Source organism: Pseudomonas sp. CH235 (assembly GCF_004368175.1).
Classification (GTDB): domain Bacteria; phylum Pseudomonadota; class Gammaproteobacteria; order Pseudomonadales; family Pseudomonadaceae; genus Aquipseudomonas; species Aquipseudomonas paraglycinae.
The window spans coordinates 1-115343 of sequence record NZ_RRZJ01000007.1; the positions used below are offsets into that span (position 1 = coordinate 1).

90 protein-coding genes, 2 pseudogenes and 1 riboswitch (1 of these 93 running past the window's edge) are annotated in these 115343 nt (G+C 60.7%); of the genes and pseudogenes, 65 read left to right on the forward strand and 27 right to left on the reverse strand.

What is annotated here, in order from left to right; translation table 11 throughout:
- Positions 1-308: 308 nt before the first annotated feature.
- Both EIY71_RS28910 and EIY71_RS28915 read right to left on the reverse strand, forming a co-directional pair.
- Entirely contained in the window at positions 309-1181 is an 873-nt protein-coding gene (locus EIY71_RS28910) for a methyl-accepting chemotaxis protein (RefSeq protein WP_371850982.1), read from the reverse strand.
- 30 nt (positions 1182-1211) lie between these two features.
- Positions 1212-1964 (reverse strand): annotated as a pseudogene (locus EIY71_RS28915) (MCP four helix bundle domain-containing protein); the annotation flags it as partial.
- Between the two features lie 248 nt (positions 1965-2212).
- Between EIY71_RS28915 and EIY71_RS09825 the strand changes: the two are divergent.
- The 3 genes from EIY71_RS09825 to EIY71_RS09835 all read left to right on the forward strand — a co-directional run bounded on the left by EIY71_RS09825 (position 2213) and on the right by EIY71_RS09835 (position 4780).
- Complete coding sequence (locus tag EIY71_RS09825; protein ID WP_007952320.1) at positions 2213-2443, forward strand: hypothetical protein; 231 nt, start codon at positions 2213-2215, stop codon at positions 2441-2443.
- Positions 2440-2742: a cell division protein ZapA gene (locus EIY71_RS09830; RefSeq protein ID WP_007952314.1), complete on the forward strand. Its 303-nt coding sequence runs from the start codon at positions 2440-2442 to the stop codon at positions 2740-2742. The genes EIY71_RS09825 and EIY71_RS09830 overlap by 4 nt, the downstream gene beginning before the upstream one ends.
- 100 nt (positions 2743-2842) lie before the next feature.
- Positions 2843-4780: a methyl-accepting chemotaxis protein gene (locus tag EIY71_RS09835; protein ID WP_134021562.1), complete on the forward strand. Its 1938-nt coding sequence runs from the start codon at positions 2843-2845 to the stop codon at positions 4778-4780.
- Positions 4781-5001: 221 nt separating this feature from the next.
- On the opposite strand, the gene EIY71_RS09840 is transcribed toward EIY71_RS09835, so the two are convergent.
- Both EIY71_RS09840 and putA read right to left on the reverse strand, forming a co-directional pair.
- Positions 5002-6804 (reverse strand): acyl-CoA dehydrogenase, encoded by a 1803-nt coding sequence (locus EIY71_RS09840; RefSeq protein ID WP_134021565.1) that lies wholly within the window; start codon positions 6802-6804, stop codon positions 5002-5004.
- 165 nt (positions 6805-6969) lie between these two features.
- Positions 6970-10923, reverse strand: coding sequence for a trifunctional transcriptional regulator/proline dehydrogenase/L-glutamate gamma-semialdehyde dehydrogenase (gene putA / locus EIY71_RS09845; RefSeq protein WP_134021568.1), 3954 nt, complete (start codon positions 10921-10923; stop codon positions 6970-6972).
- A 456-nt stretch (positions 10924-11379) separates the two neighbouring features.
- Here putA and putP point away from each other — a divergent pair, with 456 nt between their 5' ends.
- The 4 genes from putP (at position 11380) to EIY71_RS09865 (ending at position 16450) form a co-directional block, all read left to right on the forward strand.
- Positions 11380-12864, forward strand: a complete 1485-nt coding sequence (gene putP / locus EIY71_RS09850; protein WP_085746450.1) for a sodium/proline symporter PutP — start codon at positions 11380-11382, stop codon at positions 12862-12864.
- Between the two features lie 227 nt (positions 12865-13091).
- Complete coding sequence (locus tag EIY71_RS09855; protein ID WP_085746451.1) at positions 13092-15107, forward strand: type VI secretion system tip protein VgrG; 2016 nt, start codon at positions 13092-13094, stop codon at positions 15105-15107.
- Positions 15052-15804 (forward strand): DUF4123 domain-containing protein, encoded by a 753-nt coding sequence (locus tag EIY71_RS09860; protein WP_102686822.1) that lies wholly within the window; start codon positions 15052-15054, stop codon positions 15802-15804. Before EIY71_RS09855 ends, EIY71_RS09860 begins: the two co-directional genes overlap by 56 nt.
- 328 nt (positions 15805-16132) lie before the next feature.
- Positions 16133-16450, forward strand: coding sequence for a hypothetical protein (locus EIY71_RS09865; RefSeq protein WP_134021571.1), 318 nt, complete (start codon positions 16133-16135; stop codon positions 16448-16450).
- A gap of 304 nt (positions 16451-16754) precedes the next feature.
- On the opposite strand, the gene EIY71_RS09870 is transcribed toward EIY71_RS09865, so the two are convergent.
- On the reverse strand, positions 16755-17168 hold the full coding sequence (locus tag EIY71_RS09870) for a hypothetical protein (RefSeq protein WP_102686820.1): 414 nt from the start codon (positions 17166-17168) through the stop codon (positions 16755-16757).
- A 122-nt stretch (positions 17169-17290) separates the two neighbouring features.
- On the opposite strand from EIY71_RS09870, the gene EIY71_RS09875 reads away from it, so the two are divergent.
- Entirely contained in the window at positions 17291-18130 is an 840-nt protein-coding gene (locus EIY71_RS09875; RefSeq protein ID WP_085746455.1) for a 23S rRNA (adenine(2030)-N(6))-methyltransferase RlmJ, read from the forward strand.
- Between the two features lie 51 nt (positions 18131-18181).
- Here EIY71_RS09875 and msrA read toward each other — a convergent pair whose 3' ends face one another.
- From msrA to aceE, 5 genes are all read right to left on the reverse strand, one after another.
- Positions 18182-18847, reverse strand: coding sequence for a peptide-methionine (S)-S-oxide reductase MsrA (gene msrA, locus EIY71_RS09880; RefSeq protein WP_074689601.1), 666 nt, complete (start codon positions 18845-18847; stop codon positions 18182-18184).
- 105 nt (positions 18848-18952) lie between these two features.
- Complete coding sequence (locus EIY71_RS09885; RefSeq protein ID WP_102686819.1) at positions 18953-21649, reverse strand: bifunctional diguanylate cyclase/phosphodiesterase; 2697 nt, start codon at positions 21647-21649, stop codon at positions 18953-18955.
- Positions 21650-21888: 239 nt separating this feature from the next.
- Positions 21889-23286, reverse strand: a complete 1398-nt coding sequence (locus EIY71_RS09890) for an alkaline phosphatase D family protein (protein WP_085746457.1) — start codon at positions 23284-23286, stop codon at positions 21889-21891.
- Positions 23287-23564: 278 nt separating this feature from the next.
- Positions 23565-25532, reverse strand: coding sequence for a dihydrolipoyllysine-residue acetyltransferase (gene aceF / locus EIY71_RS09895; protein ID WP_134021574.1), 1968 nt, complete (start codon positions 25530-25532; stop codon positions 23565-23567).
- Between the two features lie 11 nt (positions 25533-25543).
- Complete coding sequence (gene aceE, locus EIY71_RS09900) at positions 25544-28189, reverse strand: pyruvate dehydrogenase (acetyl-transferring), homodimeric type (protein WP_011332129.1); 2646 nt, start codon at positions 28187-28189, stop codon at positions 25544-25546.
- 262 nt (positions 28190-28451) lie between these two features.
- Between aceE and EIY71_RS28730 the strand changes: the two genes are divergently transcribed.
- The 17 genes from EIY71_RS28730 (at position 28452) to EIY71_RS09980 (ending at position 47366) form a co-directional block, all read left to right on the forward strand.
- Positions 28452-28577 (forward strand): hypothetical protein, encoded by a 126-nt coding sequence (locus tag EIY71_RS28730; protein ID WP_255261909.1) that lies wholly within the window; start codon positions 28452-28454, stop codon positions 28575-28577.
- Positions 28574-31513, forward strand: a complete 2940-nt coding sequence (gene glnE / locus EIY71_RS09905; RefSeq protein WP_085746459.1) for a bifunctional [glutamate--ammonia ligase]-adenylyl-L-tyrosine phosphorylase/[glutamate--ammonia-ligase] adenylyltransferase — start codon at positions 28574-28576, stop codon at positions 31511-31513. The genes EIY71_RS28730 and glnE overlap by 4 nt, the downstream gene beginning before the upstream one ends.
- 51 nt (positions 31514-31564) lie before the next feature.
- On the forward strand, positions 31565-32599 hold the full coding sequence (gene waaF, locus EIY71_RS09910; RefSeq protein ID WP_039766536.1) for a lipopolysaccharide heptosyltransferase II: 1035 nt from the start codon (positions 31565-31567) through the stop codon (positions 32597-32599).
- Between the two features lies 1 nt (position 32600).
- Complete coding sequence (waaC, locus tag EIY71_RS09915; RefSeq protein WP_074689605.1) at positions 32601-33662, forward strand: lipopolysaccharide heptosyltransferase I; 1062 nt, start codon at positions 32601-32603, stop codon at positions 33660-33662.
- The gene (locus EIY71_RS09920; protein ID WP_134021577.1) at positions 33662-34783 is read left to right on the forward strand and encodes a glycosyltransferase family 4 protein; all 1122 of its coding nucleotides are present in this window, start codon (positions 33662-33664) and stop codon (positions 34781-34783) included. The genes waaC and EIY71_RS09920 overlap by 1 nt, the downstream gene beginning before the upstream one ends.
- Positions 34784-35590: a lipopolysaccharide core heptose(I) kinase RfaP gene (rfaP, locus tag EIY71_RS09925; RefSeq protein WP_108559264.1), complete on the forward strand. Its 807-nt coding sequence runs from the start codon at positions 34784-34786 to the stop codon at positions 35588-35590.
- On the forward strand, positions 35590-36324 hold the full coding sequence (locus EIY71_RS09930; RefSeq protein WP_085746463.1) for a lipopolysaccharide kinase InaA family protein: 735 nt from the start codon (positions 35590-35592) through the stop codon (positions 36322-36324). The genes rfaP and EIY71_RS09930 overlap by 1 nt, the downstream gene beginning before the upstream one ends.
- On the forward strand, positions 36321-37073 hold the full coding sequence (locus tag EIY71_RS09935; RefSeq protein WP_102686815.1) for a lipopolysaccharide kinase InaA family protein: 753 nt from the start codon (positions 36321-36323) through the stop codon (positions 37071-37073). The genes EIY71_RS09930 and EIY71_RS09935 overlap by 4 nt, the downstream gene beginning before the upstream one ends.
- Positions 37073-38524, forward strand: a complete 1452-nt coding sequence (locus EIY71_RS09940) for a lipopolysaccharide kinase InaA family protein (protein ID WP_134021581.1) — start codon at positions 37073-37075, stop codon at positions 38522-38524. Before EIY71_RS09935 ends, EIY71_RS09940 begins: the two co-directional genes overlap by 1 nt.
- Positions 38525-38683: 159 nt before the next feature.
- Positions 38684-39019 (forward strand): YceK/YidQ family lipoprotein, encoded by a 336-nt coding sequence (locus EIY71_RS09945; RefSeq protein ID WP_085746466.1) that lies wholly within the window; start codon positions 38684-38686, stop codon positions 39017-39019.
- Positions 39020-39191: 172 nt separating this feature from the next.
- Positions 39192-40949, forward strand: a complete 1758-nt coding sequence (locus EIY71_RS09950) for a carbamoyltransferase (RefSeq protein WP_007952261.1) — start codon at positions 39192-39194, stop codon at positions 40947-40949.
- A complete protein-coding gene (locus tag EIY71_RS09955) occupies positions 40933-42063 on the forward strand; it encodes a glycosyltransferase (RefSeq protein ID WP_134021583.1) in 1131 nt (376 codons plus the stop codon). Before EIY71_RS09950 ends, EIY71_RS09955 begins: the two co-directional genes overlap by 17 nt.
- Positions 42063-42959, forward strand: a complete 897-nt coding sequence (locus tag EIY71_RS09960) for an antimicrobial resistance protein Mig-14 (protein ID WP_085746468.1) — start codon at positions 42063-42065, stop codon at positions 42957-42959. Before EIY71_RS09955 ends, EIY71_RS09960 begins: the two co-directional genes overlap by 1 nt.
- An 8-nt stretch (positions 42960-42967) precedes the next feature.
- Positions 42968-44368 carry a PIG-L family deacetylase gene (locus EIY71_RS09965; protein WP_134021585.1) on the forward strand — a complete coding sequence of 467 codons (1401 nt, stop codon included), beginning with the start codon at positions 42968-42970 and terminating at the stop codon, positions 44366-44368.
- Between the two features lie 84 nt (positions 44369-44452).
- Positions 44453-45409, forward strand: coding sequence for a glycosyltransferase (locus EIY71_RS09970; RefSeq protein WP_102686810.1), 957 nt, complete (start codon positions 44453-44455; stop codon positions 45407-45409).
- Between the two features lie 55 nt (positions 45410-45464).
- Complete coding sequence (locus EIY71_RS09975; protein WP_085746471.1) at positions 45465-46226, forward strand: hypothetical protein; 762 nt, start codon at positions 45465-45467, stop codon at positions 46224-46226.
- A 48-nt stretch (positions 46227-46274) separates the two neighbouring features.
- Positions 46275-47366, forward strand: coding sequence for a glycosyltransferase (locus EIY71_RS09980; protein WP_129972336.1), 1092 nt, complete (start codon positions 46275-46277; stop codon positions 47364-47366).
- Here EIY71_RS09980 and EIY71_RS09985 read toward each other — a convergent pair.
- Positions 47361-47966 (reverse strand): toluene tolerance protein, encoded by a 606-nt coding sequence (locus tag EIY71_RS09985; protein ID WP_085746473.1) that lies wholly within the window; start codon positions 47964-47966, stop codon positions 47361-47363. The two genes, EIY71_RS09980 and EIY71_RS09985, sit on opposite strands and share 6 nt — an antisense overlap.
- A 110-nt stretch (positions 47967-48076) precedes the next feature.
- On the opposite strand from EIY71_RS09985, the gene EIY71_RS09990 reads away from it, so the two are divergent.
- From EIY71_RS09990 to hldE, 5 genes are all read left to right on the forward strand, one after another.
- Positions 48077-49249: an O-antigen ligase gene (locus tag EIY71_RS09990; protein WP_085746474.1), complete on the forward strand. Its 1173-nt coding sequence runs from the start codon at positions 48077-48079 to the stop codon at positions 49247-49249.
- A gap of 15 nt (positions 49250-49264) precedes the next feature.
- On the forward strand, positions 49265-51070 hold the full coding sequence (gene msbA / locus EIY71_RS09995; RefSeq protein WP_085746475.1) for a lipid A export permease/ATP-binding protein MsbA: 1806 nt from the start codon (positions 49265-49267) through the stop codon (positions 51068-51070).
- A 189-nt stretch (positions 51071-51259) separates the two neighbouring features.
- On the forward strand, positions 51260-51964 hold the full coding sequence (locus tag EIY71_RS10000; protein WP_085746476.1) for a sulfotransferase family 2 domain-containing protein: 705 nt from the start codon (positions 51260-51262) through the stop codon (positions 51962-51964).
- A complete protein-coding gene (cysC, locus tag EIY71_RS10005) occupies positions 51957-52568 on the forward strand; it encodes an adenylyl-sulfate kinase (protein ID WP_134021587.1) in 612 nt (203 codons plus the stop codon). Before EIY71_RS10000 ends, cysC begins: the two co-directional genes overlap by 8 nt.
- Positions 52569-52670: 102 nt before the next feature.
- Complete coding sequence (hldE, locus tag EIY71_RS10015) at positions 52671-54095, forward strand: bifunctional D-glycero-beta-D-manno-heptose-7-phosphate kinase/D-glycero-beta-D-manno-heptose 1-phosphate adenylyltransferase HldE (RefSeq protein WP_007952241.1); 1425 nt, start codon at positions 52671-52673, stop codon at positions 54093-54095.
- 66 nt (positions 54096-54161) lie between these two features.
- On the opposite strand, the gene EIY71_RS10020 is transcribed toward hldE, so the two are convergent.
- From EIY71_RS10020 to EIY71_RS10035, 4 genes are all read right to left on the reverse strand, one after another.
- Positions 54162-55130, reverse strand: a complete 969-nt coding sequence (locus EIY71_RS10020) for a metal ABC transporter ATPase (protein ID WP_134021589.1) — start codon at positions 55128-55130, stop codon at positions 54162-54164.
- Positions 55131-55161: 31 nt separating this feature from the next.
- Positions 55162-55974, reverse strand: coding sequence for an aldo/keto reductase (locus EIY71_RS10025; RefSeq protein WP_134021591.1), 813 nt, complete (start codon positions 55972-55974; stop codon positions 55162-55164).
- Positions 55971-57146 carry an FAD-binding oxidoreductase gene (locus EIY71_RS10030; protein ID WP_134021593.1) on the reverse strand — a complete coding sequence of 392 codons (1176 nt, stop codon included), beginning with the start codon at positions 57144-57146 and terminating at the stop codon, positions 55971-55973. Before EIY71_RS10030 ends, EIY71_RS10025 begins: the two co-directional genes overlap by 4 nt.
- Before the next feature lie 126 nt (positions 57147-57272).
- Positions 57273-57605 carry a multidrug efflux SMR transporter gene (locus EIY71_RS10035; protein ID WP_007952237.1) on the reverse strand — a complete coding sequence of 111 codons (333 nt, stop codon included), beginning with the start codon at positions 57603-57605 and terminating at the stop codon, positions 57273-57275.
- Positions 57606-57707: 102 nt separating this feature from the next.
- On the opposite strand from EIY71_RS10035, the gene EIY71_RS10040 reads away from it, so the two are divergent.
- Both EIY71_RS10040 and waaA read left to right on the forward strand, forming a co-directional pair.
- Positions 57708-58610 (forward strand): LysR family transcriptional regulator, encoded by a 903-nt coding sequence (locus EIY71_RS10040; protein ID WP_134021595.1) that lies wholly within the window; start codon positions 57708-57710, stop codon positions 58608-58610.
- An 11-nt stretch (positions 58611-58621) separates the two neighbouring features.
- The gene (waaA, locus tag EIY71_RS10045; RefSeq protein WP_134021597.1) at positions 58622-59902 is read left to right on the forward strand and encodes a lipid IV(A) 3-deoxy-D-manno-octulosonic acid transferase; all 1281 of its coding nucleotides are present in this window, start codon (positions 58622-58624) and stop codon (positions 59900-59902) included.
- 30 nt (positions 59903-59932) lie between these two features.
- Here waaA and EIY71_RS10050 read toward each other — a convergent pair whose 3' ends face one another.
- Positions 59933-61366 (reverse strand): TolC family outer membrane protein, encoded by a 1434-nt coding sequence (locus tag EIY71_RS10050; RefSeq protein ID WP_134021599.1) that lies wholly within the window; start codon positions 61364-61366, stop codon positions 59933-59935.
- Between the two features lie 196 nt (positions 61367-61562).
- Positions 61563-61668, forward strand: a riboswitch (TPP riboswitch).
- A 146-nt stretch (positions 61669-61814) separates the two neighbouring features.
- Between EIY71_RS10050 and thiC the strand changes: the two genes are divergently transcribed.
- Positions 61815-63704, forward strand: coding sequence for a phosphomethylpyrimidine synthase ThiC (thiC, locus tag EIY71_RS10055; protein WP_134021601.1), 1890 nt, complete (start codon positions 61815-61817; stop codon positions 63702-63704).
- 108 nt (positions 63705-63812) lie between these two features.
- The gene (gene cytX, locus EIY71_RS10060) at positions 63813-65105 is read left to right on the forward strand and encodes a putative hydroxymethylpyrimidine transporter CytX (protein WP_134021603.1); all 1293 of its coding nucleotides are present in this window, start codon (positions 63813-63815) and stop codon (positions 65103-65105) included.
- Here the strand turns inward: cytX and EIY71_RS10065 are convergent.
- Entirely contained in the window at positions 65074-65820 is a 747-nt protein-coding gene (locus tag EIY71_RS10065) for an RsiV family protein (protein ID WP_134021605.1), read from the reverse strand. The genes cytX and EIY71_RS10065 overlap by 32 nt on opposite strands.
- Positions 65821-66041: 221 nt before the next feature.
- On the opposite strand from EIY71_RS10065, the gene EIY71_RS10070 reads away from it, so the two are divergent.
- From EIY71_RS10070 to EIY71_RS10110, 9 genes are all read left to right on the forward strand, one after another.
- Entirely contained in the window at positions 66042-66659 is a 618-nt protein-coding gene (locus tag EIY71_RS10070; protein ID WP_102686800.1) for an NUDIX domain-containing protein, read from the forward strand.
- Entirely contained in the window at positions 66650-67102 is a 453-nt protein-coding gene (locus EIY71_RS10075; RefSeq protein WP_007952222.1) for a DUF1249 domain-containing protein, read from the forward strand. Before EIY71_RS10070 ends, EIY71_RS10075 begins: the two co-directional genes overlap by 10 nt.
- 105 nt (positions 67103-67207) lie before the next feature.
- Positions 67208-68023 carry a 3',5'-cyclic-AMP phosphodiesterase gene (cpdA, locus tag EIY71_RS10080; RefSeq protein ID WP_102716957.1) on the forward strand — a complete coding sequence of 272 codons (816 nt, stop codon included), beginning with the start codon at positions 67208-67210 and terminating at the stop codon, positions 68021-68023.
- A gap of 96 nt (positions 68024-68119) precedes the next feature.
- A complete protein-coding gene (locus EIY71_RS10085) occupies positions 68120-68728 on the forward strand; it encodes a YqiA/YcfP family alpha/beta fold hydrolase (protein WP_064382909.1) in 609 nt (202 codons plus the stop codon).
- A 42-nt stretch (positions 68729-68770) separates the two neighbouring features.
- Positions 68771-70678, forward strand: a complete 1908-nt coding sequence (gene parE / locus EIY71_RS10090; protein ID WP_085608483.1) for a DNA topoisomerase IV subunit B — start codon at positions 68771-68773, stop codon at positions 70676-70678.
- Positions 70678-71667, forward strand: coding sequence for an esterase-like activity of phytase family protein (locus EIY71_RS10095; RefSeq protein ID WP_134021607.1), 990 nt, complete (start codon positions 70678-70680; stop codon positions 71665-71667). The genes parE and EIY71_RS10095 overlap by 1 nt, the downstream gene beginning before the upstream one ends.
- On the forward strand, positions 71664-72188 hold the full coding sequence (locus tag EIY71_RS10100) for a TIGR02281 family clan AA aspartic protease (protein ID WP_007952204.1): 525 nt from the start codon (positions 71664-71666) through the stop codon (positions 72186-72188). Before EIY71_RS10095 ends, EIY71_RS10100 begins: the two co-directional genes overlap by 4 nt.
- Positions 72189-72195: 7 nt before the next feature.
- Positions 72196-74460 carry a DNA topoisomerase IV subunit A gene (gene parC, locus EIY71_RS10105; RefSeq protein ID WP_011332166.1) on the forward strand — a complete coding sequence of 755 codons (2265 nt, stop codon included), beginning with the start codon at positions 72196-72198 and terminating at the stop codon, positions 74458-74460.
- A gap of 177 nt (positions 74461-74637) precedes the next feature.
- Positions 74638-75348: a membrane integrity-associated transporter subunit PqiC gene (locus EIY71_RS10110; RefSeq protein WP_085746491.1), complete on the forward strand. Its 711-nt coding sequence runs from the start codon at positions 74638-74640 to the stop codon at positions 75346-75348.
- Between the two features lie 378 nt (positions 75349-75726).
- On the opposite strand, the gene EIY71_RS10115 is transcribed toward EIY71_RS10110, so the two are convergent.
- Positions 75727-77235 (reverse strand): AhpA/YtjB family protein, encoded by a 1509-nt coding sequence (locus EIY71_RS10115; protein ID WP_085608487.1) that lies wholly within the window; start codon positions 77233-77235, stop codon positions 75727-75729.
- A 134-nt stretch (positions 77236-77369) separates the two neighbouring features.
- Between EIY71_RS10115 and serB the strand changes: the two genes are divergently transcribed.
- Positions 77370-78584 carry a phosphoserine phosphatase SerB gene (gene serB / locus EIY71_RS10120; RefSeq protein WP_039766615.1) on the forward strand — a complete coding sequence of 405 codons (1215 nt, stop codon included), beginning with the start codon at positions 77370-77372 and terminating at the stop codon, positions 78582-78584.
- Between the two features lie 39 nt (positions 78585-78623).
- Here the strand turns inward: serB and EIY71_RS10125 are convergent, their stop codons facing one another.
- Positions 78624-80378, reverse strand: coding sequence for a molecular chaperone (locus tag EIY71_RS10125; RefSeq protein ID WP_134021609.1), 1755 nt, complete (start codon positions 80376-80378; stop codon positions 78624-78626).
- A gap of 222 nt (positions 80379-80600) precedes the next feature.
- Here EIY71_RS10125 and EIY71_RS10130 point away from each other — a divergent pair, with 222 nt between their 5' ends.
- Positions 80601-81002, forward strand: a complete 402-nt coding sequence (locus tag EIY71_RS10130) for a hypothetical protein (RefSeq protein ID WP_011332171.1) — start codon at positions 80601-80603, stop codon at positions 81000-81002.
- Between the two features lie 60 nt (positions 81003-81062).
- Here the strand turns inward: EIY71_RS10130 and asd are convergent, their stop codons facing one another.
- From asd to EIY71_RS10145, 3 genes are read right to left on the reverse strand one after another with little or no spacing between them, the layout of a single operon-like run.
- On the reverse strand, positions 81063-81923 hold the full coding sequence (gene asd / locus EIY71_RS10135) for an archaetidylserine decarboxylase (RefSeq protein ID WP_134021611.1): 861 nt from the start codon (positions 81921-81923) through the stop codon (positions 81063-81065).
- Between the two features lie 18 nt (positions 81924-81941).
- Positions 81942-82757, reverse strand: a complete 816-nt coding sequence (locus EIY71_RS10140) for a rhodanese-like domain-containing protein (protein ID WP_064379082.1) — start codon at positions 82755-82757, stop codon at positions 81942-81944.
- 39 nt (positions 82758-82796) lie between these two features.
- Positions 82797-84335, reverse strand: a complete 1539-nt coding sequence (locus tag EIY71_RS10145; RefSeq protein WP_085746496.1) for an HDOD domain-containing protein — start codon at positions 84333-84335, stop codon at positions 82797-82799.
- 167 nt (positions 84336-84502) lie between these two features.
- Between EIY71_RS10145 and motA the strand changes: the two genes are divergently transcribed.
- Both motA and motB read left to right on the forward strand, forming a co-directional pair.
- Entirely contained in the window at positions 84503-85354 is an 852-nt protein-coding gene (gene motA / locus EIY71_RS10150; RefSeq protein WP_007952169.1) for a flagellar motor stator protein MotA, read from the forward strand.
- Positions 85355-85357: 3 nt separating this feature from the next.
- Positions 85358-86425 carry a flagellar motor protein MotB gene (motB, locus tag EIY71_RS10155; RefSeq protein ID WP_085608491.1) on the forward strand — a complete coding sequence of 356 codons (1068 nt, stop codon included), beginning with the start codon at positions 85358-85360 and terminating at the stop codon, positions 86423-86425.
- 88 nt (positions 86426-86513) lie between these two features.
- On the opposite strand, the gene EIY71_RS10160 is transcribed toward motB, so the two are convergent.
- The 4 genes from EIY71_RS10160 to rsgA form a co-directional block, all read right to left on the reverse strand.
- Positions 86514-87005, reverse strand: coding sequence for a toll/interleukin-1 receptor domain-containing protein (locus EIY71_RS10160; protein ID WP_134021613.1), 492 nt, complete (start codon positions 87003-87005; stop codon positions 86514-86516).
- Positions 87005-87964 carry a caspase family protein gene (locus EIY71_RS10165; RefSeq protein WP_085746498.1) on the reverse strand — a complete coding sequence of 320 codons (960 nt, stop codon included), beginning with the start codon at positions 87962-87964 and terminating at the stop codon, positions 87005-87007. The genes EIY71_RS10160 and EIY71_RS10165 overlap by 1 nt, the downstream gene beginning before the upstream one ends.
- A 2-nt stretch (positions 87965-87966) precedes the next feature.
- A complete protein-coding gene (locus tag EIY71_RS10170) occupies positions 87967-88374 on the reverse strand; it encodes a TIR domain-containing protein (protein ID WP_064379087.1) in 408 nt (135 codons plus the stop codon).
- Between the two features lie 209 nt (positions 88375-88583).
- Positions 88584-89615 carry a small ribosomal subunit biogenesis GTPase RsgA gene (gene rsgA / locus EIY71_RS10175; RefSeq protein WP_039766628.1) on the reverse strand — a complete coding sequence of 344 codons (1032 nt, stop codon included), beginning with the start codon at positions 89613-89615 and terminating at the stop codon, positions 88584-88586.
- Positions 89616-89722: 107 nt separating this feature from the next.
- Between rsgA and orn the strand changes: the two genes are divergently transcribed.
- The 6 genes from orn to EIY71_RS10205 all read left to right on the forward strand — a co-directional run bounded on the left by orn (position 89723) and on the right by EIY71_RS10205 (position 100333).
- Positions 89723-90265 (forward strand): oligoribonuclease, encoded by a 543-nt coding sequence (orn, locus tag EIY71_RS10180; RefSeq protein ID WP_102716962.1) that lies wholly within the window; start codon positions 89723-89725, stop codon positions 90263-90265.
- An 83-nt stretch (positions 90266-90348) separates the two neighbouring features.
- Complete coding sequence (locus tag EIY71_RS10185) at positions 90349-90960, forward strand: trimeric intracellular cation channel family protein (protein WP_102716963.1); 612 nt, start codon at positions 90349-90351, stop codon at positions 90958-90960.
- A gap of 297 nt (positions 90961-91257) precedes the next feature.
- A complete protein-coding gene (locus EIY71_RS10190; protein ID WP_102686785.1) occupies positions 91258-92289 on the forward strand; it encodes a hypothetical protein in 1032 nt (343 codons plus the stop codon).
- Positions 92290-92699: 410 nt separating this feature from the next.
- Positions 92700-93644: a hypothetical protein gene (locus tag EIY71_RS10195; RefSeq protein ID WP_134021615.1), complete on the forward strand. Its 945-nt coding sequence runs from the start codon at positions 92700-92702 to the stop codon at positions 93642-93644.
- Between the two features lie 91 nt (positions 93645-93735).
- Positions 93736-98499 carry an RHS repeat-associated core domain-containing protein gene (locus EIY71_RS10200; RefSeq protein WP_256661087.1) on the forward strand — a complete coding sequence of 1588 codons (4764 nt, stop codon included), beginning with the start codon at positions 93736-93738 and terminating at the stop codon, positions 98497-98499.
- A 343-nt stretch (positions 98500-98842) separates the two neighbouring features.
- The gene (locus EIY71_RS10205) at positions 98843-100333 is read left to right on the forward strand and encodes a leucine-rich repeat domain-containing protein (RefSeq protein ID WP_085746502.1); all 1491 of its coding nucleotides are present in this window, start codon (positions 98843-98845) and stop codon (positions 100331-100333) included.
- A gap of 9 nt (positions 100334-100342) precedes the next feature.
- Here EIY71_RS10205 and queG read toward each other — a convergent pair whose 3' ends face one another.
- A complete protein-coding gene (gene queG / locus EIY71_RS10210) occupies positions 100343-101413 on the reverse strand; it encodes a tRNA epoxyqueuosine(34) reductase QueG (protein WP_085746503.1) in 1071 nt (356 codons plus the stop codon).
- A gap of 63 nt (positions 101414-101476) precedes the next feature.
- On the opposite strand from queG, the gene EIY71_RS10215 reads away from it, so the two are divergent.
- From EIY71_RS10215 to EIY71_RS10270, 12 genes and pseudogenes are all read left to right on the forward strand, one after another.
- Positions 101477-102976: an NAD(P)H-hydrate dehydratase gene (locus EIY71_RS10215; RefSeq protein ID WP_134021617.1), complete on the forward strand. Its 1500-nt coding sequence runs from the start codon at positions 101477-101479 to the stop codon at positions 102974-102976.
- Positions 102964-103434 (forward strand): tRNA (adenosine(37)-N6)-threonylcarbamoyltransferase complex ATPase subunit type 1 TsaE, encoded by a 471-nt coding sequence (gene tsaE, locus EIY71_RS10220; protein ID WP_007950729.1) that lies wholly within the window; start codon positions 102964-102966, stop codon positions 103432-103434. The genes EIY71_RS10215 and tsaE overlap by 13 nt, the downstream gene beginning before the upstream one ends.
- A gap of 51 nt (positions 103435-103485) precedes the next feature.
- Positions 103486-104871, forward strand: a complete 1386-nt coding sequence (locus tag EIY71_RS10225) for an N-acetylmuramoyl-L-alanine amidase (RefSeq protein WP_371857334.1) — start codon at positions 103486-103488, stop codon at positions 104869-104871.
- Positions 104868-106775, forward strand: coding sequence for a DNA mismatch repair endonuclease MutL (gene mutL, locus EIY71_RS10230; RefSeq protein ID WP_085746506.1), 1908 nt, complete (start codon positions 104868-104870; stop codon positions 106773-106775). Before EIY71_RS10225 ends, mutL begins: the two co-directional genes overlap by 4 nt.
- Positions 106775-107746: a tRNA (adenosine(37)-N6)-dimethylallyltransferase MiaA gene (gene miaA, locus EIY71_RS10235; protein WP_085746507.1), complete on the forward strand. Its 972-nt coding sequence runs from the start codon at positions 106775-106777 to the stop codon at positions 107744-107746. Before mutL ends, miaA begins: the two co-directional genes overlap by 1 nt.
- Positions 107747-107839: 93 nt before the next feature.
- Complete coding sequence (gene hfq / locus EIY71_RS10240) at positions 107840-108100, forward strand: RNA chaperone Hfq (RefSeq protein ID WP_007902656.1); 261 nt, start codon at positions 107840-107842, stop codon at positions 108098-108100.
- A 12-nt stretch (positions 108101-108112) separates the two neighbouring features.
- The gene (gene hflX / locus EIY71_RS10245; RefSeq protein WP_007950725.1) at positions 108113-109414 is read left to right on the forward strand and encodes a ribosome rescue GTPase HflX; all 1302 of its coding nucleotides are present in this window, start codon (positions 108113-108115) and stop codon (positions 109412-109414) included.
- Between the two features lie 96 nt (positions 109415-109510).
- On the forward strand, positions 109511-110680 hold the full coding sequence (gene hflK / locus EIY71_RS10250; RefSeq protein ID WP_039766653.1) for an FtsH protease activity modulator HflK: 1170 nt from the start codon (positions 109511-109513) through the stop codon (positions 110678-110680).
- On the forward strand, positions 110680-111549 hold the full coding sequence (gene hflC, locus EIY71_RS10255; RefSeq protein ID WP_007950723.1) for a protease modulator HflC: 870 nt from the start codon (positions 110680-110682) through the stop codon (positions 111547-111549). The genes hflK and hflC overlap by 1 nt, the downstream gene beginning before the upstream one ends.
- A 313-nt stretch (positions 111550-111862) precedes the next feature.
- The gene (locus EIY71_RS10260) at positions 111863-113050 is read left to right on the forward strand and encodes an ATP phosphoribosyltransferase regulatory subunit (protein WP_085746509.1); all 1188 of its coding nucleotides are present in this window, start codon (positions 111863-111865) and stop codon (positions 113048-113050) included.
- 54 nt (positions 113051-113104) lie between these two features.
- A complete protein-coding gene (locus EIY71_RS10265) occupies positions 113105-114394 on the forward strand; it encodes an adenylosuccinate synthase (RefSeq protein ID WP_085711159.1) in 1290 nt (429 codons plus the stop codon).
- A gap of 140 nt (positions 114395-114534) precedes the next feature.
- A pseudogene (locus EIY71_RS10270) lies at positions 114535-115343 on the forward strand (methyl-accepting chemotaxis protein) (it continues 1124 nt past the right edge of the window).

The following is a 115343-nucleotide window of genomic DNA, read 5'->3' on the forward strand; positions in this document are numbered from 1 at the left end:
CACTCGTTGATCCATCGGGGACTCTTGATTCCAGGGCATGGTCAGCACCTCCTGACCATGATTGATACCTGTAAACCATGTCCCCGGTCTCAAACGTAAAGGATGTACCCGGTCTTTACCCACCCTAGCCCTCTCCCGGAGGGAGAGGGGACTGACCGAGTGGCTCTCTCGAGTTACATCGACCTGAAATAGCGAGTCGAACTCAGGTCTTGAAACGCACGAAGATCTGCTCCCTCCCCCTCGCCCCCTTTAGGGGGAGAGGGTTGGGGTGAGGGGGTAGCTTTTGATCTTGACCTTGATCTAAAAAATCAAAGGCTAAACCGCCCAACCATATTGTTCAGATCCAGCGCCAGGCGCGACAGTTCGTTGCTCGCCGCGCTGGTTTGATTCGCGCCCGTCGCCGATTGCACCGACAGATCGCGGATGTTCACCAGGTTGCGATCCACTTCCCGCGCCACTTGCGCCTGCTCTTCGGCTGCGCTGGCGATCACCAGGTTGCGCTCGTTGATTTCGACGATGGCCGTGTTGATGGTGTCCAGCGACAGACCGGCGCCACGGGCGATGTTCAGGGTCGACTCGGCGCGCTCGGTGCTGTTGCGCATCGAATCCACGGCGTGTTCGGTGCCGCTCTGGATGCTGCCGATCATGCGCTCGATTTCGCTGGTCGACTGCTGGGTGCGGTGCGCCAGGGCACGGACTTCGTCAGCCACCACGGCAAAACCACGACCGGCTTCACCGGCACGGGCCGCTTCGATCGCGGCGTTCAATGCCAGCAGGTTGGTCTGGTCAGCCAGGCCACGGATCACGTCCAGCACCTTGCCGATGTCGCGGGATTCGTTGGCCAGATCGCCGATCAGGGTCGCGGTGCTCTGCACGTCGGCGCTCATGCGTTCGATGGCGCTGACGGTTTCCTGCACCAGATCGCGGCCGTCGCCGGCGGAGGTGGTGGCGTTCTTCGAAGCTTCCGAGGTGCTGACGGCGTTGCGTGCAACTTCTTCCACCGCGCTGGTCATCTCGTTGACCGCCGTGGCGGCCTGCTCGATTTCGTTGTTCTGCTGGGTCAGGCCTCGGGCGCTTTCGTCGGTGACGCTGTTCAGCTCTTCGGCGGCGGAGGCCAGTTGGGTGGCCGAGCCGGAAATCCGCTGCAGGGTGTCGCGCAGCTTTGATTGCATCTTGGCCATGGCTGCCAGCAGGCGACCGGCTTCGTCGGTGCCGTCAACGTGGATCGGCTGGGTCAGGTTGCCTTCGGCGATGGTTTCCGCCGCATCGAGTGCCTTGGCGATTGGCTTGGTGATGCTGCTGGTCAACAACCAGGCGAACAGGAAGGTCAGGCCGGTGGCGATGATCAACAGGGTCACGACCAGATTGAACGACATCGAATACTGATCCGTGGCGCCCTGATTGGTCTCGGCGATCTGTTGGGTGTTGATCTCCAGCAAACGCGCGAGAGCGGTATTCACCGCTTCGGAATTGGCGAGCAAATCGGTGTTGAGCATCTGCCGCAGTTCGTCGATCTGATTGTTGCGTGACAGAGTCTTCATCCGGTCTTCGAGCTGGCGGTACTGTGCCAGCAACTGCACGTACTGATCGTAAGCCGCGCGTTCTTGCGGGCCATCGATCAGCGGCTCGTAGGCGCGTTGCGCGTCGGTGATCTGCCGGTTGCGCAAATCGAACAGCTCGATGGTTTTTTGCTGGACGTCTGGCTCGCGGTTGATCAGCAACCGATACGACAGCACGCGCAGGCGCAGGGTCAACTGGGTGAATTCGTCGAGGGCCTTGATCGAAGGCACGCTGGCGGTGGCGATGTCTTCGCCTGCTGCGCGGATCTTGCTCATCTGGTTCAGGGCGAACACACCAAGAATCAGCATCAGGCCGCCGATCAGGGCGAAGCCGGTGAACGCCCGGGGGGCGATATTCATATTGCGAAGGGACATGGGGCGTATACCAGGAAGGGCCGCATCCATGCGGGCTGAGACTGCTGTTGGGTGACTTATCGGTCATACGACTAAAGTCTTGAGTCGGTGCGCGTATTTGTCGCATCCGCACGCAAGCGACGAAGTGCAGGAACCAGATTGGCAGATGACAGTCTCTAAGACTCGCAAGAACGGTCGAGCCGCCAGGAAAATCAAGGCCTTGCGCCGGTTTAACCCTGGCGTCAACGACGACTTTTCTTTATCGTACGCGCCCTTTGAAAAAGCCCTGGAAGATCAAAATGTTGGAAGCATCCCTCAGCCAATTGGAACAGCTCGTCAGCGACCTGGTGCAACAGAACCAGACCCTGTCGGAAACCAACCAGACCCTGTCCACGGAACTGGCCCAGGCCAAGGATGAAAACGAAAGCCTGCAACTGAGCCTGATGGAACAGGAAGAAAAGCACGGCGCCACCGCCGCGCGCATCCAGGCCCTGGTTGATCGCGTCAACGCAGGTCCTGTCAGCGCATGAACCACGGCACAGCAGGGGTAAAAGTCATCTCCATCATGGGGGAGGACTATTCGATCAAGGCACCGGCCGGGGAAGAACAGACCCTGCTGGACGCCGCATTGATGCTCAAGGCCGCGCTGGCCGACACCAAGCGCAAATACCCGACCCTGATCGGCGACCGCCTGCTGGTGCTGGCGGCGATGAATCTGTGCTCGCAGCAGATTGAAATGAAGAAGCAGCATCAGGAAGAACTCGAGCGTTACCAAGAGCAAGTCAGCGCCACGGTCGAGACCATCGCCAAGACCATCAATCAGGGTTGATGGGGTTGCGCACAACCAAAGAATAAGATTGTCGATTGGTTTGTATACAATCGGCACGGCTGTTGCAGTGTTTCAGCCTCTTATTCTTTGGGGGTGCTCCATGCAGTTCTGGCGTCGCAGTATTCAATGGCAGCTGATCCTCGGTATGGGCACCGCCCTGCTGGTCAGCATTCTGATCGTGGTTGGCATTTATACCCTGGTGGTCAACCGCCTCGCCCAGAGCTATCTGGTCGAACAGGCGCTGCCGTCGAGCATCGAAGCGACGCGCAACGACATCGAACGAATCCTCGTTCAGCCCCTTACCGCCGCCAAGGACATCGCCAGCAACACCATGGTCCGCGACTGGCTGGCCAATGGTGAAGACTCCGCCAAAACGGCGGGCTTCGCGCAGTATCTGGAAGGTATCCGCGCCGAACACAAGGCGTTTACCGCGCTGATCATCGGCACGGAATCCAATCACTACATCACCGAAAAAGGCCTGGATCGCACCCTGAGTCGCGACAAACCGGCCGATGCGTGGTTCTACTCCTTCCTCGACAGCAATCAGCCGCGAACTCTGAACATCGACAACGACGGGGCCACCGGAGAGCTGGCACTGTTCATTGATTTGAAGGTGGAGCAGGCCGGCAAAGTGGTCGGCGTGGCGGGTCTTGGATTGAGCATGAAAGAGCTGTCGGAGCTGATCCACAACTTCAGCTTCGGCGAGCGCGGGAAGGTCTATCTCGTGCGTTCCGACGGTTTGATCCAGGTCCATCCCGAAGCACAGTTCAGCGGCAAGCGCACCTTGAGCGAGCAGATCGGTGGCGCAGCAGCACAAGCGGTCATGGGCCATAAAGTCGCCGCCAACAGCAGCTTCCAGCGCGACGGCGAAGACTTCCTCGCCTTCAGCCTGCCTTTGCGCGACCTCGGCTGGACCCTGGTGGCCGAAGTGCCACAGTCGCAGATCTACGCCGAAGCCCGCCGGGCGATGTGGATGAGCAGCGGCATCGGTCTGGCGGTGGCGCTGGTTTGCCTGGCGCTGGTGATCTGGCTGGCTCAGGGATTGGTGCGACCGATTCGTCAGGTAACAGCTGCGCTGGTAGCAATCGGTAGCGGCGGTGGAGATTTGACCCATCGGTTAGATTCCAGCCGCGCCGACGAACTGGGCGACCTCGCCCGGGGCTTCAACCGTTTCCTCGACAGCCAGCGCGGGATGATCGGCGAAGTGCTGACTACCAGCGAGCGTCTGCGCGTTGCCGTCGGTCAGGTGGCCAGGGTTGTGGATAACACCGCCGAACGCTCCGGTCGTCAGCAGGAAATGACCGACATGGTCGCCACCGCCGTCCACGAGATGGGCCTGACCGTGCAGGAAATTGCCCAGAACGCCGGCAATGCTGCGCTCGCCTCGCAAACTGCCCGCGATGAAGCGATGCAGGCGCGGGAAGTGGTGGGTGGCTCGATTCGCCATATAGAAAGTATGTCCGATGAAATTGGCGTCGCGGCGGGCGCGGTGGGTGAGCTGGCGCATCAGGTGGCGTCGATCGATCAGGTGCTGGCGGTGATTCGCGGGGTGTCCGAGCAGACCAATCTGTTGGCGTTGAATGCTGCCATCGAGGCTGCTCGAGCCGGCGATATGGGGCGTGGTTTTGCGGTGGTGGCGGATGAGGTGCGGACGCTGGCGCGTCGGACTCAGGCGTCTACCGACGAGATTCAGCAGATGATCGGCAGCCTCAAGCAGGGGGCGGAGAATGCTGTGTCTTCAATGCGTACCGGGCAGGCTGCGACTGGCACCGGGGTTGAATCGAGCCAGCGTACCGGGGCTTCTTTGACTGCGATTACCGGGCAGGTCGAGCGCATCAGCGACATGAACCATCAGGTGGCGACGGCGACTGAGGAACAGTCGGTTGTGACTGAGGAGATCAACCGTAACGTGCAGGGGATTTCCGATCTGGCCCGGGCGACGGCGGGGGAGGTTCGGGCGTGTCGCGAGGATTGTCAGATGTTGCAGCGGTTGGCGGATGATCTGGCGCGGCAGATGGGTGGGTTCAAGTTGAGTTGAGTTAAGTGCCAAGATCCAAAGAGGCCCTCACCCTAGCCCTCTCCCAAAGGGAGAGGGGACCGATTGGGGGATGCTCTGGAGATGTGTCGACCTGAAAGTGCTTCGCCGAATCCATAATCAAACCGGTTTTTCAGGTCGATGTACGGCGCAAGACACCTCGGTCGGCTCCCTCTCCCTCCGGGCGGTCCGACGTTTCGGGAGGGTTGGGGTGAGGGCCGGCTTTAGAACCACGCATCCTGCATTGCCAGACACGTATCATCCCGCGCCTCCAGCAACGCCAATTCATGCTGGCACCCCGGCACTTCCCACGTCAGAAAATAACGCGCCGCCTGCAACTTGCCCTTATAGAAGTCGACATCCGCCGCATTCCCCTTGGCCAACCCTTCCTCGGCTCGAATCGCCTGTTCCAGCCAGCGCCAGCCAATCACCGCGTGCCCGAACACCTTCAGGTACAACGCCGAGTTCGCCAGGCTGCTGTTGACCTTGCCCTGAGCCAGATCGGTCAACAAACCGATGGTCACGGTTTGTAGGCGAGCAACCAGTTTCTCCAATGGCTCACGCAGCGCGGTCAACGATTCGTACGCCACCGCCCGCTCGGCGGTGTCGGCGATCAGTCGAATCAGTTGCTTGAGCCCGGCACCACCGTTCTGCGCCAGTTTGCGCCCGAGCAAGTCCAGCGACTGAATACCGTGAGTGCCTTCGTGGATCGGGTTCAGGCGGTTGTCGCGGTAGTACTGCTCCACCGGGTATTCACGGGTGTAGCCGTGGCCGCCGAGAATCTGGATCGCCAGTTCGTTGGCCTTGAGGCAGTACTCCGATGGCCAGGATTTGACGATCGGCGTCAGCAAATCCAGCAGTTCATGCGCCTGTTTGCGCTCGGCCTCGGTTTCCAGCGTGGTGGTGTCATCGAACAGTCGCGCCGCATACAGGCCGAGATCGAACGCCCCTTCAACGTAGGATTTCTGTGTCAGCAGCATGCGTCTGACGTCCGCGTGCTGAATGATCGCCACCGGCGCCGTCGTCGGGTCCTTGCTGTCCGGCACCCGGCCTTGCGGACGTTCGCGAGCGTATTCCAGCGAGTACAGGTAACCGGCATAACCAAGCATCACCGCGCCCATGCCGACGCCGATCCGCGCTTCGTTCATCATCTGGAACATGTAGCTCAAACCGTGATGCGGCTTGCCTACCAGATAACCGACACACTCGCCGTTATCGCCGAAGTTCAGCGCCGTGGACGTCGTTCCGCGCCAGCCCATCTTGTGGAAAAGCCCGGCCAGCAACACGTCGTTGCGCTTGCCGAGGCTGCCGTCATCGTTAACCAGAAACTTGGGCACGATAAACAGCGAAATACCCTTCACCCCGGCCGGTGCGTCCGGCAGCTTGGCCAGCACCATGTGCACGATGTTTTCCGAGAGTGGGTGATCGCCGCCGGAAATGAAGATCTTGTTGCCCTTGAGGCGATAGGTGCCGTCGGACGCAGGCTCTGCACGTGTACGAATATCCGACAGCGACGACCCGGCATGAGGTTCGGTCAGGGCCATGGTGCCGAAGAAGCGGCCGTCGATCATCGGTTGCAGGAAACGTTGCTTCTGTTCTTCGGTGCCGAAGCTTTCGATCAGGTTGGCCGCGCCCATGGTCAGGAACGGATAGGAAGTAGAAGCCGCGTTCGCTGACTGAAAGTGAGCGAAGCAGGCCTGGGACAGCAGTGTAGGAAGTTGCATGCCGCCAGCGTCGAAACTGCGCGCCGCGTTGAGGAATCCAGCCTCGAGGAAAGCATCCACCGCCGGTTTCACCTCGGGAATCAGAATCGCCTGACCGTTCTCGTAGCGCGGCTCGTTTTCGTCGCCCTTGCGATTGTGCGGTGCGAAGTATTTCTCGGCAATGTTGCGTGCCGTGCCGATGGCGGCGTCGAAGGTTTCGCGGTTGTGCTCGGCAAATCGCTCGCGCCGGGTCAGGCCCTCGGCATCGAGGACTTCGTACAGCTCGAAAGCCAGATTGCGGGAACTGAGCAGCGTCTCGGACATGGCGGCCTACCTTAAATAAAGTATGCCGCAGTCTAGGGAGGCTTATAAAAAGGGGAAAGGAAGATAGATAAGGGTGATGGGGCGGCACAAGTTACAAGCTTCAAGCCGCAAGTAAGAGCAGTTTGCTTTTACTTGCAGCTTGTCGCTCGAAGCTTGCAGCTGCTTTTATCCGATGGTCATCAGGCTGGCGTTACCGCCCGCTGCCGCAGTGTTGACGCTCAACGCGCGCTCGATCACCAGACGCTCCAGCGCAATGTTGGTCTCGCCCTGGGACAGACCCTGGACTCCAACAATGGCGCCAGCACGTTTGGCGATCTGCTGGCAGACCGCACGCAACTGGTCGGAGTGGCCGTGATGCAGAACCGCATCGAACACCACGTCGTCCTTGTTCCAGTCGGAAACCAGTTTGATCCGCGCCTGAATCTCCTTCGGCAGGCGTGCGAACAATGCCTTGCTGGTGTCGGATTCCGGCCAGACCGCCGAACCGCCCACCGCCAGTACCGCCGCGAGTTGGGTCAGCAGATCACCTTCGATGTCAGCCAGGCACAGCACGTGCTCGCGCGGCAGGATCGCGTAGCTGTTCTTCTCGCCGGTCGGGCCGGCCAGTACGCGGGTGATACCGCTTTGCGACTGCGCTGCGTACTGCACGCACAGGGTGCTCAGGTCGGCGAACTTGTTGCTGTCGGCCCAGGCTTTCAGGGCGGTCAGCGGTTTGCTCATGGCGTCGCGCAGACGAACGTCCGGTGCCACGGCAGCATCACCGCGAGCGAAGGATTGTTCGATGGCATCGGTAGGACGCGTCGACAGCAGACGGTACAGGTACAGCGGGCCACCGGCTTTCGGGCCAGTACCCGACAGGCCTTCACCACCGAACGGCTGGACGCCGACCACGGCACCGACGATGTTGCGGTTGACGTAGACGTTGCCGGCGTTGACGTTGTCGATCACCTTGGCGATGGTCTCGTCGATGCGGGTGTGCACGCCGAGGGTCAGGCCGTAACCGGAGGCGTTGATCTGGGCGATCAACTGGTCGATCTCTTTACGCTTGTAGCGCACCACGTGCAGCACCGGGCCGAAGATCTCGCGTTGCAGTTCGTCGAAGCTTTCCAGCTCGATCAGGGTCGGCATGACGAAGGTGCCGCGTTTGACTTCCTCGGTATCGGCGATGGCCACCTGGTACACGTTGCGACCTTTGTCGCGCATGCCCTGGATGTGCTTCTCGATACCGGCCTTGGCTTCGGCGTCGATCACCGGGCCGATGTCCACGGACAGGCGCTCCGGGTTGCCGAGACGGCTTTCAGCCATCGCGCCCTTGAGCATTTCGATGACGCGATCAGCGGAATCTTCCTGCAAGCACAGAACACGCAGGGCCGAGCAACGCTGGCCGGCGCTGTCGAAGGCCGACGACACCACGTCGATCACCACCTGTTCGGTCAGTGCTGAAGAGTCGACGATCATCGCGTTCTGGCCGCCGGTTTCGGCGATCAGCGGAATCGGACGGCCCTGGTTGTCGAGGCGACCAGCAATGTTGCGTTGCAGCAGACGCGCGACTTCGGTGGAACCGGTAAACATCACGCCTTTGACGCGCTCATCGCCCACCAGACCGGCGCCGACGGTTTCACCGCGACCCGGCAACAGTTGCAGCACGCCTTCCGGAATCCCGGCTTCGAGCATCAGACGCACGGCTTGTGCGGCGACCAGCGGAGTCTGTTCGGCCGGTTTGGCCAGCACCGGGTTACCGGCGGCCAGTGCGGCGGCGACCTGACCGCTGAAGATCGCCAGCGGGAAGTTCCACGGGCTGATGCAGACCACCGGGCCCAGTGGGCGGTGGGCGTCGTTGCTGAAATCGTTGCGAGCCTGCACCGCGTAGTAACGCAGGAAGTCGACGGCTTCGCGGACTTCGGCGATGGCGTTGGCGAAGGTCTTGCCGGCCTCGCGGGCCAGCAGGCCCATCAGCGGCTGGATCTCGCCTTCCATCAAGTCAGCGGCGCGTTCCAGAATCGCGGCACGTTCGGCCGGCGGGGTGGCCTGCCAGATCGGTGCGGCGTTCAGGGCGCATTGGATTGCGTTGTCGACGTCTTCGACCGTGGCTTCCTGCACGTGGCCGACCACGTCACGCAGATCGGACGGGTTCAGCACCGGTGCCGGCGCTTCGTTGCTGGAGGCGCAACCGAGCATCGGCGCAGCTTTCCAGTTGTTGTGCGCGGTCGCCAGCAGGGCACAGGACAGCGAAGCCAGACGATGTTCGTTGGCCATGTCGATGCCGGCAGAGTTGGCACGCTCGGAACCGTACAGGTCACGCGGCAGCGGAATGCGCGGGTGCGGCAGGCCGAAACCACCTTCCACGGTCGCCATCTGCTCGATCTGCGCCACCGGATCGGCCACCAGTTCCTGGATCGAAATCGACTGGTCGGCGATGCGGTTGACGAACGAGGTGTTGGCGCCGTTTTCCAGCAGACGACGTACGAGGTACGCCAGCAGGGTTTCGTGGGGGCCGACCGGAGCGTACACACGGCACGGACGGTTCAGCTTGCCTTCGGAGACTTTGCCTACAACCTGTTCGTACAACGGTTCGCCCATGCCGTGCAGGCACTGGAACTCATACTGGCCCGGGTAATAGTTCTGACCGGCAATGTGATAAATCGCCGACAGGGTGTGGGCGTTGTGCGTGGCGAATTGCGGGTAGATGACTTCCGGCACCGACAGCAGTTTGCGGGCGCAGGCGATGTAGGAAACGTCGGTGTACACCTTGCGGGTGTAGACCGGATAGCCTTCCAGGCCTTCGACCTGAGCGCGCTTGATTTCGCTGTCCCAGTACGCGCCTTTCACCAGACGGATCATCAGGCGATGACGGCTGCGGCGAGCCAGGTCGATCACGTAGTCGATCACGTACGGGCAACGCTTCTGGTAGGCCTGGATCACGAAACCGATGCCGTTCCAGCCGGTCAGTTGCGGCTCGAAGCACAGGCGCTCGAGCAGATCCAGCGACAGCTCCAGGCGGTCGGCTTCTTCGGCGTCGATGTTCAGGCCGATGTCGTATTGCTTGGCCAGCAGGGTCAGCGACAGCAGGCGCGGGTACAGCTCGTCCATCACGCGCTCGTACTGGGCCCGGCTGTAACGCGGGTGCAGGGCCGACAGCTTGATCGAGATGCCCGGGCCTTCATAAATCCCACGGCCGTGGGACGCTTTGCCGATCGAGTGAATGGCTTGTTCGTACGAGGCCAGGTACTTCTGGGCGTCGTGTTCGGTCAGCGCCGCTTCACCGAGCATGTCGTAGGAATAGCGGAAGCCTTTGGCTTCGAATTTGCTCGCATTGGCCAGGGCTTCGGCGATGGTTTCGCCGGTCACGAACTGCTCGCCCATCAGGCGCATGGCCATGTCGACGCCCTTGCGGATCATCGGCTCGCCGCTCTTGCCGATGATGCGACTCAGGGACGAAGTCAGGCCGGCTTCATTGTGGGTGGAGACCAGTTTGCCGGTCAGCAGCAGGCCCCAGGTCGCCGCGTTGACGAACAGCGACGGGCTGTTGCCCAGGTGCGGCTGCCAGTTGCCGGTGCTGATCTTGTCGCGGATCAGCGCATCGCGAGTGCCTTTGTCCGGGATCCGCAGCAGCGCTTCGGCCAGGCACATCAGCGCCACGCCTTCCTGGGACGACAGGGAGAATTCCTGCAGCAGGCCCTGAACAATGCCTGCACGACCGCCGGCACTCTTCTGGTTACGCAGTTTTTCCGCGATGGTTGCGGCGAGTTTGTTGGTGGCTTCGGCCATCGGCGCCGGCAGGCGAGCCTGCTCGATCAGCATCGGTACCACTTCCGGTTCAGGGCGACGGTAAGCGGCGGTGATCGAGGCGCGCAGCACCGACTGCGGCAGGATGCTTTCGGCGAATTCGAGGAAGCATTGGTGAGCGTGATCGGTGTGGACTTCGCCCGCGTCGTCGGCGTCCTTGGCGGTCAAACCGTTCAGCTCGGTCAGGGTTGCACCACCCTCGAGTTTTTCCAGGTAATTGAAAATTGCCTGCTTGATCAGCCAGTGCGGTGTGCGATCAATCGAGGTTGCAGCGGCCTTCAGGCGCTCGCGGGTCGGGTCGTCAAGTTTGACCCCAAGGGTGGTGGTAGCCATATTTTTATCCTCATAGGTGCCGCAGTTGCGCGACAACAGCTGGCGGCAAGATTAGCCGCGAGCCGAAATGGGTGCAACCGGGTGCAACCCTTTTTTGTCGGAATATTCTGCAGCTCGTCAGGAAATAATTTCTGGTACGAAAGTGCTGCTCTTGCTTGGTGCTTTTGCTTCTAGAAAAGCGTTGTCACTGCGTTAAAAGGGAGCAAAAAGCCACTTCCGTAAGATAAATCCGACTGGGTGCAACTAATTCTCAAGAAACTGGTTGCACCTGTTTTACTTTGTTGCATAGGATTCGCGCCCAAGGTGCAACCGGGGAAACCCGACGCACCGGCCAATGGCTTTCCTGGGGAAACATTGGTCATAAATGCGCGGCCGTGCGAATCGTCTGTCAGACGTCAGTCTGCAAACGGTGCAACCGCCGCCGCTACATAAAAACAAAGCCAGGGCACGTACGTAATGAGCGCAAGCAATCCAACCCTGATCACGTTCGTGATCTACATCGCAGCAATGGTGCTGATCGGCTTCATGGCCTATCGCTCCACCAACAACCTTTCTGACTATATTCTGGGCGGCCGCAGCCTGGGCAGCGTGGTGACGGCATTGTCCGCCGGCGCTTCCGACATGAGCGGCTGGTTGCTGATGGGCCTGCCGGGCGCCATCTACATGTCTGGCCTGTCCGAAAGCTGGATCGCCATCGGCCTGATCGTCGGTGCCTACCTGAACTGGCTGTTCGTCGCCGGTCGTCTGCGTGTTCAGACCGAGCACAACGGCGATGCACTGACCCTGCCGGACTACTTCTCCAGCCGTTTCGAAGACAAGAGCGGTCTGCTGCGCATCATTTCGGCAGTCGTGATTCTGGTGTTCTTCACCATCTACTGCGCTTCCGGCATCGTGGCCGGTGCCCGTCTGTTCGAAAGCACTTTCGGCATGTCCTACGAGACCGCGCTGTGGGCCGGTGCTGCGGCGACGATCGCCTACACCTTCGTCGGCGGTTTCCTCGCAGTCAGCTGGACCGATACCGTACAGGCAACCCTGATGATCTTCGCCCTGCTGCTGACGCCGATCATCGTGCTGCTGGCCACCGGCGGCGTCGACACCACGTTCCTGGCGATCGAAGCGCAGGACCCGAGCAACTTCGACATGCTCAAGGGCACCACTTTCATCGGCATCATCTCGCTGATGGGTTGGGGGCTGGGCTACTTCGGTCAGCCGCACATCCTGGCGCGTTTCATGGCCGCTGATTCGGTGAAATCCATTGCCAACGCCCGTCGCATCTCCATGACCTGGATGATCCTGTGCCTGGGCGGCACCGTGGCGGTGGGCTTCTTCGGTATCGCTTACTTCTCGGCGCACCCGGAAGTGGCCGGTCCAGTGACCGAAAACCACGAGCGCGTGTTCATTGAACTGGCGAAAATCCTCTTTAACCCGTGGATTGCAGGCGTGCTGTTGTCGGCGATTCTCGCGGCAGTAATGAGCACCCTGAGCTGCCAGTTGCTGGTGTGCTCGAGCGCCCTGACCGAAGACTTCTACAAGGCTTTCCTGCGTAAATCCGCTTCGCAAGTCGAGCTGGTATGGGTTGGTCGCGCCATGGTGCTGCTGGTTGCGCTGGTCGCTATCGCCCTGGCTGCCAACCCGGAAAACCGCGTGCTGGGTCTGGTGTCCTACGCCTGGGCTGGTTTCGGTGCGGCCTTCGGTCCTGTGGTGCTGATCTCGGTGATCTGGAAAAAGATGACCCGTGACGGCGCACTGGCGGGCATCCTGGTCGGCGCGATCACCGTGATCGTGTGGAAGCATTTCGAAGTGCTGGGCCTGTACGAAATCATCCCGGGCTTCATCTTCGCCAGCCTGGCGATCTACTTCGTCAGCCTGATGGGGCAGCCGAGCACTGGCATGGTTCAGCGCTTTGAAGCGGCCGAGAAGGATTTCCATCTGAACAAGTGATGGAAATGAGCTGAGGCTCACCAGAAAGCGGCCCGTTTCCTACCAGGAAGCGGGCCGTTTTTTTTGCCTGCGATTTTTCTGAAGGCAAAGTCTGTAGTCGAATGCGCCAATTCTTGAAGGGGAGATCGAAGTTTCAAGTAGGGGAAATCTGATTTTTCAGTCACCCAACCTGCACCCCTTGCCCCTCATGCAGAATCGCCCGCCCTCAATCTGCAGAGAGACATCGGATGTTCGCGCCTGCCAATCAACCGCGTTTCACGTTGACCGTCGAAGGCGCCCTGTTTGACCTCAAAGTCCTTGAGTTCACGGGCAAGGAAGCCATCAGCCAACCCTTTCGCTTCGACCTGGAGCTGGTCAGTGAACGGCCGGATCTGGATCTGGAAAGCCTGCTGCACTGTCAGGCGTTTCTGAGTTTTGATGAAGACGGTTCCGGTATCCACGGTCAGATCTATCGAGTCGGGCAGGGGGATTCCGGCAAGCGTCTGACCCGCTATCACGTCAGCCTCGTTCCGCGTCTGGCCTATCTGGGTCATCGGATCAATCAGCGGATCTTCCAACATCAAAGCGTGCCGCAGATTGTGACGCAGATCCTCAAGGATCACGCGATCCTGCGCGACGCCTTCGAATTTCGCCTCGGCAGCGATTACCCGCCGCGTGAGTATTGCGTGCAGTACGCCGAGAGCGATCTGGCGTTCATCCAGCGGCTGTGTGCCGAAGTCGGCATTCACTTCCACTTTCAGCACAGCCCGGACGGGCATCTGTTGGTGTTCGGTGACGATCAAACGGTGTTCCCACGTCTGGCCGAGCCGACGCTGTACCTGCCGGGCAGCGGCATGGCTGCATCGGCACCGGCAATCAAGCGCTTCACCGTTCGAGTGGAAACCCGCACCAGCGTGGTCACCCGGCGTGATTACGACTTCACCAAACCGCGGCTGGCGCTGCAGAGCTGGGTGGAAAGCGACCAGCGCCCGGTGCTGGAGGATTACCACTTTCCCGGCCAGTTCACCGATCGCGCCACTGGCAAGCAACTGGCCCAGCGCACGCTTGAGCGGCATGTCGCCGATTACCGTCAGGCCGAGGGGCGCAGCGATCAATCTGCCTTGGTCAGCGGACATTTCCTGCAACTGGCCGAGCATCCGCGCCAGGATCTGAATGACCTCTGGCTGCTGACCGCAATCGAGCACCATGGCCGACAGCCGCAAGTGCTGGAGGAATCGGTGACCAGCGAGGGTGACGAATTCCAGGGTTACCGTAATACCTTTCTCGCCACACCGTGGGACGTGTTCTTCCGCCCGCCGATGGGCCCGGAAAAACCTCGGATGCTCGGTTATCAGCCAGCCGTGGTCACTGGTCCGCAAGACAGTGAAATCCATTGCGACGAGTACGGTCGGGTCAAGGTGCAACTGGCCTGGGATCGCGACGGCGAACTCAACGAGCATTCCAGTTGCTGGCTGCGGGTCGCCAGCGGCTGGGCTCATGACCGTTATGGCAGCGTGCTGATTCCGCGGGTCGGCATGGAAGTGCTGGTGGGGTTCATCGATTCCGATGCCGACAAACCGCTGGTCATGGCTTGCCTGCCGAACGCCGCGACGCCAGTGCCGCTGGACCTGCCGGCCGACAAGACCCGCAGTATTTTCCGCAGCCAGAGCAGTCCCGGCGGTGGGGGCTACAACGAACTGCGCATCGAGGATCGCAAAGGCGCCGAGGAAATCTACCTGCGGGCCCAGCGAAACTGGACGCAGCATGTGCTGAACGATCAGCAGGTGCAGGTCGATAACCAGCGCAGCGTCGTTGTGACCGGTCTCGCCAAGCATGAACTGAAAGCCGATGAGCAGCGCATCACCCACGGCCAGCGCCAGACCGAAGTGAAGCAGGACGACCACCTCACGGTGACCGGCGACCGGCACATCCGCGTAAGCAATCAGGCGATCAACGCCAGTGCTCAATTCCACGTCAGCGCAGGCCAGCAAGTGGTGATCGACGGCGGGGCGAGCGCGACGATTCAGGCGGGCGGGCAGTGGATCAACATCGGCCCCGGCGGGATCTTCAGCAGCGTGCCGATTGTGGTGGGTGGCGCGCCAATGGCGGCGATGAGCGCGGCGCCGACAGTGCCGGGGTTGCCGGAAAAACTGGTGGCGGCACCGGCTGTGATTCTGACTGCGGCGCAAATCATGAGCCTTAAAGGTGATGCGCCGTTCTGCGAAGAATGCGAGCGCTGCAAGGGTGGTGTCTGTGCAGCCTGAACAATGGTTGAAGGATGTGCCGCTGAAGCCGTCGGAGCAGTTGTTCGCGATTTTCAGTAGCGCCAGTGCGGCAGAGCCACTGAAGGCCTGGCCGCTGAAAGCGCAGATGCCGAAACCGGTCTGGGCGGAAACGATCTATGCCGAGTGGGATGCGGTGATGCCCTACGTGGGAATCGTCGACGCGGGCAGTGAGTTTCTGGATTGGGTGGCGACCACGGAGTCTCGCGACTGGGGCTGGCTGGCGGTTTCTTCAGCGGGGCTTGAGGCGGTGGTCGAGCACTTCCGCAGTTTGACCCAGGTGCTGATGCCGGACGGGAAAGTGGTGTTCTTCCGGTTTTGGGATGGGCGGTATTTGTTGCCGATCCTTGAGTCGTCCGAGGTGGATGCCGGGCAACTACTACCGGTCCTCACGCGAGGATTGATCAACGGTCAGGCCGTCGAGATAGGGGGTAGAGCGCAGGTCTCCGGTCGAGAGTTTCCTTGGTGGTCGGTGCCGGAAAAACTGCTGGCGCAATTCGGCGAAGATGCCCGGATCAACAACGCCTTGCAGTGGTTGAGCGAGGAGCAACCGGCGTTGTTCGAAGCGTTCCCCGCCGATGTCTTGCGCTGCAAGGTTGTCAGGTTTTTTGCGGTTTCAGCGTCGGACGAATCGTCGGCTTCGGCACTGCTGGACTACTTGCGGGACGAATCAGAGTGAAATTTCCGGGCAAAGGCTTCGGACGTTTCCTGCGAGTTGCGGCGGTTTGCGTGAACTGGTGGGCGCGGTGGTGCGGGGATAGTCTTTGGCTGTCTCCGCAAGTGTGGAGACAGGGCGTAGGAGCCCTGATTTCAGAGCAGTGCATAAGCGTCGTTGCCCGATTTGCGGCAGTCTTCGCTCGACCGTAAGATCTTTTGCGGCGGTTATGCGCGGGCACGCTTCGGCGTGGCTGAGTGCTCTGGTCTCAGTCCTCCTACCCCGCGCATGGCTGCCACCCAATCCGTAGGAGGAAACGGTGGACGTTCACTTCACTACCAGAGGTTAAAAAATGAGCAAGCTTCATCCCGATCCACCCTACGAACCCTTCATCCCCCACCCCGACAACCGCCTCATGGCGCTGACCAGCAACTGCAACGACATGCCCACCCTGTTCATCGACACCCACGCCCCGCTCGACATCCTGATGGACGCCGCCAACTACCGAATCCGCGCGGTAATCCAGGTCCTGGAAAACATGTGCATGCGCGGCTCGGTCGAGTGCGACTCGGTCATCCTCAGCGACTTCGCCCAGCTCTGCGTGATTCCGTTGCGTGACGGCTGTGATGTCTTGGATGTGATTGGCCGCAGGTTGCGTGACCGGCCTTAGATCCCCAACCCCTCACCCTAGCCCTCTCCCAAGGGTAGAGGGGACCGACCGAGTTGTTTGGGTCATGTACGCCGACCTGCGACTTCGGTGGTGAACTTCGCTTGGCCAAGCTGAGGTCGCGGTGATTTTTCAGGTCGATGCAAACCGAAAGATCACCTCGGTCAGTCCCCTCTCCCTCCGGGAGAGGGCTAGGGTGAGGGGGCTCTCACGGATGTACCCGACAGCTAGACTGCCCACTCGCCCCTTTCCAAAGGAACCTTCCAACATCCGTTTTGGAAAGATCATTTAGTCAGGCGAGAAGATTTCAGTTTTGCAGATACTGATCCTGCGACTTGATGAAAGCGTCAAATTCCGGCGAGTTATAAATTTCCAGACAAGAATAGAACACTATGTTTTTACTAGTCTGTTTGCTGGTTGAGGATGTTTTGAGGTAGGCGCCAGCCATGTATTTCTCAGTCTCAGCATACGGATCATGCGTGACCTCCAGCGTGTCCTCATTCTGAACAATGGTGTGCAGGCCTTTGCCCATGAACGAGTAGGCTCCGGCGGACAGTCCGATGTCTTTTTCCAGTGCAGATTGTTCTTTGAATGGCGCCAGGATGCAGTAGCTCAAACCGTAGTTCTTCAGATTCTGGCGTGCCTGTTCGGTGTGTTCTTCGCCAGCGAAGGCGTGTAATGAGCCCGGCAGGCAAAGGAGGGCAATGATCCGGCAATACATGATTTTCAGACTTCCTGTCAGGTGGTTGCGGCCAGTGTAGCGCCGGGAACGCCCACTCAGCCCCCAACCCCTGACTTGCCGCCCGGTAAAAGGTAAACTTCACGGCCCTCGCAGGAGCAGCCATGAATTATCGTCACGCCTTCCATGCCGGCAATCACGCCGATGTGTTCAAACACCTGACCTTGACCCGCCTCATCGCCCTGATGTCGCGCAAGGAGCAGCCGTTTGCCTATCTCGACAGCCACGCCGGCATCGGTCTGTATGACCTGCAGGGTGATCAGGCCAACCGTACCGGCGAGTACCTGGAAGGCATCGCGCGGTTGTGGGATCAGCCGGATCTGCCGGCGCTGACCGCCGACTATATGAAGGTGCTGCACGAGATGAACCCGGACGGTCAGTTGCGTTATTACCCGGGTTCGCCGGAGCTGGCACGGCGTCTGACCCGACCGCAGGACCGGGTGATGCTCAACGAGAAGCACCCTGAAGACGGCGTGCAGCTCAAGGAGAACATGGCCGGCGATCGTCGGGTGAAGGTGCATCTGGGCGAGGGCTGGCATGTCGCCCGCGCCATGTTGCCGGTGCAGGAGAAGCGCGCGGTGATGTTGATTGATCCGCCGTTCGAACAGCTCGATGAAATGCAGCGTTGTGCGGCGTCGATGAAAGAGGCCATTGGCCGGATGCGCCAGACCGTGGCTGCGATCTGGTATCCGGTGAAGGATCAGCGTGCGCTGCGTCGTTTCTATCAGGATCTGGCCGGCACCGGTGCGCCGAAACTGCTGCGGGTCGAGCTGCTCGTGCATCCACTGGACACGCCGAACAGCCTGAACGGCTCTGGCCTGGCGATTGCCAATCCGCCGTGGGGGCTGGAGGAAGAATTGCGTGAGCTACTGCCGTGGCTGTCCAAAAAGCTTGGGCAAACCCAGGGTGGGTGGCAGATGGATTGGTTGATCGCCGAGAGCTGATCACTGACCGATCGTTCCCACGCGGAGCGTGGGAACGATCAGTGGTCGCGGTCAGTTCCCCGCCAGACTCGGCGGCATGCAAACGCCCGTGCCGCCAATCCCGCAATAGCCTTCCGGGTTTTTCGCCAGATACTGCTGGTGATAGGCCTCGGCGAAGTAAACGGTCGGCGCCTGTTCAATCTCGGTGCTGATTTCACCCAGACCCGCCTTCGACAGTTCGGCCTGATAAACAGCTTTGCTCTTCAACGCTGCCTCCAGTTGCTCCGGATGGGTCGCGTAGATCACCGAACGGTACTGGGTGCCGATGTCATTGCCCTGGCGCATGCCCTGCGTCGGGTTGTGCAATTCCCAGAACATCGCCAGCAGCTCTTCGTAGCTGACCTTGGCCTTGTCGAACACCACCAGCACCACTTCAGCGTGGCCGGTCAGGCCCGAGCAGACTTCTTCGTAGGTCGGGTTCGGCGTGTAACCGCCGGCGTAACCGACCACGGTGCTGACCACGCCTTCACGCTGCCAGAAGCGGCGCTCGGCACCCCAGAAGCAGCCCAGGCCGAAAATCGCGAAGTCGACGTCCTGAAAGAACGGGCCCAGCAACGGCGTTTCGGTGAAAACAAAGTGTTTTTCAGGCAGGGCCATCGGGGTTTCGCGGCCAGGCAGAGCTTGTTCTTTAGTCGGTAGCACGTTTTTGTTCACCAGAATTTCCGAGCGCAGAACCATGATCGTTCCTCTCAGTCAGGATGGGATGTAAAAAGTCTGACCGCCAGTGTGCCCAATGATGCCCCGTTAATCACTAGGCAAAATGTGCGGGTACTGTCTTGGGATTTACAGGCAGAGCGGGCCGCGCGGATAGCGCTTGAGCGCCTGGATCAGCTCGGCGCCCGGAATCGGCCGGTCGAACAGGTAGCCCTGGCCGACGTCGCAGCGGTGGCGACGCAGGAACGCCAGTTGCTCGGCAGTCTCGATGCCTTCGGCGACGACCTTGAGTTTCAGGTTGTGGGCCATGGCGATCACGGCGGAGGTGATTTCCATATCGTCCTGGTTGTCCGGGATTTCATGGATGAAGCTGCGATCGATCTTGATGATGTCGATCGGGAATTTTTTCAGGTAGCTGAGCGACGAGTAACCGGTGCCGAAGTCGTCCATCGCCAAGGTCAGGCCCAGGCGCTTGAGCTGGTCGAGCTGCAAGTGGGTGTCTTCGGTCGCTTCCAGCAGCAGGCCTTCGGTCAGTTCCAGTTCCAGCAGATTGGCCGGCAGCGCTTCCTCCTTGAGGATGTTGGCGATCGAGGCCACCAGGTCCGGGTCGGAGAACTGCTTGGGCGACAGGTTGATCGCCACCTGCAGATTGCCCATGCCGGCGGCGGTCAGCGCCTTGCTCATGCGGCAGGCCTGGCGGGCGATCCATTTGCCGATCGGAATGATCAGACCGGTTTCCTCGGCGACGCTGATGAACTGGTCCGGGCGGATCATGCCGCGTTCCGGGTGGTTCCAGCGCAGCAGCGCTTCCATGCCCAGCAGACGACCGCTGCGCAGGCACAGCTTCGGCTGATAGAACACGTCCAGCTCGTTCTGGGTCAGGGCCCGGCGCAGGTTGTTCTCGACGAACAGTTTGTAGCTGGCCTCGGCGTTCAGTGCTTCAGTGAACACCTGAACCTGATGTTTGCCGTTGGCCTTGGCCTTGTGCAGAGCGAGGCCGGCGTTGCGCATCAGGGTCTGCGGGTCGCGACCGTGCAGCGGCGCGCAGGCCAGGCCCACGGAGCCGGTGACGCTGATCAACTGGTTGTCGACGAACATCGGTTTATCCAGAGTCGCCAGCAATTGGTTGGCGATCTGCTGCCCGGTGGCAAGGTCTGTGTCGTCGAGCAACACTGCGAACTCGTTACTGGCGAACCGCGCCAGACTGCCGCTCGGGCTCAGGCTGTTACGCAGGCGCCGGGCCAGGCTGATCAACAGTTTGTCGCCGGTCTGGTGGCCGAGGCTGTCGTTGATCCGCTTGAAGTTGTCGATGTCCACCAGCAGCAGGCTGATCGGGGTATCGCTATCCCGGGCGAAGCGTTCATCCAGATTGCGGATAAATGCAGGCCGGTTGCCGAGGTTGGTCAGGTTGTCGGTGTACGCCAGGCGCTCGATGCGCTGCTGCGCCAGCTTGGTCTGGGTGATGTCTTCGTAGATGCCGATGTAGTGCGTCAGCTCACGGTTGTCGCCGTAGACCTTGGAGATCGACAACTGGCCCCAGTAGGGTTCGAGGTTCTTGCGGCGGCTCTTGAATTCGCCCTGCCAACTGTTGCTCTTGGCCAGTGCCGACGGCGCGTCGAACAGCAGCTCGCTTAAGTTTTCCAGGGCTGGCAATTCCGAGAGGCGCTGGCCGTGGACTTCCTCGGTGGTGTACTGGGTGATCGCGGTGAAGCTCGGGTTGACGTACTCGACCACGCCGTCGCAGTTGACCAGCAAAAAGGCGTTGGCGCTTTGCTCGACCGCACGCTGGAACAGGTGCAGCGCGCTGGTGGCGGTGCGGCGGTTGTGATTGTTGATGACCTGGGCGAACTGGTCGGCCAGTTCACCGGCAAAAGCGATTTCGTCGGACTGCCAGGCGCGGGTGACGCCGGTCTGCTCCAGGCACAGCACGCCGACCACTTGGCCGTCGACGCGGATGCTGGCGTCGAGCATGGCGTTGACGTCACGCGGGCGCAGGGCTTCGGCCATTTCCCGGGTACGCGGGTCGCGCATCGCGTTGTGCGCGTCGATGGCGCGGCTGCCGTGCAACGCGTCCATGTAATCGGGGAAGCCGCTGACGTCGATGACCTCCGGCAGGATGTATTCCTGGGTGGCGCGGTGGTACGCCGAGATCGGCACCAGCTTCTGGCCTTCAAGGTTCCACAGACTGGCGCAGTCGATTTCGTAGATATCGCAGGCGCAGCGGGTAATCAGTTCGGCGGCTTCTTGCAGGGAGTTCTGGCTGCTGTAACGCTGGCGGGCCAGCAGCAGGATCAGGTCCTGCTGGGCGCGCACCCGCTCCAGATGTTGCAGCTGTTCCTGCTGGGCACGCTGGTTGAGTTCAAGGGCGATTTGCAGGCGTGAATTCTGGGTTTCCAGATCGACGGAGGGCAACGTCGGCGCTTCGTCGAATACATCGTCGACCGCCAGCAGGTAACCGCGCAGCAAGTGGCGGTTGTGCTGTTTGTAGGCTTCACCGAGTTCAAGAATGCTCAACGCGCCGGCGGCGGTGTGCAGGGTATAGCGCACCAGGTAATGCGGGCTTTGGCCGAGTTGTTGCTGGATCGCATCATGCAGTTGATAGCGCGCTTCGGGCTCCATCAGGCTGGCGTAGGGCGAGCCGACCAGGGCGCAGAGCTCGACGGCGGGCTGGCCGAACTGGCGTTCACAGTTGGGATCGAGAAACAGCATCGCCCAGCTGGCTTCATTCAGGCGCTCGAAACGCAGCATGCCGAGCCGCGAGGGCACAGGCAACTGCGTCACTACCTCGGCCACCATACGGCTGGCGGCATCGGGTTGGCTCTTCATGAAGGGAACTCGCTTGGAAATTTGCTGAACGCGCCGGGCTCTCGCCCTCTTTACTGTTGCCTGCGGCAAGGTTGCATCATTGCGGCACCGACTGACAAGAGACATGAAGGCCAAGTGCTATAAGAATATGTCGGCTGCAGTGAACATTTCTCCAGCACTTGCCGGAAACTAATGCTATTAAGCGCGGAGATGGCCGTTCCAGAGCCTTCGGCCATCCGGAACGGTCGTGCCGCTGGATTTCATCGCAGCGGAATATCGATGGATTGCAGGTGCCTGCCATCCCGGTCGTGATAGTTGACCTGGATCCGTCCGGCCTCGACCACCATGTGCGCAAAGTTGTCCTGGCTGATGACTTGGCTGGTCAGTTCGTGCCGGTATTCGCCTGCCTCGGTCTGCGCCAGCGGCTGGTCGAGCATGAAGGTCGCGGCGGTGGCGTAGGGCAGCAATTTGCTGTTGCTCAGCGGCGAAGATACGACGGTGTGTACCTCGAAGTCCGGGTCTTCGCTGTGGCTCAGGCGACTGGTCAGCGAGCCATGCACATCGCCGGAAATGAACACGACGTTCCTGAGCCGATGCCAGCGGATGGTTTCCAGCAGGCGCAGGCGCTGTTCGGGGAAGCCTGCCCAGGCATCATCGCCGTTCATTTTGCGGTCGGGGTAGAACATGACACTGGTGACCACGAACTTGACCCTCGCCGGGCTCTTCACCAGCCAATTGCACAAGGCTTGTTCCTGTTCTTCATCGAGGATGCGGCGGTTCTCGGCCGACAAGTTGCGGCGAGTTCGACTGTCCGTTACAAACCATTCGATATCGCCGTCGCTGAATTGATACCAGTAGTGTTTCAGTGAAGTACGGTCGATTGTGCCGTTAGTTGTTGCGGAGTAAGCCGGGCTATGACTGACTTGATAGAGTTCGTAAGCCTTCATCGCATTGCTGAACAGTATTTCATCGGACTCGTTGGCGTTCATTGGCCAGTTATCTTCTATTTCATGATCATCTAGAATCATGTAAGTCGAAGTCTCCGACATCAGTCGTCGAATATTGGGCAGGGAAAACGCCGTACGATACTTTGCGATGAACTCTTCATAGTCGCGATCCGGTGCGAACAGGTTCAAATCATCAGCGTAGATTTGATCGCCACACATCATGATGGCGCTGATCGCCGGTTGTGCGCCTTCGATCAATTGACTGATCGACGCGAAAATCCGGTCGCCCAGATGCGGAAGAACCGGGATGCCGGCGGTCATGCGCAAGTAGCGGCAGGAACCGAGGATATAAGCGCGCGGCTGCAAGGGCTGATGGCTGCGGGTGCGCAGGCGATACGTTTCCCGTGGCCATTGCAGCGGTAACTCCGCCACGCTATCCACACTGTGAACGGGACTCATCGGGCTGAACCAGCCGGTCTGGTATTCGTAGTCGGTGTCGGCCTGCAAATGATCGAGCACCAGCACTTCAGTCATGTCGCGGGTTGAATCCAGTTTTACAAACTGGCCCGTCTGCCATTGTTTCGAATCCAATATCCGATAGCGAATACCGGCAAATACGGCAGCGTTATGCTGCAGTCCGCCGCGAATAAAGATCCGCACCTGATTAGTTGTCGTGTAGCCAATGATCGGGCCGACAGTAGGTTTCAGCATGTTCGAGTCCATTCGAATAAATGTTGGTGATTGATAAAGTTACCCGGCTGGTTGGTGCAACTTTGATGCGCCAAGATTAGTTGCCTGTTGCTGAAAAATATCGACAGGAAGTGGACTCGAGTCGTGGCTTATATCAGCGCAAGTTGTGGGAAAAATGCGGGCGACAGTTATTTCAGGCAAAAAAAAGCCCCGCCAAACTGACGGGGTTGAGGTACGAGCGTGTGGCGCTCGAAAACGTGGAACGCGGTCGGCCCTCCGTTGCCGGAGGGCCGAGCGCTTTACAGCAGGATGGTGCGGATGTCCGCCAGCAGGTCGCTCAGACGCTTGGTGAAGCGTGCAGCAGCGGCGCCGTTGATCACACGGTGATCGTAGGACAGCGACAGTGGCAGCATCAGTTTCGGCTGGAAGGCTTTGCCGTCCCAGACTGGCTGGATGGTTGCCTTGGAAACACCTAGGATCGCCACTTCCGGCGCGTTGACGATCGGCGTGAAGCCGGTGCCGCCAATGTGGCCGAGGCTGGAAATGGTGAAGCAGGCGCCTTGCATCTCGTCCGACGAGAGCTTTTTGGTCCGGGCTTTTTCCGCCAGGGAAGCGGCCTCGGCGGCCAATTGCAGCAGGCTCTTCTGGTCGACGTTCTTGATGACCGGTACCAGTAGGCCATCCGGGGTGTCGACGGCGAAGCCGATGTTCACGTATTTCTTGCGGATGATCGCCTTGCCGCTTGGTGCCAGCGAGCTGTTGAAGTCCGGCAGTTCCTTGAGCAGGTGTGCGCAGGACTTGAGCAGCAACGGCAGGATGGTCAGCTTGACGCCGGCCTTCTCTGCGACAGCTTTCTGTGCGGTGCGGAACGCTTCCAGCTCGGTGATATCCGCCGAGTCGAATTGCGTTACGTGCGGCACGTTCAGCCAGCTGCGGTGCAGGTTGGCAGCACCGACCTGCATCAGGCGGGTCATCGGCACTTCTTCGATTTCGCCGAAACGGCTGAAGTCGACGACCGGAATCGGCGGGATGCCCGCGCCACCGGTTGCGCCAGCGGCAGCGGCCGGTGCTTCCTTGGCCTTCTGCATCATGGCTTTGACGTAAACCTGCACGTCTTCTTTCAGGATGCGACCGTGCGGACCGCTGGCGCCGACAGCGCTCAGCTCGACGCCGAATTCGCGAGCCAGTTGACGCACGGCAGGGCCGGCGTGAACTTTGGCGCCTGGCTTGGCTGGAGCAGCAACCGGAGCGGCAGCAGCAGGTGCAGCGGCAGCCGGAGCAGCAGCAGCGGCCGGCGCCGGAGCGCTCGGAGCAGCAGCGGCAGCTGGAGCCGGGGCAGCAGCTGGAGCGGCACCTTTGACTTTCAGCTTGAGGATCAGGTCGCCGGTGCCGACTTCGTCGTCCAGCTTGATGGAAACGCTTTCCACCACGCCAGCGGCAGGCGACGGGATTTCCATGCTCGCCTTGTCGGATTCCAGGGTGATCAGCGACTGGTCGGCTTCAACGCTGTCGCCAGCCTTGACCAGCACTTCGATGATCTTGGCCTTGCCGGCCGAACCGATGTCCGGAACGTGGATGTCCTGAACGCTGTCGGCAACCGGTGCAGCTGGCGCGGCGGCCGGTGCTGGTGCAGCCGCAGCGGCCGGAGCAGCAGCCTGGGCCGGAGCGGCAGCAGCAGGGGCCGCAGCACCCGCCACTTCCAGATCCAGGATCAGGTCGCCGGTGCCGACTTCGTCGTTCAACTTGACGCTGATGGCCTTGACCACGCCAGCGGCAGGCGACGGGATTTCCATGCTCGCCTTGTCGGATTCCAGGGTGATCAGCGACTGATCAGCCTCGACGGTGTCGCCGACCTTGACCTGGATCTCGATGATCTGGGCCTTGCCCGACGAACCGATGTCCGGCACGTGCACTTGCTGAACCGAAGCGGCAGCAGGGGCAGCAGCTGGAGCAGCCGGTGCAGGAGCGGCTGCCGGTGCAGTTTCAGCCTTGGCGGCAGGCGCAGCAGCCGGAGCAGGGGCCGCAGCTGCGGCACCCTCGACTTCCAGTTCCAGCAGTTCGTCGCCTTCTTTCAGGCGATCGCCCAGCTTCACTTTCAGGCTCTTGATGACGCCGGCTTTCGGGGCCGGCACTTCCATGCTGGCCTTGTCCGATTCCAGGGTCAGGATGCTCTGGTCGGCTTCGATACGGTCGCCGACCTTCACAAACAGTTCGATTACTTCACCTTCACCGCTGCCGATGTCAGGTACGCGAATGAGTTCGCTCACAGAGTTTCTCCTCAGCAGTCCAGTGGGTTGCGTTTTTCCGGGTCGATGCCGAACTTGGTGATGGCCTCGGCCACGACTTTAGGTTCGATATCACCACGGTCAGCCAGTGCTTCCAGGGCTGCCAACACCACGAAATGACGGTCGACTTCGAAGAAATGACGCAGTTTCTTGCGGCTGTCGCTGCGGCCGAAACCGTCGGTGCCCAGGACTTTGAATTCCTTGGACGGTACCCACTGACGGATCTGCTCGGCGAACAGCTTCATGTAGTCGGTAGACGCGATGACCGGACCCTTACGGCCGCTCAGGCACTCTTCGACGTAGCTGCGCTTAGGCTTCTGGCCAGGTTTCAGACGGTTGCTGCGCTCTACGGCCAGGCCGTCGCGACGCAGTTCGTTGAAGCTGGTGACGCTCCACACATCGGCGCCGATGTTGAACTCTTCACGCAGGATCTTCGCCGCTTCACGGACTTCACGCAGGATGGTGCCGGAGCCCATCAGCTGTACGTGGTGCGCCGCGTCGCGGGTGTCTTCTTCGAGCAGGTACATGCCTTTCTTGATGCCTTCTTCGGCACCGGCCGGCATGGCTGGCTGCTGGTAGGACTCGTTCATCACGGTGATGTAATAGAAGATGTCCTGTTGCTCTTCGGTCATCTTCTTCATGCCGTCCTGAATGATCACCGCCAGCTCGTAGCCGTAGGTCGGATCGTAGGTGCGGCAGTTCGGGATGGTGGCAGCCAGCAGGTGGCTGTGACCGTCTTCGTGCTGCAGGCCTTCACCGTTCAGGGTGGTACGGCCGGCGGTGCCGCCGATCAGGAAGCCACGGGTACGGCTGTCGCCAGCGGCCCATGCCAGATCGCCGATACGCTGGAAGCCGAACATCGAGTAGAAGATGTAGAACGGCAGCATTGGCTGGTTGTGGCTGGAGTACGAAGTACCGGCCGCGATGAAGGAGCTCATGGCGCCTGCTTCGTTGATGCCTTCTTCAAGGATCTGACCTTTCTGGTCTTCCTTGTAGAACATCACCTGGTCTTTATCGACTGGCTCGTAGAGCTGGCCGACGGACGAGTAGATGCCCAGCTGACGGAACATGCCTTCCATACCGAAGGTACGGGCTTCGTCCGGGATGATCGGAACGATGCGCGGGCCGATTTCCTTGTCCTTGACCAGTTGCGCGAGGATCCGCACGAACGCCATGGTGGTGGAAATTTCACGGTCGCCGGAACCGTCGAGGATCGCCTTGAGGGTGTCCAGATCCGGAGTCGGTACGCTGAAGCTCTGTGCACGACGCTGAGGCACGAAACCGCCCAGTGCGGCACGACGCTCGGCCAGGTAACGGGCTTCGGCGCTGTTTGGCTCAGGCTTGAAGAACGGCAGGTTTTCCAGCTCTTCGTCTTTCACCGGGATGTCGAAGCGGTCGCGGAACAGCTTCAGGCTGTCGACGTCGACTTTCTTGGTGTTGTGCGCGGTGTTCTTCGCTTCGCCCGCACCGGTACCGTAACCCTTGATGGTCTTGGCCAGGATGACGGTCGGTTGTTCTTTGTGGTTGACCGCTTCGTGGTACGCCGCGTAGACCTTGTACGGGTCGTGGCCGCCACGGTTGAGTTTCCAGATCTCGTCGTCGGACAGATCAGCAACCATCGCCTTGAGTTCTGGCGTGTTGAAGAAGTGTTCACGAACGAACGCGCCGTCTTTGGCTTTGTAGTTCTGGTACTCGCCGTCGATGACTTCGTCCATGCGACGTTGCAGGATGCCGTCGACGTCTTTTGCCAGCAGTGGATCCCAGAAACGGCCCCAGATAACTTTGGTCACGTTCCACTGAGCACCGCGGAACACGCCTTCGAGTTCCTGGATGATCTTGCCGTTGCCGCGAACCGGGCCGTCGAGGCGCTGCAGGTTGCAGTTGATGACGAAGATCAGGTTGTCCAGCTTCTCGCGGCCGGCCAGGGAAATGGCGCCCAGGGATTCCGGTTCGTCGCACTCGCCGTCGCCCAGGAAGCACCAGACTTTCTGTTTGCCCGGCTGGATGAAACCGCGGTGTTCCAGGTACTTCATGAAGCGAGCCTGGTAGATCGCCTGGATCGGGCCCAGACCCATCGAAACGGTCGGGAACTGCCAGAAGTCAGGCATCAGCCAAGGGTGCGGGTAGGACGACAGGCCCTGACCGTCGACTTCCTGGCGGAAGTTGTTCATCTGGTCTTCGGTGATGCGGCCTTCCATGAATGCACGGGCGTAAACGCCTGGCGAGGTGTGGCCCTGGAAGTAGATCAGGTCGCCGCCGTGTTCGTCGGTCGGGGCCTGGAAGAAGTAGTTGAAGCCGATGTCGTACAGGGTCGCACTGGAAGCGAAGCTGGAGATGTGACCACCCAGGTCAGAATCTTTCAGGTTCGTACGCATTACCATGGCCATCGCGTTCCAGCGTACCAGCGAGCGAATGCGGCGTTCCATGAACAGGTCGCCAGGCATGCGTGCTTCGTGGGTAACGGGGATCGTGTTGCGGTAAGGCGTGGTGATGGCGTAAGGGAGCTGCGAACCGCTGCGGGTCGCCAGTTCACCCATACGGGTCATCAGATAGTGAGCACGGTCTTCGCCTTCTTTGTCGAGAACCGATTCCAGGGCGTCCAGCCATTCCTGGGTTTCGACGGGATCGAGGTCTTGCATGGCTTGCTCCAGGGCGGAAAGGCTTCCAGAATCGGTTGCCTGAGTTTGCGACTGGCCTTGTGGGCAGACGATTTAAAATTCTTGGATTGCCGACAGGTTGTTCCGGCGGCGTGTAGTTTTACTACAAATCATCCGGCATTTCAGCCTTTCGAATGTATAGACGAGTAGTAAAACTACAGATGAAAGGCTTGTGGCCTCCGACTGCGTTGTGAGAATAATCGTTAAGGTTGGTCTTTAGCCATCCGAAAAAGGTGAAAGTTTGATGCTGGCTGCCAAAGAAAAAGAAATTTCAGCTATTTCTCACTTTTGTTCGACAGTCCTTCGCGTAGCGGTTTTTCAATCATCACTACAAGCGGCCATTTACACGCCGATCAAGGATAGACCATGACCCTGCCCGCGCTTGCCGAACTGCCCGCCATTCTCCTGCCGTTGGTCAGCCGATCGGAGCAGTCGTTCCGTGCGGCCGTCGCCGGACTTGAAGATGATCTTGGCTTCTCCACCTGGACGCCGGAACGCTGGGCGCAGTTCGCCCGCGTCAGCGCCGCCAGCGATTTCGTCATTGAACAGAGCGTTCGTGACCCTTTGATGTTGTTGTCGCTGGTGCAGTCCGGTGAGCTGGACCGGCCGTTCGCCAAAGGTGAGTTGTGCGCGCAGATCGCCGCCGCCGTCAGCCTCGCCCAGACCGAAGATGAACTGGGCCGAGCCCTGCGTCGCCAGCGCACCCGGCATCAGGTGCGGATCATCTGGCGCGACCTCAACCGCCAGGCCGATCTGGTGCAGACCTGCCGCGATCTCTCGGACATGGCCGACGCCAGCATCGATCAGGCCTATCAATGGTTGTACCGCCGCCATTGCGACCAGTTCGGCACACCGACCGGCCGGCGCAGCGGCGAACCGCAGCAGATGGTCATCCTCGGCATGGGCAAGCTCGGCGCGGTCGAGCTGAACCTGTCTTCGGACATCGACCTGATCTTCGCTTACCCCGAGGGCGGCGAAACCGTCGGCGTGAAGCGCCCGCTGGACAACCAGGAATTTTTCATCCGCCTCGGCCAGCGTCTGATCAAGGCACTCGACCCGATCACCGTCGACGGTTTTGTATTCCGCGTCGACATGCGCCTGCGCCCGTACGGCTCGTCCGGCGCGCTGGTGCTGAGCTTCAATGCGCTGGAGCAGTATTACCAGGATCAGGGCCGCGACTGGGAACGCTACGCGATGATCAAGTCGCGGGTGGTGGCCGGCGATCAGGTGGCGGGCGAGCAGTTGCAGGAAATGCTGCGACCGTTCGTTTACCGGCGCTATCTGGACTTCTCGGCGATCGAAGCGCTGCGCACCATGAAGCAGCTGATCCAGCAGGAAGTGCGGCGCAAGGGCATGGCCGACAACATCAAGCTCGGCTCCGGCGGTATCCGAGAAGTCGAGTTCATCGCCCAAGCCTTTCAACTGATTCACGGCGGTCGCGACCTGAGTCTGCAACAGCGCCCTCTATTAAAGGTGTTGAGCACGCTCGAAGGGCAGGGCTATCTGCCGCCGGCGGTAATCAGCGAACTGCGCGAAGGCTATGAATTTTTGCGTTACACCGAACACGCGATCCAGGCGATTGCCGACCGCCAGACCCAGATGCTGCCGGACAGCGCTCAGGATCAGGCGCGTATCGCATTCATGCTCGGTTTTGCCGACTGGGAAGCATTCCACGAGAAGCTGATGTTCTGGCGCGGCCGGGTGGCTTGGCACTTTGCGCAAGTGATCGCCGATCCGGATGAGGACGAAGGCGTCGAGAGCGAAGTGGTGGTCGGCGGTGAATGGCTGCCGCTGTGGGAAGAGGCTCAAGACGAAGAAGCGGCCTGTCGCCAGCTGGAGGAGGGCGGTTTCGCCGACGCGACCAAGGCCCTGAAGGCACTGGCGAGCCTGCGCGCCAGTCCGCAGTTGCGGGCGATGCAGCGTCTGGGCCGCGAACGTCTCGATGCCTTTATTCCGCGCCTGCTCGCCCAGGCGGTGGAGCATGAAAATCCCGATCTGGTGCTCGAGCGGGTGTTGCCGCTGGTCGAAGCGGTAGCCCGGCGCTCGGCTTATTTGGTGCTGCTGACCGAAAACCCCGGCGCGTTGCGACGTTTACTGACGCTGTGCGCTGCCAGCCCGTGGATCGCCGAGCAGATCACCCGCTTCCCGCTGCTGCTCGATGAATTGCTCAACGAAGGCCGGCTGTTCAAGCCGCCGCTGGCGCCGGAACTTGCCGCCGAGTTGCGCGAGCGCCTGACGCGGATCCCGGAAGACGACCTCGAACAACAGATGGAAGCGCTGCGTCATTTCAAACTGGCGCACCGCTTGCGCGTCGCCGCCTCGGAAATCGCCGGCAGCCTGCCGTTGATGAAAGTCAGCGATTACCTGACCTGGCTGGCCGAGGCGATTCTTGAGCAGGTGCTGGCCCTTGCCTGGCGCCAGACCGTGGCCAAGTACGGCACGCCGCTGCGCACCGATGGCACGCTGTGCGATCCCGGCTTCATCATTGTCGGTTATGGGAAAGTCGGCGGGATCGAGTTGGGGCATGGTTCGGATCTGGACCTGGTGTTCATCCACGATGGCGATCAGCAGGCCGAAACCGATGGCCCGAAACCGATCGATGGCACGCAGTTCTTCACTCGGCTCGGCCAGCGGATCATTCACTTGCTGACGGCACAGACCAACTCCGGTCAGCTGTACGAAGTGGACATGCGCCTGCGTCCTTCCGGAGCATCCGGGCTGCTGGTCAGTTCGCTCGGCGCGTTTGCGCGCTATCAGGAAAATGAAGCCTGGACCTGGGAACATCAGGCGCTGGTGCGGGCGCGGGTGCTGGTGGGCAGCAAGGATGTCGGCCAGGCGTTCGAGAACGTCCGGGCCCAAGTGCTGGGCAAAGTGCGGGATCTGGCGAAACTGCAACAGGAAGTGAGCGAGATGCGCGCCAAGATGCGCGACAACCTCGGCAGCAAGAGCACTGCCGCCGGTACCGGGGCGAATGCCTTCGAGGCCACGGCGCCGTTCGACCTCAAGCAGGACGCCGGAGGTATCGTCGATATTGAATTTATGGTGCAATACGCGGCTCTGGCGTGGTCGCAGACCCACCCGCCGTTGCTGCGCTGGACGGACAATATCCGCATTCTGGAAGAGCTGGAGCACGAAGGGCTGATGCCGGCCGAAGACGCCAGCCTGTTGCGCGAGGCCTACAAGGCCTATCGTTCCGCCGCCCACCGGCAGGCCTTGCAGAAGGACGCCGGGGTGATACCGGGCGATCAGTTCGCAGACGAACGGCGGCAGGTGATGCGGATCTGGCGTGAGCTGGGGCTAAGCTGATTCTCGAGACGGGGAGGCGTAAAGCCTCCCCGGTTCGTTTATGGAAACCACATGAATATTCTGATCGTTGGGCCCAGTTGGGTCGGTGACATGGTGATGGCGCAGACACTGTTTCAGTGTCTCAAGCAGCGCCACCCGCAGTGCGAAATCGACGTGCTGGCCCCCGAGTGGAGCCGGCCGATCCTCGAACGCATGCCCGAAGTGCGCAAGGCCTTGAGCTTCCCGCTCGGCCACGGCGCGCTGGAGCTGGCGACCCGTCGGCGGATCGGCAAATCCCTGGCCGGCCAGTACGACCAGGCGATCCTGTTGCCGAACTCGCTGAAGTCGGCGCTGGTGCCGTTCTTCGCCGGCATCCCGAAACGCACCGGCTGGCGCGGCGAATTCCGCTACGGCCTGCTCAATGACGTGCGCACGCTGGATAAAGAACGTTATCCGCTGATGATCGAGCGTTTCATGGCGCTGGCCTACGAGCCGAACGCCGAGTTGCCGAAACCTTATCCGCGCCCGAGCCTGCAAATCGATCCGGTGACCCGCGAGGCCGCATTGGCCAAGTTCGGTCTGACCCTCGACCGCCCGGTGCTGGTGTTGTGCCCCGGCGCCGAATTCGGTGAAGCCAAACGCTGGCCGTCCGAGCATTACGCCAAGGTCGCCGAGGCGCGTATCCGCGAAGGCTGGCAGGTCTGGCTGTTCGGTTCGAAGAACGATCACGCGGTCGGCGAAGACATTCGCGCGCGGCTGATTCCGGGCCTGCGTGAAGAGTCCGTGAACCTCAGTGGCGGCACCTCGCTGGCCGAGGCCATCGACCTGATGTCCTGCGCCGATTCGGTGGTCTCCAACGATTCCGGCCTGATGCACGTGGCCGCTGCGCTGAATCGCCCGTTGGTGGCGGTCTACGGTTCGACCTCGCCGGGTTTCACCCCGCCGTTGGCCGAGCACGTGGAAATCGTCCGTCTGGGCCTCGATTGCAGCCCTTGCTTCGACCGCACCTGCCGTTTCGGCCATTACAACTGCCTGCGCCAGCTGATGCCGGACGCGGTCAACGATGCCTTGCAGCGTTTGCAGGGCTCTGTGGTCGAGGTTCATTAACTTGCGGGTATTGCTGATCAAGACTTCATCGCTGGGCGACGTGATTCACGCGTTGCCGGCGCTGACCGACGCCGCCCGGGCGATTCCCGGGATCAAGTTCGACTGGGTGGTGGAAGAAGGCTTCGCCGAGATTCCGACCTGGCACCCGGCCGTAGGCAAAGTGATTCCGGTGGCGATCCGCCGCTGGCGCAAGAACATCTGGAAAACCATCACCAGCGGCGAGTGGAAACGCTTCAAGCAATCCGTTCGGGCGAACAAATATGACCTGGTGATCGACGCTCAAGGCCTGCTGAAAAGCGCCTGGCTGACCCGCTACGTCAAAGCGCCGGTGGCCGGTCTTGACAAGGGCTCGGCCCGCGAGCCGATCGCCGCGCGCTTTTATGACCGCAAACTGGCGGTGGCCCGTGGGCAGCACGCTGTCGAGCGTGTGCGCCAGTTGTTCGCTATCGCCTTGGGCTATGACTTGCCCAAAGGTCTGGGCGATTACGGCCTCAATGTCGAGCGTCTGGTCGAGTTGCCGCGCAAGAATGCCTACGTGGTGTTCCTCCACGGCACCACTTGGGACACCAAACACTGGCCGGAAGCCTACTGGCGCGAGCTGACCGAGCGGGTCGGTTACCTCGGCGTCGGGATCAAGCTGCCGTGGGGCAACCCGCTGGAGAAGGCCCGGGCCGAGCGCATCGCCGCCGGTTTCAAGCACGCCGAAGTGCTGCCGAAGCTGAACCTGGCCGGGGTCGGCAAGGTGCTCGCCGGCGCCCAGGCCTGCGTCGCGGTGGACACCGGTCTCGGCCATCTGGCTGCGGCACTGGATGTGCCGACGATTTCCCTGTTCGGCCCGACCAATCCGGGCCTGACCGGCGCCTACGGCAAGCTGCAGATTCACCTCGGCAGCGATTTCCCGTGCGCGCCGTGCCTGCAAAAGAAATGTACCTATCAACCGACCGCGCAGGATGCCCGTCAGTTTGACCTGAAACGCGAGTGGCCCCTGTGCTTCACGCGTCTGAATCCCGAGCGTGTTGCCAGCCGACTGAGCACGTTGTTGATGGCTGAGGAGCTGCGCTGATGCAATTGGCTTTTGTCCTGTACAAATATTTCCCGTTCGGCGGTTTGCAGCGCGACTTCATGCGCATCGCCCTCGAATGCCAGAAGCGCGGGCACCAGATCCGCGTCTACACCCTGATCTGGGAAGGCGACGTGCCGCCCGGTTTCGAAGTGCTGGTGGCGCCGGTCAAGGCGTTCTTCAATCACCGGCGCAACGAAAAGCTCAGCGCGTGGATGGAAGCGGACCTGGCCAGGCGCCCGGTGGATCGCCTGATCGGCTTCAACAAGATGCCGGGGCTGGACGTCTACTACGCCGCCGACGGCTGCTTCGAAGACAAGGCGCAGAACCTGCGCAATTCGCTGTACCGCCGCTGGGGCCGCTACCGCCACTTCGCCGAGTACGAGCGCGCAGTGTTCGCCAAAGACTCGAAGACCGAAGTGCTGATGATTTCCGAAGTGCAGCAGCCGCTGTTCATCAAGTATTACGACACGCCACTTGAGCGCTTCCACCTGCTGCCGCCTGGCATCGCCCAGGATCGCCGCCGTCCGGCGGATGCCGACCAGATTCGCGCCGGTTTCCGCGCCGAATTCAATCTGAAGGACGACGAACTGCTGCTGGTGCAGATCGGTTCCGGGTTCAAGACCAAGGGCGTCGATCGCAGCCTGAAAGCGCTGGCCGCATTGCCTGCCGAGCTGAAGAAACGCACCCGGCTGTTTGTAATCGGCCAGGATGACCCCAAATTGTTCCAGATGCAGAGTGCGACGCTGGGCCTGGGCGACAACGTGACGTTCCTCAAGGGGCGCAGTGATATCCCGCGTTTCCTGCTCGGCGCCGATCTGCTGATCCACCCGGCGTACAACGAAAACACCGGCACGGTGCTGCTTGAGGCGCTGGTCGCCGGGTTGCCGGTGCTGGTCAGCGCGGTCTGCGGTTACGCCCATTACATCGCCGAGGCCGACGCCGGGCGAGTGCTGGACGAGCCGTTCGATCAGGCGCAACTGACGCAATACCTGACTGACATGTTGAACGACGACGCTGCACGGGCGGCCTGGAGCCGCAACGGTCTGGCCTTCGCCGAGACGGCCGACCTCTACAGCATGCCGCAGCACGCGGCCGATGTGATTCTGGCGGAGCACGCTTAAATGAAGTTGATGCTGGCTGAACCGTTCAAGAGCCTGTGGGCCGGACGCGATCCGTTCGCCGAGGTCGAGGGCTTGCAGGGCGAGGTGTACCGCGAGCTGGAAGCCCGCCGGACGTTACGCACGGAAGTCGACGGCAATGGCTTTTTCGTCAAGATCCACCGGGGCATCGGTTGGGGCGAGATCTTCAAGAACCTGCTGACCGCCAAGCTGCCGGTGCTCGGTGCGGGTCAGGAATGGAAGGCAATCCAGCGTCTGCAGGAAGTCGGCGTGCCGACCATGACCGCCGTCGCGTACGGCGAGAAGGGCAGCAACCCGGCGGATCAGCATTCGTTCATCGTCACCGAAGAGCTGGCGCCGACCATCAGTCTCGAAGACTTCAGCATCGACTGGGTCAAGCAACCGCCGCAGCCGAAACTCAAGCGGGCGCTGATCGCCGAGGTCGCGCGCATGACCGGCATGATGCACCGCGCCGGGGTCAACCACCGCGACTGCTACATCTGCCACTTCCTGCTGCATACCGACAAACCGGTGACCCCGGAGGATTTCAAACTCTCGGTGATCGATCTGCACCGCGCCCAGACCCGCCCGGCGATCACCCAGCGCTGGCGCAACAAGGATCTGGCGGCGCTGTACTTTTCCGCGCTGGATATCGGCCTGACCCGCCGCGACAAGCTGCGTTTCCTCAAAGGCTACTTCCAGCAACCGCTGCGCCAGATCCTGGCCGAAGAAGCGCCGTTGCTGAGCTGGCTCGAAGGCAAGGCCAACAAACTCTATGCGCGCAAACAGCGTTACGGGGATGCGCTCTGATGGCGGGTTGGAATCTGGAGCCTGAGTACAGTGAACTTGCGCAGCATTTCGGTAGCCTCGAAGCGGTATTTGCCCTTCAGGGCGAGCGCCTGACTCGCGATCCATTGTCCGAAGTCATTCGCGTGCAGCTCAATGGCGTCAACTATTACGTCAAGCGCTACAGCGGTGCCGGCAAGGGTCTGCGGCGTTATCTGGGCAAACCCCGGGTGAAGATGGAATGGCAGAACCTCAAGCGCTTCGCCAAGTGGGGCATTCCCACCGCCGAAGTGGTGGCGTGGGGCCTGGAGCGCAACGGCATGGCCTACGATCGCGGGGCGATGATTACCCGGGAACTGCCGCGCACCGAAGACCTGTCGGCACTGGCCGAGCGCAACGATCCCAAGCTCAAGGATCGTGCCTGGGTCGACGGCGTCAGCCGGCAACTGGCCGGTTACACGCGTGTCATGCACGACCACCGCTTCACTCATAACGATCTGAAGTGGCGCAACCTGCTGATCGACGATCAGGCGCAGCTGTTTCTGATCGATTGCCCGAACGGCGATTTCTGGCGCGGCTTCTGGCTCAAGTACCGGATCACCAAGGATCTGGCCTGTCTCGACAAGGTAGCCAAGTATCACCTGTCGAACACCCAGCGCCTGCGCTTTTACCTGCAATATCGCCGACGTGAACGGCTCAATGCCGCCGACAAGCAACGGATTCGCCACGTGGTGAGATTTTTCGAGGGACGCGAATGACTGATTTTCTGGCCGCTGAAGATCGTGCGCTGCTGGAGCGCCACGGTCTCGGCACGTTCGATGCGCTGTGGTCCAAGCAACTCGACGCCGTGGATGAGCCCAACACCGATGGCGGCGGCTGGAGCAGCGTGTTTCGTCTGGAGCTGGAAGGGCATGGCTATTACCTCAAGCGCCAGTGCAATTACCTGACTCGCACCTTGCACGCGCCATTCGGCGAGCCGACCTTCGCCCGGGAATTTCGCAATATCAGTCGTTACAACAAGCTGGGCATTCCGGCGTTGCAGGCGGCGTTCTTCGGTGAGCGCAAGGTCAACGGTGAAGTCCGTGCGATCCTGCTGACCCGCGCGCTGGAGGGCTGGGATGATCTCGATTCGCTGTTGCAGCGCTGGTCGGATCTCGATGCCGCGCAGCAGTCGGCGATTCTCAAGGCTTGCGGCCTGTTGGCGCGTCATCTGCACGGTATGCGTCAGGTGCACGGCTGCTTTTATCCAAAACACATTTTCCTGCGCGCCGAGAGCGATGGCTATCAGGCGCAGTTGATCGACCTGGAAAAGACCCGCCCGTTGCTGTTCGGCATGCGTGACCGGGTCAAGGATCTGGAACCGCTGCTGCGCCGTGCGCCGGAGTGGAGCGAGGCGCAATTGCGTGAGCTGCTGGCGGCGTATCTCGATCAATCGACGGACAGTTCGCTGGTCGACAGCTGGATCACGCGGCTGACCGCGCGGCGCAGTCGCAAGGAGACCCGCTGATGCAGTTGTCCGACTTGAAAAATGCCGGGCGCACGCCGAGTCTGCCGTTGACGGTTTCGCTCGCGGATGCGGCGGGCGTTGCCGATTTGCAGTTGCTCAGTCTGCTGCGGGTGTTGCCGGGGCAGCGTTACGTCGGTGCCGGTGTGTGGCGCGGGCGTCCGGTGCTGGCCAAATTGCTGGTCGGTAGCAAGGCAGCGCGGCATTTTCAGCGTGAGCTGGAGGGCGTGAAACTGCTCGCCGCCCAGGGCATGACCACGCCGTTGTTGCTGGCCGACGGCCTGAAGGACGGCGAGGGTGGCTGGCTGCTGTTCGAGCTCCTCGAAGGCGCCGAAAGCCTCGGCGATGCCTGGAACAAGGTCGAATCCTTGCCGGTGCTGGCCGACGAACAATCGACGGTGCTGGCCGAAGCGCTTGGCGCCATCGGTCAATTGCACGGCAAAGGCCTGTGGCAGGAAGACCTGCACCTGGACAACCTGCTGCGCCACGGCGGTCAGCTGTATCTGATCGATGGCGCAGGTATCTGTGCGGAAAACGCCGGCCAGCCGTTGTCCCGGCAGAAAGTGTTGGAAAACCTCGGAGTGTTCTTCGCCCAGTTGCCCAAGTCGCTCGAGCCGTTCACTGAAGAACTGCTGGTGTATTACCTGCTGAGCAACAGCGAACACGCGCTGCCGCTGGAAGCCTTGCAAAAGCAGATCGACAAGGTGCGCGCCTGGCGCTTGAAGGATTACCTGATCAAGGTCGGTCGTGAGTGCACGCTGTTCAGCGTCAAGCGCGGCGCGTTCGGTCTGCGCTCGATTCGTCGTGAGGAAGAGCCCGCGATGTTGCCGGTGCTGGAGCAGGCCGATGCCTTGCTCGATCAGGGCCATCTGTACAAGACCGGCGGCGCGGCCAGTGTCGGCAAGGTCGAGGTTGCCGGGCGTCCTCTGGTGATCAAGCGTTACAACATCAAGAATTTTGCCCATTGGCTCAAGCGCTTCTGGCGTCCAAGCCGCGCCTGGCATTCCTGGCGCGAAGGCAATCGTCTGGCCTTCCTCGGCATCGCCACGCCAAAACCGTTGGCGGTGCTGGAAACCCGTTTTCTCTGGCTGCGCAGCAAGGCCTATCTGATCACCGAACATCTGGCCGGGCCGGACATCATCGAGCGCTTTGCGCCGTACGTTGAAAGCGGTGCGGCGCCGGAAAGCGAGTTGCAGGCGCTGGATCAGCTGTTTGCGCGGTTGATCGCCGAACGCATCAGCCATGGCGACTTCAAGGGGCATAACCTGTTCTGGCAGGAAGATCGCTGGGCGCTGATAGATCTGGATTCGATGTGTCAGCACGGCTCGTTGGGCAGCTTCGCTCCGGCCTATGCCCGGGATCGTGCGCGCTTCATGCGCAACTGGCCTGAGAGCAGCGCGCTGTATCAGGTGATTGATCAGCGGTTGCCCAAAGATGTAGCGGGCACCGCGTGATTGTTTTCGCCAGCGCGTAAGACATTTCTGCAGTTGGATCCGGGTGAGGCATGTGGCGACAAATCCTTGTGACTTGTCCTACGGCCTTCCCGGAACCCATGAACTGCCCCTCGCAAAACCCCGATGCTAGTTTGCCCCGACGTTCCCGGAGGGCAAATCTTGAGCATCAAAAACGCTATCACTATCGGCGCATTTTCCCTGGCACTGTCCGGCTGCGGCACCGCCGTTACGGTGCTGCAGGACGATGAAGACGCCACGCGCGGCCTGCGTAAGCAGAAGACCTACTGTCAGTCGATTCCGCGTATCTACAGCGGACTCGCCCACGATTTCTGCCTGCTGCACGCGCCGCCCGATCCTACCGGCATTCTGGTGCCGGTCGTCCTGCTCGATCTGACCCTGTCCGGTGTGTTCGATACGGCTTTTCTGCCGTACACGATCTATCGCCAGACGGTGGACGGGAATATCAGTGTTTATTGGCGACCAGGCCGTGGATAGGCCGATGGACAAGGGTTCAGTAGGTTGAACGACATGGGGCAATTCGCACAGGGTCATTCCCGCCACGTTTACGCTATAATCCCGCCCTTTAGCTGTCTCTCGCCCGGTGCGAGGGCACATCATTTTTCAAGGCGCATCGCGCCTGAATGCAGACTAAAGAGGCTAGACCCCTGTGGCATTGACGATTCTTGGCCTGTCCGGCGCCCTTAGCCATGATCCTTCCGCAGCCCTGTACATCGACGGCAAGCTGGTCGCGGCGGCTGAGGAAGAGCGCTTCGTACGCGATAAACATGCAAAGAACCGCATGCCCTACGAATCGGCGAAGTTCTGCCTGGAGCAGGCAGGCATCAAACCGTCCGACGTTGACGTGGTCGCGATTCCGTTCGCCCCGATCAGCATTTTCGGCAAGGCTCGCTGGCAGTACGCCAAGCGTTACTGGTACGCCCCGGACCGCGCACTCGACGCTATCCTGATGGGCAACCGTCGCTACAAGCGCTATCGCAACAAGATCGTCTGGTGCCTGGAGCAACTGGGCTTCGATCCGAAGAAAATCAAGATCGAACCGGTTGAACACCACCTGGCCCACGCCTCCAGCGCCTACCACTGCTCGGGTTTCAAAGAGAAAACCGCGATCCTCGGCATCGACGGCAAGGGCGAGTACGCCACGACCTTCTTCGGTTATGGCGAAAACGGCAAGATCCACAAGATCAAGGAATTCTTCGATCCGGACTCCCTCGGCGGCCTGTACGGCGCGATCACCGAGTTCCTCGGTTTCGACATGCTCGACGGTGAGTTCAAGGTCATGGGCATGGCGCCGTACGGCGACGCCAGCAAATACGATTTCTCGCGCCTGGCTTCGTTCGAAAACGGCGAGCTGGTGATCAACACCGACTACGCCAACGTGATCGGCTTGCGTCGCTATAAAGAGAAGGGCAAGGGTTACTACTTCTCGCCGAAGCTGATCGAGTGGCTGGGTCCGAAGCGCGAAGGCGACATCGCCGACGAGCCGTACATCCACTACGCCGCCAGCATCCAGGCACTGTTCGAAAAAATCGCGCTGCAGATGATCGACTACTACCTGGGCGACGTGCTCAAGGAAACCGGCAAGCTGGCCTACGCCGGCGGCTGTGCGTTGAACGTCAAGCTCAACCAGAAAATCATCGCCCGCGACGACGTCAAGGAACTGTTCGTACAGCCTGCCTCCGGCGATGCCGGCACTGCAGTCGGCGCAGCGGCCTATGTGTCCAACGCCCGTGGCGTGCCGGTCGAGAAGATGGAACACGTCTACCTCGGCCCGTCGTACAGCAATGAAGACGTGATCGCCGCGTGCGCCCGTCACGAGAACAAGCCGACCTGGCGCAAGCTCGACAACATGCCGGAGCAGATCGCCAAAATCATGGTCGATGGCAACCCGGTGGCCTGGTTCCAGGGCCGCATGGAGTTCGGTCCGCGCGCACTGGGTGGTCGTTCGATCATCGGTTGCCCGAGCGTGGCTGGCGTGGCTGACCGCATCAACCACCAGATCAAGTTCCGCGAGCGCTGGAGGCCTTTCTGCCCGTCGATGCTCGACACCGTTGCGCCACAGATGATCAAGATCGATCACCCGGCGCCGTTCATGACCTTCACCTTCGAAGTGGCTGAAGAGTGGAAGACACGCGTGCCGGAAGTCGTCCACGAAGACGGTACTTCCCGGGCCCAGGTGCTCAAGCGCGAATACAACCCGCGCTACTACGACATGATGAAGGCGCTGGAAGTGCTGACCGGCAACGGCGTGTCCCTGAACACTTCGCTCAACCGCCGTGGTGAACCGATGATCTGCTCGCCGACCGACGCCCTGAACATGTTCTTCGGCTCGGATCTGCAATACCTGATCATGGAAGACATCCTGGTGGTCAAAGAAGGCGCAAACGCTTATGACACGCTCGGCTGAACGCCATGTGCTGCAGTTCTGTCACGGCTATGACGGGCCGTTCCTCGACTGCGCACGGCAATACGCCAGCCTGTTTGCGGGCACCGGTTATCGGGTCACCACGGTCTTTCTGACCGGGGCCGCCGATAGCGAGGTGGCCGCAGCCTGCGCCTCCGATGAAGTGTTGTTCATGGAATACAGCTCCAAGGCCATTCGTGGCCTGAAGCTGGGCGCCATCGGCGATCTGCGCAAGATCGCCGCTTCACGCAATTTCAGTTTCTGCATCGCCCATCGCTTCAAGCCGATCTACATCGCCTTGCTCGGCACTTCGCTGCCGGTGATTGGCGTGCATCACGCGTTTGGCGATTACAAACGCGGCTCGCGCAAACTCTTTGCGCAGATTTTCCGCAAGCGTCTGAGCCTGCTCGGCGTGTCCGATGCAGTGCGCGACGACATGCGCCGTTGCCTGCCGAAATGGCCGGCGGCGCGCATCCACACCCTCTACAACCGCATCGATGTCTCGGCGTTGCAGATGAGTCAGGTGTCGGCCCGTGAAGCCCGCGAGACCCTCGGTCTGTCAGCGGATGCGTTCATTGTCGGCAACGTCGGTCGTCTGCACCCGGACAAGGATCAGGCCACGCTGCTGCACGGTTTTGCTGCGGCATTGCCCGGTCTGCCGGCCAACAGCCAACTGGTGATTCTCGGCAAAGGGCGTCTGGAACAAGACCTCAAGGAACTGGCCCGTGAACTGGGCATCGGTGATCGCGTGTTGTTCCTCGGCCAGGTGCCGGACGCGCGCAATTATTTCCGCGCATTCGATGTGTTTGCCTTGAGCTCCGACCACGAACCGTTTGGCATGGTGCTGCTGGAGGCCATGGCCGCCGGCGTGCCGTTGCTGGCCACGGCGTGTGGCGGGGCGAAGGAAGTGGTCGAAGGCGTGGGCATTCTGTTCCCGCTGGGTGACGCCGAGCATCTGGCCCAGGGTCTGAAACATCTGGCCGGCATGGACGAGCAGCAGCGTCGTCAATGCGCCGAAATGATGGTCGATCGTCTGCGCGAGCGCTTCTCCGACCGAGCTGTACGCGACACCTTCTGGCATTTGCCGCAAGTTACCGATCTGGCACCGAGGGGCTGATGCTCAACCGATTTCAAGGCTGGCGCGAACGTGGCTGGTCGCCCGTTGACGCCTCAACTTATGCACAGGCCTGGCAGCGTTTCGGCGGCAGCGTCGCGACTCATCCCATGGTGGTCGAGCGTCTGGCGGATCTGGCCGGCATCCCGGTGCGTTATCTGGCCTGGGAGCAGCGGGGCGACGTCAAAGCCGCGATCCCGACCTGGGGCCGCGACTTGGCCTTGTCCAAGGACGTGCTCAAGCGCAGCGGCAAGAAAGGCTTGTTCGACCTCGGCAACGCCGAGCTGATCCTGCCGGCCGCCGTCGATGCCCAGGCCCCGCTGCGCCATCGCGGACGCTACTTGTCGGCGCTCAACGAAAACCGCTTCAGCGGCCTCAAGTTGCAGACCGAACAACTGGCCATGGCCCGTACCCCCGAAGAACTGTCGAAGAAGTTTCGCTACAACCAGCGCCGTGAACTGCGCCTGCTGGAAGAGGCGGGCGGTGTGGTGCGGCCGGTCAGCGACTTCTCGAGTGCGGAACTGGCAGCAATCTACTGCGACTTGTTTCAGCGTCGCTGGGGTTTTCCGGCCACTGGCGCGGCACGCATGGCCGAAGTCATCGAATTGCTGCGCGAATTGTTGATCGGCTCGGTGATCTTCCTCAACGACGCGCCGATTGCCATTCAACTGGTGTATCGCGTTGAAGCCCCGGAGTGGATCAGCGTCGAATACATCAACGGCGGCGTCGACCCTGAAACCCGCGAATTCAGCCCTGGCAGCGTCCTGAGTTTCCTCAATACGCACAGTGCCTGGGAGCATGCGCGGGCACTGGACAAGCCGCTGCGCTTTTCCTTCGGTCGTGCCGACCGTGAATACAAGGATCGCTGGTGCAATCCTGTGCCGGTCTTCACCGTATGAGTCAGCCCATGAGCCGCAAACAGCAATTGCTCAAGCGCCACCGGCGCAATAAACGCATCGGCCTGTTGATCGCACTGGTCGTGTTGATCGCTCTCGGTGTGCTGGTGGCCTGGTGGTTGCCGCTGGTGCTGGCATTGGTTGGCTGGATCGCCCACGAAGCGTGGTTCGCCGATCACCTGTTCTATTCGCCGAAAGACGATTACCAATACAGCTTTCCGCCGTTTACCCCGCAGCCAAAAGTGCATTTGAACGGCGAGCAATTGCGCCTCGACGAAGGCGTGATGCTGATGGACGACGCTACGCTGATCCTCGCGGTGAAGGTCAAAAGCAGCTTTCTGGGACGCTTCTTCGATCCTCGGGTCGAGTTGGCCGGGGGCACCCATCCCGATGCGCAGACGTTCGAACGTGGCGTCAACGGTCTGCGTTATCTGAACCTCAGCGGGCAGGCGCAGGCCTTGTCGCAAGGCCAGTTGCGTCTGCGCGGGCGCTTTTGCCGGGTCTCCGGCGAGCCGGTGCTGTGGGCACTGGAGCAGCCGGACTACCGCCAGCAGCGGGTGATGGTCATCGCCCCTCACGCCGACGATGCCGAACTCGCCGCCTACGGTCTGTACAGCCAGGCCAGTGAAGCCTGGATCGTGACGCTGACCGCCGGCGAGATCGAAGCCGAACATTATCAACAGATGGGCCTGAACAAGGTCGAGGCGGCGCGTCTCAAGGGGCGCTTGCGTGCCTGGGACAGTCTAGCCGTACCGCGTTGGGCCGGCGTGCCGCAGGAGCACTGCGTGCAGCTCGGGTATTTCTGCCTGCAACTGGCGGCGATGCAGGCTGCGCCGAATCAGCCGGTGGGTTCGCGGGAAGCTGATTTGAGTGATACACGGATGTTTCGTCAGCTGAATCCGTTTGCCTTGCCCGGTGATGCCGATGGCGCGCCGACCTGGAACAATCTGCTGGCCGACCTGCGTGACGTGCTGTCCCGCGCGCGCCCGGATGTGATCGTGCTGCCGCATCCGACGCTCGATCCGCATCCCGATCACATCTGCGCCCAGGAAGCCGTGCTGGAAGTCTTGCGTGGTCTTGACTGGCAACCGGTCCTGCTCGGCTACGCCAACCACCTGCACGATAACGATCGCTGGCCGATGGGTGATAGCGGGCAAGGTATCGCCCTGCCGCCGACATTCGACTCGTCGCAACCGATGCAGCCATTGTGCGTGCCGTTGACGCTCTCGCAGCAACGTGACAAAGCCATGGCCTTGGGCATGATGCACGACCTGCAACCACCGGCTCCGTTCAAGCGTCGCCTGCGGCGCGGCCTGCAGCGCCTGCTTGCGGGGCGTGCGGGCTCGCCCTACGGTGAAAACGAATTTTTCCGCAAGGCTGTACGACGCCATGAACTGTTCTGGCGTTTATAGATGGTACGGGCCTGAAGTACGTCCGCTTTCGAGCGGAAAGACCTTCAGGCGTTGCTCTGTTTGCCTGTCGCGGCAAGGAAGACGATGAAAGTTTTATTTCTGGTGCAGAAAGATCAGCGGGCGATTCTGGATCGCTTGTACGAAGGTGTTGCGGCACATTGCGAGTGCGATCTGCGGTGGCTGAGCAGCGATGAACAGCGCAATCTGCGTCGCTATTTCCGGCGCGAAGTCGACGTTACGCAATATGACCGCATCGTGTTTTTCCTTCGTTTCAAGCAGGAAATCCGTCAGGTCGGATTTATCCGCACGATCCCCAATCTGGTGATTCTGGAACACGATGCCTACCAGAATTACATTCCGTGCAAATACACCGGCAAGTTCAGCGCGCATTACCGCCGCTTGCCGTGGGCGCGGGTGATCAGCTCCGGCTTCGTGGTCACCGAGCGCCTTCGTCAGGAGGGCTTCGACGCCGTCTTCGTGCCCAAGGGCTACGACCAGTCACAACTTGAAGATCAGGGGCGCGAGCGGGATATCGAGCTGGCTTTCGTGGGTAGCACCAACAGTGTTGCCTACAGCGGTCGCAAAGCCTTGCTCGACGAGTTGGGGCGCGTCGAGCCTCTGGTGGTTACCCGCACGAAGTCCGGAGAGGAATACCGCGACACGCTCAACCGGATCCGCTTTTTTGTCAGCGCCGACGTTGGCATGGGCGAATTCATGATCAAGAATTTCGAAGCGATGGCCTGCGGTTGTGTATTGCTGGCGTTTGATCAGGGGGCAGAGGAAAGTCAGGCCCTGGGGTTGAAGGACATGCACAACGTGGTGTTCTACAAGGACATCGCACAGCTTCAGGAGAAGCTGGCCGTATTGCGCAGCGATCCGGAACTGGCGCCGCGAATTGCGCGCAACGGTCGCGAGCTCGCGGTCAGTCAGTTCAGCTTTGCACGAATCGGCCAACGTATCGTCGAGGAACTTAAGCCAGAACTGCGGGCTCGTGCGCCGCTGAGCCTTCTGGAAAAGGTGCGTCTGAAGCTGGGCATTTGACAAGCACTACCCGGCAATCGATATTGCTGGCGACTTTTACCTAATTGAGATTCCGGTGCAATTTACTCAAGAAAGTGACATCACCCTGGTGGTCACCAGCTGTGGTCGAATGGATCTGCTCAAGATAACGCTTGAGAGCTTCGACCGGTTCAATACCGCTCCCATCCGTGAAGTGTTCATCACGGAGGATGCGGGGGATGAAGGTGTGCACGCTGTGATTCCTGCTCATTGGAAGGAGCATTGCACCGTATTCATCAATCGCCCGAAGCTGGGGCAGCTGGCATCAATCGACTTGGCTTACGCACATGTCACCACACCCTATGTCTTCCATTGCGAAGACGACTGGGAATTCTATCGCCCGGGATTTGTGGAAGACTCCAGGACCATTCTCGACCTGCGCCCGGAAATTCTGCAGGTCTGGCTGCGTAGCTATAATCATGACTTGCGGGTGCACAGTCCTTACATTCGGCTGGAGACGCGGGAGATCGTCGGCGGGGTAGCTTGTTACCCGTTGGTGTCCGACAAGCCTGAGTGGCAGGGCTTTTCGCTGAATCCTGGCTTGCGCCGGATGAAGGAATACCGCTTGTGCGCACCTTTTGCCGGATTCAGTGGGGAGAAGGCGCTGTCCATTCGCTACGCAGACTTGAATCTGACGGCCATGACGCTGGAAGCGGACGCCGTCATGCACACGGGTTTCGGTCTGCATGTGCAAACGGCTGTCGAGCGTCAGCGCAAGGCGCGCCGCAGTCGTCGCGAACAGATAAAGTTCGTATTGTCTTTGCTGTTGGGAGTCTGTATTGGCTGGTTCATCAATTAAATGCACCGCAGCTTTTTTCCAGAAACCCAGGTATTGGCTTCGTTCCCTATGAGTATTCTCAACGTCATGTGGGCCGGGGGTGCTCCGTTTGCCTCAACTCATAAGGTGCATCAACAGATCCTGTCTCAGGCCGCCTCGTCGGAGCCGGTTCAAACCTGGTTGCTTCAAGGCCGCGCCTGCGAAGGTGGGCTGAGCGTTGGCGAAGTGACGGAGTGGGGGCTGTCCTCCGCCCGGTTGAAAGGGCGGCATTTCTGGCGGCTGACGAGGCCCTGGATGCGTTCCAGATTTCACAAAGCCCTCAAAAACAGCCGTGCACGCGTGGTGCTTCTCGATGGCCTTGGCGTAGCACGTACATTGCTGCCTGTCATCGAAGCCATGCCCGACGTTCGTGCGGTGGTGGTCTTTCATGGTTCGACGCGGCTTCATCCTGCGGATCGCGCGCTCTTCAAACGAATTCCCTCCTCGCAACTGACGCTGGTTGCAGTCTCGAACACCCTCGCGGCGTCGTTGTGTCAGGACTTGCAGATTCAGGTCATGACGTTGCGCAGCGCTTTCGATCCTCTGGCGTTTCGTGCCGACCTTCTCCCTCGGGAGCAGGCGCGAGCGCGATTGGGTCTTGCGCTGGACAAACCGGTATTGGGAGCTGTTGGGCGACTGGTCGCGGGCAAGGGGTTTGGTTGCCTGCTCGACGCTTTCGCCGAAGCCTTGCTTCAGCGACCTGATCTGCAGTTGGTGATTCTCGGTGAAGGCACGGGGCGCGCTGTGCTGGAGGCGCGGATCGATGAGTTGCAATTGCGTGGCAAGGTCTTGCTGCCGGGGCATCTGGATGATGCGGCTCAGCTTTACCGGGCATTCGATTGGGTTGCCATGCCGTCGCTGAATGAAGGCCTGGGGCTGATCATGCAGGAAGCCGTCATGGCGGGTGTTCCGGTTTTATCCAGTGAGCTGGAGGTGTTTCGCGAACAGTTGGCCGATACCGGCTGGTATGCCCCCGTTCAGGATGTGGCCGCCTGGCGTGACGCGATCCTGAGGGCGTTCAGCGCATCGGCCGAAACAGTCGCCGCCGAGCAATATCAGGCGCTGGCGCCTGACCAGGCCTGGCTCGATTTCAGCCAGGCTGCCCACGACCTGCTTTCATGAAGGCATTACGGCCTTTTCCAGTGCGTGCATCGGAAAGGTTTCGTTCAGCTTCTCGCGTTCAATATAGCGAGCGAAATGCTGCAGGTTGCGCTTGACCAGATACCGGGGCAACGGCGCCCGCAAAAAACGCAAGTCTGCTACATCGATCAGGCCCATGCAGTTGTCGGGCGTCACCACAATGTTGCCCAGGTGCAGCGAACGAAAATAGATCCCCGATTCATGAAGATTGCGGATCAGACCGGCCAGGTCTGGCAATGCCTGCTGCCACGAAAAACCTTCCTTGCTGGCAATCTGGCGCAAGGTCTCTCCCGGCAATGGCTGGTAGAGCACAGCTGTCATGCCAGGAGCTTGCAGTTTATAAAGCTGCAGGACCTGAAGGGTTGGAACGCCCAGTTTTTGCAGTCCGACGGCGTTATCGATGAAGCGTTTCGAGTAGGGGCGCCACAGTGCGGATGAAAAAAACCGTTTGCGGCGGAACAGTTTCAGAATATTCCCATCCTGCAACAGGTAGACTTTCGGCCCGTAGCTATCGGCCTCCAGGATTCTGGCACCGTCAATCATTTGATTCAAAGTGGCCTCTGGCAGCCGGGAAAATTGCATCGTGAAAAGCCTTGTGGAAAGAACGGGGCGCTGTGGCGGGCAATGATGCCGAAAAGTTTCAGCTTTAACCATGCCGGGCTGGGTGGGTGAACTCTATCAGGAGCAGTTTGATGCAAGAAACACGTTGGGCGAAAGCATGGATGTCGACAGGTCTGTTGTGGTTTCTGTTAGCCATTGCCATTGCGCCTACCAACAAAGCCTATCAGCAAGGCCTGGTCGTATTGCTCTGGATACCTGCGCTGGTCTTTTCCTGGTCTGCACGGGCCCGGCTCAGGGAGATGTTTCATGAACAGCGCTGGATCTGGCTGCCGATGCTCGGGCTTCTGGCCTGGTCTTTGATCAGTCTTTCATGGACGAACGCCGCGGACAGCGGGCGCGAGGCCAAGCGGTTGCTGTATATCGTGGTTTTTCTTCTGTTCTTTCCGGTTTTCGCCAATGGCAGACCCGACCGTGTGATTCGCATCATGCAATGGGGTGGCATCGGGCTGGCGGCCACGGCAATCGCGGCTATCGTCAAATTCTACCTTCTCGATGGCAATGTCCTGATGGCGCGCGTGGAAGGCCTGGGCGAGCTGGCCCACCCGATCCTCGGGGGCTATGTCATCGGCCTGGCGGCGGTATGGCTTGTTCTGTGGCCACCACAAACCGGGCGGATGCAGATTGTCTGGGTCATCGCGATGACGTTTCTGGGCATGTTCGTACTGCTCAGCCAGAGTCGCGGCGCCGCATTGGCATTGTTTCTCACGCTGCTTGCCATGCCGATCTGGTGCGGTGACCGCCGCAGCCGTGCAATTGCGGCGTGCGCGTTGGTTGTCGCCATGCTGGCTTTCGTGTTGTTCGAGCCGTTGGTCATGGCGCGCGGCGTTTCCTACCGGCCGCAGATTCTGATGGCCTGCCTGCAAATGATCGCCGAGCACCCCCTGCGTGGGCTGGGTCTTGGTGGCGACTACAAAGTGTTTGCTTCGGGCATGTATTTTGACCATGCCCATAATCTGTTCACCCATGTCGCTATCGAGCTGGGCCTGCCAGGCTTGCTGTTGTGGTGTGCAATCTGGATTGCCGTCTTGTGCCAGGCATGGAAAGCCCGGGAAACCCTCTACGGGCGGGGCATCATTGGCATTTGGCTGTTCTCGAGCCTGGCCATGCAATTCGACGCCGCCAGCCTGACCGGAACCCCAAGGGCCGAGTGGTTTGTAAGCTGGTTGCCTATTGGTCTGGCCAGTGTTTTGGTATGGGCTCGGGCCAATCCCGGTGCCTGTGATAAAATTTCGCGTTCTTCCTAATCAGTGAGCCCTACGATGAGTGACGTACCGCCCAAAGCGGAACAGGATTCCAGCCTGAAGATCTACTTTCGGCTGTTGGGGTACGTAAAGCCCTATATCGGCCTTTTCCTTCTGAGTATCGTGGGCTTCGTGATTTTTGCCTCCACCCAGCCAATGCTGGCGGGAATACTCAAATATTTTGTCGATGGCCTGAGCAATCCCGAAGCGGTGCTCTTTCCCAATGTTCCTTATCTCAAGGACCTGCAGTTGTTGATGGCCGTGCCGCTGCTGATCATTCTGATCGCTGCCTGGCAGGGGCTGGGGTCGTTTCTCGGCAACTTTTATCTGGCGAAAGTATCGCTGGGACTGGTGCATGACCTGCGCATCGAGTTGTTCAACAAACTGCTGGTGCTGCCCAATCGTTATTTCGACACCCATAATTCAGGGCATCTGATTTCGCGCATCACGTTCAACGTGACCATGGTGACCGGTGCCGCCACCGATGCCATCAAGGTGGTTATCCGTGAAGGCCTGACGGTGGTGTTTCTGTTCGCCTATCTGCTCTGGATGAACTGGAAGCTGACCCTCGTCATGCTGGCGATCCTTCCGTTGATTGCCTTAATGGTGGGGAGTACCAGCAAGAAATTCCGCAAGCAGAGCAAGAAGATCCAGGTGGCCATGGGCGACGTGACTCACGTGGCTTCCGAAACCATCCAGGGCTATCGCGTGGTGCGCAGTTTTGGTGGCGAGAGCTATGAAGAGCGCCGCTTTGCCGCCGCCAGCCAGAGCAACACCGACAAGCAATTGCGCATGACCAAAACCGGAGCGGTCTATACGCCCATGCTGCAGCTGGTGATCTACAGCGCCATGGCCGTGCTGATGTTCCTGGTGCTGTTCCTGCGTGGCGATGCCACGGCCGGTGATCTGGTGGCGTACATCACGGCCGCGGGTCTGCTGCCCAAGCCGATCCGGCAGTTGTCGGAGGTCAGTTCGACCATCCAGAAAGGGGTTGCCGGTGCCGAAAGCATTTTCGAGCAACTGGACGTAGAACCTGAAGTGGATAACGGTACGGTGGAGCGTGACCGGGTCAGCGGCCATCTGCAGGTACGCAACCTCAGTTTCACTTACCCGGGCACCGAGCGCGAAGTGCTGAAGAACATCAACTTCAGTGCGGCGCCAGGCCAGATGATCGCACTGGTGGGTCGCTCCGGTAGCGGCAAGTCGACTCTCGCCAGCCTGATTCCGCGTTTCTATCATCACGATATCGGGGAGATTCTGCTCGATGACGTCGAGATCGAAGATTACCGATTGCGCAACCTGCGTCGCCACGTTGCACAGGTCACCCAGCATGTGACCCTGTTCAACGACACGATTGCCAACAACATCGCCTACGGCGACCTGGCCGGTGCCCCCCGGGCCGATATCGAAAAGGCCGCTACCGACGCCTACGCAATGGACTTCATCTCGCAAATGCCCGAAGGCCTGGACACCCAGGTCGGGGAAAATGGCGTGTTGCTGTCAGGCGGTCAGCGTCAGCGCCTGGCGATAGCACGGGCGTTGTTGAAGAATGCACCGCTGCTGATTCTCGATGAGGCGACATCGGCACTGGATACCGAATCCGAGCGGCACATTCAGGCAGCGCTGGATCACGTCATGAAGGGCCGCACCACGCTGGTCATCGCTCATCGCCTCTCGACGATCGAGAAGGCCGATCTGATACTGGTGATGGATCAGGGCCAGATTGTCGAACGTGGCACCCACGCACAGTTGCTGGCGCAGAACGGCTACTACTCGCGTCTGCATGCGATGGGCCTGGATGCTCCGGCTGAAGACATCGCCTGATCCCGACGACAGGATGGGACTGCCCCATCCTGTCGCCCTTCGGGGCGTGCAATGCGCTTCCGAGATATGTATCCGTTTCTTTACGCTTCTTGACCAAACTTGAATAAATCCCGGTAACACGCTTGTTAAGGTTCTCGAACGAACTTTGACTTCAATCGAGAGGGCCATCCCTTTCGCGTGGGTACTGCGATGCTGCAACGTTATCTCTGGAAGCTGTTGCCCAAGGCACAGCGGCAATTTCTGCTGGATCGACTGTCAGTCGTGGACCGTCAGGTCGTGAACAAGTCGATGTCTGCGAATCGGCACTACCCCCCATCGTTCGCGCAGCGTTCCTGTCTGTTTATCCACGTGCCCAAATGCGCCGGCAGCAGTATCTGTACGGCGATGTTCAACGGCAGGACTCCGGGTCACCTGCCGCTGTACTGGTACGAGCAGCAGTTTCCCGAGCAGTATGCCGCTGCGTACAAGTTTGCTTTCGTACGAGATCCTCTGGAGCGGGCGTATTCGGCTTATGCGTTTCTCCACGGCAATACGTTGAGCGGGCGTGATCATGCCGCGCAGCAACTGGTTCGGCAGTACCGGGACTTCGACGATTTCATTGCCCGCTGGCTGCATACGGAGACGATCTCGCGACAACTGCATTTTGCCGCACAGAGCGATTTTTTGACCGACTCGCTGGGCCATCTGGCCATGGATTTCATCGGCTATCAGGAGCACCTGGAGCGGGATTTTCAGATTGTCTGCGAGCAGTTGGGGATGGTGTGTCAGCTGCCACACGTCAACGTTTCCGTGCTGCGCCAGCCGACCAAGGCGCGAGAGTTCTGTACCTTGCGAACCCGGCGTCTGGTACGTCGGGTCTATCAACGTGACTATGAGTTGCTCGGTTATGAATGAAGCACTCTCGAGTCTGGCGACCGCATCGGCCATTCACCCCTACGGCCTGGCCCTTTCACCTCGGGACAGGGCTGCGCTCAAGGCCCAGCATCCTCGCTGCCTGTGGCTGACCGGATTGTCCGGTGCCGGCAAATCGACGTTGGCCAACACCCTGGAAGTGCATTTGCATGAATTCGGCCTGCACACGTTTTTGCTCGACGGCGATAACGTGCGCAACGGTTTGTGCCGGGACCTGGGAATGGACGATGCGAGTCGTCGGGAAAATATCCGGCGCATGGCTGAAGTGGCCCGGCTGATGGTTGACGCCGGCCTGATCGTCATCGTCGCGGCGATCTCGCCGTTTCGGGCCGAGCGGGACGCTGCGCGGCAACTGTTTGCCGAGGGCGACTTTATCGAAGTGCATGTGAGCACTTCGCTGAAGGTGTGTGAGCGCCGAGACCCGAAAGGTCTGTACCAGGCCGTGCGAGAGGGCCGTATCCAGCATTTTACTGGCATCGACAGCCCTTACGAGGCGCCGTTGGCAGCGGAATGCCGGATCGACACGGAAGCGGTCGAACTGAGCGAAGCCTGCCAGCGACTGGCGGCTTTTCTGCTTAAAAAATGAGCAAAAAAGCCAGCTGTTTCATCCTGTTGCAGCCGCCGCACAAGCCTTCGCCAACCCTGTGTTAATATCGCGCCCCTGTTCATTTTGTATGTGGGTTGCTCCATGAAGTTGTCCATGCCGCGATTCGATCAAGCCCCTGTCTTGGTGGTCGGCGATGTCATGCTCGACCGTTACTGGCATGGTGGTACCTCACGGATTTCCCCTGAGGCGCCGGTTCCTGTCGTTAAAGTCGAGCAAATCGAAGACCGCCCGGGCGGTGCCGCCAACGTTGCCTTGAACATTGCCGCGCTGGGTGCGCCGGCTTCGCTGGTCGGTGTGACCGGTGACGACGAAGCCGCCGACAGCCTGAGCAACAGCCTCAAGGGGGCGGGCGTGCGAGCCTTGTTCCAGCGCATCGCGCACCAGCCGACCATCGTCAAGCTGCGGGTCATGAGCCGGCACCAGCAATTGCTGCGTATCGACTTCGAAGAACCGTTCGCCACCGACGCACTGGCCCTCGGCGCGCAGGTCGACGATCTGCTCGAAGGCATCAAGGTGCTGGTGCTGTCCGACTACGGCAAGGGCGCCCTGAAAAACCATCAGGCGCTGATCCAGGCCGCCCGTGCCAAAGGCATTCCGGTGCTGGCCGACCCGAAGGGCAAAGATTTCTCGATTTACCGTGGCGCGAGCCTGATCACCCCGAACCTCAGCGAGTTCGAAGCCATCGTCGGCGGTTGCGCCGATGAGCACGAGCTGGTGACCAAGGGCGCAACGCTGATGCACGACCTGGATCTCGGCGCGCTGCTGGTGACCCGTGGCGAACACGGCATGACCCTGTTGCGTCCGGATCATCCGGCGCTGCACCTGCCGGCTCGGGCCCGTGAAGTGTTCGACGTGACCGGTGCCGGCGACACAGTGATTTCCACCCTGGCGGCCGCAATTGCCGCTGGCGAAGAACTGCCGCACGCGGTGGCGCTGGCCAATCTGGCGGCGGGCATCGTCGTCGGCAAGCTGGGTACCGCGGCGATCAGCGCCCCTGAGCTGCGTCGCGCCATCCAGCGTGAAGAAGGTTCCGAGCGCGGCGTGCTGGGTCTGGAGCAACTGCTGCTGGCAGTCGCCGATGCCCGTGCGCACAACGAGAAGATCGTGTTCACCAATGGCTGCTTCGACATCCTGCATGCCGGCCACGTGACCTATCTCGAGCAGGCGCGAGCCCAAGGCGATCGCCTGATCGTTGCGATCAACGACGACGCCTCCGTCAGCCGTCTGAAAGGGCCGGGCCGGCCGATCAACAGCGTCGACCGGCGCATGGCGGTTCTCGCCGGTCTCGGTGCGGTGGACTGGGTGATCAGCTTCGCCGAAGGCACTCCGGAAAACCTGCTGCGCGAGGTCAAGCCGGACGTGCTGGTGAAGGGCGGCGATTACGGCATCGACCAGGTTGTCGGCGCGGATATCGTCAAAGCCTATGGTGGCACCGTTAAAGTGCTGGGGCTGGTGGAAAACAGCTCGACCACGGCGATTGTGGAAAAAATCCGCAAGTCCGAGTGATGCAAACATGAAGACCGTGCCTGCGCTGACTCTCCGGAGTCACTCGCAGGCGCGGTCTTTTGCCGTTCAGGAACTCACTTTCTTGCGCGGCACGATCTTCTTCAACAGCTGCTTCGCCTTGCCACGCAAGCGCGCCAGCCCCGTGTCCTTGGGCGGTGGGGTCAAACCCTGTTGGCGCAGCCAGTCCTTCCAGCGAATCCGCTCATCGCGCACCAGCCAGCCGTCCTGTCGGGCGAAACTTTCCGCCAGGTACAGACCGCGAGTGCCCGCCGGGTACAACTGACCTTTCTTGAGCGTGTACAGCTCAGGCAGCGGCTCGCCGTCCTGCAATGGCATTAAATACAGATCGGGACGTTTGCGGTCGAGTCGGGCAACCAGTTGATCGCCTTCCAGTCGTTCATCGACATGAAACAGGCTGAGGTTCTTGGCTTCTTTGGGCACGTCCAGCCGCAAGTCGTAGATCAATTGCAGGGACGCGGTCGGCAAATGCACGTAAGCCCTCGGCCGTTCAAGCAATTGCAGATTGGCGCAGCGCACCGGCCGCGCCGAACCGGACAACGGCGTCAGGCGAAAGGGCAGGGCCTCGCGATAATGCAGCGCCGAGGCGTACGGCGCTGGCAGCCAGGTGTCGTTGAAGCGCCCGCCGAGCCAGCCTTCCGGGGTTTCCAGCAGACATTCCTCGGCGATTTCCTGAATCGCCGTGTGCAGCGGAATATTCAGCTCATGGGCTGGCACGTAGCCGGAAATCAGCTTGAGCACGACGTCGCCGCGATCCTGCCGGCGCTGGCGCACCAGTACCCAGTAATCGCGATTCTGCCAGTGCAGGGTCAGGCGCACCGAGACACCGAGGTTGGCCAGTTCCAGTGCAAAACGCTCTGCGTCGGCCACGCTGACCGGTTTGCGCCGCTGCAGGGTCTGGGAGAAATTCAGCGGCATGCCCACGCTCTGGTAGGTCAGGCCTTCCGGCGTGGCTTCGACGAACAGCGGCAGCGTCTTGAAGTTGCTCGGGTTCTTTCTGATGAGCGTACGCGGCATGTCGGCTCCTGCTTAAGGCCGCGAGGCGGCGTCAGTGACCACGAAGGACCTGGGCAACGGTCGCAACGTTATGGGCGAGGTGCAGCGGATTGATTGTCCCGACGATGGCACTGGCCACGCCGGGCTGGGCGAACAGCAACTCGAAGCTGGCGCGCACCGGATCCACGCCGGGACTCAGGCACACGTGACCGCTGGCCAGCGCCTTCTTCACCAGAATGGCTTTGCCGTGGGCAGCAGCATAGTCAATGACCGCCTTCTCGTTTTGTTCGTTCAGATTGTAGGTGACCATCGCGCAGTCGCCTTGCTCCAGTGCTTTGAGGCCACCTTCGACGGTTTTGCCGGAAAAGCCGAAGCCGCGAATCTTGCCCTCGGCCTTGAGTGCCGCGAGGGTTGCGTAGACTTCGCTGTCGTTGAGGATTGCCAGATCGTTACCGTCGGAGTGCACCAGCACCAGATCGATAAAATCAGTTTCAAGACGTTGCAGGCTCCGCTCCACCGACATCCGCGTGTGAGCGGCGCTGAAGTCGTGGGTCGACTGGCCGTCGACAAATTCTTCGCCGACCTTGCTGACGATCACCCAGTCCTGACGCTCGCCGCGCAGCAGTGGGCCGAGGCGTTCTTCGCTGCGGCCATAGGCCGGGGCGGTGTCGATCAGGTTGATGCCCAGCTCTCGCGCCTGTTTGAGCAGCATGCGCGCGGCATCGTCGTCGGGGATCTGGAAGCCGTTGGGGTATTTCACGCCCTGGTCGCGGCCTAGCTTGACGGTGCCCAGGCCCAGTGGCGAAACCAGCAGGCCGGTGCTGCCCAGCGGGCGATGCAGATCGTGCAGGGTCGGCAGGCTCATGGCAGCAGTTGCTCCCAGGCGGGAACGCCCATCGGCGGTTTTGGCAATTCTGGCAGCGGGGCAGCGTGGCTCGGCTGGATGCCGTCGCGCTCCAGGGAGGCAATCACCCGGTCAGCGAAGTCCGGCGCCAGGGCCAGTTTGGTTGGCCAGCCGACCAGCAGACGACCTTCTTCAGCAAGGAACGCGTTGTCCGGACGGGTCAGGCCGGTTTGCAGCGGTTCGGCGCGATCGACGCGCAGGGTCGCCCATTGCACGGTGCTCAGGTCGATCCATGGCAGCAACTGGCCAAGTTCTTTTTTAGCGGTGGCGATCTGTTCGGCCGGCTCACGGGCCACGCCTTCGGATTCGGCAATGTCGCCGCCCAGATACCAGACCCACTGGCCGTCAGCCGCCGGGTGCGTGGTCACGGTGATGCGCGGTTTGGTGCCGCCACCCAGGCAGTGCGCGTACAGCGGCTTCAGGCCCGGGCCCTTGGCGATGATCATGTGCAGCGGCCGGCGTTGCATGGCCGGATGAGTCAGGCCCAAAGCAGTCAGCAGGTCGGCAGTACCGGCACCGGCACTAAGCACGATGCGCTGGGCGCGGATCTCGCGGCCATCGACTTTCAGGCCAACCAGCACGCCACTTTCCAGCAACGGCTCGATGTTCTGGCCGGCGAGCAGACCGTCGCCCGACAGGTCGGCCAGACGCTGGATCAGGCTCGGCACGTCGATCACCAGTTCGGCGAGGCGGTAGACCTTGCCCTTGAAGCGCTTGTCTTGCAGAGCCGGCGGCAGTTGATCGCCCTTGACCTGATCGACCCGGCCACGCACCGCTTTGCTGGCGAAGAAACTGGTGAGGTTGCCGGCCAGGGTGCCCGGCGACCACAGGTAATGGGCTTCGGACAACAGGCGCACGCCGCTCAGGTCCAGTTCGCCGTTGCCGGCCAAGGCTTCACGCCAGCGACGCGGCATGTCGGCGATGGCTTCCGAGGCGCCGGTCAGCGCACCGTGCAGCGCGTACTTGGCGCCGCCGTGGATGATGCCCTGGGACTTCACACTCTGCCCGCCGCCGAGGCTGGCGCTTTCCACCAGCACGGTCGAGAAACCCTGGCGACGCAGGCGCGCGTTCAGCCAGAGACCGGCGACACCCGCGCCGACAATCAGCACGTCGGTGGAAATTGGAGATGGCATGCAACGACCTCAGTGTTCAAGACGAGGGCGCAGTATACAGACTCGGGGAAAAGGGGATTTGTCGATGATCAATGGAGGAAGGGCAGCCCTTGCCGGCGCAATTACCTGCAAGGGCTCAGGTCAGGATCAATGGCCGGCGGTTTTCGAGAAGAGTTGAATCACCACCACGCCGAGCACAATCAGCGCCATTCCGAGCATTGCCGGGATATCCAGCTTCTGCCCATAGATGAACAGCGCCGCGACGCTGACCATCACGATGCCCATGCCGGCCCACACCGCGTAGGCCACGCCCACCGGCACGCTGCGCACCACCAGGGTCAGCATCCAGAACGCGATGGCGTAGCCGACGATGACCAGCACCAGTGGCAAAGGCGTGCTGAAGCCTTTGACGGCTTTCATCGAAACGGTCGCGATCACTTCGGCACAGATGGCAATGGCCAGGTAGACGTAAGCGTTCATGTTCAAATCCTCGTGTGTAGCGTTGCTTTCTGAGGCGGCATTCTAGTGACTCCCCAGATGGGGTAAAGTCATTACCTATCTGTTTACAAGATGGGTTGGCCGATGAGCATGCAGTGGAATCTGGAGCAGTTGCGGGTGTTCGTCGCGGTGGCCGAACAGCGTTCGTTTTCCGCCGTGGCGCGTCAGCAACGCAAGGCGCAGTCGGCGATCAGCAGCGCGATTGCCATGCTCGAGGACGACCTCGGCGTCAGTCTGTTCGAGCGTAGCAGCGGTCGCCAGCCGAGTCTCACCGAAACGGGTGAAGCCTTGCTTGAAGAGGCGCGTGAAGTGTTGCGTCAGTGCGAGCGCCTGAACGGTCGGGCCGTGGCCATGATGTGCGGGCAGGAAGCGCAACTGCGGGTAGCCCAGGACGAAGCGATGCCTTATCAGGCGCTGGTGGAAAGCTTCGGCGCGCTGGCCGAGCAGTTTCCCAGTCTTGAGGTGCAACTGACCAGCGCCGCCCAAGGCGAGGTTTCGCGCAAACTGGTGGAGCGCCGTGCCGATCTCGGATTGCTGTTCTATCACGACGAAATCCCCGAAGCGCTGGAGCGCCGGGTGCTGGGCAGTGTGGAAATGGTCACCGTCTGCGGGGTCAATCATCCGCTGGCGGCGCAGTCACGGGTCAACTGCCAGCAGCTTGCTCAGCATCGGCAACTGCTGATGTCGACTCAGAGCAGCGTCTATCCCGGCAGCGAACCGGCCAGCCCACAGGTCTGGCGTGCCGACAGTTTCTACGTGATGGCCGAATGGCTGGTGCGCGATCTCGGTTGGGCCTGGCTGCCGCGTCACGTGGTGCAGTACTCGGCGTATCAGGGCTTGATGGTGGAACTCGACAGCGAATGGACGCCGCCGGCGCTGGTGGTGGAGCTGGTCTGGCGCCGCGACGAACCCCTCGGGCCAGCCGCCCGTTGGCTGGCGGAGCGATTTGCCATACACCTGCGGGCGATCGGCGGCAAAAGCCGATAAACTCCGCCGCCATGAATAGAACTCTCTACACCGCGCTGTTTTATCTGGGGCTGCCATTGGTGGCGATTCGGCTGTGGCTGCGCTCGCGCAAGGCGCCGGCGTATGCCAAGCGGATTGGCGAACGATTCTCCTATGGCATGCCGGCCCTGCAACCGGGCGGCATCTGGGTTCATGCCGTGTCGGTGGGCGAAAGCATCGCCGCCGCGCCGATGATTCGCGCGCTGCTGCAACGTTATCCACAGCTGCCGATCACCGTAACCTGTATGACCCCGACCGGCTCGGAGCGCATTCACGCGTTGTTCGCCAACGAGCCGCGCATCCAGCACTGCTATTTGCCGTATGACTTGCCCTGCGCGGCGGCGCGTTTTCTGGATCGCGTGCAGCCGAAACTGGCGGTGATCATGGAAACCGAACTGTGGCCCAACCACATTCACCAATGCGCCAAACGCAGGATTCCGGTGGCGCTGGCCAACGGGCGCCTGTCCGAACGTTCAGCCAAGGGCTATGGCCGGTTCAGCAAACTGACCGCACCGATGCTGGCCGAGATGAGCCTGTTCGCCGTGCAGACCGAAGCTGAAGCACAGCGTTTCCGTGATCTCGGTGCGCGCCCGGAGACAGTCGAAGTCACCGGCTCGATCAAGTTTGACCTGACCATCGACCCGCAACTGCTGCAACGTGCTGCTGAACTGCGTGGCCAGTGGCAGGCGCTGGAGCGACCGGTATGGATCGCCGCCAGCACCCATGAAGGCGAAGATGAAGTGGTGCTGAATGCCCACCGTCGCTTGCTGGCCAACCATCCCGATGCGCTGCTGATTCTGGTGCCGCGCCATCCGGAGCGTTTCAACTCGGTGTTCGAGTTGTGCCAGCGTGAAGGCTTTGCCACGGTGCGTCGTTCGACCGGCGCGAGCGTCGATGCTGCAACGTCGGTGCTGCTCGGCGACACCATGGGCGAATTGCTGTTTCTCTATGCCCTGGCCGACAGCGCGTTCGTCGGCGGCAGCCTGGTGCCCAACGGCGGCCACAACCTGCTGGAACCGGCAGCGCTGGCGAAACCGGTGATCAGCGGCCCGCACCTGTTTAACTTCCTCGACATCGCCGCGCAACTGCGCAGCGCCGGAGCCTTGGCCGAAGTGGATGATGCCGAAGGTCTGGCGACAGAAGTGCAGCGTCTGTTCGAATTGCCGCGCGACGCACAGCGCATGGCGGAAGCCGGGCTGAGCGTGATGCGCCGCAATCAGGGCGCGTTGCAGCGCTTGCTCGATGGCCTGGGAAGGTTGATCGACCGTCCATAAAAAACGCAGCCTCAGGGCTGCGTTTTTTGTTTAAGGCCGGGCCTTGAGCTGCGCTTCCGCAGCCTTGGCCAGATCCGGCGGCAGGAAGTCCTTGTCCGGGTTGTAGTCGGCTTTCAGATAACGCGTCAGATCCTGCAAATCACCCGGGTTCAACGTCCCCGCCGCCTGCTTCAGCCGCAGATTGTCGAGGATGTAGTCGTAGCGAGTGTTGTTGTAGTTGCGTACCGAAGTGTAGAGCTGACGCTGGGCGTCGAGCACGTCGACGATGTTGCGCGTCCCCACCTGGTAACCGATTTCCGTGGCTTCCACCGCACTCTGGTTGGAGATGATCGACTGCCGGCGCGCCTGCACCTGCTCGACGTCGGTGTTCACCGCGCGGTGCAGGTTGCGGGTGTTCTCCACCACTTGCCGACGCAGGCCTTCACGCTGCTGTTCGGTCTGGTCCAGCCGTGAGTAGGACTCGCGCACCTGGGAGCTGGTCAATCCGCCACTGTAGATCGGAATGTTCAGTTGCAGGCCCACGGTGCTCTGCTCGACATTGCCACTGTACGGCGTACCGAACGCATTCGGGTTGGAGAAACCCAGGGCGTCGTTGTCGCCCTTTTCGTATTTGGCCACGGCGTCGAGGGTCGGCAGGTGGCCAGCCTTGCGCTGTTTCAGGGTCTGTTCGGCGGAGCTGACCGCATAGTTGCTGGCCAGCAGATTGAGGTTCTGTTTCGCGGCGGTATCGACCCAGGCCTTGGCGTCGTTCGGCGCCGGGGGCAGGATCGGCAACGTGTGGACGATGCCCTGGATCGAGTTGTACTGGCGGTTGGTCAGGGTGATCAGCGCTTCGAACGCATCATCGACCTGACGCTGGGCGACGATCCGGTTGGCCCGTGCTGTGTCATAACTGGCTTGCGATTGCAGCACGTCGGTCTTGTCCGACAGACCCACATCGAAGCGCTCGTTGGACTGGTCGAGCTGGCGCTTGAACGCGGCTTCCTCGGCCTTGGTCGAGGCCAGGTTGTCCTGGCTGCGCAGCACGTTGAAGTAGCTTTCGGCGGTTTGCAGGATCAGGTTCTGCTCGGTGGCCGAAAGTTGCAGCGCGGCCTGCTCGTTGACGTCCTTGGCGGCCTGGTACTGGAACCAGCGATCGGCGCGGAACAGCGGTTGCGCCAGCGTCGCCTGATAGGAGTGCGCGCTGCGATTGGCGATGGCCGAGGGCTGGTCGATCGACGTGCGTACGTTGGCGACTTCAGCGCCGCCGGACAGGTTCGGCAGCAACCCGGCGCGGGCCTGGGGCACGACTTCTTTCTGCGCACCGTACTGGGCGCGGGCGGCGGCCAGGTCGGCGTTGTTGTCGACCGCTTCCTGATAGACGCTGACCAGATCCGTCCTGGTCGATAAAGGCGCTTCTGCTGCCCAGACCGTTGTGGTGGACGCACAAGACACGGCAACAGCCAGTGAGAGTTTGCGCAGCATGAGGCGATCCCTAGCATGAATATTATGGAAATAATCCGGGCGCCAAAGGTAAGGCGCAGCCCATGCAGCGTCAAGGCGCAGCATGGCGTAGCGAGTGTAGTTGCGCAGGCGGCAGGCAACAATCTGCCAATTGCGCCATTCATCATGGTGTTTGCCGCGGTGTTGGCGTTCTTTGCCGGTTGTGTCTAGACTGGCCGGGTTCTTGTCGGGGTGCCTTGCTATGAGGCTGAGATCGAATAATTTCGGATCCCGTTGAACCTGATCAGGTTAGCGCCTGCGTAGGGAACAAGATTTCTCGTCACCCGGCGAGTCCTCTTGTGCTTCGTCCGGGATATTGTTCGACAATCGAACGCTCGACGACGATGCACAGCACCAGTCCTGGTGCGTCCGTGCCTTTCAGGTTCTGCTCCGACAATCCACTGCCTGGATGCTGTCTGGAGAGCCCGTGATGACTACAAAATCTAAAAACGCGATCAACCTGAGTGACTCGGCCAAGGTCGACGAGCAGTCGGTTCAACCGTTCACCCGTTCGCAAAAAGTCTACGTTCAGGGCTCCCGCCCGGACATCCGCGTGCCGATGCGCGAAATCACCCTCGATGTGACCCCGACCGACTTCGGCGGCGAAATCAACGCGCCGGTCACCGTCTACGACACCTCCGGCCCGTACACCGATCCGAATGTGGTGATCGACGTGCGCAAAGGTCTGGGCGACGTGCGTTCGGCGTGGATCGACGACCGTGGCGACACCGAGCGCCTGCCAGGCCTGAGCTCGAACTTCGGCCAGGAGCGTCTGGCCGATCCGGAGCTGACCAAGCTGCGCTTCGCCCACGTCAACAACCCGCGCCGCGCCAAGGCCGGGGCCAACGTCAGCCAGATGCACTACGCCCGCAAAGGCATCATCACCGCCGAGATGGAATACGTTGCCATCCGCGAAAACATGAAGCTGCAAGACGCCCGCGCCGCTGGCCTGTTGAACCAGCAACACGCCGGCCACAGCTTCGGCGCGAGCATCCCGAAAGAAATCACCCCTGAATTCGTCCGCGAAGAAATCGCCCGTGGCCGCGCGATCATCCCGGCCAACATCAACCACGTCGAACTGGAACCGATGATCATCGGCCGTAACTTCCTGGTGAAGATCAACGGCAACATCGGCAACAGCGCGCTGGGTTCGTCCATCGAAGAAGAAGTGGCGAAACTGACCTGGGGAATTCGCTGGGGCTCGGACACCGTGATGGACTTGTCCACCGGCAAACACATCCACGAAACCCGCGAGTGGATCATCCGCAACTCGCCAGTGCCGATCGGCACCGTGCCGATTTATCAGGCGCTGGAAAAAGTGAATGGCGTCGCCGAAGACCTGACCTGGGAGCTATTCCGCGACACGCTGATCGAACAGGCCGAGCAGGGCGTCGACTACTTCACCATCCACGCCGGCGTGTTGCTGCGCTACGTGCCGCTGACCGCCAAACGCGTGACCGGCATCGTGTCCCGTGGCGGTTCGATCATGGCCAAGTGGTGCCTGGCCCACCACAAAGAGAACTTCCTCTACACCCACTTCGACGAAATCTGCGAAATCATGAAGGCCTACGACGTCAGCTTCTCGCTGGGCGACGGCCTGCGTCCGGGCTCGATTGCCGACGCCAACGACGAAGCGCAATTCGGCGAACTGGAAACCCTCGGCGAGCTGACCAAGATCGCCTGGAAGCACGACGTGCAATGCATGATCGAAGGCCCGGGCCACGTGCCGATGCAGTTGATCAAAGAGAACATGGACAAGCAGCTGGAATGCTGCGACGAGGCGCCGTTCTACACCCTCGGCCCGCTGACCACCGACATCGCGCCGGGCTACGACCACATCACCTCCGGCATCGGTGCGGCGATGATCGGCTGGTTCGGTTGCGCGATGCTCTGCTACGTGACGCCGAAGGAGCACCTGGGTCTGCCGAACAAGGATGACGTGAAGACCGGGATCATCACCTACAAGATCGCCGCTCACGCCGCGGACCTGGCCAAGGGACATCCGGGCGCGCAGATCCGCGACAACGCCTTGAGCAAGGCGCGTTTCGAATTCCGTTGGGAAGACCAGTTCAACCTCGGTCTGGACCCGGACACCGCCCGTTCGTATCACGATGAAACCCTGCCGAAGGACTCGGCGAAGGTCGCGCATTTCTGTTCGATGTGCGGGCCGAAATTCTGCTCGATGAAGATCACTCAGGAAGTCCGCGAATACGCGGCCAACCAGCGGATCGACGCGGTCGACGTGGACGTCGCCCAAGGCCTGGCGGAACAGGCCGAGCGGTTCAAGAAGGAAGGCAGTCAGCTGTACAAGAAAGTCTAGCCACGAGCGGCAAGCTACAAGCTACAAGAGGAGAAGCAGTCCGCATATCGCTTCTGACTTGTAGCTTGCAGCTTGCAGCTTTTTTCTGCTTCTCTGTGAGAAACGTCCTTGAGCATTCAACCCGGTACTTATTCCCCCGACCTCGCCGTACCCGGCAACCAGCGTGTGTTTGGCGGTCGCGATCTGTTTTCCCTATGGTTTTCCCTCGGCATCGGCCTGATGGTCTTGCAGACCGGTGCGCTGCTGGCGCCGGGGCTGGGCCTGTCGGGATCGCTGCTGGCGATCTTCCTCGGCACCCTGGTCGGCGTCCTGTTGCTGGCCGCCGTCGGCGTGATCGGCAGCGACACCGGCCTGTCGTCTATGGCTGCGCTGAAACTCAGCCTCGGCAGCAAAGGCGCGAGCCTGCCGGCGTTGCTCAACCTGCTGCAATTGATCGGATGGGGCTCGTTCGAAATCATCGTCATGCGCGATGCGGCCAGCCTGCTCGGCACCCGTGCGTTCAGCGAAGGTTCGCTGTGGGCCAGTCCGATGCTGTGGACTTTGTGCTTCGGGGCACTGGCGACTTTGCTCGCGGTCAGCGGGCCGCTGACGTTCGTGCGCAAGATCCTGCGCAAGTGGGGCATCTGGCTGATTCTGGCCGCGTGCATCTGGCTGACCTGGAACCTGTTCGCCAAGGCTGATCTCGCCGCCTTGTGGGCACAGGCCGGGGATGGCTCGATGCCGCTCGCCGTGGGCTTCGACATTGCGATTGCGATGCCGCTGTCGTGGCTGCCGCTGATTGCCGACTATTCGCGTTTCGGCAAGCGGGCCAAGAATGTATTCGGCGGTACCGCGATCGGTTTCTTCATCGGCAACTTCTGGCTGATGAGCCTGGGCGTCGCCTACACCCTGGCATTCGCACCGAGCGGTGAAGTCAACGCGCTGCTGCTGGCGCTGGCCGGTGCAGGTCTCGGCATTCCGCTGTTGCTGATTCTGCTGGACGAGTCGGAAAACGCTTTCGCCGATATTCACTCGGCCGCGGTTTCCAGCGGGATTCTGTTGCGCCTGAAAGTCGAGCATCTGGCGCTGGCCATCGGTGTGATCTGCACCCTGATCGCCTTGCTCGCGCCACTGGCGCAATACCAGAACTTCCTGCTGCTGATCGGTTCGGTGTTTGCGCCGCTGTTCGGCGTGGTGCTGGTGGATCACTTCATCCTGCGCAAGCGCAGTGCCCAGGTGGCGTCGGCCGCGTTGCGCTGGCCGGCACTATTGGCCTGGCTGGGTGGCATCAGCACCTATCACTTGCTGGCCAATCTGTATCCGGATGTCGGCGCGACCCTGCCGACGCTGGTGCTGGCAGGGCTGCTGCAACTGGTGCTCGGTCGGGCTTTCAGTTACGGCCGGGAAACAGCTCGGGTTTGAGAATGCCGTTCAGGCGCGGGTAAGGGATCTTCAGTTCGACGTGGCCCAGCGCATAAGGCGCGATGGTGGTCACGTCGTACTTGAGGATCACGCCGCCGTAGGTCAGCGCCACGTTCGGGGTTTTAACGAATGGCCAGCTCTTCACGAACTCCGGTTCCTGATCGAGCTTGGTGCTGATCAGCCAGCTGTTGTGCGCCACTTGCGCGGCTTTCCAGAACGCTTCTTCCTGACCCGGCAGAAGCATGTCCGCCAGGGTCAGCACCTTGTGCTGCTGACGCGAATAGTTGATGAAACCGCGCCCCGGCGTGCCATGGGCACCGCCGGTGTCCAGGTAGCTCGACGTTTCGATGATCACCAGACCGTCATGCTGCTCGCGTACTTTCGCCTGCAAATAGCTGCTGTTGCGCGGGCCGGCGTTGGCCAGGAACTGCTCGCGATACGCTGCCAGCGTCGGCGCCACCGGGGTGTTCGGTGCGGTGCGGGTCATCTGCAGCAGGCGTTTTTCGATGATGCCGTCCAGCGCCGGTTCTGCCGGGAAGCGCAACGTATCGATGTTCACCAGCGGGCAGTCCGGGTTGGAACAGCCCGGTTTCAGCGTTTCCGAGGCGTCGCGGGTGGTTTCCAGCGGCGTGCGGTAGTTGGGCTGGAACAGGCTGGCGCAGGCGCCCAGGGTCAGGGCGATGGCGGCCACGGAGGCGATTTTGAAAAGCGACATGGGCGTCCTTTCTGAAGCAGGGGAAGGCAAAAAGTTACCGCTTCGACTCTCAACGAAGCGGTCAGTTCGCCACTAAGCTAATTAGAGTGGGTTTCGCCTCCACCGTCCATCCCGCTGACAGTAAAGGGGCTGCATCAAACGTCACCGGCGCGTTAGGATGGCGCGAAGTCGAGGTCGCAGGTAAGGCGCCTCGTATTGGATTTGCAGTAAAGAGGATGCTCATGACCGATTTTGCCAAAGCCATTCCGACCGCCGTCGATATCGTGCGACGCGAGCAGTGCTACAAGGGCTTCTACAAGCTCGACCGTCTGCACTTGCGCCACGAACTGTTCGCCGGTGGCATGAGCCGCGAAATCAATCGTGAAGTGTTCGTGCGCCACGATGCGGTGTGCATGCTGCCCTACGATCCGCAGCGCGATGAAGTGGTGCTGATCGAGCAGTTTCGCGTCGGCGCGATGGGCAAGGCCGATAACCCGTGGCTGGTGGAGCTGGTCGCCGGTCTGATCGACAAGGACGAACAGCCGGAAGAAGTTGCTCACCGCGAGGCACAGGAGGAAGCTGGGCTGGACATCAAGGCCCTGTGGCCGATGACCAAATACTTTCCATCGCCGGGCGGCAGCAACGAATTCGTGCATTTGTATCTGGGGCGTTGCAGCACCGAAGGCGCGGGCGGCCTGCATGGGCTGGAGGAAGAAGCTGAAGATATTCGCGTCACGGTCTGGGCTTTTGAAGATGCCCTGCAGGCCGTACGTGACGGACGGATTGCCAATGCGGCGAGCATCATCGCCTTGCAGTGGCTGGCGCTCAATCGCGCCGAAGTGAGGGGGCTATGGTCGTAAACAAGCTGCGCGATCGCTACCGCGTCGACCTCGTGGGCCTGCAAGCCGCCTGCGAGGCGAACTACGCGCGCCTGATGCGACTGTTGCCGGACATGCGCAGCGACCCCGAGGCACGGCGAATCGCCGTGACCCAGGGCGACCAGATGCTCGGCGTACTGACCCTGGAAGTGCTACAGGCCTGTCCTTACACCACGACCCTGCAGGTGCGTCAGGAACACAGCCTGCCGTGGCTGCCGGTGCCGCAACTGGAAGTGCAGGTCTATCACGACGCGCGCATGGCCGAGGTGATCAGCGCCGAGCATGCGCGACGGTTTCGCGGCGTCTATCCTTACCCGAATGCGGCCATGCATCAGCCGGACGAGAAGGCCCAGCTCAATCTGTTCCTGGGCGAGTGGCTGAGTCATTGCCTGGCGTGCGGACACGAATACGCGGCGGTCCGATAACCACCGCAAGTTGTGAACTGCGTCCGGTTCGCCGGTTTCTCTTTGCGCTGTCCCCCCGCATAATTGCCGCACCTATCCAGTCCCGCGATCCCGGGGGAGAACGCCTTGCCGAGCGTATCGACTTTGACCACCGCCGACACGGCGTTGCTGGTGCAGCTCTCTGACAGTCATTTGTTCGCCGAGGCGGACGGAACCCTTCTGGGCATGAACACCCGCGAGAGCCTGCAAAAAGTCATCGAGCTGGTGCTCGAACAGCAACCGCGGATCGACCTGATCGTTGCCAGCGGCGACCTGTCCCAGGACGGTACGCTGGAGTCCTACCAGCAATTCCGGCAGATGACGGCGCAGATCGATGCTCCGGCCCGCTGGATTCCCGGCAACCACGACGAGCCACAGATCATGGCGCAGGCGACGGTGAAGAGTGCGTTGCTGGAGTCTGTAGTGGACGTCGGCAACTGGCGCGTGACCCTGCTCGATTCGGCGGTGCCCGGATCGGTGCCGGGGTATTTGCAGGATGATCAACTGCAACTGCTCGCCCGCGCCCTGAGCGAAGCGCCGGATCGCCATCATCTGGTGTGCTTTCACCATCACCCGATGTCGATCGATTGCGCCTGGATGGAGCCGATCGGCTTGCGCAATCCGGAAGCCTTTTTCGAGGTGCTCGATCGTTTCCCGCAGGCCCGTGCCGTGCTGTGGGGGCATGTGCATCAGGAGATCGACCGCGAGCGCAACGGCGTAAGGCTGATGGCATCGCCGTCGACCTGCATCCAGTTCGAGCCGGGCAGTGAAGACTTCAAGGTCGGCGAGCAGGCACCGGGGTATCGCTGGTTGCGCTTGTTGCCAGATGGTCGGATTGAGACGGGCGTGGAGCGTGTCACCGATTTCCGGTTCACCGTTGATTACGGCTCCGACGGTTACTGATCAAAGGGCGCAGCGCTGATTTCCTCGGGTGCTGGCCCAACACCCCTCGACTCCCTGTAAACTCCGCTTTCTTCAGCCGACGCCCAGGGAGCTCAAATGTCCGGTTCGATTCTCTATATCCATGGTTTCAACAGTGCGCCGGCCTCGAAAAAGGCCTGTCAGCTGGTCGAGGTGATGGAGCGGCTGGGTTTGAGCGATCAACTGCGTGTGCCGGCGCTGCATCACCACCCGCGCGAAGCCATCGGTCAGCTGGAACAGGCAATCGCCGAACTCGGCCGGCCATTGCTGGTGGGAAGCTCGCTCGGCGGCTACTATGCGACTCACCTGGCCGAGCGCCATGGCTTGAAAGCCCTGCTGGTCAACCCGGCCGTCAGTCCGCACCGGATGTTCGACGGATACCTGGGCACCCAGAAAAACCTGTACACCGACGAAACCTGGGAGCTGACCCACGACCACGTGACGGCCCTGGCCGAGCTGGAAGTGCCGGCGCCGCAGGATCCGCAGCGTTATCAGGTATGGTTGCAGACCGGGGATGAAACGCTGGATTATCGCCTTGCCCAGCAGTATTACCGGGCCTGCGCCTTGCGCATTCAGGCCGGCGGCGACCACAGTTTCCAGGGATTTGTTACACAATTGCCGGCATTGCTCAGCTTTGCCGGGATTGGTGCCGATACCTATCAGGCAATCGATTTCACCGCACTGTGAAGTCTTGCCCCATTTTCATTGAATCACTGACGACGAGACCCTATGGCCACTCCCAGCGCTAGCTCCTATAACGCCGACGCCATCGAAGTCCTCTCGGGCCTCGACCCGGTGCGCAAGCGCCCCGGCATGTACACCGACACCAGTCGGCCGAACCACCTTGCCCAGGAAGTCATCGACAACAGCGTCGACGAAGCCCTGGCCGGCCACGCCAAATCGATCCAGGTCATCCTCCATGCCGATCATTCGCTGGAAGTCTGCGACGACGGCCGTGGCATGCCGGTCGACATCCATCCGGAAGAGGGTGTGTCGGGCGTCGAGCTGATCCTCACCAAGCTCCATGCGGGCGGCAAGTTTTCCAACAAGAACTACCAGTTCTCCGGTGGTCTGCACGGGGTGGGTATTTCCGTGGTCAACGCCTTGTCGACCCAGGTACGGGTGCGGGTCAAGCGTGACGGCAACGAATATGAAATGACCTTTGCCGACGGCTTCAAGGCCACCGATCTGCAAGTGATCGGCACCGTCGGCAAGCGCAATACCGGGACCAGCGTGTACTTCGCGCCGGATCCGAAATACTTCGATTCGCCGAAATTCTCCATCAGCCGCCTCAAGCACGTGCTCAAGGCCAAGGCCGTTCTGTGCCCGGGGCTGCTGATCAGTTTCGAAGACAAAGGCACTGGCGAGAAGGTCGAGTGGCATTACGAAGATGGCCTGCGTTCCTACCTGGTGGACGCGGTCAGCGAATTCGAGCGCCTGCCGGACGCGCCGTTCTGCGGCAACCTGGCCGGTACCAAGGAAGCGGTCGAGTGGGCCTTGCTGTGGCTGCCGGAAGGTGGCACCTCGGTCACTGAAAGCTACGTCAACCTGATCCCGACGGAGCAGGGCGGCACCCACGTCAACGGTCTGCGTCAGGGCCTGCTTGATGCGATGCGCGAGTTCTGCGAATTCCGCAGTCTGCTGCCGCGTGGCGTGAAGCTGGCGCCGGAAGACGTTTGGGAGCGCATTGCTTTCGTCCTGTCGATGAAGATGCAGGAGCCGCAATTCTCCGGCCAGACCAAGGAGCGTCTGTCGTCTCGTGAAGCAGCGGCTTTCGTTTCCGGTGTGGTCAAGGACGCGTTCAGCCTGTGGCTCAACGCCAACCCTGAAACCGGTCTGGCGCTGGCCGAACTGGCAATCAGCAACGCCGGCCGTCGCCTGAAGGCCAGCAAGAAAGTCGAGCGCAAGCGCATCACCCAGGGGCCGGCGTTGCCGGGCAAACTGGCCGATTGCGCCGGGCAGGATCCGATGCGTTCCGAGCTGTTCCTGGTGGAAGGTGATTCCGCCGGCGGTTCTGCCAAGCAGGCGCGGGACAAGGAATTCCAGGCGATCCTGCCGTTGCGCGGCAAGATCCTCAACACTTGGGAAGTCGACGGCAGCGAAGTGCTGGCCAGTCAGGAGGTGCACAACATTGCCGTGGCCATCGGTGTCGATCCGGGCGCCGAGGACATGAGCCAGCTGCGCTACGGCAAGATCTGCATCCTCGCCGACGCCGACTCCGACGGTCTGCACATCGCAACATTGTTGTGCGCCTTGTTCGTCCAGCATTTCCGCCCGCTGGTGGATGCCGGTCACGTCTACGTGGCGATGCCGCCGCTCTACCGCATCGACCTGGGCAAAGAGATTTTCTACGCCCTGGACGACGCCGAGCGCGACGGGATTCTCGACCGTCTGGTGGCCGAGAAGAAACGCGGCAAGCCGCAGGTCACCCGATTCAAAGGCCTGGGTGAAATGAACCCGCCGCAACTGCGTGAAACCACCATGGACCCGAATACCCGGCGCCTGGTGCAGTTGACCCTTGGGGACGACTTCGCCGAGACCTCGGAAATGATGGACATGCTGCTGGCGAAGAAACGCGCCGGCGACCGCAAGACCTGGCTCGAATCCAAGGGCAACCTCGCCGAGGTTCTGGCCTGATGCGGTTTGGCTGGGCCTTGGCGGGTGCGTTGCTGCTGGGTTCGATGACGGTGTCGGCAGAGCCTGCGCAAGAACTGCGCGTGCTCGCCGAGCACCCGGTCGAAGGCATGCGCGGCGGCAACCTGTCGGGGCTGGCCTTGTGCGGCAATGACTTGTGGACCGTTTCGGATCGCGACGATGATCAGATCTACCGTCTCGATATCCGCGATCGGGTCTGGCAGGCCACGGCCGTGCGCATCGATCCGCCGAAAGTGCCGGACAGCGGTTTGCCGTGGGGCATCAGCTCGCGAACCTGGGCAGCGTCGTTCATTCGGGGCGGCGATCTGGATTTCGAAGGCATCAGCTGCGACAGCGCCGGTAACCGCTACATCGTCAGCGAAGCCCACGCGGCCGTGCTGCAAGTGCCGCCGCAGGGGCCGTCGTCGTGGCTGAAAATCTCGCCGATGATGGTGCGCGAAGCGCGGGCCAGCGGGATGTTGCTGCAATTCAATGCGATATTCGAAGGCCTGGCGATCAACCCGGCGGGCGATCAGATGTGGCTGGCCGCCGAGCGGCAAAGCCGTGGCTTGTTGCTGATCAAGCGCCAGCAGACGGTGTGGGATTGTGACGGTCGCTGCGTGTTGCTCAGCGAGGGCGGCATGGAAATGCAACCGCCGCAGTTTCCGAAAGCCCGTCCGGTCAATCGGGATTTTTCCGATATCTCCCTGTTCAACGGCAAGCTGTTTACCCTTGAGCGCAACGCGTACCAGATCTGTCGACGGGATGCGCAGACGGCCAAGGTCGAGCTCTGCTGGTCGTATGCGGCCGAGCTGTTGCAGGCCAATCGTCGTTACGAGCAGAACTTCGGGCTGGAAGAGGCGCTGGTCGTCGATGCACAGGGTGCCTGGATCGGCGTCGACAACAATTTCGGCCCGCGCGCCGATGGCGAGGTTCGCCCGATCATCTGGCGCTTCGCCGCGCCTGAGGGTGGCTGGAGCGCCAAGCCATGAGCCAGCAACCGCCGGGCAAACGCGCCGGTCGGGTGCTGATGATTCTGGCGTGGTGCGCGGCGCTGTTTCTGGCCACGCGGTTTTTCGGCCAGTGGGAAGAGCGCCAGCGCAATCCCAATGTGGAAGTGGCTTCGCAGCAGGGCAACGGCTTTATCGAAGTGAAACTGATCGGCAACGCCCAGGGACATTTTGTCGCCAGTGGCCTGATCAACGGTCGGCCGGTGGAGTTCATGCTCGACACCGGCGCGACCGACGTGGCAATCCCGGCTGAGGTGGCGAAAAACCTCCGGCTGGAAGAAGGTTTCGGTGTGACCCTGAGCACGGCCAATGGCCTGAGCCAGGGCTATCGCACCCGTATCGACCGCCTGCAACTGGGCGACATCGTGCTGCGGGACGTCCGCGCACTGGTGGCGCCGGGGCTGCATGGCGATCAGGTGCTGCTCGGCATGAGCGCCCTGAACAAACTTGAATTTACTCAGCGCGGCGGCACCATGCTGCTGCGCCAGACAACGAACCGATGAGGCCCGCATGAGCGATAACCTTGCAGACAGCTTAGATGGCGTAGAACGCCGGTCGCTGGCTGACTTCACCGAAAATGCCTACCTCAACTACTCCATGTACGTGATCATGGACCGTGCCCTGCCGCATATCGGCGACGGTCTGAAGCCGGTACAGCGGCGTATCGTCTATGCCATGAGCGAGCTGGGGCTGGATGCCGATTCCAAGCACAAGAAGTCGGCGCGTACCGTCGGCGACGTGCTCGGCAAGTTCCACCCGCACGGCGACTCGGCGTGTTACGAAGCGATGGTGCTGATGGCCCAGCCGTTCAGTTATCGCTACACGCTGGTGGACGGCCAGGGTAACTGGGGTGCGCCGGACGATCCGAAATCCTTCGCCGCCATGCGTTACACCGAAGCGCGGCTGTCGCGTTATTCCGAAGTGCTGCTCAGCGAACTGGGCCAGGGCACCGCAGACTGGGGCCCGAACTTCGACGGCACCCTGCAGGAACCGCTGGTGTTGCCGGCACGTTTGCCGAATATCCTGCTCAACGGCACCACCGGCATCGCCGTGGGTATGGCCACCGACGTACCCCCGCACAACCTGCGCGAAGTCGCGACCGCGTGCGTGCGCCTGCTCGATGAGCCGAAAGCTACGGTCGAACAGCTCTGCGAACACATTCAGGGCCCGGACTACCCGACCGAAGCGGAAATCATCACCCCACGCGCCGACCTGTTGAAAATGTACGAAACCGGCAAGGGCTCGGTGCGCATGCGCGCCGTGTACCACGTCGAGGACGGTGACATCATCGTCACCGCGCTGCCGCATCAGGTCTCCGGGGCCAAGGTGCTCGAGCAGATCGCTGCACTGATGCAGGCCAAACCGTCGAAAGCGCCGCAGATCGCCGACCTTCGCGACGAATCCGACCACGAGAACCCGTGCCGCATCGTGATCATTCCGGTCAACAGCCGCGTCGATCACGAAGCGCTGATGCAGCACCTGTTCGCCAGCACCGAGCTGGAGTCGACCTATCGGGTCAACGTCAACATCATCGGTCTGGACGGCAAGCCGCAGCTGAAAAACCTCCGTGCGTTGCTGGTGGAGTGGCTGGAATTCCGCGTGCTGACCGTGCGTCGCCGCCTGCAATTCCGCCTCGACAAAGTCGAGCGTCGCCTGCACCTGTTGGACGGTTTGCTGATCGCCTACCTCAACCTGGATGAAGTGATCCACATCATCCGCACCGAGGAACACCCGAAAGCCAAGCTGATCGAGCGTTTTGCCCTCAGCGAGATCCAGGCCGACTACATCCTCGACACCCGTCTGCGTCAGTTGGCGCGACTGGAAGAGATGAAGCTGCGCGACGAGCAGGACGAACTGCTCAAGGAACAGGCCAAGCTGCAAGCCCTGCTGAGTAGCGAAGCCAAGCTGAAGAAGCTGGTTCGCAGCGAGCTGCTGAAAGACGCTGAAACCTACGGCGATGACCGTCGGTCGCCAATCGTCGAGCGCGCTGAAGCCAAGGCGTTGACCGAGCACGATCTGCTGCCGAACGAGAAAGTCACCGTCGTACTGTCGGAAAAAGGCTGGATCCGTTCGGCCAAAGGCCACGAGATCGACGCCACCGGCCTGTCGTACAAAGCCGGGGACGGCTTCAAGACCTCGGCGGCGGGGCGTTCGAACCAGTCGGCGGTGGTCATCGACTCCACGGGCCGCAGTTACTCGCTGGCCACCCACACCCTGCCATCGGCGCGGGGTCAGGGCGAGCCGTTGACCGGCCGTCTGACGCCGCCGCCGGGCGCCACGTTCGAATGCGTGCTGATGCCTGAAGAGGACTCGCTGTACGTGATCGCCTCCGACGCCGGCTACGGTTTTGTGGTGAAAGGCGAAGACCTGCAAGCCAAGAACAAGGCCGGCAAGGCGTTGTTGAGCCTGCCGAACAACGCCAAGGTGATTGCGCCGCGTCCGGTCGCCGACCGCGAGCACAACTGGCTGGCCTCGGTGACGACCGAGGGTCGCCTGTTGATCTTCAAGATCAGCGATCTGCCACAATTAGGTAAGGGCAAAGGCAACAAGATCATCGGTATATCAGGTGAGCGTGTGGCCAGTCGCGAAGAATATGTCACGGACATCGCCGTTCTTCCGGAAGGCGCCACCTTGGTGCTGCAGGCCGGAAAACGTACCTTGTCGCTGAAAGCCGACGACCTCGAACACTACAAAGGTGAACGTGGTCGCCGTGGTAACAAACTGCCACGTGGCTTCCAGCGGGTGGATGCGCTGCTCGTCGAAAACCTCAATTAAGCGTCCCAGACGCTCCGATCTACGATTTAACCCGTAGATCGGCGCTTTGGCGCTGGAGTCGGAACGCATATTCACGGATGATATGGCCTTTCCAAGCGCCGGCGTGGCCGAGCGTTCTTCATATTTATTGAGTATTTTCACTGTGGTCAGCCTTGTGGCGGCCACCTGGACGGGATGATGACTTCTCTGCGCCCCCTTATTTTCCTGCTCGCCGGCGTTCTTGGCCTGGCGGGTTGCAGCGTTCACCAGCCGGTGTCGCTGTATCAGCTGGACAGCGGAAGTCCGGCCCAGCCTGCGCAAAGCGCGGGCATGGCAGTTTTGCTGGGCCCTGTGATCGTTGCCGATTACCTGCAACGGGAAACCCTGTTGCAGCGTCAACCGGATGGCAGCCTCCAAGCTTCGACCGATGGTCGCTGGGCCGGAAGCCTTTCGTCGGACATCGATCAGTTGCTGTTGCGTCAGGTTGCCGGGCATCTGGACAGTCAGCGCGTCGTGCTGGCGCCGGCCACTGTGGGCTTCACCCCGGATGTGCAGGTGCTGTTGACCATTACGCGTCTGGATTCTGGTCAATCGCAACCGGCGATCCTCGATGCGCAATGGCGTCTGATCGACCGCCGTGGCCAGGTGAGGGATAACCGCATCGTCCATCTGCAAGAGCAGCATGCCGGCACCACCGCCGCGCAGGTGCAGGCGCAAGGCGTGTTGTTGCAGCGTCTGGCCGAGCAGTTGTCGGTAGCGCTCAAGCCGTTGGCCAATCAGCCACCGGTCGCCGAAGCGCCGCGCAAACCGGCACCGAAACCGGCAGCACCGGCGGCGGAAGCCGAGAAGCAGCCGAAGATTCCGATGGCTTCGCCGATTCGTACGGATATGGAAGTGTTTCGCTTCTAAGGCTGGATCGAGTCAGGACAGAGCCCGCCTTCTGCGGGCTTTGTCGTGTCTGGGCGTTGGTGGGACATGCATTGTGTCCGACTCGAAAAGCCCCTCACCCTAACCCTCCCGAAACGTCGGACCGCCCGGAGGGAGAGGGGACTGATTGGGGGATATTCGGGAGGTACGCCGACTTGAAAGCTCGGCTGTGAATCCATAATCGACTCAAATTTTCAGGTCGACGGATAGCGTTATACACCTCAGTCAGTCCCCTCTCCCTCTGGGAGAGGGCTAGGGTGAGGGGCTGTTTGACGACGGGTGATATCACAATAACGCCACAAACAAAAAGCCCGCAGACAATCACTCGTCTGCGGGCTTCTTCACATCAAGGGCAAGGCCTCAGGCCCGACGCTCATGCATCCGCGCCAGCTGCCGCTCAAGCATCGACGGATAAGGCTCCATCAACCGCTCCACACAGCAAGCCCCCTCAGGGCTGGCAATCGGCCGGATCCGCGCACGCTGACGGATCAGCGCGTCGTCACCGATCTTGCGCTCCACCAGCAGCAGGTTGCGGCTGTGTTGCGACAGAGCCAGGGCGTCCTGGGCGGAGTCGGTCAGCAACAGGTCGATCTGGCTCAGGCCGAACAGCTCGTCGCCAAGTGTCAGGCCCAGCTGCAATTGCAGGGTGATGCCGCTGTCGGCGACTTCGATCTGCAACTGGTGGCCCAGCGCCCGCAGCAGCTCGCCGCAGCAGATAGCGTTGGTCAGGTAATCGTCGCCGCTGTCTTCGGTGTGGAACAGCATCAGGGTGCTGCCGTCGTTCAGTGTTTCGATTTCGCCCTGGTACAGCGAAGCAGCCTGCTCCAGGCAGTCGCGATAGCGATCCTGCAACTCTTCCAGACGTGCGCGCGGCAAACGGCGCAGTTGTTCCTGCGAGCCCAGTTGTACCGCCAGCACCGCCGTGTGTTGCGGCACGCTCGGGGTCGGTCGGCGCACTGCCGGTTGTGCTGCTTCGTCCAGCGACTCGTCACGCAGATCGGCGAACGGGTCTTCGTCATCGTCGTCTTCAACGGTGCTGACCACATGGCGTGGCGCAGGCTTCTGCGCAGCCATTGGGCGGCTCTCGTCGAAACTCGGATCACGCAGGTTGCGCACTTCGAATTCCGGCTCGTCGTCCTCGAACTCGGGTTCCGGCTCAGGCTCCGGTTCGGCCGGCTCCGGCGCATAGTTGGCGTGTAACTGGCGGGCAAGATCGCCGATCTCGTCCTGACGTTCGATACCCGGCGTGTATTCGTCGATCCGGCGCAACCACACGCGCAGTTGCAGCAGCGGCGTGGAAATGTGCCGGCCCAGACGCAGGCTCAGGGCCAGTGACAGTGCCAGCAGGATCGCACTCAGGATACCCATGCTTTGCAGGCTGATGGTCATCGGCTGCTGGAACTGATCCATGTCCAGGCTGATGCGCAGTTGCCCGGCGGTCACGTCCTGGAAAGTGATCTTGCTCTCGTACATGCCCTCGGCTTCGCCCAGCAGGCCGTGCTTGGGCCGCTGACCGGACTCGGCGAGGATGCGGTTGTCCACGCTGTAGATGGCGGCGTGGGCCACCAGCTTGTTCTTGGTCAGGTTGTTGAGCAGCACGTTGAGGCTGAGGATGTCGTTGGACACCAGCAGCTCGGTGGCGGAGGTGGCGGTCTGCGTGGTCAGGCTTTCGCCCAGCGCATCGGCCTGCTCGTGCATGGCCTGCTTGAACTGCAGGCCCATCACGCAGGCATAGATCACCAGGGCCAGAGCGACCAGGATCACGTTATGGCTGGCAATGCGCAATGCAATCGGTACACGGCGGTGGCGCAGTGCACGGAAGATCAGCAGAAAGAAGTTATCGGTTTTAACTGGCGTGGGCCGGTTCACTGAGCTCGGCTCTTTTGTCCGTGAAGTTGACGCGCAGTATAGCGACAGGCCCTAGACCGGCAAAGCGCTGGCGGTGCCCGATGGTCACTGAAAGTGGGTAGAATGCGGTTTTTTTCCAGTTGCGGGGGTGCGCGTTGCGCGAAATCGTCCTGATTAACATCACGGGAGTCGACCGTCCGGGTCTGACGGCGGCCATTACCGGTGTTCTGGCCCAGGGTGGTGTGAATATCCTCGACATCGGTCAGGCGGTGATTCACGACATGCTGTCGTTCGGCATCCTTGTGGAAATCCCCGACTCCGAGCAAGGCAAGTCGGTGCTCAAGGACATCCTGTTCAAGGGCTATGAGCTCGACCAGCAGGTGCGTTTCACCCCGGTGTCCGAAGAGGATTACCAGCAATGGGTGGGCAATCAGGGCAAGAAGCGCCATATCGTTACTCTGTTGACCCGCAAGGTCACCGCCGGCCAGTTGCAGGCCGTGAGCTCGATCACCGCCAAATACGGCCTGAACATCGACCATATCGACCGTCTGTCGGGTCGTATGCCGCTGGACACCCCGGCTGACAAGGGCAAGGGCTGCATCGAATTCTCCGTACGCGGTGAAGCGGCCGACCCGCAGGCCCTGCGCGCCGAATTCCTCAGCGTGGCTCAGGAGCTGAACGTCGACATCGCCTTCCAGGAAGATTCGCTGTTCCGTCGCAACCGTCGTCTGGCGGTGTTCGACATGGACTCGACCCTGATCGAAGCCGAGGTCATCGACGAACTGGCCAAAGCCGCCGGCGTCGGCGATCAGGTTTCGCAAATCACCGAGCGGGCAATGGCCGGCGAGCTGGACTTCCGCGCCAGCTTCAAAGAGCGTCTGGCGCTGCTCAAGGGCCTGGATGTCAGCGTGCTCGACTCGATCGGTGCCTCGCTGCGCCTGACCGAGGGGGCCGAAACCCTGTTCGCCGAACTCAAGCGTCTGGGCTACAAGACCGCGATCCTGTCGGGCGGCTTCACCTACTTCGCCAAGCAATTGCAGGCCAAACTCGGCATCGATTACGTGTTCGCCAACGAACTGGAAGTGGTCGACGGCAAATGCACTGGCGTGGCGATCGAGCCGATCGTCGATGCCCAGCGCAAGGCCGATCTGCTGAAGCAGCTGGCGGAAAAAGAAGGTTTGCGTCTGGAGCAGACCATCGCTGTGGGCGATGGCGCCAACGACCTGCCGATGCTGGCAATCGCCGGTCTGGGCGTGGCGTTCCGCGCCAAGCCGCTGGTCAAACAGTCGGCGAAGCAGGCGATCTCGACCCTCGGTCTGGATGGCGTGCTGTACCTGCTGGGCTTCCGCGATCGCGACGGGCAGCTCTGAAATCGGCGCAGGATCGCAGCCTTCGGCTGCGGTCCTGGCTCAGAGGGATTTCCACAACGAGTCGAAATCCTCTTCGCTCCCGCCATTCCTGGCGGTTTCCAGCGAGCGATAGGCAAACTGATTGAAACTGTGAGTGCTGGCCACCCGCCGATCCAGCCCGGCGCGATGCTCTTCGCCCTGGGTGTTGATCAGCACTTTGTTGCCTTCCTGAAACGGCAGCCGTGGCGCCAACAGCGTCGCCGGCAAGTCGATCGCACTGATTTCCGGCAACAACAAACCGCGCAGATACTGGCTGTGATCATCCCGCGAACGCACCAGTTGCAAACCGCACGGCCGCGCATGGGGCGCCACCAGTTCGATGCCCATTTGCGTACCGGCGCCGCGCACCTGGCGGATCCAGCGCACCACGGCAATGCTCCAGCCCTGATTGAGGCTGTCCTGAATCCCGACCATTTCCCCGGCCTGCAATTCGGCGGGTACATCCTTCGGCCAGGCCAGACAATAACCGCCGGGGCTGTGGTTGATCACCGGCAAGGCGTAGGTCGGGTAATGCGGCGGACTGTCGGCGTCGTCTTCATCGTCGATCAGCGGTTCGTAACGAATTTCCTCGTAGGGCAACAATTCATCGGATGTGCTCTGCGGCGCGGCATCGAACGCCTGGCTCCAGCTGTCCTTTTCGCCCTGAACCACCGCGCGGCTGAAATTCGCCGCACGGGCGCCGGGGTGCTTGAGCAGTTCGCTGAAGGTGCGTTCGCCGCCGAGATAGAAGTGCAAGGCGCTCATGCCGACGCACACGGTCAGGTTGCCCTGGCCGACGGTGCGCTGGAAGCTGCGTTCGGCAGCTTCGCCCCAGGTGGCGTGCAAATGTTGCAGGGTGTCGAGCGTCAGGCCGGACGGCACGGGCAGCGGCGTGGTCGCATCCTGATGCAGCAGGTGGGCCTCGATGGCGTTCACCAGTGGTTGCGGATCGAAACCGAGCAGACTGGCTTGTTGCTCGCTACGGAATTGGGAGCGGTAACGCGGGCCGGCGTCGATATCTGCCGAAACCGCGAACAACCCCTCGCCCGGATGGGCGGGATGCAGTTTCAGCCACGCACTCCACGGCTCCACTACTTGGGCCAGGCGCGCGATCTGGTTCTGCCGCAACTGATTGCAACGGGCGCTGCCCAGCAGCAGGGCGGCGAGGTAGGTCTGTTCGACACTCAACTCGGCGGTCAGGCTGGCAAGGTCGTCGCGCACCCGGCGATGTTGCAGTTGCAGCTCGCAGGCGCAGCGAAACAATTGATGCAGTTCGAACCACAGCTGTTCCGGTGCGGCGCTGTACAACTGCGTGGCGCGAACCAGTTGCCCTTTCAGCGCATGGGCCGCCCGTTGCAGCGCTTCGCTCACCAGGGTTGCGCGATCCCGGGAGTACTTGGGCGCGATCCGCAGAATGATCTGTTTGTAACCGATGGCCAGCTGACTTTGCAGGGCCTGGCACAGGTTGCTGATCTTGCGTGAGCGCTCATCGAGCATGATCGCCTGATGCAGAAAATGCCGTTCCAGATGCTGGCAGACGAAGTAAACCTCGGGGCGCAACAGTTCCAGCAGATGCAGGCGATTATCGCTGGGCGTCAGCAATTGATTGAGCTCACCTAAGCCTTGATACAGCAGGCGCGCGGTTTCGCCGATGTTTGCTTTCGGCAGGTCGGCGATCCAGCGCTTGAGGTCGCGCGGGGTGGCTTCACAGAAGGACAGGCGCAACTGCGTCGGGGTCGGGGCGCTCAGTTTTGGTTGGGAACGAGGCTCACTCATGCCGTGACAAGCTCCGGCGGCGAATAGGGCAATGCCAAAAACTCTAGCAGTTGTGGTCTGTTTCGCAGGCTATTGTCAGGGTTTTTTACCGTTGGTCTGCTGGCCTGGTGCCATTCCCGCAGGCGCTACTAGGCTCTCAGACGTGCGATCGGAAACGCACGGTTGCACGGCCTGCCGTCAACGTCGGGGCAGGTCTCCCGAAACTTCAAGGAGATGAGGTTCATGTCTAAATACGCAGTGGCAAATCAATGGGGCGGTAGTTCGGCACCCTGGCATCCGGGTGGGACCTGGGTGCTGGGCGCGCGGGACAACCAGAACGTCGTCGCGATCGAGATCAAGTCCGGCGACGGCGGCAAAAGCTTCACCGGCACCATGACCTACGCCGGCGAAGGCCCTATTGGCTTCAAGGCTCAGCGCACTGGCCAGAACCAGTACAACGTTGAAAACCAGTGGGGTGGCAACGATGCCCCGTGGCACCCAGGTGGCAAGTGGGTGATCGGCGGGCGGGATAACCAGAATGTTATCGCGTTGAGTGTCACATCCAGTGACGGAGGGAAAAACCTCAGCGGCACCAATACCTACGCCAACGAAGGGCCGATCGGCTTCCGTGGGCAGATAGAGTAACGGCGCCACTCAGGTCGTGTCCGCCCCTTCGCAGACGTGCGAAAGGGCGGATCAACCGGTTCAGGCGTTCGACAGTGCCAAGGCCTGGCCCATCTGTACCGGCGAGCCGGCTCTCAGTTCTTCAACCCATTTCACCTGATCTGGCCCGAACAGCACGATCGCGGTCGAACCCAGCTTGAAGCGCCCCAGTTCCGCACCTTTTTCCAGATGAATCGGCGCACGGGCGGCTTCGTCGTAACGGAAGGTTTTCAGCTCGCGCTTCGGCGGCGTGACCAAACCGGCCCATACGGTTTCGATCGATGCCACGATCATCGCGCCCACCAGCACCACGGCCATCGGCCCGCGCTCGGTGTCGAAGATGCACGCCACGCGCTCGTTGCGGGCGAACAGTTCAGGAACGTTTTCCGCGGTGGTCTGGTTGACCGAGAAGATCCGGCCCGGAATGTAGACCATTTCGCGCAGGGTGCCGGCCAGCGGCATGTGCACGCGGTGGTAGTCCTTCGGCGACAGGTAAACAGTCGCGAATTCACCGCCCATGAACGGCGCCGCATTGGCCGCGTCGCCGCCCAGCAGTTCCAGCACGCTGAAGCTGTGGCCCTTGGCCTGGAAGATACGACCGTGTTCGATCGGACCGAGCTGGCTGATCGCACCGTCGGCCGGGCTGAGGATTGCGCCCGGGGTCTGGTCCAGTGGACGTGCGCCGTCTTTCAGCGCGCGGGTGAAGAAGGCGTTGAAGTGCTCGTAAGCGGTCACGTCTTCAACCAGCGCCTGCGACATGTCCACTTGATAACGCTTGGCGAACCAGGTGGTGAAGGCATTCTTGAACCAGCGCACGCGGCACTCGGCGACGCAGCCGGCCAGGCGCGACAGCAAGTGATGAGGCAGCAGGTACTGGCTGATGATAAACAAACGCTCTTTCATGACTGTCCTTAAAAATCCTTAAAGCTCGACGGGGGTGTCGGGGTGGTTGCCCCATTCGCCCCAGGAACCGGCGTAGCCCTTGACCCGCGGATAACCGAGAGCCTTGGCCACCAGATAAGTGAAACCGGACCGGTGATGGGTCTGGCAGTGGGTAATGATCTCTTTGTCCTTGGTGATCCCGAGGTTTTCGAGGATCTGCGGCATGTCGGTACGGATGCGCAGTTGGCGCGCCTGATCCATGCCTGCCGTCCATTCGAAATTGACCGCGCCGGGGATGTGCCCGCCCTTGGCCGCCAGGACCTTTTCGCCGGAATACTCCAGCGGGCCTCGAGCGTCCCAGATCGCCAGGTCAGCGGCGCCGAGACGGCTCTGCAGGTATTCGCGGGTGGCGGTGGGTTCCTCGTGCAGGGTCAGGGCAACCGGGCCGCCCGCCGCTGGAGGAATCTGGATCGACATCGGCGAGCCTTCCGCCAGCCACGCCGGCAGACCGCCGTCGAGGTAGTGGTATTTGTCATGGCCGATCACGTCGAGCAGCCAGATGAAGCGCCCGGCCCAGCCGCCGCCTTCGTCGTCATAGACCACGTAGACCGCGTCTTTGCGATGGCCCAGCTCACCGAACAGTTCTTCGAGTTTTTCCTTGCTCGGCAACAGGCCCGGAGCCGGCGCCTGACCCAGCTGGGTGCGTTTCGGATCAACAAAACGTGCGCCGGGAATGTGTCCCTCGGCGTAGCGGGCGGCACTGGTCAGATCCACCAGAATCAGATCGCGGGATTCGAGGCGCGGCAGCAGGTCGCTCGGCTCGATCACCAGGGCCAGGCCAGAGAAATCAGACATGTGAGGTCTCCAGAGCACAAAGGGGAAGGATTGTAGCTGTCATTGGCCGCGCTGGCTAAAACTGTGCAGGGCTTTCTCGATGCACTGCGCGGTTTTGCCGAAGGCTTGCACGGTGATGTCGGCGAACGGCCCGCCACCCTGGTCGGCGACCACGATCATGATCACCCGGCCGTTGTTCACCAGTGAACGCAGGAACAGGTGCTCGCCCCGGAACAGCGTGCGCAGCGAGGGCGGCAGCAGGGCGGAAAACTGGGCATTGTTGTCCGGGGTGATCCGCACTTGCGCCTGCTGCGCGAGCAAGCGTTGCAGCACCGAACTCTGGCTGACAACGAAATTGAGCGCAGCGGCTTCCTTCGGCAACCCCGAGGTTTGATGGACGCGCAGATTGGCGTGGCTGCGGTCGGCCATCAGGATCATCACCCGGCGCATGCCGCTGGCGACCAGCGCGTCACGGGCGGCGACAGTCAGGCTCATGGCATTGGTGAAGCGGCTTGGCACGGCCAGCAGCTCGGCGCATTGCCGGCGCCACTGGGTCAGATCTTCAGCGGATGGCGCCGCAGCCGGCAGCATTCCGGCAGGCAGACGACGGGTGCCCCACGGCCAGAGCAGCGAAACCGCCGGGTGCCACAGATCCGGCATGGAATGATGGCGAGCGCTGACGGCGGCCTGTTGGTGCAACTGTTGTTGCACCTCGTCCATCGAGATTTGCAGATAGAGGCTGGTCAGGAATTGCCAGCGCTCGCTGTGCGGACTGTCCCAGGCCTGTTGCGCCGAGAGTGCCAGACCGTTGGCCAGCAACACGGTGTTGGCCGGCTGATTGAGCCAGCGACGCAGGGTCGGATCGTCGTCGAGGCGGTTTTGCTGGCGCAACGGATGATCCACATCGCGGGCAATGCGCAGGACCTTGACCAGTTCGCGCTGCTCGGTCAGCAGCAGCCGATAACCTTGTTGCACCCAGATCGGCAGACGCCAGGCTTCCACCAGCGCTTCGCCGATTTTCAGCAGGCGCACGCCGAACAGCTGCTTTTCCACGACGCGCGCTGATTCGCCCTTGTGGATAACCCGCACTTCCCACTCTTCAAGCAATTGGGGAAAGGTCAGTGCCAACGGCCACAGCGGCGACAGAAACAGCAGGCTGCCCCAATGGATGTCCTGCCACAAACGTGCGAGGCGGCTGGCGAAAAAGCCGTTGGCCTGTTGCGTGGCGTGCTGGCTGATCATCTGCAACTGGCGCAGGGCCTGGGGGATCTGTGCGGAAGGTTCGGCGGGCAGGCGCGCGAGCAGTTCTTCGGTGCGGCCAAGGCCGAGGCGATTGATCGCCACTTCGAGGTTTTCCGCCGGCGCAGTCATGTTGCCGTGGGTGTGGCGGTTGGCTTCGCGGATGATGCTCAGAGCCAGTGCCGGGCTGTCCTGCATCAGGTCGGCGATGTCGCGCAGCGAGCTGCGGTCATCGCGAATCGCCCGGCAGACCCGGTCATGGGCATCTTGCGGCACCGGCAGGCGAACGCTGTCGAGCAGCTTCACCCAGCCATCGAGTGTGGTCGGTTTTACGTGTGGGACGTTCGTTTCATTAGCCATGTCTGGACGAGATCTTCACTGACTGTAGACGCGCCCGGCATGGGCTAAATTGGCTTTTCGCCTGAACTGGCTATAGTCTGGCGCAGTTTTGCCGATAAGTAGAAGAAGAGATTTTTTAACTTCCGAATATGACCTTGAACCCGACTTAAACAAGTACCTTTCTACCTATGGCTAAAATTATCGGCATCATCGTCGTATTCGCGAGCGTGCTCGGCGGATACGTGCTCTCCCACGGCAAGATTGCCGCCCTGATCCAGCCTTTCGAGGTAATGATCATCGGTGGTGCTGCACTCGGTGCATTCCTGCAGGCCAACCCCGGCTACATGACGATGCACGTGCTCAAGAAATCCCTGAGCATGTTCAGTTCGCGTTTCAGTCACACGTTCTATCTGGAAGTGCTGGGCCTGATCTACGAGATCCTCAACAAGAGCCGCCGCGAAGGCATGATGGCCATCGAAGGCGACATCGAAGACGCCGCCGCGAGCCCGATCTTCGCCAAGTACCCGGCGGTGCTGAAAGACGAACGCATGACCGCGTTCATCTGCGATTACCTGCGCATCATGTCCTCCGGCAACATGGCTCCCCACGAGCTGGAAGGCCTGTTCGACATGGAACTGTACAGCCTGAAAGAAGACCTCGAGCATCCGTCCCACGCGGTGAACGGCATTGCCGACGCCATGCCAGGTTTCGGTATCGTCGCGGCGGTACTGGGTATCGTGGTGACCATGGCCTCGCTGGGTGAGGGCGATCAGAAGTCCATCGGTCTGCACGTGGGTGCGGCACTCGTGGGTACCTTCTTCGGTATTCTCGCGGCGTACGGTTTCTTCGGCCCGCTGGCGCACTCCCTGGCGCACGATGCCAAGGAAGAGCTGAACGTCTACGAAGCCATCAAGGCCTCGCTGGTGGCTTCGGCTTCCGGCATGCCGCCGTCGCTGGCTGTCGAGTTCGGTCGCAAGGTTCTGTACCCGGCTCACCGTCCAAGCTTTGCCGAGCTGGAACAAGCCGTTCGCGGTCGCTAAGTCATGGAAAATAACCAGCCGATAATCATCAAGCGCGTCAAGCGCATCGCCGGCGGGCATCACGGCGGGGCGTGGAAGATCGCCTTCGCCGACTTCGCGACGGCGATGATGGCGTTCTTCCTGGTGTTGTGGCTGCTGTCCACCGCGACCCCGGAACAGAAGATCGCCATCGCCGGTTACTTCAAGGATCCGGTCGGTTTCTCCGAGAGCGGCACGCCGTACATCATCGATCTGGGCGGTACGCCGACCCTGGCGCCGGAAAACACTCTCAACCCTGAAGTGAAGTCGCAGCCGCAACCGGACAAGGTCACGGTCGACACCGAACAGGTTGAAGGCATGGCCGAGCAGGTCGAGAAGGAACGCCTGGAACTGTTGCTGCAGGAACTGCAGAACAAGGTCGACGAGAACCCGCAACTGCAGAAGTTCAAGGACCAGATCCTGTTCGAGATCACGCCGAACGGCTTGCGCATCCAGATCATGGACGCCGAGAACCGACCGATGTTCGACTCCGGTTCTGCACGCCTGAAGCCGTACTTCGAAGACATCCTGCTGGCCATGGCCGACACCATCAAGGCGGTGCCGAACAAGATCAGCATCAGTGGTCACACCGATGCCAAGCCTTACGTGGGCAACGGCGATTTCGGCAACTGGGAGCTTTCGGCCAACCGTGCCAACGCCGCCCGGCGTGCATTGGTGGCGGGCAGTTATCCGGATGCTCAAGTGGCGCGGGTTGTTGGTTACGCCTCGTCGGCACTGTTCGACAAGGAGAACCCGTTCAACCCGGTCAACCGCCGCATCGACATCGTGGTGCTGACCAAAAAGGCCCAGGCGGCCATCGAAGGTTCGCAAGGTGCCGACCCGTCGCAACCGGCAGATCAAGGCCAGAACGGCGCCGCGCCGGCCACCCCGGTCGACCCGAACGCCTTGCCGGCGGATCAGCAGCCGGTACCGGCCCACGAGTTGCGCGAACGGCTGAACCTGTTCGACGACCCGCTGCCGAAACCGACCGAGCCGGGCGCAGCGGCACCAGCCCCGGCGCCTGCTGCACCGGCTCCCGCGCCGAAGCAGTGACCCACAAAAAAGCCGACAGCGATGTCGGCTTTTTTGTGTCCGGTGGGAAGGCTGGTCACAGACGTATTCCCTGCGGCGCTCGGGCTGACTAAAACCCGCGTCGAATACGGTTTTTCAGCGCGTCATGAAACACTTCGGCGTTTTGTCGGTTGGCGGTTCGCGCTGACTGATTTGCCGTGACCGAATCCAGGGTCATGGAGCGCTTGACGCTTCCTTCGGTGCGGTAAGCATCGATGAAGAAGTCCAGATCCCGATCGGTGCTCAGCTTTGGCCATTTGTCCAGGTAGTGCGGAAGCTCCGCCGGCCCGGTTCTGAACGAGCAGATTCGTCGGTGGCTGATGGTCGCCTCGCCGATTTCGAACGGCACCCACCACGACAGTGCGGTCTTTTCCGACACCACGGCCAGCAGGTGGCTGCACTCGGTGATGTTACGGGTGATGACACCCGTGATGTCGTCGGTGGTCTGGGATTCAGGATCCAGCACATCAAGGTAGGTCTTGATATTGGCCTGAACCAGGCGGCTGTTGATGGCAATCGCCTGAGCGCGATCGCCGTGGCGGTAGCTGATGAATACGGGCATCAGAAATGTCCTTTGAGCGCGAGCTCTCGGTAATAGGCGCCGAGTGCGGTGAGGCGGCAGCCAGTGGAATTGAGGGCGGCGTAATACATGTGCTCGGCGTCGACCGGTTCGATCAGGCTGTGACGGTTGCACATCTGCAACTGTTTGAAGACATCGCCGTGATCGGGATCGAATGCCGCTTCGGTGGGTTCGTAGCTGGGATCGAGCCGGAAGACGAAGCTCGGCTCGGGGAACCAGTCCTTGAGCTTGCGCAGTGTTTCTTCGGCAATCAGCGGCGCGACTTCGCGCAGCGGTACAAATTGCGACACGTTGGTCTTGAACACCGGCCGCTGTTCCCATGCCCCCAGCGCATTGTCGACAAACGAATACACACTGCCCGGCGTGACCTTGCCCAATACATTGGCTGCGCCGCCGTGCAGGGCTTGCAACAGCAGATCGGTGAACACCCCGTGGCCACGGCTTTCCAGCGCCGATTGTTCTTTCTTGCAGGCCGTCAGGATGGTCATGCCTTCGCCGATCACGCTGCTGCCACCGCGCAGACTGCGCATGGCACCTGCTGCGCCGGCCTGGCAGCAATCCAGGATGATGATCTTGTTCTTGATGTGCGGTGCCTGATCGGCCCACGTCAGAATGTCGCTGATGCGAATGCCTTCGCCGCCGTGCCGGAAGTCCTGTGGAATCAGCAGTCCTTCGTCGATGCTGGTGTCGAACTGGCCATGGCCTGCGAAGTACAACAGCGCCACATCGCAGTCGCCGGAAAACAGCTCCCGGATCTGTTGCTTCATCGTGTCGAGTGTCAGGTTCTCCTCGGCTGAAGTCAGTACCTTGCTGCTGAAGTTCGGCCGCCCGTTGGCGTGGCGCTCCAGTACCGAGGCCATTGCCATCGCATCGTTGTTACAGCCGCTCAGTGGCGCGACGTGAGTGTAGTGGTTGATGCCGATAAACAGTCCCTTGCGCATGGTTACACCGCCGTGTGCAGGCGGATGGCCTTGATGATGCTCTGGGTGTTCCACGCACACTCGGCATGTGCGGCATTGCGTACAACGGTGGAAATCCGTTCGGCACCGAACGGTTTGATCGCGATGATCACCTTGCCCATGCGTCTGGCGATCTCGATTTCCTTGTTGATCCACTTGCTGTAGGTCGAATACATGCCGGCCATGATCAACACCGCCGAGCACGGCCGGATCTTGTTTTCGATCGCCTCTTCAAGCTGCTTGTCGGTGCGTGCACCCATGATCGGATTGTGCGGTGGCACGGAAAAGTTCTTGAAGCAGAAGTCGGGTTGAGCGCCGAGCAGGCGCACCAGATTGTCGTGGGCGTGGGGGTGGTTCCACGAGTGACTGATGAACAAATGATAGGTCTGCATGGGGTTCCTCGGAGATCGCATAGGTGCGAAGGAAGAACCCAATTTAGGCCTATGGAAGGGCGCTACAAGGTCTGGGCGGGAAAAGAGAAATGTCCTGCAAACTGAAGTAATCAGGCTTACAGAAAGGGCTTGTGTTTAAGGTGAGGGTGGGAACGCCGCCAGGTTCCGACAACCGGCAGCCCTTGGGGAAGGGCCGCCGACAGGGCTGTTTAGTAGCCGTTTTCCGGCAAACTGGCGATGATCGAGCGGTAGCTGTTCATCCGCTGCTGCTGCACGCGGCCGTCTTCCAGGGCCTTGAGCAGTGCGCATCCCGGTTCGCGATCGTGCTTGCAGTCGCGGAAGCGGCAGGTGCCGAGCAGGTCGTTGAACTCGATGAAACCGGCTTCGACGTCGGCGCGGCTGACGTGGCCGAGGCCGAATTCACGGATGCCCGGGGAGTCGATCAGTTCGCCGCCGCCAGGGAAGTGGAACAGGCGCGCGGTGGTCGTGGTGTGCGTGCCCTGGCCGGACAACTCGGACAGCGGGCCGACACGGGTTTCGACTTCCGGCAGCAGGCTGTTGACCAGGGACGACTTGCCGACACCGGACTGGCCGACGAACACGCTGATGCGCCCGTCGAGCTGCTTCTGCAATTGCTCCATGCCGTTGCCGTGGTGCGCCGAGACTTCCAGCACCGGATAACCCAGCGTGCGATAGACCGCCAACAGGGCATTCAGCGCCGGGGCGTTCTGTTCGTCGATCAGGTCGAATTTGTTCAGCAGCAGCAACGGGCGGATGCCAGCGTGCTCGGCGGCGACCAGATAACGGTCGATCAGGTTCGCATGGGGCTCGGGCAGCGGGGCGAACACGATGACGATCATGTCGACGTTGGCGGCCACCGGTTTGAGCTGGCCACGGCTGTCCGGGCGGCACAGTTCGGTGGTGCGCGGCAGTTGCGCCACGATCACGCCGATGCCCTGGTTGCCGGCGCGCCAGACTACCCGGTCGCCGGTGACCAGTGCCGGCAGGTTGGCCCGCAGGTGGCAGCGGAAGACCTGGCCGGCCAGCTCACCGTCAACGGCCTCGACCTCGACCTGCACCCCGAAGTGGGCGATCACCAGGCCGTGCTGTTCCGGGCCCAGGTCGCCGCCTTCGAGCGCCTCGACAGCCGAGGACTCGCGTTTGGCGGCGCGGGCGGCGCGCTCGCCCTGAATCTTTTCGATGCGCCAGTTTTGACGACGATTGAGTTGGCGTTTGGCCATGGGTGTTCCGTCTGAAGAATGCAGCGATTAGGTAAAACGGCCGCGAGTTTAGCACGCCCGGCAGGCTGCCTAGGCTAAACTGCGCAGCATTGCTCAGGAGCCGAAATATGCAAAACCCGCAGAATCTGATCTGGATCGACCTGGAAATGACCGGTCTCGATCCGGAAAACGACGTGATCATCGAAATGGCCACCATCGTCACCGACAGTGACCTGAACACCTTGGCCGAAGGCCCGGTGATCGCCATCCACCACAGCGACGAAGTCCTCGCCCGCATGGATGAGTGGAACACCCGCACTCACGGCAACTCCGGCCTGACCCAGCGCGTGCGTGAAAGCCGCGTGAGCATGGCCGAGGCTGAAGCCGAAACCATCGCCTTCCTCGAAAAGTGGGTGCCGAAGGGCAAGTCGCCGATCTGTGGCAACAGCATCTGCCAGGATCGTCGCTTCCTTTATACCCACATGAAGTCGCTGGAAAGCTACTTCCACTACCGCAACCTCGACGTCTCCACACTCAAGGAACTGGCCGCGCGCTGGGCGCCGGAGGTGCGCGACAGCTTCAAGAAAGGCAGCACCCACCTGGCGCTGGATGACATCCGCGAGTCCATCGCCGAGCTGCAGCACTACCGCAAGCATTTCATCAAGTTCTGAGATCGGCACCCACGCCGGGGCGCCCTCTTTTGGTGCCTCGGTGAAGTGAGTAGACTGCGCGCCTTCCTGCCAGGATCGCCACCATGTTGCTGATGCTCTATCTCGTCGCCATTACTGCCGAAGCCATGACCGGCGCCCTGTCTGCGGGCCGTCGCGGCATGGACTGGTTCGGCGTGGTGCTGATCGCCTGCGTCACGGCATTGGGTGGTGGTTCGGTGCGCGACGTGCTGCTCGGGCATTACCCGCTGACCTGGGTCAAACACCCGGAATATCTGATACTGACCACAGTCGCGGCGATGATCACCGTGTTCACGGCTCGCTGGATGCGCCATCTGCGCTCGCTGTTTCTCGTGCTCGACGCGGTCGGTCTGGTGGCGTTCACCCTGATCGGCTGCATGACCGCCCTGGAAATGGGCCACGGCATGCTGGTGGCCTCGGTCAGCGGTGTGATCACAGGCGTGTTCGGCGGCATCCTGCGCGATATCTTCTGCAACGACATCCCGCTGATCTTCCGCCGTGAGCTGTACGCCAGCGTCTCGTTCGCTGCGGCCTGGTGCTACATGCTGTGTCTGTTCCTGAACGTGCCGGGCGAGCAGGCGATTCTGATCACGCTGTTTGGTGGCTTCCTGTTGCGCCTGCTGGCGATTCGTTTTCATTGGGAAATGCCGAAGTTCGTTTATAACGACGAACATTGAGACCTTGCGCAAATGAATTCGTAGCTGTTCTACCAGCGAATGATTTTTTCGCTATCTGTGTTGCCGAGTGCGCTGCTTTACGTTCTTCGTGGTTTTTTTCTTTCGAACTTACATTTCATGATGAATGTATCTCGGAGGTAATGTGGCCGGGTTTTTCAAATTGCTGATTCTGCTTTCATTTTAGCTACAGGTTCTTACATTTAAATTTTTGCCGGTTTGTGGTTGCATGTTATTCATGTCTCACTTCGCGTTTGCTTTGCGAGGTATGGAATGACGTCAAACACAAGGAGTAAAAATATGAGTGAGCTTAACGAAGTATCAGGAAACCAGTTGATCCATCCTGAAAGGCTGGACAATATCGACTTGAAGGTGAAGTTCGACTCTTCGTCATTAACGCGAAGTAAAGTGCTGTACGGCAACGGCCGTATGCAAGTAAAGGTTCAGGTGCTGGTATCGGGTTATGATGGAAACGGGGATCGCATTCTGGTTCCAGCAGAAGTCATGAATACGGTTGAACTTATTCACTACAACACCGGGAGAACCTTGCGCGATGGCTGGAGTGCCAGTACCGAACAAGGTCGATTTACGCTGGAAGCGCCGGTGATACAGGATGCAGCACAACCCTCTGACGATGAGCCGGATGATGGTATCCACCCGCAAGTGCGCACATTCTGGGTATCGTCCTCGGGTAGCGGCACGACGCAAATCGCGGCAAGTGTTTCTTTGAACGGGGCAACTATCCGAAGCAATGGAACCGGTCTTTCCGGTTTTCAGGACAGCAGTGTCACTCTGGACGCTCAGGTGCCGGTTACCTACTCGGTAGAACAGTTTCGCTGGACTTCGAACAGACGAGGCAATGAGGAGCCGGGAAACCGGATCTGGAACTACTATCTCGGACTTGTTTATCAGGGACAGCAGATCAAACTGGTGGACTGGGTTTCTTCGAAAGGTACGGATGATGTCAAGTTTGCCTATGGCAACTGGATATATGCGTCGAAAACCAACTATTTGAAGGGGATTCTGGTAAGGCCGAATAAAACTGATGTCACTGTTGCGCTACCTGTTAATGACAATACCTTTGTAAATTATATATTTCGAGATCACGCTCTGGACTCTTCGGCAAAGATCAAAGAGTATGTCGTCAGAGTCAATGATCGTCACGGCGAGTTGACCGTCGTGCAAGCACTTTCCGAGTTCGCATATACGGCGGCCGAATCCAGTGCGGATGGCGTGTTTCCCTTTGTCGCAATCGACCAGTATGGCACGGAGCACAAGTTGGCCATTCGGACCAACTCTGAAAAGCGTGAGTTCTTTCTGGAACGGGGATGAGTCTGCGGCGAGGTGCATTCACTACTTGAGTTCTTTTCGTCGAAAAGGATCCGACCTTGCCAATTAAATATACAGCGGTGCCGACACCTTTATAGATTGGAGGTGCGCGTGGCAGCGCGCGCTTGGTTTTCTGATATCGCCCGATTTGTTGCTACGGTTAATTTAGCCGTTTTCTCGCAGTTTTAAATGATTGCGGGAAAACGGTTTTTTATTGTGCGTAATTAAATGTCCGTTTGTTGAAGAGGGTATTGAGCAGTTCAGAGTCGGAAGTGAGTTTATCGTTGTTTCATTGTGTGTGATTACATGTTGTCACTGGTTGTCTGTTTTATTTGTTTTTGGAGCGTGTATCAATGAGTTGGCGTGAATGCTATTCAAGCTTCGCGATAACTTTTTTGTTTAAGGGGTTTGATATGTCTGAAGAAGGTTTGATTATCCAGCGTATTGAAGTGAAGTTCGATTCTTCGGCGGCCATTCGCCATAATGCACTTTATGCCAACGGTCGCATGCAGATTCGGGTGTTGGTGCTGATTTCTGGTGAAGATGCGCAAGGCAACGCTGTTTCGCTCCATGGCCACTCTGCTCTGGAGACACTTCGGTTGATTGACTATAACTCCGCCGCACCGCTGACAGGTGACTGGACAGCGAGCTCCCGGGAGAATCATTTTGCCCACGACATTAAGGGGGGGCACGCACGGGTCTCGCCATTGGTGCCTGCCGCCGGCAATCGATTGTCCGACCCTTCGGAGGTCGTCCAGGTTTTTGAGTACTGGGTTTCCAGCAGTCGCTCGGGGTCGATGCAGATTGCTGCCGAGGTCATCCTGGATGGCAAAAGGTATCGAAGCAACGGCCAGGACGGCCGCGACAGCAGTATCACCTTGGAGGCCATCTCACCCAGGCAATATCCGATCGCCAATTTCATGCTGGCCAGGACAAGGGTGCTGGATCGGCCAGGTCTGTTTGAAAGGATGGAGCAGCACAGTCTGACCTTAAACGCAGAAGGTCGTCTGATTCATTTGCTCGAATGGTCCAGCGGGACGGTACAGCAGGAAACCGAATATGCAAGCGAGTTTTTCTATTCCGGCGATGCAACAAAAGTGTCGGCCGGTTTGAGAAGTTATATCGGTTACATCGGTCCTGCTTTCAGCGATCAGGTGACCGCGCGCACGCCGAGTGGCTTTCGGACGTTGCGTCAGGATCCCGGTACGATCTCGATAATCAGCCATATAACAGCAGAACTCCAAAGTAAGGTGATACGCCGGGAGTTTCTGGATCTAAATGTCTACGACGAGTATGGCACCGAACATCGGATACGTATAAACCCGGATATTGCAAATCGGTCATTCACATTAAGTTGAAATGCATTTTTCAATTTGACGCTCTCTTGGCGTTGCTCTGCAATCTTCTTGCGCAAACAGTTTGTCGCAAATAAATGACAGGATGTTAGTTATGAGTAACCACTCTCCGGAGTCCGTGCATTCGAATGCATTCAATTTTGGTGATTTTGTAGCCGGCGGGGTCGATCCCAGAACCGGCGTTTATACCTGTTCGTTATCCCTTGGGTCTATTCAGTCCGTCGACCTCAACGGCCCTTCATTCAATCTTGCGCTGAATTTCAATCCGTTGAATTCGCGCAATGCCGGTTATGGCGCTGGCTGGTCCTTGTCGATCACCCATTATGACTTGCGCAGTAAGGTTATGACGTTCTCCAGCGGCGAGCGCTACAAAGCTGTCGAGTCGCGGGGAGCCTTGCATTTCAAGGAAATGAAGCTGGAAAGCGCCAAGGTTCTGAAAACTGCTGATGGACGATACGAGATCCGATACAAGGATGGTCGACGTGAAGTGCTCAGGGTCCATGGGGCGACCAACATCGCGGTTCCCGAGACGATATTCGCAGCCAATGGCGTGAGTATTTCCCTGAAGTACAGGACGTTCAATGAGCAGCCGATGCTGATCGAGATCAGCGACTTCCAAAGAACGTTGCTCAAGATCGCCCGCAAAGACACAAGGGTGATTCTGACCCGGCATCCGGAGACGCCCTCCAGCGCTGAGTTTGCTCTGACGCTCAGAAACGATCAGGTCAACGCCATCGATTTGCCGGAAGGTGGGGGCTGGAAGCTGCAGTACGCAGACGGTTATCTGACCCGAGTTGAATCGCCCCTGGGTGCCGTGGAAAACATTCGCTACAAGGAAGTCGGCCATCTATTTCCGACCGTCGAGGGTGATCAAAGCCTGCCTTGCGTCATTGCCCACGATATTTACGCCAGATACGGGCAACCGAAGGTCAGCAAGATCTACACCTATTCGGACCATAATTACCTTGGGCACGGCGTTGCAGCGGATCCCCAGGACGATGGCGATCCTCTTTTCCGCGCCGTGGGGGGCTATCAGTACTCCAGCGAAGAGCGGCTGATTGTCGGGAACAAAGTCCACACCCGTATCAAGCGAACCTACAACAAGTTCCATTTGTTGATCTCCGAGGTGACCACTTGCGGTAATGCGCAAACAACAGTTGCAACGCGGTACTACTGTGACGTGAGACTGCCTTTCACCCAGCAGCCCGCGCAGTTCCGGATGCCTGAAGTCCAGACCCTGACTTACGAGGACCTGACGACAAAAGAGAAGCGTTCCGAGGCCTCTGTCACTGAATACGATGCCATCGGCAACCTGCTCAAACAGGTCGGGGCGGACGGGGTGACAACGCGGTTTGAATACTATCCGGCGACCCAGACACCGGATTGTCCAGCGGATCCGCTGGAGTTTGTCCGCTTCCTGAAGCAAAAAACCGTGGCTCCCGCGACGGGTGGCGGTGCGTCCATCGTCACGCGTTATCGCTATGCCTTGCTCTCCGTGCTCAAGGGCGGGACGCTGGCCAGTGTGGTGCCTGTCGAGGAAAAATCTTTCGAGTGGGTCGCAGATCGCGAAGTTCTTCGTTCGACCCTTGCGCTGACTTATCTGGAAACACCGGACAACCCTCTTACACACGGCCTCCTGGAGCAGCAGAAGGTCACTCGCAACGGCACGACGACTTGTATCAAGCATGCCTACACGACCGACGATTTCTCCTTGCGGCTGAAGACAACCTTGCAGGGGTTCGACGGTACAGCGAGTTCGACCGAGCAAACGCTTTCCACCCTGAGTGGTTTGACGCTGTCCGAGCGCGATGCTGACGACAGTGTGGTTACATTCGAATACGACAAGCTTGGACGTCGTGTACGCAAGACGCTTGTCTCTGGCACGACGAATGTTGCTTCGTATCAATGGCGTCACGAAACGGCCAAGGTAGACGTGCCGGCCACGGTGGTTCTGACCGATCCGTCGGGAGGCATGCAAAAAGTTACCTATGACGCGTTGGGGAGGGTCATAGGCGTTGAAGAAAAGGATTGCGACAACCCGGATCCGGCAGGCTCATTTCCGATGCGAGCGGTCTATGCCGCGCTCCATGATGGGGTCGGACGACTGACTGAGCAGACCCGCACCGACTGGTGGGACGGTGTTGCACGTCCTGTGAAATCGCAGGTGTTTTACGACAACTGGGGTCAGATCAAGGAGACTCGCCATGCCGACGGGCGAGTCGAGTATAACGAGTTCGACCCGGTGGCTCGCCAGCAGAAGCGCTGGCAGCAAGGCCTGGGTAAAACTGTCACTGTCTTCAATGCCTTCGGCAAGCCGGACAGCCTTGAAGTCTTCGACCTCAAGGCGCAAAGCCTTGGCAAAACCGTCTTTGAGTACGACGGATTGGGTCGAACGATCAGTCAAACCGACCCCGCCGGGAACAGGACCGGTTATGAGTACGATACGTACGATCGACTGTTTCGCAGTGTTTTGCCGGACGGGCATGCGGTGCAGACCGACTTTGCTTTCCACAGCACCGAGGTTTTGCCGGTCGCCATCAGAGTCGCCGGGAAACTGTTGGGGCAGCAAGTCTTCGATGGTTTGAATCGGCTGACCGAGCTTTCGGTGGGCGGGCGCAAGTCAGTTGCAGTTTATCCGGCCGGCAAGACTCAGCCCACATCGCACACGAGTGCGGCAGGGGAAACGACCGAGTTTGTTTATTCATCGGGTCCGGGTGGCGCCTTGACTGAGCGCAAAGCGCTAACAGGAGGCGGAGGGCTTACCCGTTTCACCTACGATGAACGAAACGGCAGAATGGAAAGTTGCGTCGAGCAAGGACGTGAGAATCTGTTCGAGTACTTTCCGTCCGGGCGTCTGAAGTCGGAAACAACCCGCTTTGACGGGCAGCGCCGGACGACCTCCCATACCTACTCGCTGGCGGGGCGCCCTCTGGAACACGTGGACGTATCGGGCACGCGGCACAAAACCGAGTACGACATCTGGGGGCGCGAAACCTTGCACAGGCAAGGCCCGATAGAAACTCGATACTTCTATGGCAAGGCTGGTTTGCTTGAGCGGATCGAAACCCGGGATACCCTGTCCGGGCATCATATCCTCACGCATCTGACCTACGATGATATCGGTCGTGAGCTGACCCGCCGTTTTGAAGTCAACGGGTTACCCTCTCAAACGCTGAGCTCCAGTTACACCGTGACGGGCAAGCTGGCGCAGAAGGTTCTCAAACGCGGCTTCATGGTGTTGCGCGATGAGCGGTTTTCTTACGATGCACGCGGTCGACTCATCCAGTACGACTGTGAAGGGATCCAGCGACCGCGGGACCCTTATGGCAAGGAAATTATCCAGCAAACATTCACGTTCGATGCGCTGGATAACATTCTCTCCTTGCAAACCACGTTCCCTCTGGGTGTCAACGTGACGACGTTCAGTTTCAGCGAACAGGATCCGGCCCAGTTGGTCGGGGTTCAACATTCTCATGCCGACTATCCGGCACCGGTCACCCTGGAATACGACGCCAACGGCCGGATGATCAAGGACGATAAGGGCCGTACTCTGGCCTACGACACGTTTGGCCGCCTGACTCAGGTTATCGATTCACGTGGGGAGGTCCTGCGTGGTTACCGATACGACGGCTTCGATCGGCTGGTCGAGCTGTCGCAATCCGGAAAGTCGGCGGTGCAGCGCTTCTATCACCACAACAAAATGAGCAACGAAGTCAGTGGTCCTGAATCACGCAGTGTCGTGCGACATGGCCGTCTGATATTGGGACAGCAGCAACTGGGAGCGGATGCGGGTATCCGGCTTTTCGGGGCTGACCAGCAGCAGAGCGTGCTGAGTCGCTCGCATGGCGAACAATCGCTCGACAGCGCCTACAGTCCCTACGGGCATCGGCCTGTCGAGGGAGGCCTGTTCAGTCAGGCGGGTTTCAATGGCGAGCAACTGGATGAGGTCACCGGTCTGTATCTGCTGGGCAATGGTTACCGGGCCTACAGCCCGACACTGATGCGCTTCATCAGCCCGGACAGCCTGAGTCCGTTCGATGCAGGCGGCTTGAATGCTTACGCGTATTGCCTTGGCGATCCGGTTAACCGAGTGGATCCTACGGGGCATGTTTCCTGGCAGTCGATTGCCGGGGTTGCGCTAGCAGCACTGGGGATTGCGGTGAGTTTTCTGACGCTGGGAGCGGCCTCGCCACTCGGTGTGCTGGCCATCGGGCTGGGAGTCGCCTCGGGTGTTACCGCTATCGCCAGCGAGCTGGCTCATGAACTGGCCCCGGATTCTTCGGCGGGTGACGTCCTTGGCTACATCAGTCTGGGACTTGGGTTGGCATCCCTTGGCGCCGGCCTGGCGGGTCAGGCTATCAAAGGTGCCAGCAGGTTGGCGGGGGCTTTCAAGTCAGGGTTGAGCACTAATCCTCGCGAGGCCGCCAGAGCCATGGCGAGTGGAATGGGGGGGCGAAGCACTTCGGGAACGAGCGCAGGTCCACGAAAATGGACATACAAGACACAGGGCTTCAGAGGGACGGTAGATGGTCAAAAAACAGGAAGAGGCGCCATTCCCGGCTTCGAAGACCTTGATGACATTTCAAGGGATAAATTCTTCCGTTTCAAGGATGCAATCAAGGACGGAGGAAAGTCTCCAAGCGAAGCTGCAAATGGTCTTGGGGGCAAGACTTATTACAATGAGATGGTCCCTTTCAAGTCTCCCAACCCGCGTCAGCTCCGCGACCCAGGTTACTTCAATGACACGGGTTACACGGAAATCAGGCTTAACCAGGCCACACGTCTGTTTTTCTTTGCGAACCATGACACCCGGACGGTAACCATGCATGCGTTTGGTCATACCGTTCGAGGCGCTTGATGGGCCTGGCGTGCCATGGCCGGGAGGGCAGCGCCCACTCGTGCTTTTGCCGGATACACTCTGAGGAATGATCCGGTCGCGCCTTCGGTGGTTCCAAGAGGAATCGCTGAAGGCGCCTTTTCTCTTTAATTTACTGATCAGGCAATCAACGCGCCTCCAGGCTGCAGCGTGAGCATGCAGGCTCATGCGGTAGACATATGTACGACAGTGCGCAGCAAGCACGGCGGTATGATGGTTTTTCGAGGGCCAGACAATTCAGGTTTGGCTGCCTGACCTGCGCGTTCGATACGGTTCGCGTAGCACTCCGTTATCAGTGCAACCCAATCTCAAGGATGAGAGTTTCATGGCTGACAAATCACCCAGGATCAAACCTGGCTCCAGCAAAATAAATGACTCTGCTGCCGATGGTTCTCATCGTGTGCCCAGAGGGGATTCTCCCCTCTCAGCCCTGCCGCATCGCCCGGATCCGCGACCGTCTCTTTTCCTGCCGGATCCTGTCACGACGGCGCAGATAACCAATCCCAGGCCGAGCGTGGAGCTTTTCGCGATCAATGAAGTAGCGGGAGTTGCCTCGCCCACTTCTTTCGCGGACTACCGGGTGCCCGCCCGAAAAAATCTCGGCGAGGTCGATGCGCAGGGCGTTCGGGAGTTCAAGCAGCGCCAGTATGTGGCTGTTTCCGACGATCATTTCGTACAAGTGGTTCGGGATACCGAAAGCGGCCTTTTTCGCGCGACGGTCGCCAGAGAACTCAAGGCTTCCGGTCCGCTGATGGAGCCGGACGCCGAGGGCAGGTACTGGCACCCTATAGCATCAGGGAACCCGTTGGATCGAGGCGATGCCCCGTCGGGGCTGGCGCGCAATGTAGATGAGCGTCTGGCAGCGTTGTTTCCGACCATGGCCCAGGATGCTCGGACTTCCATGCACCGCGAGCGATTGACGGGTGATCCGCTGCTGGCAGTGGCCCGGCTGGAAGCGGAATACTTCACTCTGTTGAAGGATCTTGGCGCGTGGGCCGGGCAGGTGCCGTCCCGGCACCCGGTCACGGGGTTGCCCCTGACAAGTACCGAGATTGGCGTGCAGAGAACAAGCCGAGAGCGTTTTGCACAGGAACTTCAGGACAATTGGTCCCGGAAGGCAACCAGCGCCAATCCGTATTCGCCATCGACGCTGGATTACGATCTCGATGTACTTGGCAGCCTGCCTCGTTTGTCGGCGGATTTCAGCCATGTTCGCGAGTTGAGTCTGACCAGCACTGCCCCGTTGGAAGACAGCGCCTTTCTCGCGAGTTTTCCGGGTGTGCGGTATCTCACCCTGTCGGGCTTTGCCCTGAAATCGTTTCCCGTTGAGGTTTACCAGATGAGGGAACTGGTGACGCTGACCTTGGACAACTGTGACATACGGCTCACCGAAGCCAGCGTCGAAGGCCTCGCCCACATTGAACAACTGACGCTGCTGGACTTGAGCAACAACCCGCTCGGGCTGTCGCCCGACCTCAGATTCATGAGGCGCCTGGACAGTCTTTATCTCTCGGATACGGGGCTGAACGAGGTGCCTGTCGGGCTATTTGAAAGCGAAAGCCTGGCATTTGCCGATCTGCGCAATAACGAAATTGAACACTTGCCAGACGAACTTTTTGAGGTGCCGGATATTCAACAGGTCAATTTTAACTTTCGAAACAATCCGCTGGATGAGGCCACTCTGCAGCGAGTCAGTGCCTATATCGAGGCCGCTGGCCTGGATAGGAGAGTCCTGATTCAAGTTGATGGAGAAAACCAGATACAACCGCAGATTTTAGACTTCGAAGGTGAGGACAGTGGTGTGGAGAGTTCGTGAGTGAGGGCATCACGTACTTTCATCGAGATGCTGGCGCAACGCCCACTCCACATGTTCTCTAACCAACTCTGACGGATGATCCCGTCGCGCCTTCAATGCTTCCAGCACCGGAATCGTTGAAGGCGCGTTACCCAATCCCACCGCCAGATTGCGCAGCCAACGCTCGTAACCCGCGCGGCGCAACGGCGAACCCTCGGTGCTGCTGAGGAATTTGTCTTCATCCCACAAGAACAGCTCGGCCAGTTCGGCATTGTCCAGATTGTGCCGTGGCTTGAAATCGCTTTCGCCGGACGGGCGGGCGAAGCGGTTCCACGGGCAGCAGATCTGGCAGTCGTCGCAGCCGAACACCCGGTTGCCGATCAGCGGTCGCAGGTCTTCGGGGATGGCGTTCTTCAGCTCGATGGTCAGGTAGGAAATGCAGCGTCGCGCGTCCAGCACATACGGGCCGACGAAGGCGTTGGTCGGGCAGATGTCGAGGCACGCGGTGCAGCGTCCGCAGTGTTCGGTGCTGTGGGGTTCATCCACCGGCAGGGGCAGGTCGACGAACAGCTCGCTGAGAAAGAAGTAACTGCCGGCCTTGCGGTTCAGGACCAGGGTGTTTTTGCCGATCCAGCCCAGCCCGGCCTGTTCGGCGATGGCCTTTTCCAGCACCGGCGCACTGTCGACGAAGGCGCGGAAGCCGAACGGGCCGATCTCGGATTGAATCCTGTCCGCCAGTTGTTGAACGCGTTTACGGATCAACTTGTGATAATCGCGGCCCAAGGCATAACGCGAGATGTAGGCCTTTTCCGGTTTTGCCAGCAATTGCGCCATTTGCGTGTCGCCCGGCAGGTAGTCCATGCGCAGTGAGACTACGCGCAAGGTGCCCGGCACCAGCTCTTCGGGGTGCGAGCGTTTGCTGCCGTGGGCGCCCATGTAATCCATTTCGCCGTGGTAGCCGGCCTCGAGCCAGCGTTGCAGGTGCTGCTCATGCTCGGCCAGATCCAGACCGCTGATGCCGACTTGCTGGAAGCCCAGCTCGCGGCCCCAGTCCTTGATGGATTGGGCGAGGGCAGGCAGATCTGTGGTGATGGCGGACATGAGGCGAGAGAAACCGGAGCTGAGGTGCGTATAATTCTGCCAGACATCGGAGCCCGAAGACGCATGCCGCACACTAAAGATCAATTACCCGACGCGCTGTACCGTGCCGCGCAGGTGCGCGAACTCGACGCACGGCTGATCGCCGCCGGCACGCCGGGCTTCGAATTGATGCAGCGTGCCGCCCATGCCACCTGGCGCGCACTGGTACGCCAATGGCCGGCCGCGAATGAATTGACGGTGCTGGCCGGGCACGGCAACAACGCCGGCGATGGTTATCTGGTGGCGGCGCTGGCCCACCGTGCGGGTTGGCAGGTTCAGGTACTGGCTGTCGGCGACCCGCAACGTTTGAAGGGCGATGCCGCCGTGGCGCACGCCGAAGCCGTGGCCGACAGCGTCTCGATTGCCCCGTGGGATGTGTCCTGCGAGTTGCGCGGCATCGTTGTTGACGCGTTGCTGGGCACCGGCCTGAGCGGCGAAGTGCGTGAGCCTTATGCCGCTGCGATTGCGGCGATCAATGCCAGCGGACTGCCGGTGGTGGCGGTCGATATCCCTTCCGGATTGTGCGCCGATACCGGTCATGCGCTGGGTGATGCGGTGCGCGCTGACCTCACCGTGACTTTCATCGGCCTGAAGCTCGGGCTGTTCACGGGCGCGGCGGCGGATCACGTCGGCGAACTGCTGTTTAACGATCTGCAGGCCTTGGCCGAAAACTTCAGTGACATCCCTGCCGCCGCTCAACGACTCAACGCGGTTAACCTGCCGCGTCTGGCGGCCCGTGCGCCGGCTGCGCACAAGGGGCGTTTCGGCCATGTGCTGCTGATCGGCGGCGATCACGGCTTTGGCGGGGCAATTCTGTTGAGCACCGAAAGTGCTTTGCGCAGTGGCGCCGGTATGGTGTCACTTGCGACCCGTCCGGAACATGTGCCGGCGGCGTTGAGCCGGGTGCCGGAAGCCATGGCGCTGGGCACCTCTTCAGCCAATCAGTTGATGGGGCTACTGGAAAAAGTGTCCGTGCTGGTGGTCGGGCCGGGGCTTGGGCAGGCGAGTTGGGGGCGGGCGCTGTTGTCGGCCGCTGCCAATGCCTCGCTGCCGCAGGTATGGGATGCCGACGCACTGAACCTGCTGGCCTCCGGTTTTGTCAGTCTGCCCAATGATTGCGTGATCACGCCGCATCCGGGTGAGGCGGCGCGGCTGCTGGGGATCAGCACCGCCGAGGTGCAGGCCGATCGTCCAGCGGCGGCGCTGGCATTGAGCAAAAAATATACAGCGGTGGTGGTGCTCAAAGGCGCAGGCAGTCTGATTGCTCATCCCGATGGTCGTCTGGCGCTGTGTCATCAAGGCCATCCGGCCATGGCCACCGCCGGGCTCGGCGATGTATTGGCCGGTCTGATCGGCGCGCTGCTGGCCCAGGACATGAAAGCTTTCGACGCGGCTTGTCTGGCGGTCTGGCTGCACGCCAACGCTGGGGCGCAACAAGGTAAATTCGGCCGTGGGCTGGCGGCCAGTGATCTGATTCCAGCCATTCGTCAGTTGTTGGAGGAGCATGCACCGTGTCTGAAGTAACCCTGTACCTGGCCGATGAACAGGCCATGAGCGACTTTGGCGCACGCATCGCCCGTATCACCCAGGGCCATGGTCTGATCTTTCTCGAAGGCAACCTCGGGATGGGCAAAACCACGCTGTCGCGGGGCATCATTCGCGGCCTGGGGCACGTCGGGGCGGTGAAAAGTCCGACCTTCACGTTGGTCGAGCCCTACGAGATCGGTGACGTCCGGGCGTTTCACTTCGACCTGTATCGCCTGGTCGATCCGGAAGAGCTGGAGTTTCTCGGGATTCGCGACTATTTCGAAGACGACGCCCTGTGCCTGATCGAATGGCCCGATAAAGGTGCAGGCTTTTTGCCAAAGCCTGACCTGACCATTACCATTAGCCCGCAAGACAGCGGACGTTCGCTGACCATTTTATCCCAGGGCTCGCGCGGCGAGGCCTGGTGTGCCGCTTTGGCATTGGAAACCAATTGAATGATGGGGTTAGGTATGCGCTTTCGCGCGTTGGTGGCTGCCGCTGGACTGATGTTGATGGCAGTAACCGTCAACGCTGTGGCCGAGACGAAGGTCAACAGCGTGCGCCTGTGGCGGGCGCCGGACAACACGCGACTGGTGTTCGACCTGACAGGCCCGGTGCAACACAGCGTCTTCACGCTGACCGCGCCGGATCGTCTGGTGATCGACATCAACGGCGCCACCCTCGGCGCGCCGCTGAATGTGCAGACCGCCAATACGCCGATCACCGCCATGCGCTCGGCACAACGTACGCCGACCGACCTGCGGGTGGTCATCGACCTGAAAAAAGCCGTCACCCCGAAAAGTTTCTCGCTGGCGCCGAATGCGCAATATGGCAACCGTCTGGTGGTCGATCTGTTCGACAACCCGGCTGACGCCGCACCACCGCCGACACCTGCGCCGACCCCAACGGTTGCGACCGTGCCTGCGGTGCCGGTCACCCCGGCCGAGCCTGCGATCAAACTGCCACCGGCCCCGGCCGGCAAGCGCGACATCATTGTGGTGATCGACGCCGGCCACGGTGGCGAAGACCCGGGTGCGTCCGGTTCTCGCGGTCAGCGCGAGAAAGACGTGGTACTGCAGATCGCCCGCGAGTTGCAGCGTCAGGTCAACGGCATGAAAGGCTTCCGCGCCGAACTGACCCGTACCGGCGACTACTTCATCCCGCTGCGCGGCCGTACCGAGATTGCTCGCAAGAAGGGCGCCGACCTGTTCGTCTCGATCCACGCCGACGCCGCGCCGTCTGCGGCCGCGTTCGGTGCGTCGGTGTTCGCCCTGTCCGACCGTGGCGCCACTTCGGAAACCGCCCGTTGGCTGGCCGACAGCGAAAACCGTTCCGACCTGATCGGCGGTGCCGGCAACGTCAGTCTCGATGACAAGGACCGGATGCTGGCCGGCGTTCTGCTCGACCTGTCGATGACCGCCTCGCTGACCTCCAGCCTCAACGTCGGCCAGAAAGTCCTGACCAACATTGGCCGGGTCACCCCGCTGCACAAACAGCGCGTGGAACAGGCCGGGTTCATGGTGCTGAAATCGCCGGACATCCCGTCGATCCTGGTGGAAACCGGCTTCATCTCCAACGCCAACGAAGCAAACAAACTCTCGGCAGCGAGCCACCAGCAGGCGCTGGCGCGTTCGATCAGCAGCGGCGTGCGTCAGTTCTTCCAGCAGAATCCGCCACCGGGCACTTACATCGCCTGGCTGCGTGATTCGGGCAAGATTGCTCAGGGGCCGCGTGATCACCGGGTAGGTCCGGGTGAAACCGTGGCGATGATTGCCGTGCGTTACCAGATTTCGCCGGCCACGTTGCGCAGCGCCAACAATCTGAAAAGCGATGATCTGAAAGTCGGTCAGCACCTGACCATTCCCGGCACCGAACTGGCGTCCAAAGAATGAATCAGGTCCTGAACGCTGCGCGCATCGAACTGCTCAGCCCGCGGCTGGCGAACCAGATCGCCGCCGGTGAGGTGGTCGAACGCCCGGCCTCGGTGATCAAGGAGCTGCTGGAAAACAGCCTCGACTCCGGCGCCAAACGTATCGACGTCGATGTTGAACAGGGCGGCGTCAAACTGCTGCGTGTGCGTGACGACGGCAGCGGTATTTCCGCCGATGACCTGCCGCTGGCCCTGGCGCGTCACGCCACCAGCAAGATCCGCAACCTGGAAGACCTTGAGCAAGTAATGAGCCTGGGTTTTCGGGGCGAGGCTTTGGCATCGATCAGCTCCGTGGCACGTCTGACCCTGACCTCGCGCACCCGAGATGCCGATCAGGCCTGGCAGGTCGAGACCGAAGGCCGTGACATGGCGCCCCGCGTGCAGCCGGCGGCGCACCCGGTCGGCACGTCGGTGGAAGTCCGTGACCTGTTCTTCAACACCCCGGCGCGACGCAAATTCCTCAAGACTGAAAAAACCGAATTCGATCACCTGCAAGAAGTGATCAAGCGTCTGGCGCTGGCGCGTTTCGACGTGGCGTTCCATCTGCGTCACAACGGCAAGACCATCCTCAGCCTGCACGAAGCCCACGATGACGCGGCGCGCGCACGGCGTGTGGCGGCGATCTGCGGTTCGGGCTTCCTTGAGCAGGCGTTGCCGATCGAGATCGAGCGCAATGGCCTGCATTTGTGGGGTTGGGTCGGTCTGCCGACCTTCAACCGCAGTCAGGCGGACTTGCAGTATTTCTTCGTCAACGGCCGTGCGGTGCGCGACAAACTGGTGGCCCACGCGGTGCGTCAGGCTTATCGCGATGTGCTGTTCAATGGCCGGCACCCGACGTTCGCGCTGTTTTTCGAGGTCGACCCGGCAGCAGTAGACGTCAACGTACACCCGACCAAACACGAAGTGCGCTTCCGTGACGGGCGCATGGTGCATGACTTCCTTTATGGCACCTTGCACCGTGCCCTCGGCGATGTGCGGCCGGAAGATCAGCTTGCCGGTTCGGTCACCACCGCGATCGTCCGGCCAACCGGCCTTGAAGCCGGTGAGTTCGGGCCGCAGGGCGAAATGCGTCTGGCGGCCAATGCGTTGCTGGAGCAACCGCAGGCGCAACCGGCGTTCAATACCTCGTCGGGTGCCAGCGCTGGCGGGGCTTATCAGTATCAATACACGCCGCGTCCGCAATCGAGCGTGCCGGTAGCCGAGGCCCAGGCCGCGTACCGCGAGTTTTTTGCGCCGCTGCCCGAGGCCAACGCCAATGCATTGCCAGCCGGTCAGGAAGACATTCCGCCGCTGGGCTATGCGCTGGCGCAGCTCAAGGGCATCTACATTCTGTCCGAGAACGCCCAAGGCCTGGTTTTGGTGGACATGCACGCCGCTCACGAGCGCATCATGTACGAGCGTCTGAAGATCGCCATGGCCAGCGAAGGCCTTAGCGGTCAGCCTTTGCTGGTGCCGGAATCCCTGGCGGTCAGTCAGCGCGAGGCCGATTGCGCCGAAGAACATGCGGCGTGGTTCCAGCGCCTCGGTTTTGAATTGCAGCGCCTTGGCCCGGAAACCCTGGCCATCCGGCAGATCCCGGCCCTGCTCAAGCAGGCCGAAGCCAACCGTCTGGTGGGTGATGTGCTGTCGGACTTGATGGAATACGGCACCAGCGACCGGATCCAGGCACATCTGAACGAATTGCTCGGCACCATGGCCTGCCACGGCGCGATCCGCGCCAACCGGCGCCTGGCCCTGCCGGAAATGAACGGCCTGCTGCGCGACATGGAAAATACCGAGCGCAGCGGTCAATGCAACCATGGCCGACCGACCTGGACCCAACTGGGCCTGGACGATCTGGACAAACTGTTCCTGCGCGGTCGTTGATGAGCCAGCTTCCTCCAGCGATTTTCCTGATGGGCCCGACCGCTGCGGGCAAGACCGATCTGGCCATCGAGCTGACCAAGGTACTGCCGTGCGAGCTGATCAGCGTCGATTCGGCGCTGGTCTATCGCGGCATGGACATCGGCACCGCCAAACCGTCCAAAGAACTGCTGGCCGAGTTTCCGCACCGGTTGATCGACATTCTCGACCCGGCCGAAGCCTATTCGGCAGCGGATTTCCGCCGCGATGCGCTCCAGGCCATGGCCGAGATCACCGCACGCGGAAAAATTCCGCTGCTGGTGGGCGGCACGATGCTCTATTACAAGGCTTTGATCGAAGGTCTGGCGGACATGCCGGCGGCCGATCCCGAGGTTCGCGCGCAAATCGAAGAAGAGGCTGCACGCCTTGGCTGGCAGGCCCTGCACGATCAACTGGCGGTCATCGATCCGGAGTCTGCGGCACGCATTCATCCGAACGATCCACAACGACTGAGTCGTGCGCTGGAAGTTTACCGGGTCAGCGGTCAGAGCATGACTGAACTGCGGCTGAAACAATCTGTACAAAGTACCGAAGCGGCCGCATCGGGACTGCAACAATTGCCCTATACTGTCGCGAACCTGGCGATTGCTCCAACTAATCGGCAGGTACTGCACGAGCGCATTAAACAAAGATTCACAAATATGCTGGAACAGGGATTCATCGACGAGGTCGTAGCCCTGCGTAATAGAAGTGACCTGCATGCCGGGTTGCCGTCTATACGTGCGGTAGGCTACCGCCAGGTCTGGGACTTCCTGGATGGCAAGCTGACGTCGGCCGAGATGCAGGAGCGGGGCATCATCGCCACGCGCCAATTGGCCAAACGCCAGTTCACCTGGCTGCGCAGCTGGAAAGATTTACACTGGCTCGACAGTCTGGATTGCGACAATCTGCCACGCGCCTTGAAATACCTTGGGACGATCTCCATATTGAGCTGAGTCCTTGCAATTGCCGTCTATCCTTGGGGGTGTGGCGGCAAAAGCCATCTGTTTACCTATTTTTTATATTGAATCCTTAAAGGAGTGCGGCACATGTCAAAAGGGCATTCGCTACAAGACCCTTACTTGAATACTTTACGTAAAGAGAAAGTGGGGGTTTCCATCTACCTGGTGAACGGGATCAAACTGCAAGGCACGATCGAGTCGTTCGACCAGTTCGTTATCCTGCTGAAGAACACCGTCAGCCAGATGGTTTACAAACACGCTATCTCTACAGTCGTGCCGGTTCGTCCAATTCGTCTGCCAAGCGCAACCGAATCCGAAGCAGGTGACGCTGAGCCAGGTAACGCCTGATAGGAGTCTCCTTTGTTCTTTGAGCGCCACGGTGGTGGTGAACGAGTCATCCTCGTTCACTTGGATGGACAGGACCCTGAGGCGCGCGAAGATCCGCAGGAGTTTCAGGAACTGGCAAATTCGGCTGGCGCCGAGACCGTTGCGTTTTTTAACGTGCCGCGTCATCGGCCAACCGCCAAATACCTTATTGGCAGCGGCAAGGTCGAGGAACTGCGCGACCTGGTCCACGCCGAAGAAGCCGATCTGGTGATCTTCAATCACGTCCTCACGCCCAGTCAGGAACGTAACCTCGAACGTGTTTTCGAGTGTCGCGTGATCGACCGTACCGGTCTGATTCTCGATATTTTCGCCCAACGCGCCCGTACCCATGAGGGCAAGCTCCAGGTAGAACTGGCCCAGCTTGACCACATGAGCACCCGGCTGGTTCGCGGCTGGACTCACCTTGAGCGTCAAGGTGGTGGTATCGGCATGCGCGGCCCGGGTGAAACCCAGCTCGAAACCGACCGGCGACTGCTGCGGGTTCGCCTGCGCCAGATCAAGGGCCGTCTGGAAAAAGTGCGCAGCCAGCGCGAACAGTCTCGTCGTGGCCGCTCGCGTGCGGATATCCCTACCGTGTCTCTGGTGGGATACACCAACGCCGGCAAGTCCACGCTGTTCAATAACGTGACCAAGTCCGACGTGTACGCGGCTGACCAGCTGTTCGCCACGCTCGACCCGACCCTGCGCCGTCTGGATCTGGACGACCTGGGGCCGATTGTCCTGGCCGACACGGTGGGGTTCATCCGCCACTTGCCGCACAAACTGGTCGAGGCATTTCGGTCTACGCTCGAAGAGTCGAGCAACTCCGACCTGCTGTTGCACGTGATCGATGCGGCCGAACCGGATCGCATGTTGCAGATCGAGCAGGTGATGGTGGTGCTGGGCGAGATCGGTGCCCAGGACTTGCCGATCCTCGAGGTCTATAACAAACTCGATTTGCTTGAAGGCGTTGAGCCACAAATCCAGCGCGATGAAAACGGCAAGCCCCAGCGGGTTTGGCTGTCGGCGCGTGATGGCACCGGTCTGGAATTGCTCGAGCAGGCGATTGCCGAGTTGTTGGGCAGCGACCTGTTCGTGGGAACCCTGCGCCTGCCTCAGCGGTTCGCGCGTCTGCGTGCGCAGTTCTTCGAACTGGGCGCGGTACAGAAAGAAGAACACGACGAAGAAGGGGTCAGCTTGCTGGCCGTTCGATTGCCACGCTCGGAGCTCAATCGACTGGTGAGTCGTGAAGGCGTTGTGCCGACGGAGTTCATCGAGCAACACACTTTGCAATAAAAGCCTGGCAAAGCGGTTGTGCCGCAACGGCAGGCATTCTGTAGCATTGGTCGGCGCGCCGTGGGTGCGTCTTTGCTTTATCAGATGGAGAGCGCTATGGCTTGGAATGAGCCGGGTGGCAACTCGAACAATCAGGATCCTTGGGGTGGCAAGCGTCGCAACAACGGCGACCGCAAGGGGCCGCCGGATCTCGACGAGGCCTTCCGAAAGCTGCAGGAAAGCCTGAACGGGTTGTTCGGTGGTGGAAAAAAACGCGGTGATGACGGTGGTGGCTCGGGCAAGAGCGGCGGCTTCGGCGGCCTGCTCGGCATCGGCCTTGTCGTGCTGGCGGCCGTCTGGCTGTATAGCGCGGTATATGTCGTGGACGAGCAGGAGCAAGCCGTGGTGCTGCGCTTCGGCAAGTACTACGAGACTGTCGGTCCCGGCCTGAACATCTACTTCCCGCCGATCGACAAGAAGTACATGGAGAACGTCACGCGTGAGCGTGCCTACACCAAGCAGGGCCAGATGCTGACCGAAGACGAGAACATCGTCGAAGTGCCGCTGACCGTGCAGTACAAGATCAGCAACCTGCAGGACTTCGTGCTGAACGTCGACCAGCCGGAAATCAGCCTGCAACATGCGACCGACAGTGCGCTGCGCCACGTGGTGGGTTCCACCGCGATGGACCAGGTGCTGACCGAAGGTCGTGAGCTGATGGCCAGCGAGATCAAGGAGCGTCTGCAACGCTTCCTCGATACCTATCGCACCGGTATCACCGTCACCCAGGTCAACGTACAGAGCGCAGCGGCACCGCGTGAAGTGCAGGAAGCCTTCGATGACGTGATCCGCGCCCGTGAAGACGAGCAGCGTTCGCGCAACCAGGCTGAAACCTACGCCAACGGCGTGGTGCCGGAAGCCCGTGGTCAGGCCCAGCGCATCCTCGAAGATGCCAACGGTTACCGTGACGAAACGGTCTCGCGCGCCAAGGGTGAGGCGGATCGCTTCACCAAGCTGGTTGCCGAGTATCGCAAGGCGCCCGAGGTCACTCGTCAGCGTCTATATCTGGACACCATGCAGGAAGTCTTCAGCAGCACCAGCAAGGTTCTCGTGACCGGCAACAAGAACGGCCAGAGCAACCTGCTTTACCTGCCGCTGGACAAGATGATTCAGAACAGTTCGGGCAGCAATGCACCGGTCACCGGTTCGGCTGCCGCCAGCAACAACACGGACGTCACGCCGCATGTCACTGACGTGCCGCAGTCGCGCACAAGGGAGACCCGCTGATGAGCAATAAATCGCTGATCGCCCTGATCGTTGGCGTTGTCGTGGTACTGGTTGGCTGGAACTGCTTCTACATCGTTGCTCAGACCGAGCGCGCGGTGTTGCTGCAATTCGGTCGCGTGGTTCAGGCTGACGTTCAGCCGGGTCTGCATGTGAAGGTTCCTTACGTTAACCAGGTGCGTAAATTCGACGCGCGTCTGATGACGCTGGATGCACCGACACAACGCTTCCTGACGCTGGAAAAGAAAGCCGTGATGGTCGATGCCTACGCCAAGTGGCGCGTGAAAGATGCCGAGCGCTTCTACACCGCAACGTCCGGCCTCAAGCAGATCGCCGACGAGCGTCTGTCCCGTCGCCTGGAATCGGGCCTGCGTGACCAGTTTGGTAAACGCACCCTGCACGAAGTGGTATCCGGTGAGCGCGATGCGCTGATGGCCGATATCACCGCGTCGCTGAACAAGATGGCGGAGAAAGAGCTGGGTATCGAAGTGGTCGATGTCCGGGTCAAGGCCATCGATCTGCCGAAAGAAGTGAACCGCAGCGTGTTCGAACGTATGAGCACCGAGCGTGAGCGTGAAGCTCGCGAGCACCGCGCCAAGGGTAACGAGCTGGCCGAAGGCATCCGTGCCGACGCCGATCGTCAACGCCGCGTGCTGCTGGCTGAAGCCTATCGTGAATCCGAAGAGATTCGCGGTGACGGTGACGCCCAGGCCGCTGCGATCTACTCCAAGGCCTACGGCCAGGATCAGGAGTTCTACGGTTTCTACCGTAGCCTGCGTGCCTACCGTGAAAGCTTCGCGAACAAATCCGACGTCCTGGTCCTCGACCCAAGCAGCGACTTCTTCCGTTACCTGGAAAAGTCCAAGCCTTGATACGACGTTGACCTGAATCATTCCGCCCGGCGGCTAAAACCTCGGGCGGGGTGATCCTTTGGGAAAACGTGTGTATGATGCGGCAGCCGGGAAATTCCCGGCTTTTTTGCGTCTGCACGTTTGATTGCTGTTTTTGTTGCAGAAGATCGGGTTGAATGGCCCGACAGTTTTTCGAGGAAAGTGATGGGCGAAGCCGGTAACAGGCCTTTCGCCGCGTCGTTCATGCGCGTGCGTTTTGAACGGGCCGGTCATTTTCTGCTTCACTCAAGGCTCGCCCTCGGGCTGGCCGCCCGGATCTAAGGGGAATGGCGTAATGGCAACGGTAGACCGCTGGCTGCTGCCAGATGGCATCGAAGAAGTACTGCCACCGGAAGCGGCGCGCATTGAAGTCGCGCGTCGTCAGGTGTTGGATCTGTTCCAGAGCTGGGGTTACGAGTTTGTCGTGACTCCCCATATCGAGTACCTGGAATCCCTGCTGACCGGCGCGGGCCAGGACCTGGATCTGCGTACCTTCAAGGTCATCGACCCGCAATCGGGCCGGCAGATGGGATTCCGTGCCGACATCACGCCGCAAGTGGCGCGCATCGATGCGCACACCCTGCGTCGCGAAGGCCCGAGCCGTCTGTGCTACGCCGGCAGCGTGCTGCATGCCCAGCCGCGTGCCTTGTCGTCCTCGCGCAGCCCGATCCAGCTGGGTGCCGAGTTGTACGGCGATGCCAGCCCGAGCAGCGATGTCGAAGTCATCAGCCTGATGCTGGCCATGCTGCAGCTGGCCGACGTGCCGGACGTGCACATGGACCTCGGGCATGTCGGCATCTACCGCGGTCTGGCCCAGGCGGCCGGTCTGTCGGGTGAGGTCGAGCAGCAGTTGTTCGACGCGTTGCAACGCAAGGCCATCGACGAGGTCATTACCCTGACCGAAGGCCTGCCGGCCGATCTGTCCGGCATGTTACGCGCGCTGGTCGACCTGTGCGGCGGCCGTGAAGTACTGAGCGCTGCCCGCGAGCGTCTGGCCAATGCGCCGGCGCCGGTACTGGCGGCACTGGAAGACTTGCTGGCGATCGCCGAGCGTCTGTCGGCGCGCTTCCCTGAGCTGCCGCTGTACTTCGATCTGGGCGAGTTGCGCGGTTACCACTACCACACCGGTGTGGTGTTCGCGGTGTTCGTGCCGGGCGTTGGCCAGTCCATCGCTCAGGGCGGTCGTTACGACGACATCGGCGCCGACTTCGGTCGCGCCCGTCCGGCCACCGGCTTCTCCACCGATTTGAAAACCCTGGTGACCCTGGGGCGTGCTGAGATCGAGCTACCGTCTGGCGGTATCTGGATGCCTGACAGTACGGATGCGGCACTCTGGCAGCAGGTTTGCCAGTTGCGCAGTGAGGGTCAGCGTGTCGTTCAGGCATTGCCTGGACAACCTTTGGCCGCCGCCCGTGATGCGGACTGCGACCGGCAATTGATCCAGCAGAACGGGCTTTGGCAAGTATCGCCACTGGCTTCTTGAGTTTTCCTGCCGGCTGAAGCCGGCACCAAGTTTGCGCGAATGAGGACAAGTGTTATGGGTAAGAATGTCGTAGTCCTGGGCACCCAATGGGGTGATGAGGGCAAAGGCAAGATCGTTGATCTGCTGACCGAACATGCTGCCGCCGTAGTGCGCTACCAGGGTGGCCACAACGCCGGTCACACTCTGGTGATCGATGGTGAAAAAACCGTCTTGCACCTGATCCCGTCGGGCGTGCTGCGCGAAGGCGTGCAGTGCCTGATCGGCAACGGCGTGGTGGTTGCACCCGACGCCCTGCTGCGCGAGATCACCAAGCTGGAAGAGAAAGGCGTACCGGTGCGCGAGCGCCTGCGCATCAGCCCTTCCTGCCCGTTGATCCTGTCCTTCCACGTGGCACTGGACCAGGCCCGTGAAAAGGCCCGCGGCGAGCTGAAGATCGGTACGACCGGTCGCGGCATCGGCCCGGCTTACGAAGACAAGGTTGCACGTCGCGGCCTGCGTGTTGGCGATCTGCTCAACATGCCGCGCTTTGAAGACAAGCTGCGTGAACTGGTGGACTACCACAACTTCATGCTGGTCGGTTACTACAAAGAGCCTGCCATCGAGTTCGAAAAGACGCTGGCCGAGTGCAAGGAATACGCCGAGCTGCTCAAGCCGCTGATGCTGGACGTGACTGCCGAGCTGCACGACCTGCGTCGCGCCGGCAAAGACATCATGTTCGAAGGCGCCCAGGGTTCGTTGCTCGACATCGACCACGGTACCTATCCGTACGTGACCAGCTCCAACACCACCGCAGGTGGCGTGGCGACCGGTTCGGGCGTTGGCCCGATGTTCCTGGACTACATCCTGGGCATCACCAAGGCTTACACCACTCGCGTAGGTTCGGGCCCATTCCCGACCGAGCTGTTCGACGAAGTCGGCGCGCACCTGGCCAAGCAAGGTCACGAGTTCGGCGCTACCACCGGCCGTGCCCGTCGTTGCGGCTGGTTCGACGCCGTTATCCTGCGTCGCGCTATCGATGTGAACAGCATCTCCGGCATCTGCCTGACCAAGCTGGACGTACTCGACGGCCTGGAAACCATCAACATCTGCACCGGCTACAAAGATGCACAAGGCAACGCCGTTGCTCCAACTGACGCTGACAGCTACGTAGGCCTGCAGCCTGTGTACGAAGAAGTGCCGGGCTGGACCGAATCGACCGTGGGTGCCAAAACCCTGGAAGAGCTGCCGGCCAACGCTCGTGCCTACATCAAACGCGTTGAAGAGTTGATCGGCGCGCCGATCGACATTATTTCGACGGGTCCGGACCGCAACGAAACCATCGTTCTGCGCCATCCGTTCGCTTGATAAGTCGTTGATGTAAAAACACAAAGGCCCCTTCATCGGGGCCTTTGTCGTTTATGCCTGTTGGACGGCATGACCTTTGCTGTGATTCTGTCTACAAGAGTGCCATCAAATTAATGGCGTCAGAAGTAGAGGGATTCAAAGTGTCAGCCGTTCTCTCACTGTTACAAAGCCGTCTGTTGCGGCCTGTGTTCGTTACCCTTGGTATCGCCCTTTTGGTGCAAGTGCTGGTGGCCGTCGCCCTGACGCGGAGCACCGTCACCGCGCTTGAAGCCGATCTCGGCACTCGCCTGGGCGCCGACAGTCAGAAGTTGTCCGGTGAGCTGGAGCAGGCCGGGCGCGAAGTCACGTCGAGCCTCGACAACCTCTCCTCGAGTACCCGTCAGCGTCTTACCGCCGGTCTTTCCTCGCGTCTGAAGGAAGAGCAGGCGCAACTGCGTGCGACTCTGGAAAAAGACCTGAAGGATTCGGCCAATGACATGGCCCAGTTGCTGGCCTCGGTGGCGCCTCGCGCCATGTGGGACAGCGACGTGCCGACCTTGTCCGAGTTCGCCCGCCGGGCCCAGCGCAATCCCAACGTGCTGTTCGTGGTGTATGACGACGCCACCGGCCAGCATCTGACCCGCTACCTCAACCGCGAAAACCCGATCAACAAGGCCCTTTTGGAAAAAGGCCAGGGTGAGCGGGCGCTGGATAAAGTGCTGGATGCGGCGAAGAACGATCCGTCGGTCTACTACCTCGAAGCCTCGATCAACCCCAATGGCGTGGAAATCGGCAAGGTGCTGATGGGTGTCTCGACTGCTTCGGTCGAAACCGATCTGGCGGCGCTCGATCAGCGCTTCACGGCGTTGATTGCCAGCAGCGATCAACTGGTCGGTGACAGCCTCAAAGGCGCTGCTGCCGACAGCGCCACCGCCATGCGCGCGCCTGCAATCGGCGCAATCCACGGCTG

Excerpts from the sequence above, each read along its gene's own strand:
- EIY71_RS28910 (WP_371850982.1), bottom strand. The coding sequence starts at position 1,181 with ATGGCCAAGATGCAATCAAAGCTGCGCGACACCCTGCAGCGGATTTCC.
- EIY71_RS09825 (WP_007952320.1), top strand. The coding sequence starts at position 2,213 with ATGTTGGAAGCATCCCTCAGCCAATTGGAACAGCTCGTCAGCGACCTG.
- EIY71_RS09830 (WP_007952314.1), top strand. The coding sequence starts at position 2,440 with ATGAACCACGGCACAGCAGGGGTAAAAGTCATCTCCATCATGGGGGAG.
- EIY71_RS09835 (WP_134021562.1), top strand. The coding sequence starts at position 2,843 with ATGCAGTTCTGGCGTCGCAGTATTCAATGGCAGCTGATCCTCGGTATG.
- EIY71_RS09840 (WP_134021565.1), bottom strand. The coding sequence starts at position 6,804 with ATGTCCGAGACGCTGCTCAGTTCCCGCAATCTGGCTTTCGAGCTGTAC.
- putA (WP_134021568.1), bottom strand. The coding sequence starts at position 10,923 with ATGGCTACCACCACCCTTGGGGTCAAACTTGACGACCCGACCCGCGAG.
- putP (WP_085746450.1), top strand. The coding sequence starts at position 11,380 with ATGAGCGCAAGCAATCCAACCCTGATCACGTTCGTGATCTACATCGCA.
- EIY71_RS09855 (WP_085746451.1), top strand. The coding sequence starts at position 13,092 with ATGTTCGCGCCTGCCAATCAACCGCGTTTCACGTTGACCGTCGAAGGC.
- EIY71_RS09860 (WP_102686822.1), top strand. The coding sequence starts at position 15,052 with ATGCGCCGTTCTGCGAAGAATGCGAGCGCTGCAAGGGTGGTGTCTGTG.
- EIY71_RS09865 (WP_134021571.1), top strand. The coding sequence starts at position 16,133 with ATGAGCAAGCTTCATCCCGATCCACCCTACGAACCCTTCATCCCCCAC.
- EIY71_RS09870 (WP_102686820.1), bottom strand. The coding sequence starts at position 17,168 with ATGTATTGCCGGATCATTGCCCTCCTTTGCCTGCCGGGCTCATTACAC.
- EIY71_RS09875 (WP_085746455.1), top strand. The coding sequence starts at position 17,291 with ATGAATTATCGTCACGCCTTCCATGCCGGCAATCACGCCGATGTGTTC.
- msrA (WP_074689601.1), bottom strand. The coding sequence starts at position 18,847 with ATGGTTCTGCGCTCGGAAATTCTGGTGAACAAAAACGTGCTACCGACT.
- EIY71_RS09885 (WP_102686819.1), bottom strand. The coding sequence starts at position 21,649 with ATGAAGAGCCAACCCGATGCCGCCAGCCGTATGGTGGCCGAGGTAGTG.
- EIY71_RS09890 (WP_085746457.1), bottom strand. The coding sequence starts at position 23,286 with ATGCTGAAACCTACTGTCGGCCCGATCATTGGCTACACGACAACTAAT.
- aceE (WP_011332129.1), bottom strand. The coding sequence starts at position 28,189 with ATGCAAGACCTCGATCCCGTCGAAACCCAGGAATGGCTGGACGCCCTG.
- EIY71_RS28730 (WP_255261909.1), top strand. The coding sequence starts at position 28,452 with ATGCTGGCTGCCAAAGAAAAAGAAATTTCAGCTATTTCTCACTTTTGT.
- glnE (WP_085746459.1), top strand. The coding sequence starts at position 28,574 with ATGACCCTGCCCGCGCTTGCCGAACTGCCCGCCATTCTCCTGCCGTTG.
- waaF (WP_039766536.1), top strand. The coding sequence starts at position 31,565 with ATGAATATTCTGATCGTTGGGCCCAGTTGGGTCGGTGACATGGTGATG.
- EIY71_RS09920 (WP_134021577.1), top strand. The coding sequence starts at position 33,662 with ATGCAATTGGCTTTTGTCCTGTACAAATATTTCCCGTTCGGCGGTTTG.
- rfaP (WP_108559264.1), top strand. The coding sequence starts at position 34,784 with ATGAAGTTGATGCTGGCTGAACCGTTCAAGAGCCTGTGGGCCGGACGC.
- EIY71_RS09930 (WP_085746463.1), top strand. The coding sequence starts at position 35,590 with ATGGCGGGTTGGAATCTGGAGCCTGAGTACAGTGAACTTGCGCAGCAT.
- EIY71_RS09935 (WP_102686815.1), top strand. The coding sequence starts at position 36,321 with ATGACTGATTTTCTGGCCGCTGAAGATCGTGCGCTGCTGGAGCGCCAC.
- EIY71_RS09940 (WP_134021581.1), top strand. The coding sequence starts at position 37,073 with ATGCAGTTGTCCGACTTGAAAAATGCCGGGCGCACGCCGAGTCTGCCG.
- EIY71_RS09955 (WP_134021583.1), top strand. The coding sequence starts at position 40,933 with ATGACACGCTCGGCTGAACGCCATGTGCTGCAGTTCTGTCACGGCTAT.
- EIY71_RS09960 (WP_085746468.1), top strand. The coding sequence starts at position 42,063 with ATGCTCAACCGATTTCAAGGCTGGCGCGAACGTGGCTGGTCGCCCGTT.
- EIY71_RS09965 (WP_134021585.1), top strand. The coding sequence starts at position 42,968 with ATGAGCCGCAAACAGCAATTGCTCAAGCGCCACCGGCGCAATAAACGC.
- EIY71_RS09970 (WP_102686810.1), top strand. The coding sequence starts at position 44,453 with ATGAAAGTTTTATTTCTGGTGCAGAAAGATCAGCGGGCGATTCTGGAT.
- EIY71_RS09980 (WP_129972336.1), top strand. The coding sequence starts at position 46,275 with ATGAGTATTCTCAACGTCATGTGGGCCGGGGGTGCTCCGTTTGCCTCA.
- EIY71_RS09985 (WP_085746473.1), bottom strand. The coding sequence starts at position 47,966 with ATGCAATTTTCCCGGCTGCCAGAGGCCACTTTGAATCAAATGATTGAC.
- EIY71_RS09990 (WP_085746474.1), top strand. The coding sequence starts at position 48,077 with ATGCAAGAAACACGTTGGGCGAAAGCATGGATGTCGACAGGTCTGTTG.
- msbA (WP_085746475.1), top strand. The coding sequence starts at position 49,265 with ATGAGTGACGTACCGCCCAAAGCGGAACAGGATTCCAGCCTGAAGATC.
- EIY71_RS10000 (WP_085746476.1), top strand. The coding sequence starts at position 51,260 with ATGCTGCAACGTTATCTCTGGAAGCTGTTGCCCAAGGCACAGCGGCAA.
- cysC (WP_134021587.1), top strand. The coding sequence starts at position 51,957 with ATGAATGAAGCACTCTCGAGTCTGGCGACCGCATCGGCCATTCACCCC.
- hldE (WP_007952241.1), top strand. The coding sequence starts at position 52,671 with ATGAAGTTGTCCATGCCGCGATTCGATCAAGCCCCTGTCTTGGTGGTC.
- EIY71_RS10020 (WP_134021589.1), bottom strand. The coding sequence starts at position 55,130 with ATGCCGCGTACGCTCATCAGAAAGAACCCGAGCAACTTCAAGACGCTG.
- EIY71_RS10025 (WP_134021591.1), bottom strand. The coding sequence starts at position 55,974 with ATGAGCCTGCCGACCCTGCACGATCTGCATCGCCCGCTGGGCAGCACC.
- EIY71_RS10030 (WP_134021593.1), bottom strand. The coding sequence starts at position 57,146 with ATGCCATCTCCAATTTCCACCGACGTGCTGATTGTCGGCGCGGGTGTC.
- EIY71_RS10035 (WP_007952237.1), bottom strand. The coding sequence starts at position 57,605 with ATGAACGCTTACGTCTACCTGGCCATTGCCATCTGTGCCGAAGTGATC.
- EIY71_RS10040 (WP_134021595.1), top strand. The coding sequence starts at position 57,708 with ATGAGCATGCAGTGGAATCTGGAGCAGTTGCGGGTGTTCGTCGCGGTG.
- waaA (WP_134021597.1), top strand. The coding sequence starts at position 58,622 with ATGAATAGAACTCTCTACACCGCGCTGTTTTATCTGGGGCTGCCATTG.
- EIY71_RS10050 (WP_134021599.1), bottom strand. The coding sequence starts at position 61,366 with ATGCTGCGCAAACTCTCACTGGCTGTTGCCGTGTCTTGTGCGTCCACC.
- thiC (WP_134021601.1), top strand. The coding sequence starts at position 61,815 with ATGACTACAAAATCTAAAAACGCGATCAACCTGAGTGACTCGGCCAAG.
- EIY71_RS10065 (WP_134021605.1), bottom strand. The coding sequence starts at position 65,820 with ATGTCGCTTTTCAAAATCGCCTCCGTGGCCGCCATCGCCCTGACCCTG.
- EIY71_RS10070 (WP_102686800.1), top strand. The coding sequence starts at position 66,042 with ATGACCGATTTTGCCAAAGCCATTCCGACCGCCGTCGATATCGTGCGA.
- EIY71_RS10075 (WP_007952222.1), top strand. The coding sequence starts at position 66,650 with ATGGTCGTAAACAAGCTGCGCGATCGCTACCGCGTCGACCTCGTGGGC.
- EIY71_RS10085 (WP_064382909.1), top strand. The coding sequence starts at position 68,120 with ATGTCCGGTTCGATTCTCTATATCCATGGTTTCAACAGTGCGCCGGCC.
- parE (WP_085608483.1), top strand. The coding sequence starts at position 68,771 with ATGGCCACTCCCAGCGCTAGCTCCTATAACGCCGACGCCATCGAAGTC.
- EIY71_RS10095 (WP_134021607.1), top strand. The coding sequence starts at position 70,678 with ATGCGGTTTGGCTGGGCCTTGGCGGGTGCGTTGCTGCTGGGTTCGATG.
- EIY71_RS10100 (WP_007952204.1), top strand. The coding sequence starts at position 71,664 with ATGAGCCAGCAACCGCCGGGCAAACGCGCCGGTCGGGTGCTGATGATT.
- parC (WP_011332166.1), top strand. The coding sequence starts at position 72,196 with ATGAGCGATAACCTTGCAGACAGCTTAGATGGCGTAGAACGCCGGTCG.
- EIY71_RS10110 (WP_085746491.1), top strand. The coding sequence starts at position 74,638 with ATGACTTCTCTGCGCCCCCTTATTTTCCTGCTCGCCGGCGTTCTTGGC.
- EIY71_RS10125 (WP_134021609.1), bottom strand. The coding sequence starts at position 80,378 with ATGAGTGAGCCTCGTTCCCAACCAAAACTGAGCGCCCCGACCCCGACG.
- EIY71_RS10130 (WP_011332171.1), top strand. The coding sequence starts at position 80,601 with ATGTCTAAATACGCAGTGGCAAATCAATGGGGCGGTAGTTCGGCACCC.
- asd (WP_134021611.1), bottom strand. The coding sequence starts at position 81,923 with ATGAAAGAGCGTTTGTTTATCATCAGCCAGTACCTGCTGCCTCATCAC.
- EIY71_RS10140 (WP_064379082.1), bottom strand. The coding sequence starts at position 82,757 with ATGTCTGATTTCTCTGGCCTGGCCCTGGTGATCGAGCCGAGCGACCTG.
- EIY71_RS10145 (WP_085746496.1), bottom strand. The coding sequence starts at position 84,335 with ATGGCTAATGAAACGAACGTCCCACACGTAAAACCGACCACACTCGAT.
- motA (WP_007952169.1), top strand. The coding sequence starts at position 84,503 with ATGGCTAAAATTATCGGCATCATCGTCGTATTCGCGAGCGTGCTCGGC.
- motB (WP_085608491.1), top strand. The coding sequence starts at position 85,358 with ATGGAAAATAACCAGCCGATAATCATCAAGCGCGTCAAGCGCATCGCC.
- EIY71_RS10160 (WP_134021613.1), bottom strand. The coding sequence starts at position 87,005 with ATGCCCGTATTCATCAGCTACCGCCACGGCGATCGCGCTCAGGCGATT.
- EIY71_RS10165 (WP_085746498.1), bottom strand. The coding sequence starts at position 87,964 with ATGCGCAAGGGACTGTTTATCGGCATCAACCACTACACTCACGTCGCG.
- EIY71_RS10170 (WP_064379087.1), bottom strand. The coding sequence starts at position 88,374 with ATGCAGACCTATCATTTGTTCATCAGTCACTCGTGGAACCACCCCCAC.
- rsgA (WP_039766628.1), bottom strand. The coding sequence starts at position 89,615 with ATGGCCAAACGCCAACTCAATCGTCGTCAAAACTGGCGCATCGAAAAG.
- orn (WP_102716962.1), top strand. The coding sequence starts at position 89,723 with ATGCAAAACCCGCAGAATCTGATCTGGATCGACCTGGAAATGACCGGT.
- EIY71_RS10185 (WP_102716963.1), top strand. The coding sequence starts at position 90,349 with ATGTTGCTGATGCTCTATCTCGTCGCCATTACTGCCGAAGCCATGACC.
- EIY71_RS10190 (WP_102686785.1), top strand. The coding sequence starts at position 91,258 with ATGAGTGAGCTTAACGAAGTATCAGGAAACCAGTTGATCCATCCTGAA.
- EIY71_RS10195 (WP_134021615.1), top strand. The coding sequence starts at position 92,700 with ATGTCTGAAGAAGGTTTGATTATCCAGCGTATTGAAGTGAAGTTCGAT.
- EIY71_RS10200 (WP_256661087.1), top strand. The coding sequence starts at position 93,736 with ATGAGTAACCACTCTCCGGAGTCCGTGCATTCGAATGCATTCAATTTT.
- EIY71_RS10205 (WP_085746502.1), top strand. The coding sequence starts at position 98,843 with ATGGCTGACAAATCACCCAGGATCAAACCTGGCTCCAGCAAAATAAAT.
- queG (WP_085746503.1), bottom strand. The coding sequence starts at position 101,413 with ATGTCCGCCATCACCACAGATCTGCCTGCCCTCGCCCAATCCATCAAG.
- EIY71_RS10215 (WP_134021617.1), top strand. The coding sequence starts at position 101,477 with ATGCCGCACACTAAAGATCAATTACCCGACGCGCTGTACCGTGCCGCG.
- EIY71_RS10225 (WP_371857334.1), top strand. The coding sequence starts at position 103,486 with ATGTTGATGGCAGTAACCGTCAACGCTGTGGCCGAGACGAAGGTCAAC.
- mutL (WP_085746506.1), top strand. The coding sequence starts at position 104,868 with ATGAATCAGGTCCTGAACGCTGCGCGCATCGAACTGCTCAGCCCGCGG.
- miaA (WP_085746507.1), top strand. The coding sequence starts at position 106,775 with ATGAGCCAGCTTCCTCCAGCGATTTTCCTGATGGGCCCGACCGCTGCG.
- hfq (WP_007902656.1), top strand. The coding sequence starts at position 107,840 with ATGTCAAAAGGGCATTCGCTACAAGACCCTTACTTGAATACTTTACGT.
- hflK (WP_039766653.1), top strand. The coding sequence starts at position 109,511 with ATGGCTTGGAATGAGCCGGGTGGCAACTCGAACAATCAGGATCCTTGG.
- hflC (WP_007950723.1), top strand. The coding sequence starts at position 110,680 with ATGAGCAATAAATCGCTGATCGCCCTGATCGTTGGCGTTGTCGTGGTA.
- EIY71_RS10260 (WP_085746509.1), top strand. The coding sequence starts at position 111,863 with ATGGCAACGGTAGACCGCTGGCTGCTGCCAGATGGCATCGAAGAAGTA.
- EIY71_RS10265 (WP_085711159.1), top strand. The coding sequence starts at position 113,105 with ATGGGTAAGAATGTCGTAGTCCTGGGCACCCAATGGGGTGATGAGGGC.